Consider the following 110116-nt stretch of genomic DNA (forward strand, 5'->3'; position numbering starts at 1 on the left):
TTACGACGAACGGACAGACGGTGAGCAACAACAGACCGAGGGCGAGATACAGCATAGACGTCGCGTCGTTGCGTCGGTATCCACGGTAGGCCTGGTAGGCGATTATCGCACCCATGAGCGCGACGAGAAAGAGGCTGACGATGGTCAACAACTCGAACGCGGAGATCTCGTCGATACGGACTGTCCTCGCGGTCATCGAATCCCCTCCCACATTCTCGTGAACCTGTCGGCGACGTCTTCTTCACGGTAGGTCAACTCGAGGTCGAACGCGCCGTCCTCGAGGGAGAGTTCCAGCCGATCGAGGTTCGCGCTGTAGACGCTGTAGTGGTTACCGTCCGGTGCGAGTTCCGTCTCTTCGGTAACGAGTCGACACTCCTCGAGGCGATCCAGTCGCCGGTAGATCGTCGGCAGGGAGGCGTCACACCGTTCGCTCAGGGTACTAGCAGACATGGGTTCGACGCTCGTGTGGGTGAGGATCTCGCGAGCGTACTCGTCGTCGAGAACCGAGAGTACCGTGGATAGGTCGATCTCCTCACTCACTTGTAGCTGATCGTTCTGGCATCGGTATGAAAAGCGGTCCGGTTTCTCTGATCGAGAAAACACCGCCACCACCGGATACCCGCTCGAAGATCACGGCTCACGGGGCCAATTTCGTCAGTATCGGCCCAGCGACGACCCGTCTGGCTACACCCCTAATCGGCACCGCATTCCGCATCAATCGTCGCTCGGCGCCGTCTCAGGGCGATAGCTGCGGCTAATCTCCTTCCACCGGCCGCTCGAGAAGCGATAGGTGTTGACGATCGCCGGGACGGCGGTTTCGGCGAGAAACGCCAGGTAGAGGCCGACCAGACCGAGCGGTTCGATCGAAACGGCCGGCGTCGCGACCTCGAGAATCGGGATCGTTCGCGAGGACACCGACAGTCCGGCGGCGCCGAGATACGCAAACGGGATTGCGAGGCCGAACATCCCCAGGACCTGGCTGTAGAACGGCCACCGGGTGTCACCGCTGGCTCTGAGCGCACCCTCGACGCCGCGGTAGACTCCCTGTAACAGAACTGCCACACACGCGGCGTAGATGAGCGAGACGGCGGTCGGCACCGACAGCTCCGCCGGATCGTTGGTGAACGCGAGCACGATCGGCTCGGCGAAGACGAAGACGATGACGGCCGCGACGACGTAGACGGCGACGGAGAAGACGGTGATCTCCCGGGCGTACTCCTCGGCTCGCCGTTCGTCGCCGGTGCCGAGTTCCTGTCCGACCAGACTCGAGGCGGCGAGACCGAAGCCCCAGCCGGGCGTGTTCATCAGCCCCCAGATCCGGCGGGCGATGACGTAGGCCGCGACGGTGTCCTGGCCGAAGATGTCGACGATCGCGAGCATGGGGAACTCGGCGATCGTCCAGACCAGGTTGGTCCCTAAAACCGGCAACCCGATCGTCGTCAGATCGCGAACCGTCTCCACGTGGACGTACGTTCCGAACGGGTCGATCCGTACGGGGAAGGCGCCGATCCCGGGAAGGCGACCGCCAACCAGGCCGATCGTGAACGCGGCGGTCACGGCGACGTTGGCGAGGACTGTTCCGAGCGCCGCACCCGCGACGCCCAGGCCGAGTCCGAAGATGAAGACTGCGTTCAGTCCGATGTTCGCGACGGCGCCCCCGGCGCGGATAACCATCGGCGTCCAGGAGTCGTCCATGCCGACGAAGGTGCGGCTCCCGATGAGGTTGAGGCCGGCGAACGGGATTCCGAATCCGACGATCTGGAGATACCTCGCGCCGAGTTCGACCGCTTCGGGATCGTCGCTGATGAGCGAGATCAACTCCGTCGGATAGTACCAGAACGTCGCCGTGATCGGGATCGTAACCACGACCGCGAGCAACGTACTCGTTCGGACCGCCTGGCCGAGCTGATCGAACGCCTCGGCGCCGTAGCGCTGGGAGACCAGCGCGATCGTCCCCCCCGCGACGCCGCCGCCGACGCTGAACGCGAGCCCCCAGAACGGCGAGGCGAAGCCGACGCCAGCGATCGCCGCCGATCCGACGGTAATTCCCACCATCGCGACGTCGACGGCGCTTTTCGACATCCGGGCGAGCCCCGTCACGATCCGTGGCCACGCGAGCGCCGTCGTCCGGCGCGCCCGCTCGAGTTTGATCAACCCGAGTCGGGCGAGCGCCATCCCGATCCAGAGGAGACAGAGCCGGATCGGATTCGGAACACGGGGTGCCACGAGAACCGACTCGAGGTAACCGGCTCCGACAAAAAGCACTTCTCGAGGCGGCAGACCGGACCGGTTCCCATTTGATACCGCCCACCACGATCCGTACTCGTACGGAATGCTGTATCGATCTACCGATGGACTCCCAGAACGGGTTGTGGTCGCACCGGAAACGCTCTGACTTACGTCAAGACCGCATCACACGCCGATTCGATCTGAATCGAGCCCGCGGGTTACTCGACGACCAACACCGGCTTCGCCGATTCTTTGGCGACCTGTTCGGAGACGCTCTTTCTGAACAAGCGCTCGAGCCCGCGGTTTCGTCCCATCACGATCAGATCGACGTCGTTTCGGTCGGCGTAATCGAGGATCGCGTCGTGACGCAAGCCGTGACGAACCGTCGTTCGAACGTCGTCGACGCCCGCCTCGTGCGCCCGACTCGCGACGTACTCGACGGCCTCTTCGCCGATCGGCTCCAGGTCGTCGAAGTCGATCCCCGGCGCGATCTCCGCGGAGTTGATGACGTAAAGCGCGTGCAACGTCGCCCCGTGGACGGTCGCGAGTTCGATCGCCTCCTCGATCGCTCGATCTGTGTTCTCCCGTCCGTCGGTCGGGACCAGGATAGCGTCGTACATCGCGTGGACGTTCGACTTCGGGGGCCAAGTCGTTTCGGTGGTCGCTCGGTTCCGCCGGTCGCTTCAGGACGGAAACGGATCCTCGAGCCCGGCAGACCCATCGTACTCGCCACGGACGGCGGCGACGTGTGAATCGACGTCGGGGTTCGAAGCCGAGAGGTCACCGGTTCCCGGAACGGCCGGCGTCCGGTCGGTAAACCCCTCGACGGCAGTGACTATCGGCCCGTAGGCGAACTCGCCGAACTCCTCGCTCGCCGAGACGACGCGTTCGCCGTCGACCCCGCCGACAGGCTCGGAGATCGTTCCGACCCGGCCCGATTCGTCCCACCAGCACAGCGAGAGGATCGCGTCCTCGAGGTCGCCTCCGATCCGGACCGTCTCTCGGTCGATGAACTCGATCGTAACCGGTTCGTCCGACGGCTCCTCACGGTCGTCAGCGTCGCCCGTTCGAGAGTCGCGAGTTGACACGGGTCCGGATAGTTCGACCGACCATATCAATCATTGTTCACCGTTCGATGACTCTCGTGGCGTCGGACTGGCGCGACTCTCGAGTGGATTTCCCTCGAGGACGACGGGTCGAACGAGGTCGCGACAGTAATCGATCGGTGTATAGAAACAGTTTTTGCGTCGAATCCGACACGATTCGGTATGTCGGAGTATCGCCTCGTCGACGTCTCGATGCCGATGGACGGATTCGACTTCGCCGGCGACCAGCCGTTCGAGGTTACCGGTCCGTTCGACCGGGTTTCCGGATCGAATCCCGAGTACGTCTACGACCTGGGGCTGTCGACGCAGACCGGAACGCACGTCCAGGGAGCGCACTACTTCGCCGAGGACGGCAAACGTATCGGGGAGTATTCCCTCGAGCGATTCGAAGGCCGAGCGGCGTGTATCGACCTCGAGAAACGCGGCGTCGACGCGACCGTCGACGACCTCGAGGCGGCCCTCGGGTCGGGGCCGCTCCCCGACGGGATGCTCATCCTGCGGACGGGACACATGGAGGAGGTCCTCGAGACCGGAGTACTCGATGCGGACTCGAGACCGGGACTGTCCCTCGAGGCCGCGCGCTGGCTCGTCGAGGAGAAGGATCTCGAGTTGCTCGCGATCGATTCGGTCGGCGTCGAGTCCCGCGACACGCGAAATTACGAGGTCAACGTCTATCTGGGCGAACAGGACGTCCTGATCCTCGAGGGGTTAGTGAATCTGGATTCGATCGGAGAGACCGAGGTGTGGCTCGAGGCGTTCCCGCTGAAGGTCCGAGACGTCGAGGGGACGCCCTGTCGAGCGGTCGTCAAAGAACCCGTAGACGAGGTCGCCGGATTTTCACGGAGGACGAGGTGACTGATCTCGAGACCGCTATCCAATGTGCGAACAGGCGAAACACTGGTTTCTGTACCATCGAATCCATACTGGTGGTAAGATTCTTTGTTTATGGTACCCTAGTCATATCTATGTCAGCAGAAACGGACGGGCAGGGGAGGCTGTATATCCCCAAAGACGTCCGAGAAAAATACGGCGAGAAGTACCACATCGTTACGTACGAGGACAGAATCGAGCTCGTTCCGGTTGCAGACGACCCGCTCGCTGCAGTCCGCGAAGCGGCAGGCGAATTGCGTGATGCGCCCGTCGACGATATTCGCGCGGACATCGAAGCAGAAGCGAAAGCTGAGGCCCGCGAGAACGGAGACGATAGATGACGGTCTACGTCGAAACCGACTTTTTACTCGCGCTCGCCAAAGACTCAGACTGGTTGCAGCAATCAGCAGAAGAAGCACTCGATGAGTACGACGTAGAAACGTCGGCGTTCTCCTATCTCGAACTCCTTCTCGCCCGAGAACGGTACGAGTTTGATTACGTCCCACTCGTGGCAAATCTGCTCGAGCTCGTTCCTATCCGGGACGAGGAAGAACGACAAATCGTTCTGAAGGCCGTCAACTACTACGACGAGGGGATGACAGCGTTCGATGCGTTCCACGCCGCGACTGCAGAAACACGGACGCTCAACGTGTTTTCATCGGAGAAAGACTACGAAGACATCGAGGTGGAACGAGTTCCGCTAGAACCGACTGATGAATAACGAAACCCCCCGTCGCGTGCTACCGATTCTTACGTTGCTCGACCTTGTTCAGGTCTCTATAGTAACAACTGCAACGATTTACACACTGATCGCCGAGCTCACGGATCACTGCGTTCCCCGCTCGCTATTCCGCGGTTCTCACTCACTTTGCTCGTGCCGAACCGCGCTTTTCGTCTGGCGATCAGGTGTGCAATGACTTGCAGTGGCTACTATAGCTCACGTTACACTGTTTCGTGTACTTTGCCGGTTTTTCGCTACGTTGCACCGAGCCGATCCGGAATTGGCTTTGCACCAGTATTTTTAAGCGTGCATGTAGTACTGTGTACTACGATGGCGACGAAAACGATTTCACTCGACGAGGAAGCTTACGAGCGGTTGAGGGCCCGAAAGAAAGAGGGGGAAAGCTTCAGTGAAACCGTCAAGCGCCTTGCTGGAGAACGATCGTGGAACGAGGTTACAGGCATTCTCTCCGAGGACGAGGCGGCAGACCTCGAGACCGCTATCGAGGAGGGACGAACGAAATCCAGAGAACGGAGTGACCGTCTCACGGCGGAGTTAGACGAGGCCGTAATCGACGAGACGTCGGAATGATTCAGGACACATCGTTCATTATCGACCTATTACATGGTGACGAAAGCGCAAAACGACTTCTCGATATCGTCGAAAAAGAAGCACGACCACAAAAAGTGTCCTCCGTGACGGTTTTGGAACTCTACGAGGGCGTTGCTCGGTCTCAAACGCCGGAGACGAAGCGAGAGCGAATTCTCGAGATACTGGAAACGAAGCACGTCGTGAGTGCCGATCAGACCGTGATGCGAAAAGCCGGAAAACTCTCCGGTGAGCTAATTAATGACGGTGAACGAATTGAACGAGAAGATTGTATTATCGCTTCGACCGCGCTCCTCAACGACGAACCAATTATCACGAGAAACACGAAGCACTTCGGACGTATCGACGGCCTCGAAGTACGGTCTTACTAAAGCCTCGAGTGAAGTGCTACCGATTCTCGCGCTGCTCTACTTTGTTCAGGTCTTGGACTGATGTTCCAGACCTCGTCTATTTTGCCGGTTTCTGCGACGTCTACTCAGTCGTCGTCAGCGGTATACGCGCCTCCGCGACGTTTGATTCGAGCAACGACCATTCGGTACTCGTCTTTGTGAAAAGTGACTGCAAGACGGAACTCACCGATACGTACCTTACGACGTGGACTGTTCTGGAGTGGTTCGCCATAGTCCGGTGGGTCGCGCCACGGAGAATCGACGATTTCGTCGAGTTTGTTGATAATGCGTTGCTGGTGAGACGAACTATGTGAGGCGATTCTCGGTGAATCTATGATTCTGATTCACCGTTGCTCGTTCTGACTGAGCGCATCGAGGTCGTCCTTTGCGTTCGATGCGAGTTCCCACGCCCACCCGTCGTCACTCATTCGTGTCGCCAGTACCGAATCGTTCGCGCGCTTCTTCGGCGCTCATCGTCCGTTCTTCACGAACGTCCTCTTCAGCTTGGAGGAGTGCAACGAGCTCATCGCGGTCGAACGTAGGATGTTCGACGGCATCGCGTAAGGTATACCGAATAAATTCGCTCCGGCTGTTGAATCCTCGTCCTTGCCACGTGTCTTCGATCTCGTTGAGAAACGACCGTGTGACTTTGAAGTTTACCGTGACGATCTCGTCCTCGCCGTTGTTTGTGGCCGCTTCGGACATACGTCTGTATTACTTGTGTGTTACTGTAGATGTTTCGGCGTCCGAACGCTGAAGCTATTGGCGAGGAGAAACAGTAGTAAATCCGTGAAATTAGTGTCGTTTGCTACCGATTCTCGCGCTACTCAACCTTGTTCAAGTAGATGAAATCCATGGTACGAGTCACAGAAAATATCTGCCGTGGGTAATAGTGGGCAATACTTATTCAGCCGTAGGTCCAAGTCGGTAACATGACGAAAGTAGATGCTCAGGACCTACGAACTAACGAGACAGATGACCGAGGTCGAATCTATCTCGGAACGGAGTATGCGAACAAGCGCGTAACCGTCGCTGTCGTCGAAGTAGAATCAGATCATCCCGACGAGGACGAACTGGCTGTCGCGTACCGCGAGGCTTCTGAGGGTGCGGAAGAACTTGCGGATGAGTGGGACGGCGCGTCGGACGAGGCGTGGAGTGGGCTGGATAAATGAGCGAGGAGTCGGAAATTCGTCGCGGCGACGTGGTTATCCTACGGCTTGATCCTGCGGAAGGGCACGAGATGAAGAAAACTCGCCCTGCGGTAGTCGTCCAGAACGATGTTGGGAATAAAAATGCTAGTACGACTATCGTTGCGCCTGCGACGGGGACATATCGTGGCTATCCGTTCGAGGTTCTCGTTGAAGCAGCGGAGTCGCCGTTCGAGAAAGATTCCTCGATTCGCCTCGATCAAATTCGTGTCGTTTCCATCGAAAAACGGATTCACTCGGTGCTTGGAAGTCTCGACACAGAGTCGATAGAGGCAGTGGACGAAGCGTTGAAACTGAGTCTCGGACTGGACTGACGTATCTGCTGTGGTAATAGTGCGTGCGTGTATCGGTTTGGCTCTTGTTAGACCCTTGTTTACAGAAAAGTTATAATTCTGTCTACCTGATCGAGCAATATATCCACACTTCGATCTGCTCTTTTCGATTGGAACCTGGATCGAGTAACGAGAGTTGCTGTTAGCGGGATTGCCGTCTTCCTCGCAGTTCGATTCACTGATGGGTTAGTGGTGGGACTCGGAGTAGCAGTCGGGTTGGCTGTGGTACTCGATATTCCGTGGTGGCTGTACGACCGATATGCGCAGTCAGAACAGTGATGTACTCGCATGTGTAGTGTCCGCTAGCCCCGGTGATCGGTCACGGCTCATACACTTCGATAGGAACCAACTGAACAACAATCGAAGGTTTCTGAGTGCATATCACGCGGTACAGGCCCTCAAAAACTCGCTTAGTGCTATCTACTATCCCTTTGCTCGACCTTGTTCAACTCGATCAGTAGTCGGAATATCGCCTTCACGAGGTTCGCGTCGACCTCGAACTGCTCGGCGTTGTCACCCGCCCGATCCATCACCTGCTGTTCCTGTGATTCGTCGGTCGTCGGCAGCCCCTTCTCGTCTTTGACCTGGGCGATGGCGTCCGCGACGTACGTCCGCTGGGCGATCAACTCGACGATCTCGCGGTCGATCGTCTCGATCTCCTCGCGGAGTTCGTCCAGACTCATCTCCTCCGGCGATCGGTCCCTCGTCTCGTCTCCCGTGGCTGTGGATTCTCGAGTCATATCGTTCGTGCTCCGTCGGTTCGCGTTTGTAGTAGTCGCGTCGTTCCGTCCCGGTCGCCCCACCGCTCCGAGACCGCCTCGAGTGCCCCTCGATCGCCGACCGCGACGTAGCTCGGTCCCGTTCCGGACAGCGAGACGCCCGTCACGTCGGGCAGAGCGTCGATCATCGGACCGGTCGAAAAGCCCAGAGCCCCACAGAAGGCGAAGCCGTTGACTGTCATTGCCTCGCCGTATCGCCCCTCGAGGGCCAGTTCGGCCACGAGGTCGGCCATCGGCGCGATCCGTTCACACGCCGAAACGTCCGCGTCGGCGCTGTAGGATCGCTCGGGTGGGTTGTAGACGAGCGCGTGCCAATCGACTTCGTCACGAGCGAGCAACGCGTCGGTCTCGTTGTCGGTGACCGTGACGCCGCCGAGCATGCTCGCGCTGGCGTCGTCGAACGCACCGGTCACGGTAACACCCGCATCTCGAGCGGCACGGACGCCGAGTCGGCAGGCGTCGATTCGCTCGACGGCGTCGGCGACGGCCAACGCGTCGAGCGTCGCGAGCACCGTCGCGTTGGCCGCGGCGCTCGAACTCTTCAGCCCACCGGCCATCGGGACCTCGCTTTCGGTTCGGACGCGCGCGCCGACGGTCGACGCCTCAAGGCCCGCCGTCTCGGCGTACTCGTCGATCGTCACCTCGACGCAACGCTCGATGAGCGTCGTATCGGCGTCGGGTTCTCCGTCGACGTCCCCGACGACCTCGCCGTCGTCGGTGAGTTCGACCGTGGCTGTCGTCTCGAGGTCGATCGCGAACGCAGAACCGGTTCCGGTGGCGAGCGCGTTGAGAACCGTTCCAGCTGCGGGTGCGACGGCGCGGCCGTCCATACGAAATCACTCACAGAGGGCGTATTTACGGCTGACGGTCTCGACAGATGGTGTCTCCTCTTGGAGAGGCGCCGCAACTCCGTCTGAACCCATTTCGGGTCAAATCCCGAGCGGCGTGGTCGCGTCGACTCTCCGATCTCGAGGAGCGCGTCTCGGTCGACGATCGGATCGACAAACGGTACAGTTCCAACGAAAGACGCTCTGCCATCTTTAATAATTCCATGGGCAGATTTAATAATGCGTCATCCGATGATCCGGAGAAGAGACTATGAGCAAACGAGGCCACTACGATTCGGTCGTCATCGGCGGAGGCCCCGCGGGGCTAAGTGCCGGGCTGTTACTGGGGAGGTCGGGGCGAAACACAGTAGTGTGTGACAGCGGCGAGTATCGGAACGATCCGTCGACGCACGTCTGGAGTTTCCTCACGCGCGACGGAGTGTCACCGAGCGAATTTCGCGAATTGGGTCGTCGAGAGGTCGGCTCGTACGAAACCGTGGAGTATCGACCGGACAGAGTAACCGACGTCGAGGCCGTCGCGGACGGGTTCGCGGTAACGATCGGAGACGCGGAAGACGTTTCGACCCGGACGATCGTTCTCGCGACTGGTCTATCCGACGCGATTCCCCCGATCCACGGAGTCGACGATCTGTGGGGAGAGCGCGTGTTGCACTGTCCGTACTGTCACGGGTGGGACGTGCGCGACGAATCGTTCGCCGTATTCGCGCCGAACGAACAATTTCTCCACTACGTGAAGATCCTCCTCCAGTGGAGTGACGACCTCACGGTACTCACCCACGGTGAGTCGTGGATCACCGATGAAACGAACGACGCGTTCGACGCGAACGATATCTCGGTGGTGGACGACCCCATCTCGCGCGTCGATAGAACGGACCGTGGACTGAACATCTCCCTCGAGAGCGGAGAGACGCTCGCTCGAGACGTCCTCTGGGTGTATCCCGATTCCACCCAACGGAGCCCGATCGCCGAGTCGCTTGGCTGTTCGTTCACCCAGGAAGGGATCGTCGAAACCGACGAGCGCGGTCGGAGTTCAGTCGACGGCGTCTACGTCGCTGGAGACGCCGGCCGGCCGTCCCACCAGGTGAGCTTTGCCGTGAGCGACGGGGCCATGGCAGGTATTACGATCAACGCCGATTTGGCCGCCGAAGAGTTCGGCTCGCGATGATCGGGAGCCGACACAGGCGCCGAACACCTCGAGTCGTATCGTCGTGAAAATGAGTTCAGCAACCGGGAACGGCCGACGGATCCGACGGTCGGGCACGGCCGCGAGAACGCACCGCTTTTCCCCTGTCCGATCGAATCTCGGGGCGATGAGTACACGGAGCAACGTCGCACCCAGTACGATCGGCGTCGACTTCGTCGAGGGCGGCGTCGTCGTCCAGTACCTCGACGGACGGGAAGTCTTCTACCACGGACCCCCAAAGCCCGTTTCAGGCTCGATCAAGACCCCGCCCGGCAAGGACGTCCACGTCCTCGTCACCGACCCCGACGGCGTCGAGGGGGTCATGACCTACGTCAACGACCGCGACACCCACGACGGCATCCTCGAGACGACCGGCGTTGGGCGCGTGATGCTCGAGAGCGACGACGAGGAGGTGTTGTTCCCGGGCGTGACGGTGTCGACGGAGGCGTACTCGATCCGCGTCGAGGCGGACCTCTCGGCCGTCGACGGTCGGGTGTTCGTCTTCGCCGAAGACGAGATGAGCGAACACGCCTACGAACTGGTCGACGAGGAGTACGACGCCTGACAATGGCGCTTCAGAAACCCTGGCGCGACCTCGATCGGTCGACCGTCTCGAGTGCGCCCGATCGTCCCGGCGTCTACGAACTCGGCGATTCCTCGGGCGCGATTTTGGCGGTGGACCACGGCGTCCTCCGCGACGAACTCAAGACGGCGCTGGCCTACGGCGACGGCGACCGGGTTCGCTGGACGGAGACCCACACCCTCGAGCGAGCGCGCGAGGTCGCGACGGACCACCGCGACCGTCTCGAGTGACAGATCGTCCTCGACGGTGGCTGTCCACTCGAGCGCCGGAAAGTCGTCTTCGAGGGTGCAAACCGCGGCCCACTGCCTTCCTCTCGCACCGTCGATCGTGCAAGAATCCGCCAATGTATAATCCGTTCAACCAGTCTCGTACACGAATAACTGAATCTTTTTTACCCCGCTCACTCTCGAGACGGGTATGCGGGAGACGCTTGCCGAGTGGCGGCCGGCCGTGGACGACGCGATCGATGACCTCGTCCCACGGGAGATCGACGCCGAATACCTCGAGTCGTTTTTCGGCGAGCCGACCTACGAGTACGATCCCGAGGGGATCCAGCGGGCGCTGTCGGATCCCCTCTGGGATCTGCTCGATCGGGGCGGCAAACGCTGGCGTGCGGTGCTCTTTCTCGTCTTCGTGGAGGGGTTCGGGCACGATCCGACGGAGTATCTGCCGTACGCGTGTATTCCGGAGATCCTCCACAACGGGACGATCATCGTCGACGACGTCGAGGACGAGGCATCGATACGACGGGGGGAACCGGCGTTACATCACGTCTACGGACAGGACGTCGCGTTGAACGCAGGAAACGCGATGTACTTTCTGCCGTTGAAGATCCTGACCGAGAATCCGGCCGGTCTGCCGGCCGAGCAACGACTGGCGGCCTACGAGATGTTGATGTACGAGCTCAATCGCACCCACCTCGGCCAGGGGATGGACATCTGCTGGCACAACGAACGCGAGGTTCGGATCACGCCCGAACAGTACCTCGAGATGTGTGCGTGCAAGACGGGCTGTCTCGGCCGTATCGTCGCCCGACTCGCGGCGATCATCACCGACCAGCCATCCGAGGTCGAGGAAGCCGTCGCCAACTACGCCGAGTTGACGTCCGTCGCGTTCCAGATCGGCGACGACATCTTAGACGTCGAGAACTCGCTCGGCCGGGCCGGCGAGTTCGGCAAGGAGTTCGGTAACGACGTCCGCGAGGGAAAAAAGACCTTGCTCGTGATCGACGCGATCGAGGAGAGCCCACCCGGACGAGCCGAACGCCTCCAGGCGATTCTCGAGGCCGACACCAACACGGACGAGGAGGTCCTCGAGGCGCTCTCGATCATCGAGGAGGCCGGAAGTATCGACGACGCTCGCGAACGCGCACTCGAACTCGCCGAACAGGCTCGCGCGGAGATCGATGGGCTCGATCTCGACGAGGAGACGTCCGAAAAGCTTCGGGAGTTTACCCGCTTCGTGGTCGACCGAGACACCTGAGACGGTTCAGCACAGATCAGTTCCGGTGAGACCGCGACCTGGGCGGTGGTCTCACCCGTAGATCGCGACAGTAATCCGTACGACGATCGCTTGTCGGTGGCTGAACCGGTCTGGCCGGTCACTTCTGGTCTGGTCGCTCACTTCTGGTCTGGTCGCTCACTCTCGGTCTGACTGGAGACGTTTCGTCGTCTGGACCAACGGGTGTCGGGCGTAGTCGACGACGTCGATATCCTGAATCCCCTCGAGACCCTCTTTGGCCGCCGTCTGTGCCATACCGAGATCGATCTCGCGGTCGATGACGATCACGTAGGCGTCCATCTCGTCGATACCCAACTGGTCCGCCGCGAGCACGCGGTGGTGGCCGTCCGCGAGCAACAGCGTCCCGTCGTTGTCGATCACCACCAGGGGTTCGGCCAGCCCGCGTTCGAGTTCGTAGCGCCGGCCCTCGAGTTCGTCGGCGTACACCCGTCCCTGCGTCGGCGTGAGTTCGGTAAGCGGGACCGTTCGACGCTCTTCTTCGAGGTCGATACCGTGGATCTGCTCGAGCGTCCGCATCAGTTTGCCGACCTTCTCGGGGGTTGCGCGCTCGATCTGGCTCCGAATCACGTCCGCGTTCGAGATGATTCCGACGAGGTTCCCGGCGTCGTCGACGACCGGGAGTTTCTGGATGCCCGAGCGAAGGATAACGCGAGCCGCGTCGTTGACTTTCATCTCGGGGTGGGCAACGAGAAGGTCGGTCGTCATCACCTTGAAGATCGGCTCGCCGTCCTCGGCGAGCAACAGGTCGCGGGCGCTGACGAACCCCTCGACGCGACGGCGCTCACAGACGGGAAAGCCGCTGTGTTCTTCGCTCTCCGCGATCCGCGTTGCAACCGACCCGACGGTGGTGTCGGGCGAGACCGTCACCACGTCCCGAGTCATATACTCCTCGACCTGGGGCTTTCTCCTGTCCGACGCGACGTCCATACGCGGATCGTAAGCGGTCCGTGCGCAAAAGCACTGTTACCGAGCGCTCGAGTACCCTGCCTCGCCGGCGACTACGCGGACTCGCCGCCGTCGGGATCGCCTGCCCGGGTGAACAGCCACTCGCTGGTCTGCGTGTAGGCGCCGACGGGAACGCCGGGCCGGGTCTCGATCGCCTCGAAAAACCGGTTGGTGATAACCTCCTCGACGACGCTGACGATCGACTCCATCTCGTCGGCGTCGTCGACGTCCCCGAGAATGCCGATCTCGAGTTGGGCGCCGGCCATATCGGCGTGGCCGCCGGCGCTCCCGATCCGATCGAAGGCGTCCCGAAGCGTCTCCCCGAGATCGACGTCGCCGGCTCGCGAGCGCGCGGAGAGAAACGCCATCTCGTCTTTGAATCCGAACACGAGCGTCGTGTCGACGCCGTCCATCGCGAGCAACTGATCCGCCGCCTGGGGCAACGCATCCCGGTTCGTGATCCGTCCGGCGCTCGCGACGACGATCGGTCCGTCCTGCGTTCGGTTCTTGATCGCGCGAGCGATCGTCTCGAGCGTATCGCCCTCGATCGTCGGCTGTTCGACCCGCTCGAGGACGGTCGTGTCGACGTGGGGCCAGAGGATCGACGCGGCACGGAAGTCCGCCGGCGAGACTTCGCGGGTGAAGTCGTTCGTGTCGACCCTGATACCGTACAGTAACGCGGTCGCCGTCGTCGGATCGAACGCGAGGTCGAACCGGTCGACGTACTCGGTCATGACCGTACTGGTTGCGCCGGCGTGTTCGCGCAGGTCGACGAATCCCGCCGACACAGGCCCCCGTGGGGGGTGATGATCGATCACGACGTCCACGACGAGGTCTTCGGGAAGTTGATCGTTGACCCCTGGCCTCGAGTGGTCGACCAGCGCGAACGCGCCGAAGCGCTCGAGGGAATCCTCGGATGAGAGATTTCGGAGGTCGAGCGAGAGCAGGTTGATCATCGCTCGATTCTCCTGGTGTGAGATCTCCCCGAAGTAACACGCCTCGGCCTCGAGGCCGAGGGATTTGGCGATGTCGACGAGCGCAACCGCGCTCGCGATCGCGTCCGGATCGGGGTTGTCGTGCATGACGACCGCCAGCGGGTCGTCGATTGCCTCGAGGTGAGAACGAAGCTCGATCGCCGTTTCGGCCGACGGGCAGGCGATCTCGTCGAGGACGCCGTCGACGAGCGCGTCGTTCGGATCGACGACGTGGTCCGCGAGTTCCTCGAAGCTCGTCCGGTCGGCCGCGGTCGGGTTCCCGCCGACGTGTGCGACGATCGACGCCTCGGAGAACCGATCCCTGGCCGCCTCGAGCGTCGCGCGGTTGCGGTCGGTCCGGTCGCCGCCGACGAAGATCGCGTCCGGCCGCTCGACGTTTCCGAGGACGTCCGAGTCGGTCGGATCGCCGTGACGTGCCGGAACGCTCTCGTCTCGAAGCGCCCCGACGACGCTCTCGTCGTCCGTGACGACCAACAACCGGCCGGAACCGTCGCGCTCGGCGAGCTGTTCGACGACCTGGCGGCCGACAGTCCCACAGCCGAGCACGAGCCGGAAAACCATCTGTCGCGGGTTGGAACGCCGCCGGGTAAAAAGTACCGGGTCCGAGCCGGTCAGGCGATCATTGCCGCCGCCGCATCGAGGGCGGTCTCGACGACCGGTCCGAAACCGGGAAGCAAGACTGCGGTCATCACGGCGGCGAAGACGATCGCGGCGTACAGCCCCGTCGGCTGTGCGAGCGAGTCGCGTGTGGCGGGGGGCTCTTCGAACCAGACCGCCTTCACCAATCGCGAGTAGTAATACAGCGAGAGTGCGCTGTTGACGATCAGCGCGGCCGCGACGAGCAACAAGCCGGCCTCGATTGCTCCGGTAAAGAGGAAGTATTTGCTGAAGAACCCGCCCAGCGGCGGGATGCCCGCCAAGCTGAACATGAAGATGACGAGCGCGAAGCAGGCCACTGGTGCCCGCTGGCCCAGGCCGTTGTAGTCTTCGAAGGTCCGGCCGACGCCCCAGTGTTCGGCCAGCGCGACGAACAGGAACGCGCCGGTGTTCATGAAGCCGTAGACCAGCAGGTGCATCATCGCCGCACCCATCACGAGCTCGCTTCCCGCACCGAGTCCGGCGAGGCCGATCAGGGCGTAGCCGGCGTGACCGATCGAAGAGTACGCGAGCATCCGTTTGACGTTGTTCTGGGTGGCCGCGGCGAAGTTACCCACCGTCATCGTGACGATCGCCAAGATGACGAACGCGAGCGTCCAGTCGATACCGATCAGCGCCGAGGTCGCATCGAGCGGGAACGCCGTCGTGAACACGCGGAACGCGATCACGAAGCCGGCGGCTTTCGATGCCGAAGAGAGAAACGCCGAGATCGGGGCGGGCGCCCCCTCGTATGCCTCAGGTGCCCAGAAGTGAAACGGGACGCTTGCGGTCTTGAACGCGAAGCCGCCGATCAGCATGAGGATCCCGAGTCCGAGCAGTCCGCCGTAGGCAAACTCGCCGTTTGCGGCACCCGTCTCGAGTTGGGTCGCGATGGCGTCCAGTTGCAGGTATCCGGTCGCACCGTAGACCAGCGAGATGCCGTAAACGAAGATGGCCGACGACAGCGCGCCGATCAAGAAGTACTTCAGCCCCGCTTCGATGCTTCCACGATTGTCCTTCAGGATCGCGACGAGCGCGTACGACGGCAGGCTCGCCAACTCGAGGGCGATGAAGATGGTGACGAGGCTGTTGGCCGCGGCCATCGTCGCCATCCCGGTCGCCGCGAGCAAGACGAGCGAGTAGTACTCGGCCTGGTAGGCGTGGCCCTCCATGTAGTCGTAGCTCGCGACCGAGACGAGCGCGGTGACGACGGCCACGATGATCATGAAGAACAACGCCATCTGATCGACGACGAGCTGGCCGTCGAACAGTTCGATGACGCCGAATCCTTCGAGGCCAGATGCGCCGACGCCGGCGGCGGTAAACCAGACGGCGACGACGAGCGAGGCCAGCGAGCCGACCGCGGCGGTGCCGGCGAGCAACGTCCGGTTCGTCGACCGCGGATTGATGCTATCGAAGACGAACAGCGCGAGCGCCGTCCCCGCGAGAATCAGTACCGGCGCGAGTGCCGCCCACTCGGGGAGTTCGACGACCGCCATTACAGCTCACCTCCGTCGAGGATCGGATCGACTGCGTCGGTTATCATCTCGAATATCAGTTCGGGGGCCACGCCCAGGGCGATGATCAGCCCGAGCAACACGAACATCGGCGCGACGTCGTGAAGCGGGGCTCGACCCACCTCGTAGTCAGTTTCTAAGTTGTACGGTCCGAAGACGGCTCGTTGCATCGCAAACAGCAGGTAGCCGGCGACGACGACGATGCCGAACATCGCGAGCGCGGTGAATATCGGTGCGTACTCGAGGAATGTCGACCCAAACGAGCCGAAGAAGATGTAGAACTCGGCGGCAAAACCGGACATAAGCGGCAGTCCCATGTAGCCGAACGCACCGGCGATGAGGATGCCGACGGCGACGGGCATTCGGTCGGCCATCCCGGACATGTCCGTGACCATCCGGGTGTGGGTGGCGTTGTAGATGACGCCGACGGCCATGAACATCAGCCCGGAGATCAGCCCGTGAGAGACCATCTGGAACGTCGCGCCGCCGATCCCGAACTGGGTGAACGCGATCAGTCCGAGGATGACGTACCCCATCGACGAGACCGACGAGTAGGCGACGATCCGCTTTAGGTCCGTCTGTGCGAGTGCGAGCATCGCGCCGTAGATGACGCTGATCACGGCGATGGCCGCGATCGGAAGCACGAACGGTTCGATGATCTCCGTCGGGAACATCGTGAAGTTGAACCGGAGTAAGGCGTACGTCCCCATCTTCAGGAGGACGCCGGCCAGCAACACCGAGGCCGGCGTCGGCGCCTCGACGTGAGCGTCGGGAAGCCACGTGTGAAACGGCACCACCGGAACCTTGACCGCGAACCCGACGAACATCGCGACGAAGACGGCAGACGCAAGCGTCGTCGCACCGAGACCGTAGAAGCTCCCGAGTTCGCCCGCCGCCATGGCGGCCGTGATTTCGGGCAGGGCGAAACTCGTCACGGAGTCGCCGAGGCCGAAGACGAGCGCGATGAACGCACCGAACATCAGAAGCGACGCCACGTTCGTGTAAACGAAGAACTTGATCGCGGCGTACTTCCGGCGCGGGCCGCCCCAGATCCCGATCAAGAGGTACATCGGGATCAACACGGCCTCCCAGAAGATGAACCAGAGGAAGAAATCGAGCGCCGCGAAGACGCCGATCAGGTTCGCCTCGATGAAGAGTACGAGCCCGTAGAACTGGGACTCGCGCTCGTCGATCGGCGTCCACGAGCTAACGATCGCCAGCGTGACGAGGATCGTCGTCAACACGACCAGCGGCAGGCTGATCCCGTCGAGGCCGACGAACCACGTGATGTCGTACGCGCCCAGCGTGATCCACGCGGCTTGGGACTCGAAGGCGAGATCGCCCCCGAGCAAGGCGTTTCCGCTCCCGTCGAACGCGGTGAACATCCACAGCGACAGCGCCGCGGGGATCAAGCTGATCGCGAACGCCAGCTTCCCGGCGATTCGATTCGGCGCGAGGAACGTCGCGAACGCGCCGATCAGTGCGACCCCGATCAGTATCTCGATCATCATAGGAACCACCCTCCAGCATAGCCGAGGACGAGCAACAGGACGATGAAGCCGGTCACGAGGAGTGCGGCGTAGTTCGTCACGATACCCGTCTGGATTCGTTTCAGCCGATCACTGCCGAACAGACTCGCGGTCGAGACGCCATCCACGGCGCCGTCGATCGCGGTCTGATCGAACCGGTCGGCCGCTCGAGCCAGCGGTAACGTCACGCCTTCTGCGAGCCAGACCTGGTACTCGTCCTGGTAGTAGTTGGCCTCGACGACGTCGCCGACGCGGCCGAGTCGGTCGCGGTAGACGACCGGCTCCGGGACGTTGTACAGTTTCCAGGCGACTCCGGCACCGGAGAACGCGAGCAACAGCGAGAGCCCGGCGGCAATCATGACTGTCAGCTGTTCCGTGCCGACGACGCCGGTCTCGTAGGCGAGTAACTCGCCGTAGGCGCCGTACGTCAGTCCCTCGATTGCGCCGTACTCGCCGTCGAGCCAGGACTCGAGGAACGTCAACTCGAGGCCGGTGAGCTTGTACACCGGCGCGAGGTTAGCGACGCCCGCGACGACCGCGAGGACGCCGAGGACGATCAACGGTGCCTTGATCGACCAGCCGATCGGATGTGGATCCTCGGCCGCCTCGGATCGCGGCTCGCCGTGGAAGGTCAAAAAGACCATCCGGAACGTGTAGAAGCCGGTGAAGAAGACGGCCACGAGGCCCATCGCGTACGCGGCCATGATCACTGGCTCCTGTAAGCCGACGATAAACGCGTCGTAGAGGATCTCGTCTTTGGACCAAAAGCCCGAGAACGGGATGATCCCCGCGAGTGCGAGGGCGCCGGCGAGGAACGTGTAGTAGGTGACGGGCGCTTTGTCCTTCAAGCCGCCCATCTTCCACATGTCCTGTTCGTGGTGCATGAGGACGATGACGGCCCCAGCACCGAGGAACAGGAGCGCCTTGAAGAAGGCGTGATTCATGAGGTGGAAGACGCCGGCGACGTAGCCGCCGACGCCGAGTCCCAACATCATGTAGCCGTACTGGCTGATCGTCGAGTACGCAAGCACCTGCTTGATGTCGTCTTTGACGACGCCCATCGTCGCCGCAAAGAGTGCGGTGAAGCCGCCGACGAACGCGATGATCGCGAGCGTCGTCGGGGAGAGCGCGTAGTAACCGAACATTCGGGCGACGAGATAGACGCCGGCGGCGACCATCGTCGCCGCGTGGATGAGGGCGGAAACCGTCGTGGGGCCCTCCATCGCGTCGGGCAACCAGGTGTGAAGCGGGAACTGTGCGGACTTGCCGAGTACGCCACCCAGCACGAGCAGTCCCGTGATCGTCACCCACGTCTGCGCGTCGAAGCCGAACAGGGTTGTGCCGTCGTCGATGGCGGTCTGTGCGGCGGCGACGAACGAGCCGTCGCCGGCGAACTGAAGCGTTCCGAACGTCGCCGCGATGGCGACGACCCCGATCAGGAAGAAGTAGTCACCGAAGCGGGTGACCAGAAACGCCTTCTTCGCCGCCGAGGGAGCGGATTTCGTGCGGAACCAGAATCCGATCAGCAGGAACGAGCACAGTCCCACCAGCTCGAAGAACATGAACGCCATCAGCAGGTTGTCCGCGTAGACGAACGCGAGCATGCTGAACGTAAACAGGCCGAGTCCGGCGTAGTACCGCGGCAGGCCGGTCTCGCCCTCGGCGTTCATGTAGCCCAGGCTGAAGACGTGGACGAGGAACGCGACGAGCGAGACGATGACCAGCATCAACGCGGCGAGCGGGTCGATCAGGATACCGAACGTGAACTCGACTCCCTCGACACCGGTCGCACTGGTCGCATCGCCCGCCGCCCACTCGTACAACGTCTCGTGATACACTTCGCCACCCGCGACGGCCACGAGCATCAGCGCCGAGAGGAGCAACGAGCCTCCCGTCGCGAGGATACCCGGTATCGCACCCTTCTTCGGCAACTGTTTGCCGAAGACGAGCGCGACGACGAACGCCACGAGCGGGAACACCGCGATCGCCGGCGCGAAGTCGAATACACCTTCCATCTTACCACCTCATCGTCGTCGGAACCGTGACGTCGACGTCACGGAAGTTTCGGTACAACACCAGGATGATTCCCAGGCCGATCGCGACCTCTGCGGCCGCGAGTGCCATCACGAACAACGCGAGCACTTGTCCGGAGAGGTTGCCGTGGTAGAACGCGAACGCGATCAGGTTGATGTTCGCCGCGTTCACCATGAGCTCGACGGACATCAGAAACATCAGCGCGTTTCGGCGCGTCAGAATACCGAACAGCCCGATGCAAAACAGCAACATCGAGAGGAGGACGTAGGCTTCGATCCCGACAGTCATCGGGACTCACCTCCCACACTCGAGTCGCCGGTCGCCGTCGACGCGTCGGAGTCGGCGCGGCCGCCGTCGGTGGCGGTCGACCGGTCGTCATCGGCTCCAGTTCCGGTTGGACTCGAGGAAGCCGGCGTCTCGGTGCCTCGAGTGGTGAGCGCCGTGACGGACTCGCCGCCTTCCTCGCGTTTCGCGAGGACGAGCGAGGCGTCGAGTGCGGCGTCAAGCGTGATCGCGATCAGCAAGAACGCGGCGAGGAACGCCTCGGTCTCGCCGATCGCACCCTCCTCGGATTGCAACGGCTCGAGGTCGAACATGGCGTAGCCGATCTCCGAGGTGATCGAAATCCCCTCTGGAAAGCCGACCATTCCACTGAACTGCGTGTTCAACACGATCAGTCCCATCGCACCGAAGAGGACGACCGCGAGGAGACCCGGGGCGAGCGTGCGACCGAGTCTGAGTTCCGGCCGGGTCGTCATGGCTGTGCCACCTCGTCGGTGTCCGTGGCTGTCTCGGGTTCCTCGCGCTGGGTCAACATCACGGCGAACGTGATGAGGATGAGCACCCCGCCGACGTAGACGAGGACCTGCATCATGGCGACGAACTCCGCCGCCAACATCACGTAGTGGACGGCGACGCTGAGTAACGCGACGCCGAGCATCAGCGCCGAGTGCCAGGGGTCCTTCAGGAGGACCACGCCCAGCGCGCTGGCGACGGTCACGAACGCAAACAGCGCGAACGCGATCGTTTCCATCATTGTTACTGGTAGTCGACCTCCCCTTCACCTTCGCCGATCCACGCGCCCCGGTCGGGTTCGCGCGACTCGAGCGGGTCGATGTCTTTGTACCACGGGACGGCCTTGAGCTGTTCTTTGTTGTAGACGAACTCGTGTTTCGTATCGGCGGTGAACTCGAAGTTCTGGGTGAGCAAGATGGCGTCGACGGGACAGACCTCCTCGCAGAGCCGACAGTAGATACACTGGCCGATGTGGAGGTTGTACTGCTCGCCGTTTCGCTTGTCGTCCATCACGATCTGGATCGTGTCGTTCGGACAGACCTTCTCGCACTGTCGACACCAGATACACCGCTCCTGGCTGAACTTGTGGACGCCCCTGAATCGCGGGGAGACGTCGGGTGCGGTTTCGGGGTACTCGACGGTGAACGTCGAGCCGTCCAGTGCGTGTTTCATCGTCGTCGCCATGGATTTGAGTAGTCCGATCATGCGATCACCCCCACGATTGCCGCGGTGAGTGCAAGGTTCGCAAAGGAGAGGACCAGCAGGCCCTTCCAGCCGATTTCGATCAGTTGGTCGATACGTACACGCGGGATCGCCGAGCGGAGCCACTGCGTGAGCAAGAAGACCGCCCAGATCTTCAGCAGGAACCAGACGATTCCCAGTTCGGCGGGACCGGGGCCGGCCGGCCCGCCGAGGAAGATCGTCGCGATGATCGCCCCGCCGAGGAAGATGTGGAGGAACTCACCCAGATAGACCAGTACGAAGTAGACCGAGGAGTACTCGGTCTGATAGCCGGCGATGAGTTCGGCCGGCGCCTCGGGCATGTCGAACGGGTTCCGGCCCACCTCGGCGAAGTTCGCGATCAGGAACAGGACGAACGCGAACGGGTTGACCAGCGCGAACCAGGCCGGAATCGTCACGACGCCGAAGTCGATAAGCGGCTGTGCTTGTGCCTCGACGATCGTCCCCATCTGAAGCGAACCGGCAAAGAGCACGACCGACATCCCGGTCACCACGAGCGGAATCTCGTAGGCGATGTTCTGTGCGACCGCGCGCAAACCACCGAGCATCGAGTACTTGTTCCCCGACGCATAGCCGGCCATCACCAGTCCGATCGAGGCGATTCCGGCGACCGCGAAGACGAACACCAGTCCGACCTCGGGATCGGCGAGGTGAATGCCACTTCCCATCGGGATCACGGCGAAACCGAGCAGCGCCGATCCCGCGATGACGATCGGCGCGAGGTCGTACGCCGGCCGGTCCGCGTTCTCCGGAATGATGATCTCCTTCGAGAGGAGGCGAACCGCGTCGGCGACGATGATGAAGATGCCTGCCGGGCCGAGGTGGTTGACCGCGATGCGGTCCGTAAAGGCGGCCGTGATCTTCCGTTTGGCCCAGGGACCGGCAACGCCGGTCATCGCGAGCATCAGGTTACCGACGATGAACGCGGCGAGAAAGGCGGCGATCAACTCGCCGGCGAAGCCGAGTTCGCCGAGCCCGGTCAGGTCGGCGATCCGCTCGGGCAGGAGGACGGTGTCTCCGTTCTGTAACGGGATCGCCCCGCTCATCGATCCACCTCACCGAGTACGATATCCAGGCTTCCGAGGGACGCGATCAGGTCGGGAATGTACTCTCCCTGGGACATCTCCTCTAGGGCCTGTAGGTTCGAAAAGCAGGGGCTTCGGATCTTGAACCGCCCCGGCTTGTCCGTCCCGTCCGAACGGATGTAGATACCGAGTTCGCCCTTTGCGGCTTCGACCGCGCGGTAGATCTCCGCGTCCGCATCCGGCTTCAGCGTCCGGGGCACGTTCGCCTGTACCTCGCGGTCGTCTTCCGGCCACTCCTCGAGTAAGTCGAGACACTGCTCGACGATCTTCGCCGACTCCTCGACTTCTTCCATCCGACAGAGGACCCGGGCGTAGTTGTCACAGCCGTCGCGAGTAACGACGTCCCACTCTAAGTTCTCGTAGTAGCCGTAGGGGTCGTCGCGCCGAAGGTCGTAGTCGACGCCGGAGCCGCGGGCGACGGGGCCCGTACAGCCGTAGTCCTTCGCGACGTCGGGTTCCAGAACGCCGGTGTCGATACACCGCGTCTGGAAGATCTCGTTCGTGGTGATCAGATCGTTGTACTCGGCGACCTTCGCGGGAAGTTCGTCGAGGAAATCGCGCGTCTGATCGAAAAACTCCTCACGGGGTTCGGGCAGATCCCACGCGACCCCGCCGACGCGGAAGTAGTTGAACATCATCCGCTGACCCGTCAGGTCCTCGAGAATGTCCTGGACGAGTTCGCGGTCGCGGAACGTGTACATGAACGTCGCGGTGAACTCGCCGTAGACGTCGAGTGCGAACGTCCCGAGTGCAAGCATGTGCGAGGCGATTCGACACAGTTCGGAGCCGAGCGTCCTGACGATCTGTGCGTACTCGGGCACCTCGATCTCCGCGAGATCCTCGATCGCACGGGCGTACGCCCACTCGTTCAAGAGTCCGGAGGAGACGTAGTCCCAGCGGTCGGGATACGGCATGATCTGGTGGCGGTAGGTCCCCTGTTGGCACATCTGCTCCTCACAGCGGTGGAGGTAGCCGATGTCCGGCTCGATGTGGGCGATCGTCTCGCCGTCGAGGACTGTCTTGACGTGAAGGACGCCGTGGGTCGCCGGGTGGTGTGGCCCGACGTTCAGGAACATCGTATCCGACTCGGGGTCCTCGTGGTCCGGCTCGAGGGGGTTCGCGTGCTCCGAGAGGGTGACGACCTGTGGTTTCTCCTGGTTGTAGTCCGCAGAGAGCGGATGGCCCTGCCACGTCTCCGGGAGGAGGATTCGACGGAGGTCCGGATGATCCTCGTACTCGATGCCGACGAGGTCGTACGCCTCGCGTTCGTGCCAGTCGGCCGTCCGGTAGACCGGTTCGGCGCTCTGGCTGACCGGCTCGTCGAGTGGCGTCGGAACGACGATGCTCACCTCGTCGGTCGGATCGGCGTACTTCTTCAAGTGATAGATCGTCTCGAAGCGATCCTCGTATTGCTGTGCGGTGACACACGAGCAGTGGTCGTAGCCCGCCTCCTCGAGCAGGTCGAACAGGACGTCCTGTACGTCTCTCGGGTTGACGACGAATCCGGGCGCGTTGACGTGGTCATCGCGAGCGATCGCGCGGGAACCGAGCAGTTCGGCCAGTTCGTCGACCTCCTCAGGCGCTTCCTTCGGAACGGGCTCCGTTCCCGTGCTCATGGTGAATCAGCCCAGTTGTAGCGCATGACGAGGTCGTCCTCGTCGATCTCGCTTGCCAGTTTCTGGACGAGTTCGTCCTCCGGGAGGTCGCCGAACTCTTCGAGTTCGTAGGGTTTGACGACGACGGGGGAGGACTCGCCGTTTTGAATCCGCTCTTGGAGTTTGAGAATGCCGTAGATCAGCGCCTCGGGCCGTGGCGGACAGCCCGGCACGTGGATGTCGATCGGGATGATCTCCTCGGCCCCTTTGACGACGTTGTAGCCCTCCTGGAACGGGCCGCCGGAGATCGTACACGACCCCATCCCGACGACGAACTTGGGTTCGGGCATCTGGTCGTAGACCCGCTTCATACGCGGCCCGAACTTCGAGACGATCGTTCCGGGGACGATCATGACGTCGGCCTGGCGCGGCGAGGCGCGGGGAACGCCGGCGCCGTAGCGGTCAACGTCGTGTTTGATCGCGTACGTGTGGATCATCTCGATGCTACAGCAAGCGATTCCGAACTGTAGCATGAACATCGAGTTTCCACGAACCCAGTTCATGAACTGGTCGAACTTCGTGAGGATGAACGGCGTCGTCCCGAACGCCTCACGGAGTTTCGAGTTGAAGCGGTCGTCGACCCCTTCACCCATCCGGGCGTCGCGGGTATCCGTCGACGGTGCGGTGCTCCCGTGGATCGTCTGCCGTGGTTCGTCGCTACTCATGATCGATTACCCTCGGTTTCCACCTGGCCAGTCGTTTGTGCCCACTGTACCGCGCCGTTTCGCCACGCCCACGCGAGTCCAATGAGCAAGATGACGACGAACGCGACCATCGGTGCGAGGATCTCGAACAGCGAGACGGCATCGGATTCGACGGCATCCAGATACACGACCGCCCACGGAAATAGAAGGACGGTCTCGATATCGAAGACGAGGAACAAAAGCGCAACCATGTAGTACTGGATGTTGAATCTGATGCGCGTCCCGCCGGTCGGAACCTCGCCACTCTCGTAGGTGGCACGTTTACTCGTTTCCGGAACGCTCGGCCTCAGGAGATACGATACCGCCATCATACCGAGCGGTATCAAAAGCCCCACGAGCGCCAGCGCCCCAATGGCTATCCAGTCGTTCATCTCCGTAACGTCCGGACGTTAAAACCGCACCCACATAAGGGTTGATTGTTCGTTTTTCCGGCCAAAGCGGGCCAAGCAGTGGCTTCAGTCGGAGCAAATCCTCACGGATATTCACCTCGAGCAATATGTAGGGATCGATAGGGTGACCACGTCGGTATCGTGGCGTTACTGCCGAGAGCCGAACCGAGGAGAGGCCGATCCCCGTACGCTCGAAGAATCGTTCGTCCGAGCGCCATCGCACAAAGCTACCGTTACCGACTCGATCGAGCCCGAACAGTCGGGGTCGCCTCTCGAGGTGGCGTCAGTTTCGCACCAGACGAAGGTCGTTCCGTTTCGCGCCGGGCGAAAGCGACTACTCGTTTCGCTCCGAGAAACGAATCGTTCCGGCGTCGTGCAGTTCGCGTGAGACGGTACCGACGCCATCGCGAAGCGCCTCGTGATACGCGACGAGTCGATCGCGAACGTCGTCGTGCTGGCGAGCGAGGATCTGTGCCGCCGACAGCGCGGCGTTAAACGACTTGCCCGCGTCGACGGCGACCAGCGGTGCGCCGGTCGGCATCCCGATCACGCTGTCGACCGACTTCTCCTGGACCGGCACGCCGATCACCGGCAGTGGATAGGCAATCGACGCCGTCATGTTCGGCAGGTCGGCGGACTTCCCGCCCGCACCGGCGATGAGTACCTCGAGTCCCCGCTCTTCGGCCGTCTCGGCGTACGCCGTCATCAGGTCGGGCGTGCGATGTGCGGAGGTGACGTACGTCTCGAAGGTGAACCGTTCTTCGGGCGGGTTCTCGAAGTCCGTCTGCTCACCGAAGCCGAGTTCGTCGACGAAGGCGTCGTAGGCGCCGCGGCGTTTCCCGCCGGTCATCATCGTCTCGAGGTCCGAGTCACTGCCCATCACGATGCCGACGTCGGGCGTCTCCTCGTCCGGACGGTCCTGGTCGGCCTCGCGGTGCAACCGATCGATCAGGTCGCGAACGCTGTCGCTCATGTCCGACACTGCTCGGGGCGAGAACTTCAATTGAGAGCAATCGGATCGATGGCGGACGTCGAGTCGCTACGAACGGAACGTCACGTCTTCCTGGAGGCTTCGTGCCGTCTCGAGTAACTCCTCGACGCCGGTTTCGTCGTCGCGCGCGCACACGGTGACGTGTCCCATCTTTCGGAGGGGGCGGGCCTCGCGCTTGCCGTACCAGTGGAGGTGTGCGGCGGGCGTCTCGTGGATCCGCTCGACGTTGTGAAGCGCCGCCGCCCGTTCTTGGTCGACGTCGGCGAGGAGGTTCGCCGTGACGGTCGGGTTTCGGAGATCCGTCGCGGCGAGCGGCCATCCGAGCACCGCTCTGACGTGTTGTTCGAACTGCGAGCTGTGTGCGCCCTCGATCGTCCAGTGACCCGAGTTGTGGGGCCGGGGTGCGATCTCGTTGAGCAGGATCTCGCGCTCTGTGCCGTCGCCCGCCACCTCGAACAGTTCGATGCCGTAGACGCCTCGTCCGTCCATTACGTCGAGGACGTCCGTCGCGACCTCGCGGGCGCGTTCCGCCGCCGCGTCGCTCGAGCGCGCGGGCACGATCGTCTCCCGGAGGATCTCTTCCTCGTGGACGTTCTCCCCGATGGGGAACGTCGCGGTCTCGCCGTACCCCTTGGTGGCGATCACCGACACCTCGCGTTCGAACTCGACGAACGCCTCGACCATCGCTGGGCCGGCGACCGACTCGAGAGCCTCTTCGGCCTCGTCTTTCGACTCGACGGGGACGTTTCCGCGGCCGTCGTAGCCACCGGTCCGTGCTTTGAGCATCACCGGCGCACCGTAGTCGTCGATCGCCCCGCACACGTCGTCGGCGTCCTCGACCGCCCGGAACGGCGGAACCGGAACGCCCGCGTCCTCGAGTTCGCGCTTCTGGACGAGTTTGTCGTGGATCGTCTCGAGCGTCGACGGCTTCGGGTGAACCGGCGTTCCGGTGTCGTCGCTCACGCGCTCGAGGACGGCCTGATCGGCCAGTTCGATCTCGAACGTGAGGACGTCGGCCCGCTCGGCGAGTTCGCGAATTCCGCCCTCGTCGTCGAAGTCGGCGACGATCTGGGCACGGGCGACCAGCGAGGCCGGACAGTCGGGCGTCGGATCGAGCACGACGACCTCGACGCCGAGCGGCGCGGCCGCCTCGGCGAGCATCCGACCGAGCTGTCCTCCACCGACGACACCGAGCGTCGGCCCCGGCGTCTCGAGCGTAGTCATTGCGCGGCGGTTGACGACGGCTGTGCTTAAGAATTCGCAATCGAGGACGACCGGTTCGACGGTCGAACCACGGGAGATCGTCGGTTCCGATCGATCCGGCGAGTTCGGCGGAGAACGGTACCTCTTTTACCCGCCCTCTCTACCGCTCGCGTATGACCACGCTCGGACTGGTAGTCGCGCAGTTCAATCGGCCGATCACCGAGCAGATGGAGCAGGAGGCGCTCGAGGCCGCACACGCCGCGGGCGCGGAGGTCTCCGAGACGGTCCACGTCCCGGGCGTCTACGACGCGCCGCTGGCCGCTGACCGCCTCGCCCGGCTCCCGGAGATCGACGCCGTCGCCGTCGTCGGGAGCGTCATCACCGGCGACACCGACCACGATCAGGTGATCACCGATGCCGCCGCACAGCGACTCGCAGACGTCAGTCTCGAGCGTGATACTCCCGTTACCCTCGGCGTGACGGGCCCCGGAATGTCAGCCGCCGAAGCACGGGAACGCGTCGAGAACGCGGCGAAAGCCGTCGACGGCGCGCTCGATCTCGTGTCCGAACTACCCGACCCACAGTGATACGATGACGATGGAATTCACCGACCGCGTAACCCGAGTCGAACCGTCCGCAACCCTCGCGATCTCAGCACTCGCCACCGAACTCGAGGCCGACGGCGCAGACGTCGTCGACCTCTCCGTCGGCGAACCTGACTTCCCGACGCCGCAAAACATCGTCGACGCCGGACAAGACGCGATGGACGCCGGCCACACCGGCTACACCACGTCGGCCGGCATCCTCGAGCTTCGTGAGGCGATTTCGGAAAAACTCGCCGCCGACGGTCTCGATCACGGCACCGACGAGATCATCGTCACGCCCGGCGCGAAGCAGGCACTGTACGAAATCGTCCAGACACTCATTCAGGACGGCGACGAAGTCGTCCTGCTCGACCCCGCCTGGGTCTCCTACGAGGCGATGGTGAAGATGGCCGGCGGCTCGCTCTCGCGGGTCGACCTCTCCGATTCCGACTTCCAGCTCGAGCCAGCACTCGACGCCCTCGCCGAAGCGGTCTCGGACGAGACGGAACTGCTGATCGTCAACTCGCCGTCGAACCCCACCGGTGCGGTCTACTCCGACGCGGCGCTCGAGGGGGTGCGCGACCTGGCCGTCGAACACGACATCACCGTCATCTCCGACGAGATCTACAAGGAGATCACCTACGGCGTTTCCCCGACGAGTCTCGGCACGCTCGAGGGAATGGCCGACCGGACGATCACGGTCAACGGCTTCTCGAAGGCCTACTCGATGACCGGCTGGCGCCTGGGTTATTTCGCCGGTCCCGAGGAACTGATCGACCAGGCGGGCAAGCTCCACAGCCATTCCGTCTCCTCGGCCGTCAACTTCGTCCAGCACGCCGGTATCGAGGCGCTCGAGAACACCGACGAGGCCGTCGACGAGATGACCGAGGCCTTCCACGAGCGTCGCGACCTCGTCGTGGATCTACTCGCCGAACACGACGTCGACGTCGCCGTGCCCGAGGGCGCGTTCTACATGATGCTCCCTGTGGGTGACGACGATCAGGCGTGGTGTGAGGGCGCGATCGAAGACGCCCACGTCGCGACGGTTCCGGGAAGCGCGTTTGGCACACCCGGCTACGCTCGAATTTCCTACGCCGCGAGCGAGGACCGACTCGAGGAAGGGATCGAGCGCCTGGCCGACGAAGGCTACCTGTAGTCCGGTTTTCGTGGCTTTTCGTGTCGTCTTTTGCGGCCGGGTAGCCTCGCGGCTCCGTCTTCGAGTTCGAGAGTTTGAGTGCCGCAGACTCGAGTCTCCTCGAGTTTATACGCGATAGCGCGGCCAACGTCCGCATGGACTGCCCGACGTGTGGCAAATCGCTCAGTTCCGAACGGGGAATGCGCCAACACCACACGAAGGTCCACGGCGAACCGCTTCCGAATCGAACCTGTAACGGCTGTGGGGACGAATTCTATGACCAGAAGGCGCGCCTCGAGTATTGCGACGACTGTAATCCGAACGCGGGCGAGCATAACGGGAACTGGCGCGACGCGAAAGAAACGACGACGTGCGAGTCCTGCGGCGACTCGTTCTCCTACTACCCGTCCGACAAAGACGGCGTGTACTGTTCGGAGTGTGTTGAGGAGGCGATCGGACTGCTTCCTGAAAACCCCTCTGAGAAAGCCGAACGAATCATCGTCGAGTGTGAATGCTGTGGGGCTGACCTCGAGGTTCGTCCCGCGAAAGCCGAAAAGCGGGAGCGCGGTTGCTTCTGTACACTCGAGTGTTACGGCGAGTGGCTCTCGGAGCACGTCGTCGGCCCTGATCACCACCAGTGGGCGGGCGGTGCGATCGAGTACGGACAGGAGTGGTGGCGGGTTCGTCGGCAGGCGCTCGAGCGCGACGGCTACGAGTGCCAGCACTGCGGCGCGGACGCGGACGACCTCGGTCGGAATCCGGACGTTCACCATCTCGAGCCCGTTCGATCGTTCGATCGACCGGCAGATGCTCACACGATGGACAACGTCGTCACCCTCTGTCGGAGCTGTCATCGCCGCGCGGAGTCAGGGACGATAGCGATTTCTTCTCGAGACGAAAAGTAACACTATTGTGCGACGACGCGCTACTCAGCGATGAAGCCCGGAGAAGTCCCGTGGTGGTGAGCAGTTTCGAAGAAACTGCGAACAACACGTGACGACGAGTGAAACGAAGAGTCCCGTGGTGTAGTGGCCAATCATCTGAGCCTTTGGACGTGTCCGGTTACGGCCGTCACGGAAGTGAGCTCAGGACGGCGGTTCGAATCCGCCCGGGACTATGACGAATGCGTTATTCTTTTCGAAGAGAGTGTTACTAACCCGTATCACGTTCCTGACTCCACATTCCTGATTTTGTCTCTAAATGGGGTATTGTAATCCATTTATACCACCGGCGCCCTCGAGGCGGACACACGAACGATCCATACGAGCGGTGAGTGACTGTCTACCTCGAGTCTCGAGTACAGTCGTTCCGGACTGTGTTTCCGCCTAACACGGTCTGATAATGTATTTATCCGGTTTTCCATCACGCAATTCCACATATTATTAATTGTACTAGCTGGTGTAGCCGTTCTGTAGGTGGGATGATAGCATGAGGGTAACAGACGGTCGAGGGTCCCTTTCGAACGTGACGCTGGAGCAGTGGTTCGGGGCGTTGATTCTCTCGGTACTCGGGGTTCTCGTGCTCGATCTCGTACGTCGCGTCGTTTTCGGAGACCTCCGGATCGACACTCTCTGGGTGTTCGTGTGGCGCGGGCTTGTCGACGGACTGATCATCGCGCTCGCCGCCGTCGGACTGTCGATGACCTACGCGATTCTCAAGTTCGCGAACTTTTCACAGGGAGACCTCGTCACGACCGGGGCGTTTGCGGGCTGGACCGCCGCGTACGTCGTCGCGGGGATCGGCGTGGCGGACTTCGGCTCGACGATTCTCCTGAACGCCGACGGCGGGACCTCGGCTCGCGAACTCGATATGCACCTGTTCGGGGCACCGATCGCGATCCTCGTCGGCTTGATCGTCGCGGCCCTCGGGACGATCCTCGTCGCCCTTGCGTTCGATCGAATCGTCTACAGGCGCATGCGAACCGCCGGCGGAATACCGCTGTTGATCGCGAGCATCGGCGTCGCGCTGATGCTCCGGTACCTCGTCGTGTTCTTCTACGGTGAACACACGCGTGGCGTGACTCGGAGTTCGCCGACGATCGATCACTCGCTCGTCTTCTGGACTGACTCGCTGCACGTCCATCAGGCGACCCTCGTCGTAGTCGGAATCGGGCTAATGGTCGCGCTTCACTCCATGTTGCAGTACACCAAACTCGGGACGGCCATGCGAGCGATGGCCGACAATCGAGACCTCGCGTTGATTACCGGCATTCCAACCGAGCGAGTGATCCTGTTGACATGGATTCTCGGCGCAGGACTGACCGGCGTCGCCGGCTACCTGATCGTCCTCGAGCAGGAGACGCTCAGCTTCAACACTGGCTGGTTCCTGCTCCTGTTGATCTTCTCTGCAGTCATTCTCGGTGGTATCGGGTCGATCTACGGTGCGATCGCAGGCGGACTGATCATCGGAGTGGCGACGAACGTGTCACTGGTCTGGATCCCGGGCGATCTGACCGAGGTCGCCGCGTTCACGCTCATGATCTTGATTCTCATCTTCAGGCCGTCCGGTCTCTTCGGCGGGGTGGAAACCGCATGACTGGTGACTCGCCCGTCTGCGGCGACGGGGGTTACGACCCCGATGACGAGGAGGGCACGAGCGGCGCATCCTCGGATCTGTCGCGGGTCGAGCACGACGGTGGGTCGCCTGACGGGGGTTCCGGTGGCGGGACGAACCGGGACGGTTCCGGAGACGAGCGTACGAATAGCCCTCTCGATCTCCTCCTGGACGAAAACGTTCGGCCGCGCTGGCTCGACGATGTGCTCATCATCGGCAAGACCACGGTCGTGGTGTACGCGCTCTTCATCGTACTCGGCCTGGCGGCTGGCCTCGACTTTAATGGGATCGTTAGTACCCTCCAGCAGGTGACGTTGCTGGCGGCGTCGTTCGCGCTGGTCGTTCTGGCGCTCAACCTCCACTGGGGGTACACCGGGCTGTTCAACATCGGTGTCGCCGGGTTCATGGCCGTCGGTGCGTACACGATGGCGCTGGTGACGGCCGCGCCGGACGCCACCTTCCCCGGTCTCGGATTGCCGCTCTGGGTCGGCGTCCTCGTGGGACTCGTGACGTCCGCACTCGTGGGACTCGTGGTCGCGTTGCCGGCGTTGCGTCTGCGTGCAGACTACTTCGCGATCGTCACCCTGGCCGCCGCAGAGGTGATCCGGCTGGTGTTCAACTCGAGTGCGCTCCACGAGTTCTCGGTGTTCGGCGTCGAACTCGGGACGGGAAGCGGACAAGGGATGTCCTTCCCGAACCTGCGAAACACGGTTTCACGCGAGCTGATATACGTCGGCGGCGATCCGACTGCGGAACCGACGCTCTTCGGTCGGCCGTTTCTGGCGGTTGGCGAACGCCTGGAGTTGAGCCCGTCGGTCGTCGAGGGGTGGGTGTACACCGTCGTTCTCGTCGCGTTGGTCGCGTTCGTGTTCGTCGTCATCACCAGGATCGGGAACTCCCCGTTCGGCAGGATGTTGAAAGCCATCAGGGAAGACGAACTCACGGCGCAGTCGCTGGGCAAGAACACAGACCGCGTGAAGATCAAGGTGTTCATGCTTGGCTGTGTGTTCATGGGACTGGCCGGCATCGTCTGGCAGGGCCGTCGAGGATACGTGGACCCGAACCTGTTTCTCCCCATCATCACGTTCTACATCTTCATCGCCCTCATCATCGGTGGTTCGGGCTCGAACACCGGGAGCGTCGTCGGTGCCTTCCTGTTCGCTGGCTTGCTCTTCGAGGGGCCGCCGTTCGTCCAGCGCATCGTGGACGCCACGTTCGACCTGCCACACCCCCCGACGGTGTACGACAGCGCGGTCGCCCTCGGCAACCTCGATCCGGTACCGCTTCTGGGATACGCGGTGAGCGAACTCCCGAATCTCCGGTTCGTCCTCTTCGGCGCGGTACTGATCGTACTGATGATCTACCGGCCGGACGGGATTCTCGGCCACCGGAACGAACCGGCCTCACCCATCGATCTGGCGAAAGAACACCCTCCCCGTGGGCGTGATCCCTCGCTCTCCGACGGAGGTGAGACGGATGAGTGATCCCACGATCGAGGACGAAGAGCGCACCAAGCAGACGATGCTTCGCATCTCGAATCTCGAGAAGCGGTTCGGTGGCATCGTGGCAGTCGACGGCGCCAGTTTCGAGGTCGAACGTGAGACGATAACGGGGCTCATCGGTCCGAACGGGGCCGGCAAATCGACGGTGTTCAACCTGATCACCGGCGTTTACGAGCCGGATGCCGGACAGATCTATCTCGAGGGCGAAGACGTGACCGAGTTACGACCCCACCAACTGGTGGATCGCGGGCTCGTTCGAACCTTCCAGATCAGCCGAGAGCTTGCGGGAATGACCGTCCTCGAGAACATGCTATTGGCGTTCGACGGACAACTCGGTGAATCGCTCTGGCGGTCGCTCGTCCCCGGCGCTCGTCGATCGGTCGTCCATCAGGAGCGGGAGTTACTCGACCGCACGTGGGAGATCCTCGAACTGTTCGAACTCGATCACCTCGCCCACGAGGACGCGGCGAATCTCTCGGGCGGCCAGCGAAAGCTACTCGAACTCTCACGGGCACTTTTGACGGACCCGGAGTTGCTCTTGCTCGACGAGCCGATGGCCGGCGTGAATCCGACGCTCGAGAAGAAACTCCTCGCTCGCCTCCACGAACTCAGATCGCAGGGCTACACCTTCCTCATCGTCGAACACGACATGGACGTCATCATGAACAACTGCGAGAGGGTGATCGTCATGCATCAAGGACAGGTGCTCTCACACGGCCCACCCGAAGTGATACAGGAGGACGAACGCGTCATCGATGCCTATCTCGGGGGACAGATCTGACGCTCACCGCGACGACGTGGACACTGGTTACGCAGACAACGGATCCTCTCCGAAATCGATTCGATGGTCGAGATTGGAAGGGGCTCGGTCGCACGAACGGCGACCGATACGTGTTCGATCGCTCGACGTCTCCCGAGTTCGAATCCGGCTTCTCACTCTTCGAAGTCGATCTGGTCGACGACCTCGAGTTCGAAGTCACCGAACTCGAAGATATCGTAGGTGACCGCCTGCATGTCGCCGTTGTCGTCGAACTCGACGATACTCGAAGCGCCCTGGTAGGTGATCTCCTCGCCAGCCGCGGCGCGTTCGACCGCTTCGGGGAAGTTCGCCGGGCCGACCGGATCGCCGTTCGGATTCGCTACGGCCCGCATCTCGTCGCGGACGGCGGTCCCGTCGTTGTCTCCGGCACGGGCGTTCGCGAGGATCATGACGGCGCTCGCGTCGTAACCGTGGGCGTTGAAGACCCCTGGTCCGCGTCCGAACTCGTCTTCGTAGCTCTCGGTGAACGCATCGACCTCCGGGCCGTCGGCCGCCGGGGCCGTTCCCAGGACGTTGTCCATCGGATTGTCGGCGCTTTCGGGGAGGTCGTCTTCAATTAGCCCGTCGGTGACGATGACGGGTAGGTCTGGATCGAAGCCCGCGTAGAAGTCACGGAAGATCTGAATGCCGCTGACGGGGAATGCGATCACCAGCAGGAAATCCGGCTCGTCAGCGAGCACGCTCTCGAGTACAGAGGTGTACGAGGGCTGTTCCGGTTCGAACGCCTCCGTGGCCGTGATCTCCCCGCCGAGTTCCTCGAACCTATTTTCGAACACGGTCGAGAGCGCAACGCCGTAGGCGTCGTTCAGGTGGAGTGACGCACCCCGCCCCCAGCCTCGTTCCTCGAGGGCGAGTTCCGCGATAACGTTGCCCTGTAACGCGTCACTCGGTGCCGTACGGAAGACGAAGTCGTCGTCCGCGAGATCGGTGATGTCGGGACTGGTGCTCGCGGGTGAGCACATGACGACCTGGTTCGGGATCGCAACCTCCTGTGCGACCGGGATCGTCACGTCGGATGCTGCCGCGCCGGTGAACATCGGATAGCCAGCATCGACGAGCGACTGTGCGGCGCTGATTCCCGCTTCGGAGAGCGTCTGACTATCTTCACGCTGAATGTCGACCGTGAACTCGCTCCCCGCGTCCGCGAGTTCGCGAGCCGGGAGTTCTGCGCCGTCCGCGATCGGAGTCCCCAGTTCGCCCAGGTCGCCCGATTCCGGTTGCAGAATCCCCAACATCACCTCGCGATCCTGCACGGTCCGCCGTGCACCGAGACGTCCAGTCAAGGATAGCGCACCGACACCACCGATACCCGTTAGTACACCGCGTCGGCTAATTCGAGCCATGGTATCCGTGAAACGTCGAATGTAAAAGTTCACACACACCGTTCGAGGGAAGATGCGGAGATTGCCGACGACTCGCCGAATATAATGAGATATTGACATTGGTGTCGGAACACCGAAACGTCCGATTCGAACACCAGTCGAGACTGGAAACAGCGAGCGAATGTCACGGTCGGCTGAGGTAATAGTGATTACCGGTTAGCGGCCACAGTTGGCGTAACTAATAACTCGTTGAGTAGCAACATCACCGGATGACGTCACTCGCGGGCATCGAGATTTCGTCCTTCATACGGTATCTGGGCAAGCGCGGTGTCGCGACCGTCAGAAATGAGTGTTTTTCGGAACGCACAGACCCAACCGCCTGTAATCGGTTTTCGGAGTCAGTTCGATAGTATCGAACGATACCGCGCTCAGGGCTCACCAAGGTGTCTGTGGCGCTGGAGGATGTAGACCGCGGGAGGAACGAGGGGACTCACTATAGTAACAACTGCAACGATGTACACACTGATCGCCGAACCGTCTGGCGATCAGATGTGCAATGACTTGCAGTGGCTACTATAGGACGGAGCCGACCGCGTAGGCGAGTACGGAGGGTTGCCAGTTTCCGCCAGCCTCGCGGATGGCCTTCGCGTCCAGGTGAATCGCCAGCATCGAGCCGTAGCCGCCGACCACGAGAACGAGAAGTAACGGGAGGGAAAGCAAGAGCGGAAGTACAGCGGAGACGGTATCCGTTACGACGACGACACCGACCGTACCGATTCCAGCGAGAACGGAGGCGAGGGTCAATCCGGCCGTGACCGCCGGCACGTACCACCAGTTCGAGTCGACATCCGCGGCGGTAACCGTTCGATTGTCGGTCGTCGCCCGATCGTTATCAGCCGCTTGCTCGGCTTCCATCCGACGACCACCGCTCGAGGGCCCCGTTCCTGGCTCCGGCGACGCACTGTTCGAGGCGGGCAGTTCGCGGCCCGCCGAATCGGCGCTCACGTCGTCGAGAGCCGAAAGGGTGCGTCGGGATTGCGTTTCGCGACGTAGGCGAGGACCACGACGACGTTGACCAGCTGAATCGCCGCGCCGGTGACCCACAGCCACGTTTCGGGTTCCCACTCGTACCGGTTCGTGACGTACGCGACGTCGTCTCTCACGGCCACGGGAACCAGAAACACCGTGGTGAGGAAGACGAGAAAGCTGAGTTCGGCGAGTAAGTCGTATTGCGTCGCCGCGCTCGGAATGCGATCGTCCAGACCGTACCCCATCGCGTGTCGGTAATACGCTGTTACCGTTCGAAGTAAACCTATCTTAGCGATTCAAACCTCGAGTCGACCGACCAGCCAATATCGATGCGTGTAGGCGGTTTCGGGGCCGTTGCTGGAAACGGTCGTCGCGCTTTTTCAACGACAACGGCGACCGGTGACGTGGTGATCGATCGTGAGTGAATCGACGACGAGCGATCCGGAAACCGGAGATGCACAGATGCGAGACCAGGGCGAACCGGAGGGCCAGAAGTGGTTGAGTGGAATCGTTTCGCTGATCGGGCTGTGGATCGTCGTTTCGCCGTTCGTCTACGAGGCCGCCGCGGAGTTTACGTGGAACAACGTCGCGGTCGGCGGCGCGATCTTCCTGCTGGCGGGCTACAACTTCTACCGAATCATCACGGCACACCCGACGAGTACGAGCGTGATGTCCCTCGTCGCGTTGCTGGCGCTGTGGATACTGGTCGCGCCGTTCGCACTCGAGGGACAGTTCGCGATGGAGGGACTCGAGGTGGCCGCCGCGGGTCTCGCCTGGAGTAACGTCGTCTCGGGGATCGTCGGCGCGGTGTTGGCGGCGTACATCGCGTACGCCGCCGGGCGAAGGGCGCCAGCCGGAACGCCCGCAGGGGCACGCTGAGCCTCGGTCCTCCCCGTCACGAACGATTTTATCGGGGTCGTTCGTTCGCGCCTCGAGTGGCCAACAATGATATAGCCGGCACTCCGAGTGGTGGACAACGGGGTCCCAATGCCGAGTCATTACGATCACGCGCAGGTACAGGAGTTTTGGCAGTACATCTGGGAGCGCGACGACGTCTACGAACTCTCCGAAGATGCAACGGACCCGACGTACGTCCTCGGAATGTTTCCGTACACCTCCGGGACGCTTCATATGGGCCACGTTCGCAACTACGCGATCACCGACGCCTACGCCCGGTACCGACGGATGCGCGGCGACGACGTCCTCCACCCGATGGGCTGGGACGCGTTCGGCCTGCCCGCGGAGAACGCCGCCTACGAGCGCGCGAGCGACCCGGAGTCGTGGACAAAGGCGTGTATCCGCCGGATGCGCGAGGAACTCGAAACGATGGGCTTTGGCTACGACTGGTCGCGCGAGATCACGACCTGCGAGCCGAAGTACTACCGGTGGAACCAGTGGCTGTTCAAACGGCTCTACGAGGCCGGACTCGTCGAGTACGAGGCGGCGACGGTCAACTGGTGTCCCGACTGCGAGACGGTGCTGGCCGACGCACAGGTCGACGAACGGGATGGCGATCGGATCTGCTGGCGATGTGATACGCCCGTCGGTCGTCGCGAGTTAGACCAGTGGTTCTTCTCGATCACGGAGTACGCCGAGGAGCTTCACGACGGTCTCGAGGACCTCGAGGGGTGGCCCGAGGGCGTCCGCGAGATTCAGCGAAACTGGATCGGTCGCCAAGAGGGTGCAAAAATCGGTTTCGAACTATCGAGGGCCGTCGGGAGCGCCGGCAGGGAATCGGTCGGGGCTATCGACCGAGACGAATCGAACGGGACGATCGCCGGCGTCGAGGTCTTTAGCACCCGCCCGGAGACGGTTTGCGGTGCGACGTACCTCGCCGTCTCGCCCGGCCACGACCTCGCTCGAATCCTCGCGGAGACCGAAGACGACGTCGCCGACTACGTGGAGACGGTCCGCGAGCGCGGCCCCGACGAGGTCGGCTTCTCCGGAGTCGAGACCGACGTGAGGGCCGTCCATCCCCTGACGGGCGAGAAGCTACCGGTGTACGTCGCCGGCTACGTACTCGAGGATGTCGGGACCGGCGCTGTCATGGGCGTTCCCGGTCACAACGAGCGCGACCACGGCTTCGCATCCGAACACGACCTGCCGATCGAACGCGTGATCGTCGGGGACGAAGACGAAAGCGATCGTAACGAGACGCTCGAGAACGAACCGTACACGGGCGAGGGAACGCTCGTCGAAAGCGGCGAGTACGACGGCCTCGAGAGCGAACGCGTGCGAGAACGGCTGGTCGAGGATCACGACGCCATTCAGGCGGACGTGACCTACCGCCTCCGGGACTGGCTGATCTCGCGACAGCGCTACTGGGGGACGCCGATCCCGGTCGTTCACTGCGACGACTGTGGACACGTCCTCGTCCCCGACGAGGAGCTTCCGGTCGAACTCCCGGAGTTCGTTCGAACGACGGGGAACCCGCTCGAGGAACACGACTCGTTCCGGCACACGACCTGTCCCGAGTGTGGCGGCCCCGCCCGCCGGGAGACGGATACGATGGACACGTTCGTCGACTCCTCGTGGTACTTCCTGCGATTTCTCTCACCGAATATCGAGGACGCGCCGTTCGACGCCGAACGGGCGAACGAGTGGCTTCCGATCGACGTCTACGTCGGCGGCGACGAACACGCGATCCTCCACCTGCTGTACATCCGGTTTATGACGCGCGCGCTCGCCGACCTCGGTCTGGTCGAGCAACGGGAACCGGTCGAACGCCTCGTCAGCCAGGGGACGGTGCTGTACGACGGCGAGAAGATGTCGACGTCGAAGGGCAACGTCGTCGCGCCCCTCGAGTACGGTGCGGAGACGACGAGGCTGTTCGTCCTCTCGGCGGCCCACCCGGAACAGGATTTCGAGTGGACCGCGAACAACGTTCGTGGAGCCTACGACCTCCAGCAGAACCTCTACCGGATGGCCACCGAGTTCGTCGAGAAGGCGGACACCCGCGTCGAACGACGGGGCCACGACGAGTACATCGCACGAGAAATCGATCGAACCATCGTCGCGGTCACCGGAGAGTACGAGCGGTTCCGGTTCCACCGGGCCGCGACCGAGATCCGAGAGCTGGCTCGCCTCCTTCGTCGATATCTGGCGTACGACCGGCCACACGACGAGGTGTATCGCCGGGGGCTGTTGACTCTCGCGGCGTTGATCTCGCCGATGGCACCGCACCTCGGCGAGGAACTGTGGAACAAGCTTCGAGGAGAGGGACTGGTCGTCGAAGCCGACTGGCCTGAACCGGAGACGGAGCCGTCGGACTACGCGAGCGAACGTCGACTCGTCGAGCGAACGCTCGAGGACGTCCGCGACATCGTCGACGTGGCCGACATCGACGAACCGGAACGGATCGAACTCCTCGTCGCTCCGGCGTGGACCTACCGCGTCGCAGAGCTACTCGCCGACGGGGTCAGCGGTGACGTCGACGCTTCGATCGTGGCCGATCGGCTGTCGGCCGCCGATATCGAGACGCCGACTCGAGAGACCGTCGAGTCGGTCGTGGAAACGCTCCTCGAGCGCTCGCCGACGAGCGGCATCGATCCGTCGCTGACGTTCGACGACGAGCGTACGCTCCTCGAGCGCGCTCGCTGGCTGATCGCCGACGAGTTCGGTGCTGACGTCGTCGTCCACATCGCAGACGAGGCGAACCCGACCAAAGCCCGTCCCGGAAAACCAGCGATTCGAATCGACTGATACGGTTCGGTGTAACTGTTCCTCGCCGCCACCAGTGGTATTTGTCGTCTGAGTGAGGTGTGATCTTCCGCCCCGGTAGACCGTCGGGGCGGCGAAATTACGACCGAACCGACTCGAGCGTACTGATCCTTCGATGTCGAAGGAATCTGTCCGGTGTACGTATCAAAATCGAAACGAAGAAGGACAGTTTTATTCGATCCGGTTCGAAAGCGAGGATTACGATGGATGGTGGTGGCGATAGCGCCGACGGGACCGTTCGAAGACCACCGAGCCGTGCGGTCGTCGAGGCCGTCGCGGAAGCAGAGGAAATTTCGCCGGACGAGCTACGTCCGCCGGAGTACGAGCCCCTCCACGCAGTCGTCGATCCGGAAGCGCTCGATGCGTTGTTTGCGGATCGACCGACAGCGAAGAGCGGCGTCTCGTTTACGTTCTGTGGATACGACGTCTCGGTCGACGAGGACGGAACTGTCTCGCTCTCTGAGAATTCGGCGGGCGACGAATCCGGCTGATCTACCAGAAAACAGCAAGACAGATACGACGCCGCTTCTAACCCAGCACAATGGCAACTGCGGGTGCAAAACGGCGACTTCGGGAGCGCCCGATCGGTATCACGATCCTGTTGACGATCGTCGGATACGCGCTGGTTATCGGGACGTTCGTCCTCGATATTCCGATCTATCCCGAGCTTTCGAACGCACAAATAAACGCACTCACCCACGCGATTGCGGTTATCAATTCGCTCACGTTGGTTCTCCTCGTGTTCGGGTGGTACTGGATTCGGACGAACGAAATCGAGAAACACCGGCTCGCAATGGCCGGTGGGTTCGCGCTCATTCTGATCTTTCTCGTCGTCTATCTTATTCGCGTCGGCGGTGGCGGCGAGAAACTCTTCGACGGGCCGGAAACCGTCTACTACGCCTATCTGATCATGCTGGCGATTCACATCGTTCTCTCGATCGTCGCCGTCCCGGTCGTTCTCTACGCGTTGATCCTCGGGCTCACACACACTCCCTCGGAGCTACGGGAGACGTCACACGCTCGAGTCGGACGCATCGCCGCCGGTTCCTGGATTCTGAGCCTCTTTCTCGGGATCGTCACCTACCTGATGCTCAATCACATCTACGGCTACGAGTTCAGTTCGGTGATCCTGTTTTAGTTCGATCGTTTCGAACGGGCTCTCCCGGCGGAGGCTCTTTACGCGTGGGTCGCGACTAGAACAGTCAAAATGGGGTCGTCCAACGGAGCCGAATCGGACCTCGACCGACGAATCCGCCAACAGCAACTGCTGGCGGAGCTCAGCGATCTGATTCTGGAAGAACCCACGCTCGAGGAGCTGTTCGAGCGAGCGACCGAAACCATCGTCGAGACGCTCGGGGTCGACTCGTGTGTGGCTCTCGAGGCGCGAACGGACGACCGATTTCGCTCGAAGGGAATCGACGCTCCGACCGACGAGGGTTGCGAGACAACGGTCGTCCTCCCGGATCCAAACGCCCGGGTTCGACGGGCTTTGACCGCCGACTCCCCTGTCATCGTCGAGGACGTTCGAACGGACGATCGGATCTCCGATTCGGATCGGGTGGCCGAACACGATGTCCGGAGCGCGATCAGCGTGGGGGTCGGGCCGGAGGAAGATCCCTGGGGCGTCCTCGACGTACGCAACGAGACGCGAACCGAGTACACGGACGCCGACGTGACCTTCGTCAGAACCGTTGCGAACGTTCTCGCATCGGGGATTCAACGCGATCGAGCGAACCGACGACGCAACGAGGAGCGAGCGTTGAAGGACGAAATCATCGAAACGAGCCCGGTCGGAATCACGCTCATCGATTCAGACGGGATGAACGTCTTCGCGAACGAGCGTGCCGAGGAACTGCTCGGACGGCCCCTAGAGGAGTTGCGATCGTACGCACACGACGACGATCGGTGGAACCTGGTCGACGAAGCGGGCGACCCACTCGCCAGTAGCGAACTCCCGTTTTCAACCGTCAAAGAGACCGGAGAGCCGGTCTACGACGAGGTCGTCGGTATCGATCTCCCCGATGGAACCCGCGTCTGGCTGTCTACTCACTGTAGCCCGCTGTTCGACGCCGACGGCTCGTTCGACGGCGCGGTGTATGCGGTCCAGGACATCACCGAACGAAAACGTCTCGAGACCAGACTCGAAGAGATCCTCGGGCGGATCGACGACGCGGTCTGTGCGTTCGACGAGGAGTTTCGGTACACGCACGTCAACGAACGCGCGGAGGTACTCCTCCAGCGTTCGGAGGCCGAACTACTCGGGGAACGACTCTGGGAGCAGTTCCCGGAGACGGCCAACGAGGACGTCGTCCGCGAGAGCTTCGAGACGGCGATGGAAACTCAGGAACCGACCAGCTACGTCCACTACTTCGACCTGGCCGATCGCTGGCTCGAGGTGACGATCTACCCCTCCGAGACGGGAGCGTCCGTCTACTTCCGTGACGTCACCGAACGAAAGGAGTACCGTCGGCGCCTCGAGGAGTCGAACGAACGCCTCGAGCAGTTCGCCTACGCGGCCTCCCACGACCTCCAGGAGCCGTTGCGGATGGTCTCGAGTTACCTTCGGTTGATCGAGGATCGCTACGACGAGGAGTTAGACGAAGACGGCCGGGAGTTCATCGCGTTCGCCGTCGACGGTGCCGAGCGGATGCGGGAGATGATCGACGGGCTATTGGCGTTCTCGCGGGTGGAGACTGCCGGTCGGCCGTTCGAACCCGTCGACCTCGAAGACGTTCTCGCCGACGTTCGCCGGGATCTACGGTTCCAGATCGCGGAAGCTGATGCGGAGATCACTGTCGAATCGCTTCCACGCGTTTTAGGCGACGGCAATCAGTTACGCCAGATCTTTCAGAACCTGTTGTCGAATGCGATCGAGTACGCGGACGACGAGCCACCTAAGGTTCACGTCTCCGCTCGCCGCGACGGTGACGAGTGGATCCTGTCGGTGAGCGATGAAGGCATCGGTATCGATCCGAGCGATACGGATCGAATCTTCGGCGTCTTCGAACGACTCCACCCCGTCGACGAGCGCTCCGGAAGCGGAATCGGCCTCGCGCTCTGTGAACGCATCGTCGAGCGCCACGGTGGCGACATCTGGGTCGAGTCCGAACCTGGAAAGGGGTCGACGTTCTCGTTTTCGCTCCCGATCCATTCCCGGCCGGAGCCAGCAAATCGGTCGTGAGTGACCGCCTCGACCGCCGACTTCGAATGGACCATCTGCCGTCAGTTCCGCCACACCTCGAACCGTGTGTGTCGGTATCTGGGACAGCGATCCCCCTCGTACGGACTGTTATGAGTCAGTACCGGTCGATCGAAAAACGGCGAGCGATCGGCCGACAATCGGTCAGAGCAGACCGTCTCAGTCCGTTCGTGGGATCGACCGCGCGCCGAGGGCGAACGCGACGACCGCGATCACCGCGAGGACACCGAGATTCGCCAGTGCGGGGTCGACGCCAGCGACCGCTGGCGCGTTCGCTTCAGGATAGGTCGCCGCCCGAACGCCCCGAGCGAAGTACGTCAGCGGCGAGAGTTCGACGAACGGCCCGAACCAGCCGGGCAACTGCTCGAGCGGGACGAAGGTCTCGGAGAGAAAGAGCAACGGGAGGCCGATCGCGTTGCTCGCGGCGACGGCGCCGTCCTGGGAATCGGTGTAACTGCCGAGCATCGCCCCGACGCCGCAGAAACAGACGACACCGACGAGGACGTACGGAACGAGCAACGGCGAGAGGACGACGTCGGCGCCGGTCAGTACGATCACGAGGACGAGGATGAGGACGCTCGCGAGGCCGATGATGGCCGCGTTCACGAGCGTCTGAGAGAGCAACCACTCGCCGCGAGTCAACGGCGTCGTCGCCAGCTTCTCGAATCGATTGCCCTCGCGGTGGCGGGCAACCTCACTTCCCATCCGCGAAAGCGGGGTAAAGAGGACGACGACGGCGAGGTATCCCGGCACGTAGTAGGCCGCGGGTTCGGCGAAGAGCCCGCCACCAGTCGGATCGGTCTGGACCAACGCGCCGAAGATGACGATCAGGATCACCGGGAAGAAGAACGTAAAGAAGACGGCTGTCCGTCGACGGACGAACGATCGCCACCCGGCGTTCGTCTCCGCACGGACGCGCTCGAGTCGAGTCACGCCGTCTCACCCGTCGTCGGTTCGTCTTCGGACGGCTCGTCGGAGTGGCCGGTTCCGGACGTCCCGTCGGTGACCGACCCGCTTTCGGCCGGATCGTCGTCGGTTCCCGGAGCATCGTTCGCTCCGCCGGCATCCCCGTCCGAGGCGTCGGTCCGATCGAGTTCGGCCTGCGCCGCGAGTTCGAGATAGACCTCCTCGAGACCGGGCTCAGCCCACTCGAGTCCCGAGTACGCGATTTCCCGTTCCTCGAGGTAGTCGACGACGGTACCGATGTCGCGAGGGGTGACGGTGCGGACGACGATCGGTTCCTCGTCGCTCGAGTGGCCGTTTCGCTCACGCTTCGGCGTCGGACGGTCGACCGGGTACGCCAGGTCCTCGAATGCGGGTGGGTTCGCGGTCGTCTCGATCGTCAACCGGCTCGAGCCGCCGTGTTCTTCCACGAGGTCTGCCGGCGTTCCGTCGGCGACGAGTGCGCCGTCGGCCAGCAGTCCGACCCGGTCGGCCAGCCGCTCGGCTTCCGCCATATCGTGGGTCGTGAGGACGACGGTCGTCCCGCCCGCGGAGAGCGATTCGATCAGGCGCCAGACCGTCCGTCGGCCCGCGGGGTCGATACCGGTCGTCGGCTCGTCCAGAAAGAGGATTTCCGGATCGTTGACCAGCGTCGCACCGACGCAGACTCGACGCTGTTGTCCGCCGGAGAGGTCCTCGTACCACGTTTCGCCGGCGTCCGCGAGGCCGACGTCGGCGAGCACGTCACCGGGATCGCGCGCGTCGTCGTACAACCCAGCGTAGTAGGTGAGCAACTCCCGTGCGGTGAGCCGATCCGGGGGAGAAAACGCCTGCGGGAGGACGCCAAGCCGGTTTCGATCGATCGTCGTCGGGGACGCCTCGAGCACTCGTGCGGTTCCCGAGTCGGGCTCCGTCGTCCCCGTCAACGCGCGAACGAGCGTCGTCTTTCCGGCCCCGTTCGGTCCGATCAATCCGAAGATCTCGCCGCGTTCGATCGCGACGGAAACGCCCGCCAGAGCGACCGTCTCGTCGTAGGATTTGCGAAGCGCGTTCGCCTCGACGACGGCTTCCATGCGCGTCGGTATCCATCCGGCGCGGGTAAGGGGTTCGATTCTCGCCGGAACGTCGCTGTCGGCGAGTGCTCGAGGCGCGTTCTTGCCGTCGCAGGCTCAACCGTTACCGCCGCGGTCGTGATAGACGAGTCGCATGGTCGAACTGGGGTACACCCTCTCGAGTGAGGAGCACGGCCCGATGGAGCTCGTCGAATACGCCCGCCGCGCCGAGGCGATCGGATTCGATTTCGTCTCGATCTCGGATCACTTTCACCCCTGGATCTCGGCGCAGGGGGAGTCGCCGTTCGTCTGGTCGACCCTCGGCGCGATCGCGGCGGCGACCGACGAGATAGACGTCGGCGTCGGCGTCACCTGTCCGACGATGCGAATCCATCCCGTCAACGTCGCTCACGCCGTCGCCACCGTCGCCGAGCTGTTCGACGGCCGCTTTACGTTCGGCGTCGGCACCGGCGAGAACTTGAACGAACACGTCACCGGCCACCGCTGGCCCGAACACGACGTCCGCCTCGAGATGTTGGAGGAGGCGATGGACGTCATGCGCGAACTCTGGACCGGCGAGACGACGAGCCACCGCGGCGAACACTACACCGTCGAGAACGCCCGGCTCTATACGGTTCCCGAGGAGACGCCGGAGACGATCGCGAGCGCGTTCGGACCGCAGACTGCTCGGTGGGCCGCCGAATACGGCGACGGCCTCTGGTGTTCGGGGCCGAAAGGCGACGTCGTCGAGGCGTATCGGGACGCGGGCGGAGACGGGCCCGCGTACACACAGCTTCACACGTGTTACGCCGAAACCGAGGACGAGGCGATCGACACCGTCCTCGAGTACTGGCCCAACGGCTCGCTTCCGGGCGAACTCAGCCAGGAGCTTCCGACCCCCGCTCACTTCGAACAGGCGGCCGAGATGGTCGACCGCGAGGACGTCGCCGAGTCGGGCACGACGACCGATCCGGATCCCCAGGCACACGTCGAGAGCGTAGAGCGGGCGATCGACGCCGGCTACGATCACGTCTACGTCCACCAGATCGGCCCCGACCAGGAGAGCGCCCTCGAGTTCTACGAGGAAGATGTGTTGCCGTCGGTCCGGTAGCGCTGCTGTCGGCCCCGTAACGTTCCATCGATTCCGCACTCTCGAAAGTGTACGACAGTTGTACTTACTTCCACGACGAATTCACCGGTTCCCGACCCGTTTTACTTCCCGCGGAGAGACCTCGGTGTATGGAGTACACCACGCTCGGAAACACTGGCACGACAGTCTCTCAGCTCTGTTTCGGTACCTGGCGCTTCGGGATGGAATCCGGCGGCGTCGTCGAAACCGACCGCGAGGAAGCCCACGACCTCCTCGATACGGCCTGGGATAACGGAATCAACTTCATCGACACCGCGAACGTCTACGGCAACCCGAACGGCATCAGCGAGGAGTGGATCGGCGAGTGGCTCGAGGACCACGACCGGGAAGACTTCGTCGTCGCCTCGAAGGTGTACTTCCCCTTCGACGGCTGGGGCGAACCCGGCCCGAACGACTCCGGCCTCGGGCGCAAGCACATCCGCGCTCAGATCGAAGGCACCTTACAGCGCCTCGGAACGGACTACCTCGACCTCTATTACATCCACCGCTGGGACGAGAACACGCCCATCCGCGAGACGCTTCGAACGCTGACGACTCTCGTCGAGGAGGGGAAGGTCCGCTACCTCGGCGCGAGCACGATGGCCGCCTGGCAACTCACGAAGGCGCTGTGGACCGCAGACGTCGAGGGACTCGAGCGGTTCGACGTCACCCAGCCGATGGTCAACGCCGCCCAGTACGACGAGGTCGCCGACTACCTCGACGTCTGTGCCGATCAGGATCTCGCGGTCTGTCCGTACTCGCCGCTGGCCGGCGGCTTTCTCACCGGCAAGTACGACCGCGCCGAGGACGGCTCCGTCGAGGCACCCGACGGCTCCCGTGGGAGCTTAGACGAGATGTTCGACGAGTGGTACACGACCGAACAGGCCTGGGACGTCCTCGAGGCCGTCGAGGCGGTCTCCGACGAGGTCGAGGCGACCCCCGCTCAGGTCTCGGTCCGCTGGCTCATCGAACAGGATCAGTTCACCTGCGTCCCAATCGTCGGCGCTCGAACCCCCGAGCAACTCGAGGAGAACGTCGGCGCGGTCGAGATCGAACTCACCGACGACCAGTTCGAGCGGATCGACGAGGCACGTTCCCTCGAGCGGTAAGCGTCGCTCTTTCACGAACGCCACACGTTTTCACACCCAAATCGCCACCGATACCGTCAGGTCGCGTCGTCGATCTCGGCGGCGATTTCGTCGAACTCGAGCGGATCGTCTACGATCTCTCCGTCGACGACGATCGTCGGCGTCCGCTCGACGCCCGCTTCCTCGCCGCGGTCCCAGTCGGCGGCGAGCGTCGGGTAGTACGTCTCGTCTGCGAGCGCACTCGAGACGGCGTCGGCGGCGTCGACCGTCTCCGCGAGGGTCACGAGGGCGTCGTCGCTCCAGTCGTCGTGGTCCATGACGGCGGATTTGTACTCGAAAAACGCCCCGTTCCGGTCGCCGTCGATCCCCGTCTCGGCCTGGACGGCACGGGCCGCGTTGGCCATCGCGACGGACTCCTCGGCCGCTTCGACGGGAAAATCGAAGTGGCGGTACGTGATCTCCCCCGACTCGAGGTACGACGACTCGAGTACCGGATAGACCTCCTCCTGAAACTCGTGACAGTACCGACAGCCGAGGTCCTCGTAGACGTCGACGGCCACGTCGCCGGACCCGAGCGTCGGCGTCGGAAGCTGTGAGTCGGCGTCGACGCCCGCGAGGTCGTCGGGTCTCGACGCCTCGAGCAGGGAGCTACAGCCGGCCACCGCGGCGGCTCCACAGCCGACGGCGGAGACGAGAAACGCGCGGCGATTCATGTCCCGAACTACGAAATCGGCCCGGTTAGGGGTGTCGCTATCGACCGAAGGCGACGTCGAAGACGGTTCGATCGGAGGGCTCGAGGCGACGGTTACAACACGAGCGCGTCGACGACGATAACGACGAGTGCGGCGCCGAGGAAGGCGTTGGAGGCGTGAAACGCCCGAAACGCCGCGGACTCTGTCTGCTCGAAGTGAAGCGAGACGGCGGCCCAGAGAAATATCCCGCCGAAGATCGCGACCGTCGCGGCGTACAACACGCCGAGATCTGTGATCCAGGCGAGGCCAACCGTGCCGACGAGCGTCGCCGCGATGTAGTAGACGATGTGTTTTCGCGTCTCCGTCTCACCGCGGACGACGGGCATCATCGGGAAGCCGCCGCGTGCGTAGTCGTCACGATAGGCCAACGCGAGGTTGTAGAAGTGCGCCGGCGTCCAGAGGAAGATGACGCCCGCGAGTGCGAGCGCGGGGAGGCCGATCTCGTTGGTGACGGCGGCCCAGCCGATCAGCGCCGGCAACGCGCCCGCGGCGCCGCCGATGACCGTGTTCTGGACGGTGTTTGGCTTGAGCAACAGCGTGTAGACGACGCTGTAAAAGAGGATCGCCGCGAGTCCGAGCGCCGCGGCGAGTGCGTTGATCGTCAGGAAGGCGGCCATCGAGGCGACGGTCAGCCCGAGGCCGAAGACCATCGCGTTCCGCACCGGGATCAGGTCGGTCGCGAGCGGCCGGTCCGCCGTCCGGGACATCCGCTGGTCGACGTCGCGCTCGAGAACGTGGTTGAACGTTCCCGACGCGCCGATCGCGAGCACGCCGCCGCCGAGGGTCGCGACGATCGTCGCCGCGTCGAGGGCCGGCCCGGCGGCGAGAGCCATCCCCGCCGCGGCGACCAGACAGAGCAACCACATCAGCCGCGGCTTCATCATCTTGAAATACGCGAACGCGGTGAGTTTCGCCCTCGGAAGGCCACCCGAGGGAATCGACCGTTCGCCAGTCACCGCGTCGGGTTCGATCGGTTCCGGCTCCGGAGAGGTGATCGCGTCGTCGTCGCTTCCCGTGGCGATCTCGAGGTCCCAGGCCAGCGCGAGGACGACGGCGGTGAAGATGACGATGCCGAGTCCGAGGTGTAAGCCGGGGGTGATCGCGGCCGGTCCGAGCGTCGCGGTCGCGGCACCGATCGCGACCTGGACCGCGTACAGAATCGCGCCGACGACGATGGCCGCGCGGACCCGCGTCGCCGCGTCGCCGAGGACAGCGGCGACTGCGGTCATCGCCACGAGTATGCCGACGACGAGCGCGGTGAGACGGTGTCCCCATGCGATCGCGAGTTCGGTTTGATTCAGCGGGTCTGCAGGCGGGTGACAGGTCGGCCACGTCGAACACGCCGAGGCGGCGTCCGTAAGCGACGTCGTCGCGCCTGCGATCAAAAGTAAGTAGACGCCGAGTGCCGTCGCTGCCAGCAGTCCGGAGAACCGCCGACGCGTACGGATCGGGCGGGGAAACGAATCTGGAGCCACGACTGTTCTCGTCTGAACCTTCGCCTCCGCGTATTTATGATTCCCGTTTTTGACGGCCCTCGAGGGTACACTCGCACAGATCAGTCCGTTACCCGGGCGAACCCGTTCGGTCCTGGAAGACCCGTACTATCGGACGTATGACAATTGGTCGCGCTCCCGCGATTGTTCCCCTCGAGGATGGCTCCAGGCCTCGTTCGTTCTGCTGGGCAACACAACTCGAGCGGGTTCCCGACTGTCGTAACTTCGCGACCGACTGCTCGCTGACCGCCACCCGGCGGTATCACATCCCCATATCGCTTGCGGCGTCCGGCACCGGAAGTTCGTGGGGGGAGACGCCGAGCAGTTCGGCGACGTGATCGAGCGCCATGTCGAAGCCGTAGTAGCGCTCGAGTTCGTCTCCGTCGACGGTCGGTCGAACCGTCAACATGGCGTAGCCGTCGCGATTCTGGGCGATCGCCGCCGTCGCCCCCGGAGTCGATCCGACCTGCTGGTCCGTTCCAGACGTTCCCGTCTTACCCGTCGCCCGAAACTCGAGGAGTCGTTCCGTCTCGGTTTCGTCGTAGTTCGCCACGATCCCGTTTTTCTCCGCCGTTCGATCCTCGATCATACGCGACCGTCGGTGGCCGACCACCGGGAACCTGTCGATCCCTCCCGACGGCGATCGATACCGACACCGATTTTTTGCCCGCCTCTGGAGTCGGGGTCGTGGACCGAACGACCGTCGGCAACACGAACCGGCCGCTCGCGACGATACGGCTCACGTCCGAGGTTGCCATCGCGTGGCTCGTCGTCTCCGTCGTCGGCTTTTTCGTCTCCGCCTACGCGTTCGGGCACGTCATCGCCGTGGCACACGGACGATCGCTCGAGCCGATCGTGATCGCGCCGCCGTCGCCCGCGGGAACGCTGGTCCTGATTCTCGCCTCGAGCGTACTCGTCGCGCTGGTCGTCGTCCTCCACGAGACGATCCACGGACTCGCGATGGCCCGATTCGCCGACGCGCCGCGGTTCGGGATCGGCGTGTCACACTTCCTCTTGCCGTACGCCTACGCACAAACGGAGGGATCGAACTACACGCGAACGCAACTGGTCGTCGTCTTGCTCGCACCGTTCGTGACCATCACGGCGGGTGGCCTCGCAGTTTTGCTCGTCTACCCGACGCCGTTGCTTCTCGTTCCGCTCGCGGCCAACGTCGCCGGTTCGGTCGGCGATCTCTGGCTCGCCGCCGCATTGTGTCGGTACCCCGCCGACGTCCGCGTCTCCGGACTCCCCGACGACGAGCTTGGCTTCGGGATCTACGCGCCGCCGGATCGGCGAGCCGAACTCGAGCCCGAAACGTCGCTCCTCTCGACGATGATCGCGGGCGCGGTCGGAACGCTCACCCTGGTCGTGGCGACCCTCTTCGGCGTCGTTCTCCTCTCGCTCGCGTTCGGGTCGGGAACCGTCGTGATCGGGCAATCCGACGGACCCTGGTTCCTCCTTCGCCACGAGCTTCGAACCCACGGTCGCGGCGCCCTCCTCGAGATCGGGGCCCCGTTCGTCCTCGCGCTCACGCTGGCTGGTGGAGTCCTCTGGACGATCGTCGGCACAGTTCGCCGGATTGCGTGATCGGCCGTCGCGCCACCACAAACTACGAACGAGAAGCGCGACTCGCCGATCGTCCGAAACCGTAACGTTCGACCCCGTAGATCCCGATCTATCGATATGAGCAAGTGGCTTCAGAGCGGACGGCGTCGGGACGTCTGCGTTCTCCTCGTGGCAGACGGGCCGTTGCGCGGACAACAACTCAAATCTCGACTCGAGGCCCACTACGACGACCGCCTCGAGCCGAAGTCGTTTTACGGCTCGTTGTCGGCGCTCGTCGACGCCGGGTTCGTCGAGAAACGGACTGATGGAATCCACGACGTGTACGCGCTTACGGACGCGGGCGAACGACGGGTTCGGGAACACTTCGAGTGGGTTCGCGACTGCGTCGACGATCCGGACGGCGACCGATGATCCGCGACCGTCCCGTGATCCGGATTACTGTCACGATGTACCGACGCAACCGCCGGCTTGGTCGCGGTTGCGCCGGAAATGACCGACAGTAAACCGTATGAGGGGGAGTGACCGGTCGGGCGAATCGAGAAAACATATATGATCTTACGGTGACCGTTCTCCCACAACCGTGCTCCCGTTCCCACCCCTCATCTCCCGCGAATCGGTGCTCTCCGAGGACGACCTCCCGTTCACGTCGGCCTACCAGGACGCCGTCGTCTACGACGAGGCCACCTCCCAGGATCCCCTTTACGAGGGACCGATCATCGTCCACGCCAACGGCTGGATCGAACTCGAGGGCAATCGACTGCTCTCGCCGAGTGCGATCCACCACATCGACGTCTTCGACGACCGTCTCGGAGGCGACAGGGGCAACGCCGAAAGCGAACGACGGCCCGGCGACGGAGGGGGAACCGGCGACGAGCGAACGGGCCGGTACAGCCCCCGGTAATTCGACCGCAGTACCGGGCCTCGAGCGGTTGAGGCCAAAGCTCGAAGCTGTCGGTTACTGCTCGAGCAGTCGGTCGCCGATCGTGTTCCGTAACACTTCGCTCGTTCCCTCGTAGATCTCGTTGAGTTTGGCATCGCGGTAGAACCGCTCGGCGGGGAAGTCCTTCGTGTAGCCGTAGCCGCCGTGGATCTGGATGCCCTCGTTGGCGACTTCCCGGGAGACTTCGGAGGCGTAGAGTTTGGCCTGGGCGGCCTCCGTTATATATTCTTCCCCGCGGATTTTGCGGTCGGCGGCCCGGTGCATGAGCATCCGAGCGGCCTGGATCTTCGTATCCATGTCGGCGAGTTTGTGTTTGATCGACTGGAACTCGCCGATCGGCTGGCCGAACTGCTCGCGCTCGGTTGCGTAGTCGCGCGCTTCCTCGAAGGCCGCTCGAGCGATGCCGACCCCGCGGGCCGCGATGGTGATCCGGCCGCCGTTCAAGGTCTTCAACGCCTGGACGAATCCCTCGCCTTCCTCGCCGAGCAGTCGATCCTCGGGGAGACGCAGTTCGTCGAACCGGAGCTCGGCGGTCGGACAGCCCTTGTCGCCGAGTTTATCCTCCGTCCCTTCGAGGATGAAGCCCTCGTCCGCTTCGGGACGGACGACGAACGAGGAGATTCCCCGGTTGCCGGCGTCGGGATCCGTCTTTGCAAAGAGCGTGATGGTGTCGGCGACGGAACCGTTGGAGATCCACAGTTTGTGGCCGTCGACGACGTACTCTTCACCGTCGCGCTCGGCCGTCGTCTCCATCGCCGGCACGTCGCTTCCCGCTCCGGCTTCCGAGAGCGCGAACGCCCCGATATCTCGTCCCTCGGCCAGCGGCGTGAGATACTGTTCTTTCTGTTCCTCGTCGCCGAACTCGAGGAGCATGTTCCCTGCGAGCGAGGTGTGTGCGGCGACGACCGTCCCGAGGCCACCCGACCCACGGGAAATCTCCTCGAGGCCGATCGCGTACGAGTGATAGTCGAGTCCCGCACCGCCGTACTCCTCGGGAAACGGCATCCCCATCAGACCGAGGTCGGCCATCTCGTCGACGAGGTCCCGCGGGAACTCGTCGGATCGATCGATCTCGTCGGCGACGGGAACGATCTCCCTGTCGACGAACTCGGAAACCATCTCCCGGATCTGCATCTGTTCGGGCGAGAGCGCAAAGTCCATACCAACGATACCGTCCGGCCGTCCTTCACTGTTGGTGTACGACGGGCTCGTTCAACTCTCTCGGTCGTTTCCGACAGTTTATGTTGGAAATCAGAACATCCAGCCGGGACCGGACTGTTTTTCCCGCATGCGCCCAAATGGGGAGCCAGTAGATGACCACCGGAGAGACCGAATTACCAACCAACACCGACATCGAATGGTGTTACGACGCGGTTCACGGCGTCTCGCGGACCTTCTCGATCACGATCGATCGACTCGAGGAGCCGATGGCGAGACATATCTGTCTCGGATATCTCCTCTGTCGTATCGCGGATACCATCGAAGATGCGGGACACATCCCGCCGGGGACACAGGCAGAGCTATTGACCGAGTACGACCGACTCCTCGACCCCGCAGACGATCTGGCGGTTTCGTCGTTCATGGACGACGTCGAGCCCTGGATTCCCGACGATCCGAACGACGACTGGACGGTCGTCGCCGAAACGCCACGAGTTCTGCAGACGTTCGAGTCTCTCGAGGACGAGCCCCGCGAGATCATGCGCGAACCGGTCCGCGAACTCGTCGACGGCATGGCGATGTTTACGGCTCGATACGCCGACGAGGGCGGACTCCGCCTCCAGACGCTCGAGGAACTCGAGGAGTACTGCTGGTACGCCGCAGGCACTGTCGGGACGCTCATCACCGGCCTCGTCGCCCGCGGGGCCTCTCCCGAGCGTGCCGAGGAGATGCGCGCAAACGCCCGCTCGTTCGCGTTGCTCTTGCAACTCGTGAACATCGCCAAGGACGTCGACACCGACTACCGCGAGGAGAACAACGTCTACCTCCCCGCCGAGTGGCTCGAAGAGGAAAACGTCGAGATCGAGCGCGTCACCCACGAAGAAAACCACAGCGGCGTCACGAACGTGATCCGCCGCGTGACCGGCCGCGCCGAGACCTACCTCGACGACGCACAGCGCTACCTCGAGGTCGTCCCGGAACAACACGGAAACTGCGTCTCGGCGTGGGCGATTCCGTACCTGCTCGCGGTCGGAACGATGCGCGAACTCCGGGAACGGCCGGAGGACGTCGTCCGCGAGGGCGACGTGAAGGTGCCTCGAGCGGAGGTGTACGCGCTCCTCCAGCAGTTCGAGGAGGGAGTCTCACGTCGCCGACTCGCCGACCTTCGCAACGAGATGGCGGAGGAACCGCTTCATCAGTGACTCCGTCGGGTCGGTCGTCACAACGGTCCCCGTCAGTCGTACTCGTAGAACCCTCGTCCGGTCTTCTTCCCGAGGTCTCCAGCTTCGACCTTTCGCTTGAGGAGGTAGGCGGGTTTGTACCGATCGCCGAGCTCCTCGGACAGAGTCTCGGAGGCGTGTAAGCAGACGTCGAGTCCGATGTGGTCTGCGAGCGAGAGCGGTCCCATCGGGACGTTGGTTCCGAGTTCCATGCCGGCGTCGATATCTCCTTTCGAGGCCACGCCCTCGTCGTAGGCGCGGATTCCTTCGTTGATCCAGGGCATCAGGATCCGGTTCGTGACGAACCCGGGTTTGTCGTCGGACTCCCACGTCGTCTTCTCGAGGGCGTCGGCGATCTCGTGGGCCAGATCCGTCGCCGCGTCGGTGGTCCGTTCGCCGACGACGACCTCGACGCCTTCCATCAGCGGGACGGGGTTCATAAAGTGGAGACCGACCACCCGCTCGGGGTGGTCGAGATCGGACGCGATCGACGTGATCGAGAGCGTGCTCGTGTTCGTCGCGAGCAAGACGTCCGCGTCGCAGACGTCCTCGAGGTCGGCGAACACCGCTTTTTTGACCTCGAGGTCCTCGAGGACGGCCTCGATTACGAGGTCGCAGTCCTCGAACGCCTCGAGTTCGGTCGTGCCCTCGATCCGGTTTCGAATCGTCTCCGGGTTCTCCTCGAGCGCGTCCTTCGAGTCGAGGCGTTCGAGGCTATCCTCGACCGTTTCGAACCCGCTCTCGACGAACGCGGATTCGACGTCGCGCATCACGACTTCGAAGCCGTGGATGGCGCCAACCTGTGCGATTCCACTCCCCATCGTTCCCGCGCCGACGACGCCGATCCGGTCGATTCGATCTCGAACCATACACTCGAGTTCCGCAGTCACGACCGTAAACGTGCTGGGGGACGTCGATTCCGAACCCGGTGTCGCCTGGAAACGAACGGTACCGATCCGAATCTGTCGGGCGATTTTACGGAAATGGCTTCTCGAGGATAAGTTTCAAGACCGGACGGTGAGAGATACCGGTAATTGGTGAATCGCGTGAGCAACGAACAGGTCGTGGGCGATCCCGACGAGGCCGACACAGCATCCGGCGAATCAGAGTCCGGCGGATCCGAGATCGAATCCGACGAGCGTGAGGCGCTCGAATCGGCCGGTGTCGATCCCGCCGCCGTCGCGGCGAAAGAGTGTTCGTATCGGATGCTACTGGACGAGGACGTCGACGAGTCGGTGGCGGACGCGCTTCGCAGACGCTTCTCGCTCCCGTGGTCGTTCGAGACGGACGGCGATCTGGACCGGCGATCGGACGAAGTGCGCGGACTCGGCGAGGCCGAGCGCGCCTGGATCGCGGCAAGCGAAGACGACGGGTGGCAGGCGTTCGATCACGCCAAGTCTCGTGCCGTCGAATCGGAGGACGAAGAGGAGACGGAACGACCCTGGCCGCGGCCAACGCCGGTTCGGGCGGTCGCTGGCGTCGGTCCCGACGACGCGGAAGCCCTCGCCGAGGCGGGAATCATCTCGGCGGAGCGGCTGGCGACGATCGACGCCGCGGAGGTCGCCCGGCTTCTCAACCTCGACGTCCTCCACGTCAGGACCTGGCGGTACAACGCACGCGAGTTGATCGACTGATACGGTCTGCTGTACCGATGTACCGGTGCAACCGCAGGACGACTCGCGGTTGCACCGTCAATGACGGACAGTAGTCCGTATGAGACCGACTTCGATTGAATCCGACTGCTGTCGGCAAGTTGAAACGGACCCCTGTCAGTTGGATGCGACACGTCGCATCCGTCCGCCGCTGGTATCGACAGATCGGGACGACAACCAGTCTGAAGCCGATTGCTTCGACCGGCGATTCGAGACGCTGACTGACGCTCTAGGTATGAGTGAGCCGGGATCCGCAGATGTCGGTACCGTTCGAATCTGTGATCGACCGTCAGGGTTTCCGTACTGTCGTCGCTCGACGTCGTATCAGTCCCCCTATCGAAGATGATTACTACTCAAATGAGTAATTTCGATAATTAGGATCACCAGAGATTTATAGCCGACTGTTGGAGGATCTACCAGATGATTCCGATCGACGATTCCCCCATCGTCCGCGACGGTAAGTCACTGATTCTCGCGATGGATCACGGCCTCGAGCACGGGCCGGTCGACTTCGAGGAGGTGCCCGAGAAACTCGATCCGGCGGCCGTCTTCGAGACGGCGACCCACGACGCGGTCACGGCGATGGCCGTCCAGAAGGGTGTCGCCGAGGGCTACTATCCGAGCTACGAAGACGACGTCAACCTGCTCGCAAAACTCAACGGCACGTCGAACCTCTGGATGGGAGAACCGGACTCGCCGGTCAACTGCTCGGTCGAGTACGCCGCCGAACTCGGCGCCGACGCGGTCGGCTTCACCGTCTACAGCGGCTCGAATCACGAAGTCGAGATGTTCGAGGAGTTTCGCGACGCCCACGAGACCGCCCGAGAGTACGACCTCCCCGTCGTCATGTGGTCGTACCCGCGGGGACAAGGGCTGAAAAACGACACGAAGCCGGGCACGATCTCTTATGCGACCCGCATCGCACTCGAACTCGGTGCCGACATCGCGAAGGTCAAGTATCCCGGAAGTCCCGAGGCGATGGAACACGCCTGTCGGGCCGCCGGCGATATGAAGGTCGTCATGAGCGGCGGATCGAAGACCTCCGACTACGAGTTCCTCTCGACCGTCGAAGCCGCCGTACAGGCCGGGGCGAAGGGTCTCGCCGTGGGCCGTAACGTCTGGCAACGCGAGGATCCAACCCGTATCCTCGACGCCCTCGAGAAGGTCATCTACGAGGAAGAGACCGCCGACGCCGCACTCGAGTCATAATGGGAAGCGACGCCGATCCGGTCGAGGGCGTCGTCGCGACGATCGCTCGCTCGGCGAGCGAGATCCGTCAAGGACTGGTCGGTCGCCGGGGAAAATCCGACCGCGAGAATCCAAGCGGCGAGACGCAAGCCGAGGCTGACGTCTGGGCCGACGAGTTACTCGCAGATCGACTGACGTCGATCGACGGCGTCGCCCAGTACGCAAGCGAGGAGCGATCCGACGTCATCGACTGCGAGGATACGGCCTACTGCGTCGCCGTCGATCCGCTCGACGGCTCCTCGAATCTCACGTCCAACAACACGATGGGAACGGTGTTCGGCATCTACGACGAACCGCTCCCCGCGCCGGGGTCCGCACTCGTCGCGGCGGGGTTCGTTCTCTACGGCCCGATCACGACGATGACGTACGCCCGCGACGGGACGGTCACGAAGTACGAACTCACCGGGGGCGAGCGATCGATCGTCGAATCGAACGTGACCGTCCCCGACGATCCGCTCGTCTACGGTTTCGGCGGACGAGTCCCCCACTGGACCGACGGTTTCCGGGAATACGTCCGCGAGATCGAGTCCAACCCCGACCACAAGCTCCGCTACGGCGGTGCGATGATCGGCGACGTCAACCAGGTGCTGACCTACGGCGGCATCTTCGCCTATCCCGCTCTCGAGGACAGCCCCCGCGGAAAGCTCCGCCTGCAGTTCGAGGGGAATCCGATCGCGTACGTGATCGAGTCGGCCGGCGGCCGATCCTCCGACGGCGATCGATCGATCCTCGAGATCGAACCGACCGACGTCCACGAGCGCGTCCCGCTTCACGTCGGCAACGCCGAACTGATCGAGCGACTCGAGGACGCACTCGCGTAGGTCTCCCCCCGATCTCTGATGCGTAGGTCCGCCCTCTGATTTCTGGGCCTGGCTCCGATGCCACCACCCACGGTCGGACCGTCAGCCGGAACACGATCCGTCCGGGCGTCGATCCGAGGAGAAGCGACGGACGCGGCGGTTCTGTCTACTGGTTTCGCCTTCGACCCCACGGCGCGGTCACGCTGACGTAGAGTGCGACACCCACGACGAGCGCCGCGTAGAACGCCCATCGCGGCCAGGGACGCCCGAGAAAGAGAAGCGTCAGGAACAGAACCCAGAGCGCGATCACGACTGCGTCGAGAACGATACGGGCTCCGACGCCGAGTACGGCCCCGACGCCACCGGAAGAGCCAGTCGAAGCGTCTCTCTGGCTGTCTCCCGGAGCCACGTCGGACCCGCTGGGCCGAGCGGTCACTCGTCCGGTTTCCTCGGGGCCAGTTGTTAGCTCGTTCGATCCACTTCCTGACTCCGGTGAGAGATCCGCTTTCGGCGTCTCGGACTCCGAGACGCTCGATCGATCGTCGTGTTTTGTCATATACCTAGAAGTGATAGCCGTGACGTTCGGTCAGTCTGTACGCGGATACTCCCCAGACGTAACTCTGTCCCGGCCACCAGGTACGGGCATTGTTGAAACCGGCGACGAGGACGTCTCCGTCTTCGCCATCGGGGTCGGGATGGTAGCTCACCGATCCGCTGTCCCCGTCGGTGAGATCCATCTCTCCCCCCCAGCGGATCTGCCCGCGCCGACAGAAGTCATCGGTGAAGCAGGTGACGGCGTCGATTCCCTGGATCCGTCCCGTCGTGTGGCCGGTCAGCGCTCCGACCTTCTCGAGTTCCTCGCCTCGGGCGACGAGATCGGCGAGACCGTACTTGGTGTACTGTCCCCGAACCCGCGCGGTCGACGGGCCAACGATCCGACTCGAGGGAAGCGCCTCTCCGCCCGGTTCGACGACGGCGACGTCCTCAATCGGGTGGGATCGGACGACGGTTCCCAACTCGAGAGTCTCTCCGCCGTTGGTCGGGAGTCTGAGCATCTCGCCGTCGGGATTCGACGCCCCCTTGAACGCGTGCTCCGCGGTGACGAACAACGGCCCGTTCGCGTCCGGATGATACAGCGCCGGTGCGAGCGTCGCCATACTCGAGGGAGTTTCACAGGCAAATCCACTGGGAACGAGCTCATCCGGGAGCCCGTCGATCAGCCTCGGCTCGGTAAACTCCGGGCCCTCTTCCATACTCTCGAGGCGAATAATCCCCTCCGTGTCGATCGAGACGCTCTCGGCGAACTCCTCGATCATTTCGGGGACCGATTTGCCTTCACTGGAGACGCCGACGGAGACGCTCGCGCTCGCGCTGTCGTAGTCACCGGGAACGACGGCGCTCCCGAGATATCCGGTAAACGCCACCCTGGCCAACAGCTCGTTGAGCTCGAAGGCTTTCTCGACGGTGGCGTACCACTCAGCAGGGACCGAACGGGTTCGTTCCTGAAGCGAGGACGGATCGTCGGGGTCGTCCCTGACGAGCGCCGTGACGATCGGGACCTCACCGTCGTCAGCGGCGAGAAAGTCCTCGACGCCGAGGAAATGTGCCACTCCGACGGCGTAGCCGCCAGCCCCGACGGTCCGAAGGAATTCGCGACGATCCATTCCCGACTCGAGGCGATTACGAAGCGTTGTGAGACGGTGGACGAGTTCCTCCATTGAATCCCCTGGTTCGACACCGGATCGGCGTCGATGCCCACTGCGTCCCGTTCGACCAAAGCTAACGTTCACGTACACGGGGCAGTCGTTCGCTACCGGAACCTACCGCCAATTCGTCGAAGGGCGTTCTGCCTGCAACTGCCGTTTGCCGTTTCTCGGGCGGCCAACTCGATCGTACCATCGACAGTCACTATCGCAGTCGTCCCAGGACGAACACTCCCGCGCTCGGGTCGGCGCCAGTAGTGGCGTGGTGGTGGTTTGTGTGCGCACGGGGAGAATCGTTCACCAGCCGCGATATAATAACTGGACTACTGAACGCAAGCGTTGGTGTATGCCATCCGACAACGATCGGCCGTCTCCGTGCTGGTGACCACGGAGGCACGATCCACTCTCTGGAGGCCCGCGCTCCCCGACACCCCTCCTCTCCCCCACCATCTTCGATGGGGCCGACCACGGTGATCGACTCGCGCGGGCCACTCTCCTCTCCGGACCCCCACGCTCCGTCGACGCAGTCGCCCCCGATTGGTCCCTCGCTGACCGCCCGAGCGATTCGTCGCCGCTTTGCGCCCAAATTCGCGCTGGCTTTTTGTCCCTCTCCATCGACGAACTGATATGAAAGTCCGCATCGCCGCGGAAGCGACCGACGACGAGGCATCGGCCGTCGCCGCCGCGTTGGCCGAACACGTCGGCGACACTGTCGAGGTGTACGTCGGCGACGGAGACGAGCCGACGGTCGTCCACGAGTTCGACGACGGTTCGACGAACCGATCCCACCCGGATCGGGAGCCACCCGAGGAGACGGACGCGGACCTCGAGCCGACCGATCGGGAGCGGCGGCTTCGCGAGGAGATCGAGGACATCGCCGAGGGCGGACCCAAACGGTATCGGGACCAACTCGAGGAGGGGGAGAAGCTGTTCGTCCGGGATCGACTCGAGCTGTGGTTCGGCGGCGAGGACGACGAGTTCCTCTTCGAGGACGGGCGGTTCGCCGCGTTCGACGACTGGCATCCCGACGGAACGGGCGAGGAGACCGACGACCGGCTCCCGGCGGACGGGCTCATCACGGGTGGGGCGACGTTCGAGGGGCGGGACGTTCACTTCATGGCCAACGATTACACGGTCAAACGCGGAAGCATGGCCGCGAAGGGCGTCGAAAAGTTCCTGCGGATGCAACAGCGGGCGTTGAAGACCGGGCGGCCGGTGTTCTACCTGATGGACTCCTCCGGCGGACGGATCGACCAGCAGACCGGTTTCTTCGCCAACCGCGAGGGAATCGGGAAGTACTACTACAACCACTCGATGCTCTCCGGGCGGGTGCCACAGATCTGCGTGCTCTACGGTCCGTGTATCGCCGGCGCCGCCTACACGCCGGTGTTCGCCGACTTCACCATCATGGTCGAGAACATGTCGGCGATGGCGATCGCCTCGCCACGGATGGTACGGATGGTCACCGGCGAGGAGATCGATCTCGAAGAGCTAGGCGGACCCAAGGTCCACGCCAGAGAGTCGGGGTCGGCGGATCTGATCGCCGAAAACGAAGAACACGCCCGCGAACTCGTCGCGCAGTTGATCACCTACCTCCCGGACAACGCAGACGAAAAGCCCCCCCGCGGAGAGCCGAGGCCGCCAGCCGACTCACCCACGGGAATCGACGCCGTCGTCCCACAGCACCCAAACGAGGGCTACGACATGCTGGACGTCGTCGACCGGGTGGTCGACAGCGGTTCCTACTTCGAGTTACGCCCCGATTACGGCGCGGAAATCCTCACCGCGTTCGCCCGGATCGACGGCCGACCGATCGGCATCGTCGCCAACCAACCGGCCCATCGGGCGGGAGCGATCTTCCCCGATGCCGCCGAGAAGGCCGCGGAGTTCATCTGGACGTGTGATGCGTTCAACGTGCCTCTGCTCTATCTCTGTGACACCCCCGGCTTCATGGCCGGCTCGCAGGTCGAGAAAGATGGGATCCTCGAGGCGGGCAAGAAGATGATCTACGCGACGTCGTCGGCGACGGTGCCGAAACAGACGGTCGTCGTCCGAAAGGCCTACGGCGCCGGGATCTACGCGATGGGCGGGCCGGCCTACGATCCCGAGAGCGTCATCGGCCTCCCCTCGGGAGAGATCGCGATCATGGGTCCCGAGGCGGCGATCAACGCCGTCTACGCGCGAAAACTCTCGGAGATCGACGATCCCGAGGAACGAGAGCGACGCGAGCGCGAACTGCGCGAGGAGTACCGCGAGGACATCGACGTCCACCGGATGGCGAGCGAGGTGGTCATCGACGAGATCATCCCACCGAGTGAGCTTCGCCAGGAGCTGGCCGCCCGTTTTGCGTTCTACGAGGACGTCGAAAAATCACTCCCGCGAAAGAAACACGGCACGATCATCTGAGCGCCGCCGCTCGAGTCGAATCTCGCGTCGACAGATACCGTCGGACGCAGTTCCCTCGCGGACCGTCCCGTTTTCCCGCCGATCGCCCGACTCTTCGTTTCGGTTTCGGTCGACGTCTCGACGAACCACCGCATACCGAAGAGAATAGACGACCAACCGAGAGGTAAATCACTTCGTACCAGCGCTAACGTCGCGCTACAACGGCCATAACAATATCCCGATTGCTGGAACCGAAGCGTGCGACTCCCGCACGCTCCCGGTGGCCCGTGACCGCTCGATTCGCCGATCCGATCCACGGTCGGCGTCCGTTTCACACGGTCTGGTGTCCGTCGTTTCCGGCGGCCAGCGCCCGGTTCGATTCCGGCGGGGAGCCTATGAGCTCCGATGGTGCGTACACGCGCCTTCGCGTTCCCGTCTCCGTAACCTCGACCCGCCTCGAGCACCTCTGTTGGGCGCTCGTCGTCGTCTCGCTCGTCGGCGACGTCGTGACGACGTTCGTCGGTCTCCACCTCGGGTTGGCCGAGTCGAATCCGATCGCTCGAAGCGCGATCGATGGATACGGTCTCCTCGGCATGCTCGCGCTCAAGGGGTTCGCCGTCGGCGTCGGCCTCCTCTGTCGCCCACTACTTCCCGAGGAGTATCGACCGATTATCCCCGCAGGCCTCGCGATTCCGTGGCTGGCGGCCGTCTGCATCAACCTCTACATGATCTCGCTCGTGATCTAACGGCCGGAAACGAAGCCCTCGAGCGTCGGGGCTACTCGAGGGACACGTTCACGTCCGACCGGTTCTCGCGCCACTCGGATCGCGAGACGGTGTACCGGTAGCAGTCCGCGGGATCGTCACCGATCACGACCCAGTTTCGAACGAGACCGTCTCGCCGGCCGCCGTGGTCTTCGACGTACGTCCGGATCGCGCGATTCGATCGCTCGTTCTCGACGTCCGCACAGACGGCGACGAGTTCGAGGTCGAGGCGGTCGAACGCGACCTCGAGGAACGCGGCCGCGCGTTCGCCGGAGTATCCGCGACCCCAGAATCGCTTCCGGAGCCACACGCCGAGGGTCATCGTGCGTTTCTCCCAGTCGACGGCGAATCCGGCCTCGCCGGCGATCTCGCCCGCACCGTCTTCCCCCGCTCTCGGCCGGATCAGGTAGGCGGCGCCGTCGTCGGATTCGCACCGGTCTGTGACGCGTTCGACGAACTCGAGGGTTTCGTTCGGCGTCTCGTGGGGGTCCCACGTCAGGTACTCGGTGATCTCGTCGATCTCCGGATCCGACGAACAGATTTCGTACAACTCGAGTACGTCGACCGTCTCGGGACGGATCACCTCGAATCGCAGTCGGTCCGTCTCGATCGTTTCCGGAACGAGCGATCCCATACCACCCTGTCGGACCGATCCGGAAAAATCGCACCGGTGGTGTGGCAATCAGTAACAGACGGCAGTTAGCGCTCGAGCGCTCGGCGCCAGCCACGAACCTCGGCGAGGATCGCCTCCCACTCCTCGGTCGTACCCGGCAGGTCCTCGGTTCGCTCACCGAGACGCTGATCCTCGAGTCGGTCGTGGACGGCGTCGAACTCCGCGACGTTCCGGAAGGCGAACGTCGCGCCGCTTGCGGCTTCGATCGTGACGGTCCCGTAGCCGACGACTCGAGCGATCGCGTGCTGGCTCACGGCCGTGTTCTGGACGCGCTCGAGGCCGACCGTTTCGACGTCGACGCCGAGGACGCCGCGTCTGATCGCGACCCGTCGGTCCGTCACGACGTACTCCGTACGGGCGACGCTTGCGAGCGCCCAGAGTGCAACGACTGCGGGGAAGGGGATAGTCGCGAGTGCAACCATCGGCAGGAGTTCGAAGATCACCCCGGCGAGAACCGCGAGCGCTCCCACGGTTGCGAGGGCAACCCACGGGTACGCCGTCTGAACCCTGGGCCCGCCACGCCATCGAATCGTCTCTTCGGCGTCCGCACCGTCGCCTGCGAGCGAGAGCCACTCGAGTCGATCGCCGTCGGTCATCGTGGCGGGGATCGCGGTTCGTCACCGCCGGTTGAATCGTCGCGCTCGGTCGAGTCGCCGGGGTTCGCGGAGCCGTCGCGGCCGGTCGAACCGCTGGGATTCGCCGAGTCGTCACGGGTAGCCGAATCGTCGCCGTTCGACCACTCGAATGAGCCTCGATCGGTCGTTCCGTCGGATTGCACTCGCCCGACACCGGCGTTTTTCCCCGCGGCGTCGGACGTCTCGAGGGTCGTCCTGATCGCTCGAAGCTCGTCGCGGATTTCGGTCAGGACGTCCGCTTTCGTCCGATCGCCACGATCCGCTCGGTGTTCTCGTTCGATGAGTTCGCTGATCAACTGCTGGACGTTCCGCGGTTCGGGAACCGACTGGAACGCCATCTCGACGCCGGATCCGCCCGCCGTGCTCACCTCGACCGTCCCGTAGCCGAACTGCGTTCCGAGCGCCGACTGGGAGTAAGAGATGTCTTGAACTTTCTCGTGTTCGATCCGTTTGACGTCCCGCGAGAGGACGCCGGTCTTGCGGTAGAGCGCGCGGTTCGTCACGACGTAGTTCGTGTTCGTCACGCGGAGATACTCGCCGACGATGATGAGGATCCCGATCAACACGATCGCGAGCGGAATCCCGATGATAAACGACGGAATAAGCGTCCGTTTATCGGGACCGTCGGACCAGATGATCTCCTCGCCCGCCTCGAGTGAGAGCCACTCGAGGTCGTCGATCGAGGGCACACTCGAGGCGTCCGCGTTTCCGGCCGAGGGCTGACTCGAGTCGCTCATCGGGAGTCCTCCGCGTACTCGCGTTTCAACGAGAGGACGGTTCGGTCGAACGAACAGACGAGGTCGTCGTGCTGATTGAACGCCTCGACGTGCATGGTGACGACGCCGCGTTCGCCGTCGGACGTCTCGCGTTTTTCGGTGACGGTCGAGCGGGCCCGGATCGTATCGTCCTGAAAGACCGGATTTGGGTGCTCGACGTCGTCGTACGAGAGGTTCGCGACGATCGTTCCGTCGGTCGTCTCGGGGATCGAGACGCCGACGGCCAACGACATCGTGTACAACCCGTTGACCAGGCGTTCGCCGAATTCGGTGTCGGCGGCGAACTCCCGGTCTAGGTGTAACGGTTGCTGGTTCATCGTCAGATCGCAAAAGCGCTGGTTGTCGCTCTCGGTGACGGTCCGTCGACGGCGGTGCTCGATCGTCTCGCCGACGTCGAACCCCTCGTAGTAGCGCCCGCTCATACGATTACGGGTGGGCGACCGGCGTCAAAAACGTATTGGGTCGAGTACACGAGGGCCCGAACGCGGACGGTTCACGGAACCGACCTGATCGCTCGTCGAATCCGTCGCCTGCTCGCGCTCTTCGTCCGGAATGAGTGCTATTAAGAGACCCCGCTGTCATACCCACGCGTATGGCTACCCAAACGGAGTCGACGGACAAGGGCCTCGGAGTCGCACTCGCACTCGGTGCGCTCGCGACGGTCGGTGCGCTCGTGATGCTCGTCAGTGCCCCTGAGATCGAAGCGGCGTGGGGATTCGGTGCTGCCGTTCTCTTTAGTGCGCTTGCGGTCGTCGGCATTCACCTGTACTACTGACGATCGTTCGCCGATTTCCCGGTCCGCCCGCGAGCCGATTGCGGGCGCGCCGGCGACGATTTCCACCCAGTACGACCGAGACTCAATCGTTGGAAACCGGTCGTTGACCGGCGGCCCGGCCGGCGAAATCGGCGCAAAATCTGAAAAACAGTTAAGACCGATTGTCCCCTACTATCCCCTACGGACGATGACCGACTACTCCGACGAAGAGCAGCGAATTCTCTCGTACCTCCGCGAGAACGCCGCCCGCGGTGAGCGGTACTTCCGAGCGAAGAACATCGCACAAGCGATCGGACTCTCGTCGAAACAGGTAGGCGTACGGCTCCCCCATCTCGCCGAAAAATCGGACGAGGTCGACATCGAAAAGTGGGGTCGTGCCCGTTCGACGACGTGGAAAGTAACGATTAGCTAGTGACGCCCCACTTCGGGACCCCCGATTCGGTCCACGTTCTTTTTACTCCCCAATCCCCCAGATAGGGGCATGACTGTACGGGTCGACCGTTCGTTCGAACTCGCGGCCCCACCCGAGCGCGTCTGGGAGTTTATCGCCGATCCGGAAAATCGCGCCCGGTCGATCAGCGTCGTCGACCGATACACGACAACTGACGCCGACGGGCGAGAGGTCACCTGGCACGTCGAGTTACCGATCCCGCTCGTCCGCCGGACGGTCTCCGTCGAGACCAGAGACGTCACGCGCAGACCGCCGGAGTTCGTGAAGTTCGTCGGTCGATCGAAGGTGATGGACGTCACCGGCGAACACGAAATCGTCGCGACCGACACCGGGAGCCGCCTCGAGAACCGATTCGTCGTCGACGGCAAACTGCCCGGCGTCGAACGCTTTTTCAAGCGAAATCTCGACGGTGAACTCGAGAATCTACAACGCGAACTCGAGCGAGAGCTTCGGACGACGCGAGGTGATGAACAATGACCGGCCGATCCGGTTCAGCCGGGACGCTTTCGGTCGGGCTCGCCCAGATCCGAATCGAGGCCGGCGAGGTCGGCCGGAACGTCGACCGGGCGTGTCAGGCGATCGAGGGCGCCGCCGACCGCGGAGTCGATCTGGTTGCTCTCCCCGAGATATTCACCGTCGGCTACTTCGCGTTCGACCTCTACGACCGATACGCCGAGCCCCTCGAGGGGGAGACGATGAGCCGCCTCTCCGCGGCGGCGGCCGAACACGACGTCGCCGTCCTCGGCGGAACCATCGTCGAGGACCTCGCCGCGACCGAAAGCGCCGAGACGCCGGCCGACGAGGGGTTCGCGAACACGGCCGTCCTGTTCGACGCGGCCGGCGATCGACAACTCGTCTACCGCAAACACCACCTGTTCGGCTACGAGTCCGCGGAGTCAGATCTACTCGTTCCCGGCGAGCGCATCGAGACCGCGACGATCGGCGGCGTGACGGTCGGCGTCTCGACCTGCTACGATCTCCGGTTTCCGGCGCTCTATCGCCGACTGGTCGACGACGGAGCCGAACTCGTTCTCGTCCCGAGCGCGTGGCCCTATCCGCGAGTCGAACACTGGGAGACGCTCTCGCGAGCGCGGGCGATCGAGAACCAGTGTTACGTCGCCACGATCAACGGCTCCGGGACGTTCGACGATGCCACGCTGTTGGGCCGGTCGACGGTGTACGACCCGTGGGGAGTCGCCCGCGCCTCGAGTGGCGACGAGCCAACCCTCGTCACCGCGGAGATCGACCTCGAGACGGTCGAGAGCGTCCGCTCGGAGTTCCCAGCGCTACGGGATCGGCGGCTGTCGTGACCGCTGTGATCGGGGAAGCGTAGCCACGACTCGACCGGGTTTTTGCCTCGACCTCGTGCCGTGGGTCGTTCGTCATCGACGGCAACCGACCGCTGACTTTTTGTTTGGGGCCCTCGTCAGGTCGAGTGCCGGTAGAAGGCGCTTTTCACGTCGATGCCGGCATTACGCGTCGCTCCGGCCCGTCGCGGCTCGTTTCCCGGGAACGAGCCATCCCACTCCCGTCTCCTCGCCTCGTTCATCCCTTTCGCTCTTGGCTCGCAAGATTCTGATCTGAGCTTCAGAGCCGTCGAACGGAGTGCTTTACCGGTGGATCACAGAACGACTCGCGGTTGCGTAGGAACTGACTGACAGGAACCCGTCTCAGTCGTCTCGAGTGACGATGTCGGCCGAGAGCCCCTGTGCCATCTCGATCTCTTTCGAGTTGTTCATCGTCCAGGCGGTTCGTTCGGTGACGGCCTCGATCGCCTCTCGAGCGCTCGGATAGCCGTTTCCGGACTTCTTGACGCCGCCGAAGGGTAGTTGGACTTCCGCGCCGATACACGGCAAGTTCGCGTACGCGAGGCCGATATCTGCTCGATCCCTGAAGTAGTTGATCTGGCGGTAATCCTCGGAGATGATCGCCCCGGCGAGCCCGTAAGGGGTGTCGTTGTGGATCTCGACGGCGCGCTCGATGTCGCCGGAGTACTCGACGAGCGCGACGTGGGGGCCGAAACACTCCTCTTTGAGACACCTGAGATCCGGGTCGTACTCGATCTCGTAGACGAACGGGCCGACCCAGTGGCCGTTCGCGTAGCTGGCGCTTTGCTCACTATCGTCGCCGGTGGCCGCCCCACCCTCCGGAAGCTCGTCGTCCGCGAGTTCGAACCGGTCGACGAGCACCTCCGCACCCTCCTGTCTCGCCAACTCGTTGTGCTTGCGGATCTTCTCGACGTGGTCGGCCTCGATCGCCGGTCCCATGAACGTGTCCGCCTCGAGCGGTTCGCCGACCGCGACGTTCTCGGCGAGTTCGACGAATTCGGCCTTGAACTCGTCGTAGACGTCCTCGTGGACGATCAAGCGTTCGGAGGAGACACAGCGCTGGCCGGTCGTCTTGAACGAGGACATGATCGCCGAGTGGACGGCGATCTCTAAGTCGGCTTTCTCGGTAACGACGATCCCGTTCTTGCCGCCCATCTCGCAGGCCGCGAGCTTCCCGGGTTCGCCGCCGACCTTCCCACCGATCTCGTGACCGACCTCGGCCGAGCCGGTAAAGAGAACGGTGTCGACTCGCTCGTCCTCGACGATAGCCACACCGGCGTCACCAAAGCCCTGTACCATGTTGAAGACGCCCTCGGGAACGCCGGCGTCGTCCATCATCTCGGCGATGATCTGCCCACACCAGGGGGTTTGCTCGGCGGGCTTCCAGACGACCACGTTCCCCTCGACGAGCGCGATCGCCATGTGCCAGAACGGAATCGCGACGGGGAAGTTCCAGGGCGTGATACAGCCGATCACGCCGCGCGGTTTCCGGCGCATGTAGGCGTCCTTGCCCGCGACCTCCGAGGGGACGACGTCGCCGTGGGGGTGGCGGGCGTTGCCGGCGGCCCACTCGACCATGTGCCAGGCTTCGGTGACGTCCGCCTTTCCTTCGCTGATCTCCTTGCCACACTCCTTCGTGACGACCTCGCCCAGTTCCTCGTGGCGTTCGCGCAGTTCGTGGTAGATGTCCCAGAGGTACTCCGCTCGGTCGATATAGGAGAGCGAACGCCACTCGTCGAACGCCTCGTGGGCGGCCTCGAGGGCGGCGTCGACGTCCTCGGGCGTCCCCTGCTGGAACGTCGCCAGCGACTCGCCGGTCGCCGGGTTCTGGCTCTCGAAAGTGTCGCCGCCGTTGCCCGCTATCCACTCGCCGTCGACGTAGTGACCGTACACCCGCTCCGTGGCTTGCTGGCCCATACTCGAGTCTACGGCGAACGGCGTGAAAAGCTCTGCTGGTCGTTCACACGTCGCGTACGGCAGATGTGGCTACCACCGTACGAAACTAGACATGGATCGACCCCTTCTCTCACCGCTGACCCAGATCGGCGGCCTTTTCGAGTTCGCTCCGCAGACGCGTCGAGTCGAACTCGTGATCCGGGCGGAGGCGGACGAAATCGAGGAACCGGCGGGCCGAGAGCAACTCGTCGGGACCGTAGGCAGACGACGCCGCCCCGACGGCCCGGCGGGGACCGATCCGGGGCTCGAGGACGGCGAGCGCACAGGCGAGGTCGTAGGCAGTCGTCTCGGAGACTCGGTCCTCGTGGACGCTGGTGGCATCGATAAAGTACAGTTCGCGCTCACAGAGCAGAATGTTCTCGGCTCGCAGGTCGCCGTGTGCGAGGCCGTGGTCGTGAAGCGCCGCGAGCATCTCGAACAGCTCGGGCGCCTGCCGATCGACGACCTCGTCGGAGACGGTATCCAGAGATTCGAACTCGGGGAGGTACTCGAGGACGAGCACGCCGAGGCCATTGACCTCGAAGGCCTCGATAGGGCGGGGAGCGTTGACCCCAATCTCGCGCATGCGCTGGGTCGCCTCGTACTCGTGTTCGACCATCTCGCGGGGCGTATCGAAGCGGTCGAAAAAACCACCCGTGCCGGCCGAGACCGCGCCGACGTTTCGACCAGCCGTCAGGAGGGTGTGGACGAGCGCGTTCTGTCGGGAAACGATCTTGACGAACCACTCGTCGTCGATGACACACGGCGTCGACAGCCAGTTGTCGGCCTCGAGAAACTCGACGCGGACGATCTCGCGGTCGTGTCGGTCCGCCAGCGACCGGACCACCCGCTCGATGCGGTCCCACTCGACGGTCCCTCGAGCGAGCTGGCGGATATCCATACGTCGGGGGACGGGCTTTGGGGTTAAATGCGTCTCGAAGTATCGCCACCTCGACCTGTCAGTCGAAGGGGTTCCGATGGAGGGTCCGGCCGGCCGATCCCCGCTCGAGCGAGACTGGTCGCCGAATTGCGTCGTCGAAGGCAACCCATCCGTTGGCGTTTCGTAACGAGCGTCAGATCAGAATTATTTTCATCCGTGCGACCATATCGGACGGTATGGACGCTGTCGACAACCTAAGCGACGCGATCGATGCGACGCGGAACCTCCTGTTGCCGATCCGAGCCTGGCTGTGGCTCAAACTCGCCGTTGTCGTCTTCTTCCTCGGTGGCATAGGCGGTGGGTTCCAGATTGGCGACCCGACCCCGTTCACCGACGACGAGATGATTTCGATGGTCGAGGACACGATCACGGAGGAGATCCTGATCGGGTTCGCGATCATCGCCGCGCTCGTACTCGTGATCTGGCTGTTCTTCGAGGCCCTCGGCGCCATCGCGGAGTTCGTCTTCATCGAGTCGCTTCGCTCGAAAGACGTCTCGATCATCCGCTACGGACTCGACAACCTCGTTCGCGCGCTTCGCCTCTTCGGTTTCAGGGTGTTACTCACGCTGGGCGTATGGGCGGTCGTTCTCGTTCCCGCTGTCTTGCTCCTCTACAACGCGGGATGGGACCTCGCGGCGGCGTTCGATATGGGAACCATCCTGCAGTTATTCTTGGTCGGCGCCCTCTTCTATTTCGTTTTCCTCCTCGTGATGCGGTTTACCTCCGAGTTCGTCGCCCCGATCATGCTCTTAGAGTCCCGGGGCGTCCTCAGTAGCTGGAAGCGCTTCTGGGGGACGCTCACCGCCAACCCGGCCGAGTACGTCGTCTACTTGCTCCTCGTCTGGATTCTTCAGATCGTGATCGGCATCGCGGTCGGCTTCTTGACGATCTTTCTCGTCCTCATCGTCGCGATCCCGTTCGTCGTCCTCATCGTCGCGTTGTTGACGCTCGGTGACGTCGGCGTCTGGCTCGCGATTCTCGCCGGCATCGTCGCCGGACTCTTGCTCTTGCTCGTCGTCGCCTTGGTCCAGATGCCGGTCCGGACGTACTTCCAGTACTACGCACTGTTGTTGCTCGGCGACACGAACGACGAACTCGATCTCATCCCCGACCAGCGCGACGAGATCCGCGGTGACGGTGGCCGAGAAGAATCCGACTATCCGACCGGCCGTGAGCCCCGTGACGAGACGGACGATACCGGCTGGGACGCGGATACCGACGGTCGGGACGACCGGGTCGGGGATACTGACACGCGCGACGACTCGAGCGACTGGGACGACTCCACTCCGTGGGACGACGACTCGAGCGACTGGGACGAACCCGACGACAGCGAGGACGACGATCGGGACGACCGCGGTTGGTAACGACGTCCGTCCCCTCGAATCGACTCGAGGCCCGTTCTCTTCGTCGGTGCGTTTATTCCACGCCCCGGCAAGTATTGCGTATGGAGTTCGAGATACCTGACGAACACCGGATGATCCGGGAGACTGTCAGGGACTTCTGCGAGACCGAGATCGAACCGATCGCCCAGGAGATCGAGGACGACCACCGGTTCCCGGCGGAGATCTTCGATCAACTCGCCGGTCTCGATATAATGGGCGTCCCAATCACCGAGGAGTACGGCGGCCTCGGCGGCGATACGCTCATGTACGCACTGGTCGCAGAAGAGATCGGTCGCGTCTCCGGCTCGGTCGGCCTCTCGTACGTCGCTCACGTCTCGCTCGCCTCGAAACCCCTCGAGTACTTCGGCACGGACGAACAGAAACGCCGGTGGCTCCGCCCGCTCGCCAAGGGTGAACACCTCGGCGGCTGGGCGCTGACCGAACCGGAAAGCGGCTCCGACGCTTCGAGTATGAACACGACGGCCGAACGTGACTCCGAAGGGAGTACTTCGGACGAATCTTCGAATGTTGTGGCGTCCGAAGACGGCGACGAGTGGGTGTTAAACGGGACCAAGCAGTTCATCACGAACGCGAACGTCGCCGGCTCGATTCTCGTCAAAGCCGTCACCGATCCCGAGGCGGGGTACGACGGCATCTCGACGTTCATCGTCGATCCCGACGAGGACCAGGGCTTCGAAGTGACGACGGTTTGGGACAAGCTGGGACTGAACGCCTCGCCAACCTGTGAGATTCGATTCGACGACGTTCGCCTGCCGCCGGATCGACTGCTCGGCGAGGTCGGCGACGGCTGGGATCAAACGAAAAAAACCCTCGACGGGGGGAGAATCTCGATCGCCGCGCTCTCGACGGGGCTGGCCCAGGGTGCCTACGAACACGCGAAAGCCTACAGTCAAGAGCGCGAGCAGTTCGGACAGCCGATCTCCGAGTTCGACGCGATCAGGGACAAGATCGTCGACATGCACCGAAAGACCGAACGCGCGCGGCTTCTCACCTATCGGGCGGCCCGGACGGCCGACGCCGGCGACCCAGTGACCAGAGAATCTGCACTCGCGAAACTCGATGCCAGCGAGGCCGCTCGTGAGGTGGCCGAAGACGCCGTTCAGGTACTCGGCGGCTACGGCTACACGACCGATTTCGCGCCACAGCGATTCTATCGCGACGCCAAGCTCATGGAGATCGGCGAGGGAACGAGCGAGATCCAACATCTCGTGATCGGCCGCGAACTCGGCCTCTAACCGTGTTCGGACTCGCCGTCGGTGCAGTCCTGATCGGCCTCGGGCTAGCGGGGATTCGGTACGCGCCGGCCATCGTCGAGGCCCAGCACCGGCAGGGAATGACGCCGTACGGGGATGGCCCCATAGAGGACGACGACCGCGTCTCGGTGACGAAGGCCGTAGGAGCCGTCGTCGCAGTCGCGGGGCTTCTCGTTTTGGCCTCTAGCGCCGGGGTTCTGTAACGCTCTTCGAGCGACGGTGTCATGGGCGCGTCGTCGATGGCCCCGTTTCTGGAGAAACTACCGCCGGAATCCGGCCAGGATCGTCGCGAGAGATCGGTTAGAGCGACCGCGTTTTCGACGTCTGTGAGTCCGAGTGAGATGGAGGACGATCACGTAGCCGAGAATCGCAAGGGCGAACGCGATCAACAGGTTCCCGATCACGAGCTGGCGAGCGACGGCCCACGCCGACTCGGTCGCCGTCTCCTCGAGAGGAATCGGATCCGTGCCGAGGACGGTCGCGCCCGTCTGCAGGCTCGCGACGTACACCGCCGGTTTGACGAAGGGGTTGAGCACCGCGACCGACGCGAAGATGGCGGGTTTGCTGATCCACGACCAGATCGAGACGAAGAGGAAAAACAGCCCGATACCGAGCCCACCCGTCGGAAGTGCCGTGACGAAGATCCCGATCGCGAAACTCGAGGCGACCTGGTGTGGCGTATGCTCTGCCCGAAACGCCTCGGTGAGTTCACGCCGAACTCGATCACGATACCCGGCAACTCGTTTCCGCAACATCCCCTGCCGGTCTCTCTGATGCGGGACGCAAAAAGGTGTCGAGACGACCCGTCCCCGAACGGTGAACGCCGGTCAGGGGAAACTCCCGGCTTCCTCGAAAGAGTCGGCGACGCGCTGGATAGCGACGACGTACGCCGCAGTTCGCGGATTGTCGAGGTCGTGTTTCTCGATGGTTTCGACGAGTGCGTCGAACGCGTCGACGATGACGTCTTCGAGTTCGGCGTTGACCTTCTCCTCCGTCCAGTAGAACCGCTGTCGGTTCTGTACCCACTCGAAGTAACTGACGGTGACGCCGCCGGCGTTCGCGAGGATATCGGGGATCACGAAGACGTCCTCGTCCTCGAGGACGGCGTCCGCATCGGGCGTAAGCGGCCCGTTCGCGGCTTCCGAGATGACGTCCGCTCGAACCTCTTTCGCGAGGTCGCCGTCGATGGCGTTTTCGAGGGCCGCCGGGATCAGGAGGTCGACGTCGAGCGTCAGGACGTCCTCGTTCGTGATCTCCTCGGTGGCGTCCGGATAGCCCACGACGCTTCCGGTCTCGTTTTTGTGGTCTTTCGCAGCGACCGCATCGAGCCCGTCGGGGTTGTAGACCCCGCCGCTCGAGTCGCTCACGGCGACGACCGTCGCGCCCATCTCCTCGATCAGTCTGGCCGCGATCCAGCCGGCGTTACCGTAGCCTTGGACGGCAACGGTCGCGCCCTCGAGATCCTTATCGAGGTACTCGAACGCCTCGCGTGCCGCGAGGACGGTCGAGCGACCGGTCGCCTCGACGCGGCCCTCACTGCCGCCACTGGCGAGGTTTTTCCCCGTGATAACACCGGGCTCTGTGGTGTTCTCGAGCGTCTCGTAGGTGTCTTTGATCCAGTTCATCTCCCGCTGGCCCGTGTTGACGTCGGGTGCGGGGACGTCTCTGTCCTCGCCGATCAACGGCGTGAGTTCGACCGCGAACGCGCGGGTCAGTCGCTCGAGTTCGCTCTCGGAGTAGTCGGCCGGATCGACGATGATCCCACCTTTTCCGCCGCCAAGCGGGATGTCGACGATCGCTGTTTTGTAGGTCATCCAGCCGGACAACGCCCTGACCTCGTCGCGTGACACCTGTGGGTGGTATCGAATACCACCCTTGTACGGACCGCGGTCTCCGTTGAACTGCGATCGGAACGCTTTGAATCGTTCGAGCGAACCGTCGTCGAGTTCGACGGTAAGGTTCGTCTCGAGTACTCGTTCCGGATGTTTGAGGCGGTCGATGACGTCGTCGTCGATGTCGAGATAAGCCGCAGCCTCGTCGATCTGTGACTGCAGACTTTCGAACGGGTTGGCGTCTTCGGCCATTGTGCGCTGATTCCGGCGAAACTAAAATAAGTATGCCGAATGTCGGTCACAGTCGCCCATAGTCAATATAATGTATATTCAGGTAATTATATACTGTACCAACGTCCCCCTGAACCCCACAAACCCGGATGCGGATCGAGAAATTCCACCTGTCGTACCGCCCACGTTTGCTTCTGTCACCGGTTACTCGACGTGTGTGACACCTCGGCTCGCTCCCGGATTCGACGCGCGCGTTCGATCAACGGTGCGTCGATCATCTCACCCTCGACCTCGAAGACGCCCCGACCGTCCGCGTCGGCCTCCCGTTTCGCCTCGAAGACGGCGTTCGCCCACTCGACCTCCTCGTCGTCCGGTGTAAACGCCTCGTTGATTGGGTCGACCTGTGCGGGGTGGATCGCCAGTTTGCCGTCGTAGCCCAGCTGGATCGCAAACGCCGTCTCCTCGACGATACGGCTTTCGTCCTCGAACTCCGTGACCGGCGTGTCGATCGCGTCACAGCCGTGTGCGGCCGCGGCCACGACGACGCGCTCGCGTGCGTAGAGGACTTCGGTTCCCTCCCGCGTCCGATTCGCGCCGACGTCGGCGGCGAGGTCCTCGGCGCCAAAGACCAGCGCGTCGGTCGCGTCGACTGCCGCGATTTCGGGCGCCGCGAGCACCCCCTGCGCGCTCTCGATCAACGCGAAAACGGGGGCCGAGACGCCGTATCCGTCGAGGCGATCTACGAGTTCGCGAACGTCCGCCCGCGAACCGGTTTTCGGGAGGAAAACGCCGTCAAATCGGTTGTCGGCCGCGTCACCGCCGAGAATCGCCTCGAGGTCGGCTTCGTACTCCGTCGGCGACGCGTTCACGCGTATACAAACCTCCGCAGACGGGTCGAACTCGGAATCGGCGAGGACGGATCGAACCGACTCGCGGGCCTCAGCCTTCCGGTCGAGCGACACCGCGTCCTCGAGGTCGAAGATGAGGACGTCGGCTCCCGATCGGGGTGCCTTTCGAAGCATCTCCGGCCGATCGCCGGGCGTAAACAGCAGACTCCTGCGGACCATATCCCCACTCTGGGCAGTACGGACGTGAAAGTATGGGTGTCCGGATCGTCGGCTCTCTCCGATCGTCGTCCCCCACCGAAACCGCGTGCCCCGCCTTCTAAGCCACTCGGCGTGGTCGACGTTCCCGTGAGTATCGAGAGTGTCAACCCAGCGAACGGCGAGGTGATCGACAGCTACGACGAAACGTCGCCATCCCAGCGAGAGAATCGACTCGAACGAGCGACCGAAACGTACGCGGAGTGGCGCGAGACGCCGATTCAACGCCGACAGGTATTGTTGCGCGAGGCGGCCGACGTGCTCCGTGCAAACGCCGAGGAGTACGCGACCCTCATGACCGAGGAGATGGGAAAACCGATCGATCAGTCCCGCGGGGAGGTCGAAAAGTGCGCCTGGGTCTGTGAGTACTACGCCGAACACGCGGCCTCCCACCTCCAGGACGAGGTCGTCTCCGGTGAACCGGAGGCACGGACCGTGGTCGTCCACGAACCGCTTGGGCCGATTCTGGCGATTATGCCGTGGAACTTCCCGTTCTGGCAGGTGTTTCGCTTCGCCGCACCCAACCTCGTGGCGGGCAACGTCGGCCTGTTGAAACACGCATCGAACGTCCCAGGCTGTGCGCGCGCAATCGAAGACGTCTTTCGGGAGGCCGGTTTTCCCGAGGGCGCGTTCACTTCGTTGCTCGTCGGTTCCGACGAGATCGACGACCTGATCGCCGACGAACGGATCGCCGGCGTCACGCTCACCGGAAGCGACGGGGCCGGACGGGCGGTCGGCGAGACGGCGGGGAGCGAACTCACGAAGAGCGTCCTCGAACTCGGCGGGAGTGACCCGTTCGTCGTCCTCGAGGACGCGCCGATGGACGAAACCGTCGAGACCGCCGTTCAGGCGCGGCTTCTCAACTCCGGTCAGTCCTGTATCGCCGCGAAGCGGTTCGTGGTCGTCGAGGACGTCTACGACGAGTTCGTCGACCGGTTCGTCGAGGCGATGGACGAACAGGTCGTCGGCGACCCGACCGACGAGGGGACGGACGTCGGCCCGCAGGCGCGCCCCGATCTGATGGACGAACTCCACGAACAGGTCGAGGAGACGCTCGAGGTGGGCGGCGAGTGTCGCCTCGGCGGCGAGCCGATAGAACGGGACGGCGCGTTCTATCCGCCGACGGTGCTTACCGACGTTCCTGAGGACGCTCCCGCCGACCGAGAAGAACTGTTCGGCCCCGTGGCGACGGTGTTTCGCGTTCCCGACGAGGAGGCCGCGATCGAGAAGGCAAACGACACCCGGTTCGGCCTCGGGGCGAGCGTCTGGACCGAGGATCTCGAGCGCGGAGAACGCGTCGCTCGGCGGTTCGAGTCGGGACTCGCGTTCGTCAACGAACTCGTCAAGTCCGATCCCCGATTACCCTTCGGCGGCATCAAAGACTCCGGCTACGGCCGAGAACTCGCCGGGGACGGCATCCGGGAGTTCCTCAACACGAAGACGATCTGGGTCCAGCACGCGGCCGGCGAGGAGACCGATATGGTGGAGTAACTGAAACAGTCCCGTCGAACTCGGCGTCTCCGCGCTCGAGAGATAGACGGACTGCCAACAGTCGGATACGGACTGCCAACAGTCGGTTCCATCGCGCCCACGAGACGGTTCGTGGGTGTGCCGGTACTGCAGACCGTATTAGTTGATCGTGGTGTGATCGGACTCTTCGTTCAGAGCGAGGTTCGCGGCGATTTCCGCGTTTCGCATCGCGTACTGGGCGGTCTGCTGGAGGCTGACGAGTACCTCTCGAACTCGGAGCAGTTCCTCGTTGGGCATCTCCGGCAGTCCAGAGAGGATCTCCTGTTCTCGGTCGGCGATCTCGTGGAACAGCACCCTAACCTGGTTGGACTTGTCGTAGTCCCGTTCGACGGCGGCTTCGACCGCTACCGACGTGATCTCGTCGACGAGTTCGTTGAGTTCGCGAATCTCGCGCATCACCGAGCTGTCGACGTCGAGCGTGTGGCCGCTGGTTTCGATGACGATGTCGGCGATGTCCTCGCCGTTGTCGGCCGTCAACTCGAGGTTCTTCGCGATGGAGCGGTAGCCGATCAACGGGAACCCGGTGTCGAGTCCGACCGCTCGAGCGAGGTTCGGATTCTGGTAGGCGGTGAAGATCAGTCGCAACAGCAAGACGAAAATTTTGTTCGCCTGTCGCTCCCGGTTGAGCGCGCGCTGGGCGAGATCCGGATTGCCGTGAGCCAGCGCCTTGATCCCCTCTCCTCGCATGGTCTGGCCGGTTCGCTCGAGACGCTCTAAGAGGTTGTCGAGCGTGAAGTCCTCCGGATCGACCGAACACCGGATCGAGATGCTCTCGGGGGTCTCCTCAATGACGCCGAGACCCATCAGCTGAGTTTCGGCCTGATAGACCGCGTTGATGTGTTCGGACTCGAGGGCGCCGTCCTCGCGTTCGATTCGAATAACGCGTCGACCGAGGACGTACTGGGCGACGATCGCACGTTCGACGGCGCTGGCATCGAGGTCGTCAGCGTGAATAATCGCCTCCGTCTCCTCGGAACTCGCCGATTCCGGCATCACCGTGAGCGTTCCTTTTCCACTGGTCCGAAGCGACACCTCGTCACCCTTCTCGACGTCGTGTTCCGACGCCCACTCTGCAGGCAGAGTCATCGCAAGCGTAGATGGGCCGAGTCGCTGTACTTTCCGCGTTTCCATACCCACCCTATGGACGACGACGCCTTAATATTGACTATATGGGCATTACCGAACCGAGAGATAGTTATATCGTTGTTCTGAAACCGAGTTTTACCGCACCCCTTATACAAAAACTGGGCGATGCGGCCCGATCGGCCGAATTCTCACTGGCCACGGCTGGGCGCGAATCCGTGAACGCGTCGACAGCAGGTGACAGACGGCTCGCCCGCTCGGTTTCCCCGGCCAGTTCGCGGAGTTCGACCACCGGATTCCAACGGACTCACTCAAACGAGTTCGATCAATCGGGTCGTAAACCGACCCGTCCGAACCCGCGTCCAGCCACGAAGGTCGTCGTCGATCGATTCGTCGTCCGTGTCGGTCCGCAACGTCTCGAGGCCGTCTAGTTTCTCCTCCGTGGCGACGATTTCGATCTCGTCGGCGCGGTCGATCACCGCCGGCGAAATCTGGTGATTCCCGCGACCGAAGACGAATCCCTGCCCGCCGATCGGCGAGACGACGATCGTCACCGGTTCCTCGAGTGCCCCGAGAACGTCGCTCTCGGAAGCGTCGCGAACGAGGAGTTCGCCGTCACGCCAGACGTCGACGCCCAGGGGTGACGGGTCGATTCCGAGCGCCGACTCGATCGCGCCGACCGTCCCACCCGGGCCGAAGACGTACGTTCGATCGGGGTCGACTTCGCGCGCGAACCCCGACGCCAGCGCGTCGACACTGCCGCTCGAGAGCTGTTTACTCGACTGAACGGTCGGCGCGATCGGGACGGTGGCGATCGCCTCGAGGCGGGTCCTGACCTCGCCCTCCCGATAGGCCGCCTCGTCGATGTCGTTTACCTCCCTGGGTTCGACGCGATCGAACTCGGCGACCGTCCGGCCGACCGCACGGGGCGTCACCGCGAACACCGACGAGTAGATCTTGACGCCGGCGGGGACGCCGAGAATCGGCACGTCCTCACCAACCTGCTCGAGGGTCGAGGCGACGTCGACAGCCGTTCCATCGCCGCCGACGAAGAGGATCAGATCGACCCCACACTCGAGGAACGCACGAACGGTCCGACGGGTGTCCGCCGCGGTCGTCTCCGCCTGTGTCGGATCCGTGGCGTCCGTTCGTCCGTGATCTTCGCGTCGGTTCCCGTCCGCCGAATCGTCCTCGCCGTCGGCGCCGGCCCCGGCGCTCGCGGGGTCGTACACCACCTCGGGCTCGTAACCCGCCTCCAGTGCGGCGGCCGCACCCATCACGCCGGCGGCGGCGTAGACGGTGAGACCCGGCAGGCGACGCGAGAGCGATTCCAGCGCCTCGCGGGCTCGATCCGGTGCGCGCGCCTCGGCGCCGCGGCGCTTGGCCTCCTCGAGCGTGTCGTCGGTTCCTTTCAGACCGACCCGTCCGCCCATCCCCGCGATCGGATTGACCACGACGCCGATCGATTCCATACCCGAGAAGAGGCGGGTCAGTCCTAAAGACGTGGGGTTCTCCACCGCGGCGTCGTTTCTGAAAGGTTAAGGGGGATCGCCGTCGATCGACGATTATGGTCGAACTCACCAACGGAATTCTCAACGCGGAGCCGGTATTGCCCCTGGATATCGTCGGCTGGGGAACCTTGATCCTGGCGTTGCTCGTCACTATCGTCTGGCTCGCCTATCTGTACCGTTAGCCCGTCCACGCCGGGTCGTACTCACCCCATCTACCCCGGGTCGGCACCCACCTCGCCCACCTCGAGTCGGCGTGCGGTTTTCCCGTACCGGTAGACGGCGATGCCGTGGCGGACAGAACTCAGTCTCGATCGGCGATATCGAGCGTCTCGACGCGCTCGCGAAGCCACGAGGCCGCCTCGTTTACGGTCGCTTCCTCAGTGTGCTCGAGTTCGATTCGGACCGACTCCCCCGGATAGCTTCCGACGGAGACGTCGAAGCGCTCGCGCAGGCGGTCGATCCGATCCAGCAAGGCGCTCTCGGGTTCGTCCGCGACGACGACCGCACGGTGAGTCGGCGTGCCGACGAACTCCGACCGGATCGTCTCGAACATCGCTCGCATCTCGTCGGGTACCCCGGGAAGCACGTACACTCCCTCGAGGGCCGCGCCGGGTGCGACACCGACATCGTTGTGGAGCGCCCGCGCGCCGGCCGGCAACTCCGTCGTCCCCTCCGTCAGGTCCGAACGCGAGTACCCCTGTTGCTCGAGCCAGTCTCTGGCGTCGCCGTGTTCGGCCAGCTCGCGCCCGAGTGCGGCGGCAACCCCGTCCATCGTCACGTCGTCGTGTGTCGGTCCGAGCCCGCCCGTTACGAGCACGGCGTCGTATTCCGCTCGGTATTCGTTGACGACGCGAGCGATATCCCCGACGCGGTCGGGGACCGTGGTGGTCCGTTCGACCCCCACTCCGCGCTCGGCGAGTTGCTCGCAGAGCCACGTGGCGTTCGTATCCGTCGTCCGTCCGGCGAGCAGTTCGTCTCCGACCGTAACGACCGCGGCGTTCATATCGACCCGTTCGGACCGGTCCCTCAAAGGTATCTCGTCCACTCGTCCAGTCAACTGTCGTTACAATCACATTAACCACAAGATTCAATTCTGATAATTTGAAATACTGCAACGATGTCTCGTTCGAAACGAACCGACTCGGACTCGACCGGCGTCCTTTTAGCACTCGGCAACAAGTACAGTGCCGAGATTCTCTGTGCCGCAGAGACGCCCAAGTCGGCCCAGGCGTTGAGTGAAGATATCGAGATCCCGATCGCGACCTGTTATCGGCGCATCGAGGAACTCGTCGACGCGGGCCTGCTGACCTGTGAGGGACGCCAACTCTCCGAGGAAGGTCGTCGAACGAACATTTATCGGCGAACGGTCGACGAACTCGAGGTCGACTTTTCGGACGATACGCCACAGTTTTCCCGGAAGCGACGAACCGAGGCGAAAAACCAGCTTCAAGATCAACTCGGGGAGTGAGACGGTTTACTGTCAGTCAGTTCCGGCGCACCCGCGACCCGGGCGGCTGTTACGACGGTGGACTCGCTGCACTCCTCCACCGAGACTCGTCTCACACGGTTCGACTCACCGCCGGGACATCGGGACAGTAATCCGCATGAGTGGAGTTACCTGGCCGATTTACACACTGATCGCACCGTCTTCGATCCCCCTTACGGATCTCGTCCATCGGGTGGACGGACGTTCAGCGGCTACTGTCGCCTTCGGCCTCGAGTAAGAGGCCGAGATAGGAGGTACGGATCTGATCGTCGGGGTCGAGTTCTAGCCGTTCGAGAATCTCGTATACGCCGTTTCTGGCCGACTCGAGTGCCGCTTTCGCCTCGACTTCCGTCTCGACTTCGACGTACTCACCCACCCCGTCGACGTCGTCGACGGTGACGGTGTACTCGCCGTCCTCGAGCGTGAATCGTTCGCGTTCCTTGCGGACGGTCGCGGCGGGTTCGAACCCGAGATTCCGCAGAATGGCGTCGATTCGATCGTCGTCGGCGATCGTCGTTTCGATCTCCTCGCGCGTCTTCGACTCGTCGTCGACGAGCGGTCCCTTGTACGTGAGTCTGGTCTCCGCCCCGACCTCGGGACGGCGCTCGGATCGAATCCGAAGTGCCTCGTCCGTCTCCGCGAAGGTTCGGTGGGGTGCGTCGTAGTACGTATCGACCTGGACGACCGTCCCCAGCGGTGTTGTCTCGAGCGTTTCGAGCCTCGATCGGATGCGGTCTCGCCCGGCGGGAACCTTCACTTCCACCTCGTACACGATCTACGCCACCTCGTCCATGCTCGACTCGAGGGGAAGGGGCGGTAAGTATCGGTCGTTCCCAGCGAAAAACGCGGTCCTTAAATGTAGACGGCGGGACGTACAACGTATGACCGAGGATCAGGAGGCCGAGCTAGACGAGCAGGCCGATGACGTCGCTGAAGAGGAAGCCGAAACTGAGAGTCCGGATACCGACGAGGAATCGGGGCTCCAGCAGGGAGATTTCGTCGAGATCGAGTACACCGCCTACACCGTCGAGGGCGAGCAACTGGTCGACACCACCGACCCGGAGGTCGCCGAGGAAGAAGGCGTCGACGACCAGGGCCAGGAGTTCAAGCCGCGAACGATCGTCATCGGCGAGGGACATATCTTCGACGGCGTCGAGGACGCCCTCACCGGGAGCGAAGCCGGCGATTCGGGCACCGTCACGATCTCCGCCGAGGAAGCCTTCGGCGAGTACGATCCCGACAACGTCGAAACCGTAAGCGCCGAGAAGATCGACGAGGACGACCGTTACCCGGGCGCGAACGTCCAGGTCGACGGCCGCCAGGGCTACATCAGCACGATCATCGGCGGCCGCGCACGCGTCGACTTCAATCACCCGCTGGCCGGCGAGGACGTCGAGTACGAGTACGCGATCGTCGACGAGGTCGACGACCGCGAACAGCAGGCGGCGGGTCTGTTCGAGATGTACCTCGGCGTAGAGCCGGAACTCTGGATCGAGACGGACGAAGTCGAGGAGGAGGTTCCCGTCGAACCCGATGAAGACGAAGACGAGGACGACGAACCCGCCGAGCCCGAGTTCGAGACGGAGGTCGTCGAGAAGGAGACGCTCTACCTCGAGGCGACGCCCCAGATGACGATGAACCAGCAGTGGATGATGGGCAAACAGCAGATCGCCCAGGACATCATCGAGAAGGTCGACGTCGACCGCGTCATCGTCCAGGAGGTCATCGACGGCATGGGGATGGGCGGCCTCGGTGGAATGATGGGCGGCATGGGCGGCATGGGCGGTGGCGACATCGAGGAGGCCCTCGAGGACGCCGACGTCGACGCCGACGAGATCGTCGAGGAGCTCGAAGGCGCCGACGAGTAACTGCTTGTCGTCCGGTGGTCCGACGACGCCTCCGATCGGCGTCAGCGCGACACCACAACTGCAACGAAAATCCGAATCGGCCCCGAGCGGACCTGGCCGTTTCTGCCCCGGATTTTTTATTTTCGGCCCGCGCTCGCGCGCGTACGTGAAGCTTTATTAGTGCCCATCCACTACCCGAAAGCAGGTTTCTCATGTCCCAGGAAAGCGAGTACGGCGCCGGACAGATCCAGGTCCTAGAGGGCCTGGAGGCCGTTCGGAAACGGCCAGCGATGTACATCGGCTCTACCGACTCTCGAGGACTGCACCACCTCGTCTACGAGGTGGTCGACAACTCGATCGACGAGGCGCTCGCGGGCCACTGCGACGAGATCACCGTCACCATCCACGACGACGGTGCGGTGAGCGTCGCTGACGACGGCCGCGGCATCCCCGTCGATACCCACGAGGAGTACGACCGCCCCGCACTCGAGGTGATCCTCACCGTTCTCCACGCCGGCGGCAAGTTCGACAACAAATCCTACCAGGTCTCCGGCGGCCTCCACGGCGTCGGCGTGAGCGTGGTCAACGCCCTCTCCGGTCGCCTCGAGACCGAAGTCAAACGCGACGGCGGCGTCTATCGCCACGCGTTCGAGGCGGGCGAACCCGTCGGCGACATGGAGCGGGTTCGCGATATGGAGCCGGACGAGGAGACCGGGACGGAGATCACGTTCTGGCCCGATACCGACATCTTCGAGACCGACGAGTTCTCGTTTTCGACGCTGTCGAACCGACTTCGCGAACTGGCCTTTCTCAACTCGGGCGTGCGGATCACGCTTTGCGACGAGCGCGCGGGCGAAGACGAGACCGCGGCGGAAACGTACGAGTACGACGGCGGCATCCGCGAGTTCGTCGAGTACCTCAACGAGACGCGCTCGGCGATGCACGAGGAGGTCATCTACTTCGAAGACGAGGATCAGAACATCCAGGTCGAGGTCGCGATGCAGGCCACCGAGGAACTGCAGGGCTCGATCCACGCCTTCGCGAACAACATCAACACCCGCGAGGGCGGCACCCACCTCACCGGATTCAAGACCGCGCTGACTCGGACGGTCAACGATTACGCCAACGAGAACAATCTGCTCGACGACTTAGACGAAAATCTCAAAGGCGAGGACATCCGCGAGGGGTTGACCGCAGTGATCTCCGTCAAACACCCCGACCCGCAGTTCGAGGGCCAGACGAAGACGAAACTCGGCAACAGTGAGGTTCGGGGCATCGTCGAGAGTGCGATGCACGAGGGACTCGGCACCTACTTCGAGGAACACCCCGGCACTGCCCAAGCGATCGTGTTGAAGGCAGTCGAGGCCGCGAAAGCGCGGAAAGCGGCTCAGAAGGCAGAAGAACTCACGCGCCGGAAGTCGGCGCTCGATTCCACCTCGTTGCCCGGCAAACTCGCCGATTGCCAGACGAAAGATCCCGACGAAGCCGAGATCTTCATCGCGGAGGGTGACTCCGCGGGCGGGAGCGCCAAACAGGCCCGAAATCCCGAGTTCCAGGCCGTCCTCCCGATCAAGGGGAAGATCTTGAACGTCGAGAAACACCGTCTCGACCGGATCTTAGAGAACGAGCAGATCCGGAACATGATCACCGCGATCGGCGCGGGGATCGGCGACGAGTTCGACGTCGAGGACGTCCGCTATAAGAAGATCATCATGGCGACGGACGCCGACGTCGACGGCGCGCACATCCGGACGCTCATGCTGACGTTCTTCTACCGGCACATGCGCCCGCTGTTGGAGGGCGGCTACGTCTACGCGACCCAGCCGCCGCTGTACCGCATCCGGTATCGCGGCGAGACCTACGACGCGATGACCGACGCCGAACGCGACGAGATCGTCGCGGAGAAGTGCAACGGCAACCCCTCGCAGGTCCAGCGGTTCAAGGGCCTCGGCGAGATGAATCCCAAGCAGCTGTGGGAGACGACGATGAACCCCGACAACCGGATTCTCAAACAGATCACGGTCGAAGACGCCGCGGCGGCGGACAAGATGTTCTCCGTCCTCATGGGCGACGCCGTCGAGCCCCGAAAGCAGTTCATCAAGGACAACGCACCCGAGGCGGAATGGATCGACATCTAACGTGGTGACGTAACTATATGAGTTCAGACGTACCCGATCCGACTGACGTCGAGGCACGAGCGGTAGAGAACGTCCGCATCGAGGACGAGATGGAGCAGAGCTACATCGACTACGCGATGTCCGTCATCGCGGGTCGTGCGCTCCCGCGGGTCGAGGACGGCCTGAAACCCGTCCACCGGCGCATCCTCTATGCGATGCACGAGATGGGTGTCAGTTCCGGCAGCAGTCATCGGAAATCGTCCTCGATCGTCGGCGAGACGATGGGTGATTACCACCCCCACGGCGACAGCGCGATCTACGACACGCTGGTCCGGATGGCCCAGGACTTCTCGATGCGCTATCCCCTCGTCGACGGCCAGGGGAACTTCGGCTCGATGGACGGCGACCCAGCGGCCGCACAGCGGTACACGGAAGCGCGGATGTCGCCGATATCCGAGGAACTCCTCGAGGATATCGAGAAGGACACCGTCGACTTCTCGGCGAACTACGACGACCGCCTGCAAGAGCCGGACGTGTTGCCGGCGGCGTTTCCGAACCTGCTGGTCAACGGGTCGTCGGGAATCGCCGTCGGGATGTCGACGAACATCCCGCCGCACAATCTGGGCGAAGTGATCGACGCGACGATCGAACTCATCGACGATCCCGACGCGACCGTCGAGGATCTGATGGACCACGTCAAGGGCCCCGACTTCCCCACGGGCGCGAACATCGTCGGTCGCGACGCCATCTACTCGGCGTACAAGACCGGGCGCGGGCGCATTCGGGTCCGCGCCGAGTTCGAGGTCGAAGAGTGGAAAAACGGCCGCGAACGCATCGTCATCACCGAGTTGCCCTTCCAGACGAACAAGGCTCGACTGGTCGAGCGAATCGCCGAAGACGTAAATGACGGCGATCTCGAGGGCATCTCCGACCTGCGCGACGAGTCCGACCGCGAGGGCGTGCGCATCGTCGTCGAGTGTAATCGCGGCGCGAACGTCGAGGTCGTCAAGAACAAACTCCTCGAGAATCACTTGGAGCGAACGTTCGGCGTCATCAACCTCGCACTGGTCGACGGACAGCCCAAGGTGCTCTCGTTGAAAGAGACCCTAGAGGAGTACGTCGCCCACCGCCGCGAGGTCGTCCGCCGGCGCAGCGAGTACGACCTCGCCGAAGCCGAGGACCGGGCACACATTCTCGAGGGGCGACTGCGAGCGCTCGAGAACGTCGACGACGTCGTCGATCTCATCCAGAACTCCGACGATCGGTCGGCGGCAAAAGAGGGGTTACAGGAGGAGTTCGACTTCTCCGCGGACCAGGCCGACCACATCGTCAGGATGCAACTCGGCAGTCTGACGTCGATGGAGGCCGCAGAGATCGAAGACGAGTACGACGACGTCACCGCCGAGATCGAACGGCTGACGGCGATCTTAGAGAGCGAGCAGGAACTGCTCGCGGTCATCAAAGAGGAACTCCGTGAGGTCAAAGCGGAGTACGACGACGATCGGCGCACCTCGATCATCGAGGATCAGGGGACGGTCACCCACGAGGATCTCATCCCCGAAGAGGAGGTGTTCGTCGTCATGACCGAAGACGACTACGTCAAACGCATGCCCATCGACAGCTTCGACCCACAGGGTCGGGGCGGCAAGGGGATCATCGGCGCGGACGTCAAGGAGGACGATCGCGTCACCACGGTGTTCCGGGCGAACACCCACGACTACCTGCTTTGCTTTACGAATCAGGGCAAAGTCTACCAGCTCAAAACGTACGAAATCCCCGAGATGGGGCGAACCGCCCGCGGCAAATCGGCGGTCAACATTCTCGATCTCGAGGCGGGTGAGGATATCACGGCGATCGTCGACACCGACGCCTTCGGCGACGACGAGTACGTGACGATGGCCACCCGTAACGGCTACGTCAAACGGACTGCCGGCGAGGAGTTCGACAACATCCTCTCGACCGGGATCATCGCGGCCGATCTGGAAGCGGGCGACGAACTGATCGACGTCGAGGTAACCGACGGTTCCCAGGACCTCGTCATCGGGACCGAGCAGGGGATGACCATCCGCTTCGACGAAGACGAGGTTCGAGCGATGGGGCGCAACGCCCGCGGGGTCAACGGTATCAAACTCGAGGGCGACGACGCCGTCGCGGGGCTGGTCGCGACCGACGAGGACGACGACCGTGCGCTGTTGACCGTCACCCGAAACGGGTACGGAAAACGAACGCACCTCTCCGAGTATCGCACCCAGTCTCGGTACGGCAAGGGACTGATCGACATCAAAACCGGGGAGCGAAACGGTCCCGTTACGGCCGTCAAAGCGGTCTCGGCGGACGATCAGGCCGTGTTGATGAGCGAACGCGGACAGATTATCCGAACCCGAGTCGACGAAGTGTCGACGGTCGGTCGAAACACTATGGGCGTCATCGTCATGGAAGTCGAAGCCGACGACGCAGTCGCAAGCGTCGACGTGATTCCGGCCACCTCCCTCGGCGGCGAGGAAGACGGGGACGGCGACGAATAGCGTCGACCGAGACGGATTCTCACTCACAAACGATTTCTGCGACCGATCTCGCCCCACGGACGATCGTTTTCGAAGGTCAGTAGATCCGTTCCACAGGAGAGCGATTCGAATCGTCGACGATCCTAGGGGACGAGTTCCTCGTTCGGCCGATGTCGAGATGCTCGAGTCGGTTCATACGGTTTACTGTACGTCGTTTCCGACGCAACCGCCGCACGGGTCGCGGTTGCGCCGGTATATCGGCACAGCAATCCGTATCAGTGGTTGGGCTCTTCGGCGGGAGCAACCATGTCGTCGATACGGAGAATGAGGATGTTGTTCGTGTCGTCTTTGCCGTCGACGCGGCCTTCGACGACGAGTTTCGACAGCGGCGTCGGGCCGACGGTGACGGCGTCGTCCTCCGAGATGTCGTCGATCGTTCCCTGCATGTGGATCTCGGCGCGACAGAGTTCGGGGTGGTGGACGCTCGAGAGATCGATCTCCTCGACGATGACGTCTTCGACGGGTTCACCCTCGTGGCTCAGCGGGACGGAGGCGGGATCGTCCATCTGCTGGATCTCGAGGGCTTCGTAGGCGGCGGCGGTGGGCTTGTACCCGCCTTTCGGACCGGGAACGCCCTCGACGAGTTGGAGGGCTTTGAGACTCTGCATCTGATTGCGGATCGTCCCCGGATTGCGGTCTACTTGTTCGGCGATATCTTCTCCCTTGATGGCGTCTTCGGACTCCTTGTGGAGGTTCGTCAGCGCCCGGAGGATTTTCTTCTGGCTCGGAGTCAGTTCGATTGATGACATGGCGAAATGTTCGTAATTGATTTCCTTAAACCCGACGGGTGGGTTCGGTTGGTTTTCGGTAACCGATCGTTCGGACCGAATGCAGTAAGTCGTTTCTCTTCGGATCTCCCGCAGATGACGTGCAGTTTCGGCGCTCGTCGGCCGACGACTGATTTCGTTTCGATCCGATCGGTGGGTTCGGCCCGGTCGGGACCGTCGAAGACGGACAGATGCCGTGTGATGGCGACTCGCGAGGAGTTACGTCGGGACCAGCCACCCCTCGAGCAGCAGGTCGACGGCCACGTCCTCGAGGAAGAACATGAGGACGAAGCCGACGACGAACGTCACGACGTTGATCCAGGTCAGAACTGCCTCCGCGTCGAACCGGATGAGGTCGGCCACCTCGATGAGGACCTGGAGGATGGCGCCGATGGCGATCGCGAAACAGAGGACGGCGAGCAGGTCCGACTGGGCGAAGCTTCCGAGCCACCCGCCGAGAATAACAGGGCCGCCAGCGACGAGGCCCATCGCCGCGAAGTGGCGCAACGGCGGGGTCGCCCTGTCACGGGCGACGGCGGCGACGACGGTCGGCCCCTCCATCACGTTGTGGAGGACGAACGCTAGCACGAGCAACATCACGAGCGTCGCGTCTCCCTGCACGTACGCGACGCCGATGCCGAGGCCCTCACCGATGCTGTGGAGGCCGAGTGCGAGCGCGACGAGGTAGGCGATCTGGAGACCGGTCTTTTCGCTCGAGGCCATCGTTCGCTGGCGCCACTCGCTCGCGGCGTACATGACGGCGAACGTTCCGCCGACACCGAGGACAGCCGCCGTTGTGGCAAGGGTCGGGTTCCCCACGCCGGGGCCGTAGTCGAACAGTACGTCTTCGGTCATCTCGATGGCGATGAACGTGAGGACGCCCGCAGCGAGGGCGAGAAACGCGTGCAAATACCGGGGTTCGAGATTTCGAATGAACGGAAACCAGAGCATCCCGATAGCGACCGGAACGATCCCCGCGAGCGCACCGATGACGGTCAGCATCCAGACGATCTCGAGCGTGCTCGCCTCGTCGACGCTCGAGAGATCGCCGAACGGCGACGTCAGATAGAGCAGGCTGAAGACGCCAACGAGGACGACGACCGGACCGATCGCGAGAATCCACCGCGGGAGATCGTCGACGAAGCGACCGCTCATCCCTTCGGCTCACCCCCGTCGTCGCGAGAACCCGGCCACATTGTGACGGGTTTAGCCCCGTCTAAGCATATGCTTTTTCCATCGAAATCAGCGTTAGAGACAGTCTAAACCAGCGTTCGACGATTCGACCGATCCGATCACTGCTCGAGTTCCGCCGGCTGGGCGACCCGGACCTGGTGTGCGACGTGTTCGGGCAACGAAACGTCGTCTTCGCTCTCGCTCGAGCGTGCCGTCACCATGCCGAACGGGGCTATTTCGACGATCTCGAGTTCGACGCCGGGTGCGACGCCGTGGTCGGATAGATACGAGAGGACCTCGGCGTCGTCGTCGGCGACCTCCTCGACGACGACCGTCTCGCCCTCCTCGAACTCGATGACCGACTCGCCGGTGGGCCGCGTGGGCGGCTCGAGGTCCGCGTTCGGGATCGGCGATCCGTGGGGGTCGACCTCGGGCTGGTCGAGCGCGTCGGCGACGCGTTCCTCGAAGTTCTCGCTGATGTGATGTTCGAGTCGGTCGGCCTCGTCGTGGACTTCCGACCAGTCGTAGTCGAGATGCTCGGTGAGATACGCCTCGAGCAAGCGGTGGTGGCGAACGATCTCGAGGGCGACGGTCTCGCCCTCGTCGGACAGGGTCACGCCGCGGTACTTCTCGCGGTCGATCAGGCCACGCTCCTCGAGTTTCTCGAGCATGCTGGTAACCGTCGGCGACGTGACGTCCAGTTCGTCGGCGATCTCGGAGGTCTTGATTCGCTCGTCGGTCCCTCGCTGGAGCTGGTAGATCACCTTGAGATAGTCCTCCATCACGTCGCTCAACATCATCGTACGTCGAATTAGACCCATCTAACCCTAAATCTGTCGCCGACGGATTCCTCCCGCAGAACGGTCGAACGACGGTGAGAGAGTGCTGGCCGGTCGATCGAACCGACGGTGGTCCATTACGATAAAATCACTCCGGCTCGAACCTGCGGGCATGGACGCGACCGTTCGCATCATCGGCGTGCCGATGGACTACGGAGCCAACCGCCGTGGCGTCGATATGGGACCATCGGCGATCAGATACGGCGGGCTCGCGGACGAACTCGAGCAAGCGGGCGTCGGTCCGATCGACGCCGGGGACGTCCGGGTGCCGAGAGCGGAGGAACGCGACCCCGACGCGGATCCGCCAAGACGCGGGGACGCGAAGTTCTTGCGGGAGATCGAAGACGTCTGTACGCGGCTGGCAAATCGGGTCGCCGAAACGCTCGCCGCCGGGGAGTTCCCGCTCGTGTTGGGCGGAGATCACTCGGTCGCGATCGGTTCGATGAACGGCTCCTCGCGGGAAGCAAACCTCGGCGCGATCTGGTTCGACGCTCACGCCGACCTCAACACGCCCGAGACGTCGCCCAGCGGTAACGTCCACGGCATGCCTCTCGGTGCGCTTCTCGGACGGGACGTATTCGGCGAGATGCCGTGGGCCCACGCACCAGCCGTCCGCGAGGACGCCATCGCCTACGTCGGTCTCCGGAGCATCGACGAGCGCGAGCGCGAACTGGTTCGCAACAGCGAGATGACGGCGTTTACGATGGCCGACATCGACGAACGCGGAATGACCGCAGTCGTCGAGGACGCTCTCGCGGTGGCAACCGACGGCACTGACGGCGTCCACGTCAGCCTCGATCTCGACTGGCTCGACCCGTCGGCGGCCCCTGGGGTCGGGACGCCCGTCCGCGGCGGCGTCACCTACCGGGAAGCCCACGCCGCACTCGAGGCGGTCTCGAGACGACACGACCGCGACGGCGTCTTGCGATCGATGGACGTCGTCGAAGTGAATCCGATCCTCGACGAGCGAAACGAGACGGCGACGCTCGCGGCCGAACTCACCGCGAGCGCCTTCGGAAAACGGATCCTGTGACGGCAGGCGTTACCGCTGTACCCGGCGCGCGGATAACCGCTTTTTCGACGTGGACGCACGTGACGTGTCCGCCACAGCCACAGCGGTCGACGTACTCGAGTCGGACGTCGTCGAACGCCGACTCGAGTTCGTCCCAGAAGGACGTCTCAGGTTGGCCGTGGTCGCCGTGAGTCACGGGGTTGACGTGGATGTCGGGCGCGGTAGCGGCGACAGCGTCGATGGCTTCCTCGACCAGGAGTTCCCGGTTCACCGCGTGACGCGGTCCCTCGAGATTCGCCGACCAGGAGACGTCGTGTTCGTGTCGCGTTGCCGGCTCCATCTCGAACGTGTTCCCGGTCATGGTTTACACACAGAACATGAACGGATAGACGAGCGCGACGCGGTCTCCGTCCTCGAGTTCGGTTTCGAACCCGTCGTAGTGTTCGTTGAACCGGCCGTTGATACAGACCCTGGCGTAAGGTCGGGTCTGTTCGCCCTCCGGGTTCTTCCGCCAGGTTCCCGGCAGGTCCTCCGGAGCAGGTGCCCAGCCGCGAGCCGTCGCCTCGGCCTCCGTCTCGGCGATCAACAGCTCCTCGACGTCGTACTCCGCAAAGAAGTCCTCGAGAAAGGCTCGGAGCGTCGTTCCCGTGAACCTGTACTCGAGTTCGTGTGCGCCGACGGCCGTGCGGACGTGTCCGGTACACCGGACCGTGACGGTCGTCTCCTGCCGGCCAGATTCGTCCGCTTCGGTCCCTTTCGCAGTCGCTGACGGTTGCATGGATGATCCTACGCGCTCGGCGGGGGAAAGCCCGGCTCCGAACACGTTCGGACACGGCGAAACGGCGCCTGACACACGGGGGCGGAGGATGGAACCACGTCCGGTTGGCATCCAGCCCGGCCGACAGCCGCCGATGGCGATCCCGCTGTGTCAGTTCATCCCCGCGCTTGGCTTACTCGTGGTCGCGGCGGTCGCGACGACTGCGATGGTCATCACGACGCTTTGGGAGCGGCGAGCGTCGCACGGGTTCGCGCGGCCTTGGTCGGCTGGGCCGTCGTGACGATCATGGCCGCGATGATCCAGTTCGTCCCCGTCTGGTCCGGCGTCGAGATCCACTCGAGACGGCTGGCACTCGCCTCGTCGTCGGCGTCTTCGGGTTCGTCGTCGGCTCGCTCGATCACATCGTCCGTTTATCCTCCGACTCGAGCGCTACAGCGATCGACTCGGCCTCGAGCAGGTGCCGGTGATAGACGACCGCTACGACGAACGCCACGAGCGTATCGGCCGTCTGCGCCGACGGCGACGACGGCGACACTCGAGCAGTGAATCGGATGCACTCGCGGGCCACGTTCGCCGACAGCGATGGACGGCCCTGGTGAACATTCCTCCAAAAAATAAGGGAATATGTCCGAGTCAGATTGTATAATCTGCCTTGAGAAGTATCGGCACAACGATTTTGTACGGTGTTCGTCGACACGAACCATGGTTCACGTCGACCCGTACACGCCGGATCGATCGTACTACGAGTGCCAGGAGTGCGGGTATCGCGAGACGGCCGACTCGCTCGGTTCGTGTCCGACCTGCCAGGGAACCGTACGAAACATCGCCGTTCCTCGAGAGTAACGCCGTTCGAATCGCCGGGTCGACCCCGGCCGCTCGGACGGACTGCCGTAGCGATGGACCGGCGATTGTGCCGGCAAATCGGTACAGCAAACCGCCTCAGTCGAAATCCGGGAGGTCTTCGGGCGGTTCGTACTCGGCCTCCCAGTCGATGTACTCCTCTTTGAGGACGACCGAGACGATCTGACCGAACTCCGTGAGTTCGGCGTTGATCGCCGAGACGGTCCCCCAGGTGTCGAGTTCGGGGTGGTACTCCCTGGTCTGCCAATCTTCCGGAATGCCCGGCGCGTGATAGCCGACGCGGTCCGCGAAGTCGTCCCAGAAGAAATCGAACTCCGCGAACAGCTCGAGGTCGCGGGTGATCCCGTACTCGCGCTCGCCGAGATCGGTGTCAGCGAGCCACTCCTCTAAGGCCTCCTCCCAGGCGCCCTCCTCGAGGAACGCCTGGAGTTCTTCGCGCCGGTAATCGATCTCCGTGGCTCCGTCGGCGGTGATCGTGGCGTCCTCGTACTCGTTCGGATCGACGAACTCCAGTTCCGGCGGCGCCGGTGGCTCGACCTCGAGTCCCATACCCACCGTAGAGGCGGTCGGCGGATAAGAATTCTCACCTCGGTCCGTTCGTCCGTTCTGCTGTCCGTCGACACCAGCCCGACCGAGACACGTCTGCAGTTGAAACTGTTCGCGAAAGTTGAAACCGTTCGCGAAACACCACGGTGAGCGCCACCGATCCCTACAGTTATTCGTCGCGAGACCGTCAGTTCGGGTATGGCTGGGGACTCCGACGGCGGCTACAGCCTCGCGGAGCTGTTCGTCCTCAAGTTCGTCCTCGCGGACGTACTGATCATCTTCGTCCTGTTGTTCGCCGGCGTGTGGTACGCGATCGGTCTCGCCGCGTTTCTCGTCGTCACCACGATCCTCGTGTGGTATCTCACCAACCGCGAGGCTTCACAGCGGGTGCCCGATCCCGACGCAATCCAGGAGGCCGAATCGACTCACGCCGCTCCCGATCCCGTAACGAAACTCCAGGATCGGTACGCCGCCGGCGAACTCTCCGAATCGGAGTTCGAGACGAAACTCGAGCGGTTGATCGACGCCAACGAGCGCGCCGAACGGGCCGGCCTCGAGACGGCGGAACTCGAACTCGAGCGTACCGACTGATCCTCGCTCGGATCGCCCCCACGTATTCGGATCGGTCCTCGAGCGTCGGAGACTCGAATGCAATCTGCACCCGACGGGACGAACCCGACTCGAGCGACGCGCTGGCGAGACGTCTCCGAAGGCGGCCGGGAACCCAACACTCAATCGGACGCCGACCCAAGGACTCCCGATGACGGAGTACGAGGCGGTGATCCTCGACGTCGACGGAACGATCGTCCGGGGTGAGTCGTTGATTCCCGGCGTGACCGACGGACTACGAGCGCTCGAGGAGGCGGGCTGTTCGCGACTGCTGTTCTCGAACAACCCGACCCGCGGCGCAGACCACTACGCCGAGTTGCTCGAGCCACACGGCATCGCAGTCGACCCCGAACGGGTGCTCACCTCGGCGACGGTTTCGGCGGCGTACCTCGCGGAGACCCACTCCGACGAACGGACGTTCGTCGTCGGCGAGGACAGGCTCGAGGCCATCCTCGAGACGGCGGGCGTCGAAACGACCGCGGACCCGGGGGCGGCCGACGTCGTCCTCGGCTCGTTCGACGGCCGGTTCAGTTACGATACCCTGTCGACCGCACTCGAGGCGCTTTCGGACGGCGTTCCTTTCTACGGAACCGACCCGGACGAGACGATTCCGGCCGACGACGGCGTGATTCCGGGAACGGGCGCAATTCTGGCGGCCATGGAGGCGGTCGCCGGCCGCGAACCCGACGCGATCCTCGGTAAGCCGTCGGCCGTCGCCGCGACGGCCGCGACCGACCGACTCGGTGTCCCGCCCGAGCGAACTCTGGTCGTCGGCGACCGCCTCGGCACTGACGTCGCACTCGGCGCGAACGCCGGAATGGAGACGGCGGTCGTCCTCACCGGAATCACGAATCGAGAAGATCTCGAGTCGAGCACGGTCGAACCGGATCACGTCCTCGGATCACTCGGCGAGGTCGAGACGTTTCTCGAGTGAATCTGGACCGCCGAGAAACGGGGGGATACAGCTGGTTACCGGTCGCCGTTTTCTCCCTCGAGTGCGATCCGACGGAGGCGTTCCCCTCTCTCCGTATCGACGGTGAGTTCCGGCACCGCCGTCGGGACGTTCTCCTCGTCGATCGCGACGTAGACGAAGTAGGATTCGGTGGTCTTCTCGCGTTCGCGCGTCCGCAGGTCCTCGCGCTCGGTGACGAGGCGAACCTTGATGCTCGAGGTGCCCACGTCGTAGACGTACGCCGTGATGTAAGCCGTATCGCCGACCGGGATCGGGCGCTCGAAGTCCATCCGGTTTACGTGTGCCGTCACGCAGGTCTCGCCGGAAAAACGCATCGCGGACATCGCGCCGATCTCGTCCATCCACTTCATCACGTTCCCCCCGTGGGCGACCTCGAGCATGTTCGCGTGGTTCGGCTGAACCATCTCGCGGTTCTCGATCAGCGTCTCCATCAGATCGGTCATTGGTCGGTGTTTCGTAACGACGGTGATGAGTCTTCCCGTCGAACCGCTCCGACCGACGACTCTGACCGCCGGCTCCGACCGACGAGTTCGATACTGGTAAAAGTCGTCGCCGAGTGGTCCCCCTAATGAGCGATGCAGGCGACGCCGACGTGCCCTCCCCGCCCGAGGCGAGCGCGAGCGGCGAGGGGTCGGTCGAGGTCCTCGGGACGGCTCACGTCTCGCAGGCGAGCGTCGACGAAGTACACGAAGTCGTCGATCGGGAGCGCCCGGACATCGTCGCCGTCGAACTCGACGAGGGGCGTTATCGCCAGATGCAAGGCGGGACCCCCGACGACATCGAAGCGAAGGACATCCTCTCGGGCAACACCGTCTTCCAGTTTCTGGCCTACTGGATGCTCTCGTACGTCCAGTCGCGACTCGGCGAGCGTTTCGACATCGAACCCGGCGCCGATATGCGCGCGGCCATCGAGGCCGCCGAGCGAAACGGAAGCGGCGTCGCGCTCGTCGATCGAGACATTCAGGTGACGATCCAGCGGTTCTGGCGTCGGTTATCCGTTACCGAGAAGTTGAAGATGGTCGGCGGACTCGCACTCGGGATCACGGATCCCAGGACCGTCGGACTCGCACTCGGCGCGGCCGTCGGCGCGTTCCTCGGCGCCCTCTTTGCGATCGTGCTCGCGCCGTTGCTCGGCCTCGGGGACGTTCTCTTACTCGGCGTGAGCGAGCCGACGACGCTCCAGTACGTCGGCGCCGGCGGCCTCGGCGCCCTCGGCGGTGCCTTCGTCGGCATGCTCTTTCTCCCCTCGCTCGAGTCGGCCGAGAACTACACTGGCGGTCTGGTAAACGGCTTCTCGATGCGGATCCTCGCGGGCGTCGTGATCGGGATCGGGATCTGTCTGGCACTGGTCGCGACGGAGACGTTCGCCGGCCCAGTCTCGGCGGGGCGATTCGAGAACGCCGGCATCTACTCGATCCGCACTGCGACGGGCGTCGCCACCGGTCTGGGCGTGGGCGTCGTCGCCGGCGCGGCCCTGGGCGTCGTCCTGGACGCGCTGAGCGGCGACGTCGAGGACGTCGAGCAGGTCGACATCGAGGAGATGACCGACGGCGACGTCGTCGCGGCGATGATGGAGGAGTTCCGCCAGTTCAGCCCACGCGGTGCCAACGCGTTGATCGACGAACGCGACGCCTACATCGCACACAACCTCCACCAGTTGCGCGAGCAGGGCTACGAAGTCCTCGCCGTCGTCGGCGCCGGCCACAAAGCCGGCATCGAACGCTACCTCCGAAATCCAGATCAGTTGCCGCCGATGGAGTCGCTGACCGGCACCGCCTCGAGTCGCCGGTTCTCGCCGCTGAAGATCTTCGGCTACCTCGTCATGCTCGGCTTTTTGGGCTTTTTCTTCCTGCTCATCATGGCCGGCGTTCGCAACACGTTCTTGCTCCAGCTGTTCGGCGCGTGGTTCCTGTTCAACGGCGTCTTCGCGTTCACGCTCGCTCGGCTGGCGGGCGCACGCTGGACCAGTGCGGGCGTCGGCGGCGCGGTCGCCTGGCTGACCAGCATCAACCCCCTGCTCGCGCCGGGCTGGTTCGTCGGCTACGTCGAACTCAAGTACCGACCGGTCAACGTCCGGGACATCCAGACGTTAAACGAGATCGTCAACGATACCACCCGACCGATCGGCGAAGCCGTCGGAGACATGTTCGACGTGCCGTTGTTCCGGCTCATCATGATCGTCGCGTTCACCAACATCGGGAGCATTATCGGTACCTTCCTCTTCCCGTTCGTCGTCCTCCCGTGGCTCGCCCCCGAGATCGGCGGCGTCGACGCGCTGATGGGTGAGTTGTTCCGGGGCGCCGAGAACAGCCTCGAGCTGATCCGGGAGGTGATCACGTGAGCGTCCAGGTCGGTCGCCAACCCGATCCCGAACTCAGCTTTAGCGACAAGGAGCTGTTCGACCTCGCGGTCGCCTGGGTCGTGTTGAGCGTCGCGTTCGCGCTCCTGATGGCGCCCATCCACCGACTCGACATCGGCGTCGGCTACTTCCTCACGATGGTCGGGTTGAGCTTCGTGACGGTCGGCGTCGCCTTCTTGCTCCACGAACTCGCCCACAAGGTCGTCGCGATCGAGTACGGCCAGATCGCCGAGTTCCGGGCGGACTACCAGATGCTGTTTCTGGCGATCATGAGCGCGCTGATCGGCTTCCTCTTTGCTGCGCCGGGTGCGGTCTATCACCGGGGACGGATCACCAAGCGGGAAAACGGCATCGTCGCCCTCGCCGGGCCGGTGACGAACCACCTGCTCGCCGTGCTCTTCTTGCCGCTGATGGTCTTCCCCGGCATCCTCGGAACGATCGGCCAGATGGGCGTCTGGATCAACCTCTTTCTGGCCGCGTTCAACATGATCCCGTTTGGCCCGCTCGACGGGAAGACCGTCCTCGAGTGGAACAAGATCGTCTTCGCGATCGTCTTCGTTCCGAGCATCCTGCTCGCGGCGTTCGTCGTCCTGTTCGTCGGACCGTTCTGACACCGATCGACGTTCTCTCCGACCGATCCTGCTCGAGAGACGTCGAACTCGAGTCCGAAAGCTCCAAGCTTGCGCCCCCGAAGGCTCGGACGAATGGCGTCGGGAACGATCCCCATCGACGAGCTATCCGGCGGGCTGGACCTGTATCTGACCCTCGAGAGCGGACAGAGCTACCTCTGGCGTCGTGAAGACGGCGAGATGTACGGCGGCCAGCGCGCGTCGGGCGCGTGGTACGTCACCGTCGTCGACGGCGAGGTGATCCGCGTCCGCTCTCGCGACGGCGTCCTCGAGTGGGAGTCGACAGGCGACGCGGCGTCGACTGTCCGACGACTCCTGTGTCTCGAGGACGACCTCGAGGCGGTCGTGGCGGCCGCGCCGGACGATCCCCTGCTCGCCGAGGCCTACGAGACCTACCGCGGGCTTCGGCTCGTGGACGATCCGCCGTTCGGGACGCTGATCGCCTTTATCTGCTCGGCGCAGATGCGCGTCGACCGGATTCACGGGATGGTCTCGACGCTCGCCCGGGAGTACGGCGAGGAGATCGACTTCGACGGGCAGACCTACCACGCCTTCCCCACGCCCGACCAGCTCGCGGCGGCAACGGAGGCCGAGCTTCGGGACCTGGGATTGGGCTACCGCGCCCCCTACGTCGTTCGAACCGCGGAGATGGTCGCCGACGGCGAGGCCCACCCCGAGGCGGCTCGAGATCTCGAGTACGAAGTCGCCCGCGAGTACCTGACTCGGTTCGTCGGCGTCGGGGACAAGGTCGCCGACTGCGTCCTGTTGTTCTCGCTCGGCTTCGACGAGGCCGTTCCCCTCGATACCTGGATCAAGTCGGCCATCGAGGAGTACTATCCCGACTGCGAACGGGGCTCCTACGCCGACACCTCGCGAGCGATCCGGGAGCGTCTGGGCGGCGAGTACGCCGGCTACGCCCAGACGTACATTTTTCATCATCTCCGAACGGGTGAGTGAGACGGTTGCTGTGGATCATTCCCGGACCGCTCGAGACGATATCGGCCGGAGCGATTCCGTAGCGCTCGTTCCGAGCCCATCGTAGAACGTTCTCGTGCACACTATTCAGCTATCGACGAGTGAATACAGGCGAAATGGTGTGCACTCACCTCGAGCGACCAAAAGAGCGAGCGGGCCGACGACCGGCCCGTAGGGGAGAGGAGTGCGTTTCGTCGAAGCGAAGCGGAATCTTCGACGCCGCGAAGTCCAGCCTCCTTGAGAAAAATCGTTCGAGAGCGACTCCCGTTCAGGTGGACACGGAGCCACGCGTCCAGCCAGGGTCGTGGCCGGTACGGTCTATGAAATCGGACCGACACGCCGGGCAGTAATCGGGAGTGACGGATTCACTTCGGGGAACGTACACCGCGCCGCCACACGTCACACATGCATCCGCGACGATGGTCGCACAGTCCGCACAGACGCTGAAGTCGTCAGCCGTGAGTTCGCGCAGGGGTTCAAGCTGTTTATCGAGGAGATACTCGTCGATGGCCGACTGGCAGTTCTGGCACGATTTCATGGCGATGCATGTGATACCTCTTGACCACACGGTAAATACCTGCCTCCGAAACCGAACTGGCTGCCGAAATCCGAACGAACCGTACGTGCGACCGACCGTTTCACGTGCGTGTTATTTGTAGACACGATCGCATATAGTAACGATTGAAACGATTACTATAAGGGCGTGGTACCACGACGCTCGGAAGTGTTATGAGTCACCGGTGACTGGGTTTGTTTGTAATGGCAAACGGCAAGGTTGATTTCTTCAACGACACTGGCGGCTACGGTTTCATTTCGACTGACGACGGCGACCTCGACGACGAAGACGTTTTCTTCCACATGGTGGATGTCGGCGGAGAGGACCTAACGGAAGGTACTGAGGTCGAGTTCGACATCGAGTCCTCACCGAAAGGACCTCGCGCGACGAACGTCGTCCGGCAGTAATACCGAGACACATTCGTCGCTCACAGCGACAAACGATACCCTCGTTTTTTTCGGACGGTTACACGTTCCACCTGAGGCATCTGTCCACTCCAGAAACATCGACACCGAGAACGTTACGTGGCTGATACGCCCACTGTATTCGTATCGTTTTGCCGATGGTCGGGTCGAGGGAGTCTACGATTACCGGGAGCGAACTTCAACAGCCCACATCAGTCGTTCGTATAATCGTCCCGACCTGTGATCGCCCAGTACGCCTGCGAGACGATCGTGATCGTGAAGATGATCGCCAGGATCGCGGCGACGCCGATCGCGGTCGTCCGGCCCAGTAGGTAGTACGCGAGTCCGCCCGCGACGAGCACGAACAGGACCGAGCCGACGACGAGTTCGAGCAGTTCCCGGATCGTCCGCCGGTGACTCGAGATGTCGAGGTACTCCTCCTCGAGGCGGTCGAGGACTCCCATCGTGAGACACTACGGGCTCGAGAACCGTCGTCCTGTCGGCGCCGAATCGGTTCCAGTGGATCGTCCGGAGTTTCTGGATCGGTCACAGGGGGGTGCGTCGCGTGTGTAACTGTCGCACGCCGCCCGTCAGCCAGGTGTCTGCCAGACGTCAGACACGGCGGTTCCGACCCCGGAACGCACGGGATTTTTGACGGTCGCGGTCGACCGCACGGATATGTCAGACCGAACCCGAGCACACGCGTTCGTCTCCGGAACCGTCCAAGGCGTCTTCTACCGGGCGACGACCCGCGATACGGCCAGAGAACGAGGCGTCGATGGCTGGGTCAAGAACCTGGAGGATGGCCGCGTCGAGGCCGTCTTCGAAGGGCCGGAAGCGGCGGTCGAGTCGATGGTCGAGTGGTGTCACGAGGGAAGCCCCAGGGCCAGCGTCGAGGACGTCGAGGTCGAGTACGGCAACCCGATGGGCGAAGACGGATTCGAGATTCGATACTGATTCGGCGCGACGGCCAGCGCGGTCGATGCGACCCGCCACGCGCTGGCTCGAGTTACTGCCGTAGATGGGTTCTCGAGTGGGGTGTAGTCGCCACCATATATCAATACGTGGATAGCTCCAATCGGTACTGTATACTGTGACGTCGAATCACTATTCAACAGCGCATATAAGAACTACATACTGACATTCACGAACTGACTGTACACGTTTTATTAGCGTCTCTGTGTTCGAATCCACGAATGCCCCAAAAGAAATCGCTCGACCGGAGAACGTACCTGAAATACACTGGTGCGGCGAGTTTGACAGCACTCGTCGCTGGCTGTGCCGACGAGGGTCCCGGCGAGGCGGAAGACGACGAAGACGGTGAAGTCGACGAGGAGGAAGTCGACGAAGAGGCCTGGGAAGGGATAGACGAATTCTACTTCGAGGGACGAATCGCGGCGTGGACGGGAATCGAACCGGAGGGTATCGCCGGAGTAGACAACCCACGTCTGGTCCTGTTCGAAGGTGAAGAGTACGACTTCAGATGGATAAACGAGGACGGCGCAGTACACAACATTGCGATGCACGACGAGAACGAGGACGTCGTCGACGACTACGCAACCGAAGGGATGGGCGACGAGGGCGAAGAACAGACGCTCGAGAGCGTCGTCGCTTCCGAGGAGATGGTGACGTACATCTGTGAGTACCATCCGACGACGCAGGTCGGCGACCTCGAGGTCATCACCAATTGATCCCCCAGATGTCGCCCGCTGTTTTGCCAGTTGGTCGGTTGATCAGACGCGAGACGGGTTAATCAGACGTAAGACGAATAAACGACGGCGTGTGTGATTCCCGACACGGTTCCGGCTCGGAACCGCCGCCCGAGAGGGCCCTTGCACGCTATAGTAACGACTGAAACGATTTACACGCTGATCGCCGTTCCCTCTGGCGATAAGGTGGGCAATGGCGTTCAGTGGCTACTATATTTCGAAACTGATCGCCAGAGGGGACGTCGACCAGTGTGTCAATCGTCGAAACCGTTACGAGAGGGCTGACTGGGACGCGTTCTGACAGCGGTCGCGACTCCATCTCACTCCGGGGGGGCACCCTTCACTTTCACTCCGGTAACGCACACCTTTTAGCCCCGCCGTTAGTATGGGGGGACAATGACGTCGTTCCAGTCGACACTCGGTGAGGAGCCGGGGATCGCCGAGGAGCTGGCCGAGAACCAGCAGGCGATCTCGATCGCCGAGTTCTTCGAGAAGAACAAGCACATGCTTGGCTTCGACAGCGGCGCTCGAGGCCTCGTGACGGCGGTCAAAGAGGCCGTCGACAACGCGTTGGACGCCGCCGAGGAAGCCGGCATCTTACCGGACATCTACGTCGAAATCCAGGAGGAAGGCGACTACTACACCCTCATCGTCGAGGACAACGGACCGGGACTGACGAAGGAATCGCTCCCGAAAGTCTTCGGCAAACTGCTGTACGGCTCGCGGTTTCACGTCAGAGAGCAAAACCGCGGCCAGCAGGGAATCGGCATCTCGGCCGCCGTCCTCTACTCGCAGTTGACGAGCGGGAAGCCGGCGAGGATCACCAGCCGAACCCAGGGGGAAAGCGACGCCCAGTACTTCGAGTTGATCGTCGACACCGACGACAACGAACCCGAAATCAGCGTCGAGAAGACCACCTCATGGGACCGTCCACACGGCACCCGGATCGAACTCGAGATGGAAGCGAACATGCGCGCTCGCCAACAGCTTCACGACTACATCAAGCACACGGCGGTCGTCAATCCCCACGCTCGTCTCGAGTTGCGCGAGCCAAAGGCGGAGTTCAAGTTCGAGCGCGCGACGGACCAACTTCCCGAGGAGACCGAAGAGATCCGTCCGCATCCCCACGGCGTCGAACTCGGCACCGTGATGAAGATGCTCTCGGCGACCGATTCACACACCGTCTCCGGCTTCTTACAGGAGGAGTTCACCCGCGTCGGGAAGAAAACCGCCGACTCGGTGATCGACGCCTTCCGCGACCGCCACTACGGGCGTGAGATGCGCTGGCGGCCACCGCAAACCCACGAGTCCGCCGACGTCCGGGCGGCCGTCGAGGCGGCGACCGCGAACAAGGGGGCCGACGCGACGGCGGCGTTCGCGGATGGCGTCGACGAGGCCGTCGGCGACCGCGATCGGATCGCCCACCACGAACTACGCGCCGACGTGGAGGCCGCCGCCAAGGCCACCGAAGCCGAACACGGAACGACGTTCGGCGAGACGGTCCGCGAGAACGCGATCGAAGCCGTCTGGCTCGAGTTGGTCGACGCCGCCGCCGAGGATGGCGACGCGACGAGCAGTGTCGCCGGCGACGAAGACGCAGAGTCCGACGACTCGAGGCTCGTCGCCGACCTCTACGATCTCGCTGACGACGCGACGAGCACTCGAAAGGACGACGAAATCGTCCACGCCTTCGCCGACCGGCTCGCGGTAAGATTCGAGGAAAACGGCGAGGAAGACGTTCGCCACCGGCTCACGCGCCGGACACTTCGCGAGCACGTCGACCGCGCGGCGGAGCTGACCGAGGAGTACGACGACGTCGCATTCGGCGATACCGCCCGCGAAAACGTCGTCGAGGCCCTCTGGGACGTCATGGCGACCGTGCCGGACGATCCGCCGCTCGTTCGCGAACTCGCCGACGACCGGGACGCCTCGAGTGACCTGGTCGACGGCATGCGCGAGACCGACATCATGGCGCCGCCGACGCGGTGTCTTTCGCCCATCTCCGCCGACCTGATCGAGGCCGGCTTGGAAAAGGAGTTCGACGCCGACTTCTACGCCTCCTCGACGCGTGACGCCGAGGTCCACGGCGGCGACCCGTTCATCGTCGAGGCCGGGATCGCCTACGGGGGCGACCTCGAGGCGGAGGGGAGCGTCGACGTCCTGCGCTTTGCGAACCGCGTTCCGCTGGTCTACCAGCGCGGCGCGTGTGCGACGACCGACGTCGTGCGGTCGATCGGCTGGCGCAACTACGGGCTCGACCAGCCTGGCGGCTCCGGCCTGCCGAACGGTCCCGCGGTCGTCATGGTCCACGTCGCCTCGACGAACGTTCCGTTCACGAGCGAGTCGAAAGACGCCGTCGCGAACGTCCCCGAGATCGAAGACGAAATCGAACTCGCGATCCGGGAGGCCGCCCGCGAACTCAAGAGCTACCTGAACAAGCGCCGGTCGATGCAACAGCGCCGGAAAAAACAGAACGTCCTCGGAAAGATCCTGCCGGAGATGGCCGAGAAGGTCGCCGAGGTCACCGGCCGCGAGGAGCCCGACATCGACGACGCCATCGCCCGCATCATGAACAACGTCCTCGTCGAACGCCGCATCGAAGAAAACGGCGACGGCCAGGCCGTCTCGGTCGTCGTCGAGAACAACTCGAGTACGACCGAAACCCTCGAGATCACCGACATCGTCTCGGCCGAGCCCCGATCGCTTGGCGACGGCGCGACGGTCGTCGAGATGGACGGCGAGTGGTTCGTCAAGTGGGAAGCCGACGTCGGGAGCGGCGACGAGGCCGCACTCGAGTACGAAGTATCGTCCGACGCGGCGTTCGATCTGGACGTCAAAGGTGTCGAATCCGAGAAACTCACCGTCACGGAGGGAGACCGATGAGTACCCAAGAAGACCAGCAAGCCAGAGCGCAGTTGATCGACCTCGCCGCACAGTTTTACGACCAGTTCGAACTCGGCGAGATTCCGCACATGTCCGTGCCGACGCGGACGAAAAACAACATCGAGTACGACGAGGACAGCGGCGTCTGGGTGTACGGCGATCGGGAGTCGACCCGATCGGCGAACTCCGTTCGTGGGGCGCGAAAGCTCCTGAAGGCAGTGTATACGATCGAGTTCCTCGCCGATCAGCTCGAAGAAGATCGCTCGTCGACCCTGCGTGAACTGTACTACCTCTCTGAGAGCTGGGACAACAAGGAAGCCCAGTTCAGCGACCAGGACGAATCGAACGGGCTGATCGAAGATCTGGAGATCGTCTCGGGAGTCACCCGCGAGGACTTCCACATGCGCCCGGAGGAGTCGGGTGCGACGATCATGGGGCCGTTGCACCTCCGCGAACAGACCCGTCGCGGCGAACGCGAAATTCACTGCCAGGAGGACGTCGGCGAGGGGGGCTACCAGATTCCGAACAATCCCGATACGATCGAGTTTCTCGACAGCGACGCCGACTTCATGCTCGCAGTCGAGACCGGTGGGATGCGCGACCGGCTCGTCGAGAACGGCTTCGACGACGAGTACAACGCACTTATCGTCCACCTCAAAGGCCAGCCCGCACGGGCGACACGTCGGATCATCAAACGCTTACACGACGAACTCGACCTCCCGGCGACGGTGTTCGCCGACGGCGACCCGTGGTCCTACCGGATCTACGGCTCCGTCGCCTACGGCTCGATCAAATCCGCCCACCTCTCGGAGTATCTCGCGACGCCCGAGGCCGAGTACATCGGCATCCAGCCCGCCGACATCGTCGAGTACGACCTCCCGACCGATCCCCTCTCCGACTCGGACAAGAATGCCCTCGAAAGCGAACTCGAGGACCCCCGGTTCCAGACCGACTACTGGGAAGAACAGATCGAGTTGCAACTCGAGATCGAGAAGAAATCCGAACAGCAGTCGCTGGCGTCTCACGGTCTCGATTTCGTGACGGATACGTATCTCCCCGAGCGTCTGGACGCGATGGGCGTGATCTAGCGGTCCTCGAGCCGGGCTGAAAAAGCGACGTTTTCGATCGGTTCGAAGGCCGGTCGCTCGAGTTCGATGGGTGAAAACGGGCGACAACGATTGTCATCATTCCCAGTTCGCTGGAGTGGCTCTCGCCCGTTATTCATCCCACCCCCCAAATGACGGGTGCTGTCTCAGCCCGTGACCGCATACTCGACCAAACAGTCTGTCCACCCCACCAAACAGTCTGTCCACCCCACCAAACAGTCTGTCCACTACCGGGAGCGCCCCTCTGGCGTATCGGCTACGACACACTCACGCCCCACCCAGCCGTTTTCCTCGAGCGCTCTTCTGTAGGAGATTGTTGATACAGTTCTCCATCAAGGAACTGGAACAGAAATCGATCGTCTGACCGCCCAGCGACCGGGTTCTAGTTTCGGTTAGTTCACCATAGAATCGCAAGACGGCTCTCCATCAACAATGTGCTACACAAGAGGGTCCTCGAAACTGTTTTCTCGCCGTCTGTCGTCGTCGGATCAGCACGTTCAGTTCGACACGTTCAGTTTCACACGTTAATTCGAATGTGGAACCCACCAAACGCGGTTCGGAGCGTAGAAACCGCTAAACGTAGCCAAACTCGTGGGCCGCCCCCATGAGTCCGAAGACGAGGACGACGACCAGGCTGATCGCGTAGTAGGCGACCCACCGCCTCGAGGGCTGGAACCGTTCCGGGAGGTGCGCTCTGACGACGTACCAGTTCGCCGGGTAAAAGAGGATCTCGGTGATCGCGAGGATGGCCGAGATCCAGATGAGGAAGGTAACGGGAACGGCCCCGAGCGTGAGGACGACGCCACAGCTCGCGACGACGATGGCGACGACGACTACCTTTCGAATGCGCTCGGAGTCGAGATCCGGGCGCTCTACGGCCATCGGAATCACGTCGCCAACGGCTCTCGAGGCGCCGTCGAGTAGCGTGATAACCGTCGAGTAGAGCGCGGCGAACGCGCCGAGGACCATCGCGTAGTACGACCACTCGCCAAAGGAGTCGCTCAGGATGGTGCCGATGGCGACCGCGAGGTTCGCGTCCGCCGGCGGGTTCGGGTAGAGGACGTTCGCGGCGAGGACGACCATGGCGACGATGAGGACGAAGCTGAACGCATAGCCGATGTTGAAATCACGGCGGCCGGTCCGGATCCAGGCGGCGATGTACTCGTGGTGAGCCTCGTCTTCGGGATCGAGGCCGCGCTCGCGGAGCTCGCCTGCGCCTTCGCCCTTGGCCATGCTCCAGCTTCCGATGAGGACGCTCGTGCTGAAGCCGGTCGGCGCGAAGCCGGCGGCGGCGGCGAACAGGCCGACGAACACCGGCCCAGTGAGGTCTGGAACGGTAAACGCCGTTCCGACGGCGACGTCGCCCGGCGGCGGTCCGACGAGAACGCCGAGCAGGATCAACAGTCCGAGGGCGATCGTAAAGCCGAGCAGGATCTTTTCTAAGAGTCCGTACCGGGTGAACAAGACGAGTGCACCGGCGAGACCGACGAGGGCGACGAACGCCTGCGGGAACGAAAGCGGCGTCAGCGCCTCGACGAACGCCGCGGTGCCCATCCCGACCGCGGCCGTGATCCCGGCGTAGGCGAGGAGAAAGACCGACACGGTGAACCACTGCATCCAGTTGTTCGGTCCCGGCAGGTCGCCGTAGGCTTCGACCGGGTTCCCACCGACGCCGTAGTTGTACCGAATGCCCAGCTCCCAGGCGCCGTACTTCGCGAGGTAGATGAGCGCGAACATCCAGACGGCGAACAGGCCGAACGTTCCGCCGAGCGTCGGCGCGAGGACGATGTGACTGGCGCCGATACCGATCAGTGCCCACAGCATCGAGGGTCCGAAGTGATTCTTGAAGAATCCGCGCCAGTCAGTCGACGGATACGTCAGCTCGGACGGGCGGGCCTCACTCCCGGTTCCGGCCTCACCGGCCACGCCTAACACCTGCTCGAGCAACGTTCCCTGTCGTCACATCGGCCGTCGAGATTCCCCGCTTCGAGTGCGGAGTCACGTGATACATGAGATTCGTGCTGAAATTAGCGAGACTTCACTTATACGTTCCTTGCTCGAGCGACGAGACATCCCTATGCCCAGTGGAACGAGACCGGGTGAGCGTCAGTCGCCGTCGAGAACCACGGGGACGCCGCGGTTGGCGACGTCGACGACGAACGCGTCGGCGTCCGCTTGGATCTCCGCGAAGGTGTCGTAGTGGACCGGCAGGATGAGGTCGGGTTCGATTTCTTCTGAGAGTGCGGCGGCCTCGCGTCGATCCATCGTGAACGTCCCGCCGATCGGCGGCACGAAGACGTCGACGTCGAGCTCTTCGTGAAACGCCAGTACGTCGGTGTCGCCTGGCCAAAACACACAGATTCCGTCGACGGTGACGCCGAATCCACAGCCCGTTCCTTCAGGGTGGTAGGGCCTCCCGCGTTCGTCGGTGTGTCGACCGGCTGGATCGTTGTACGCCGGGGTAGTGAACAGATCGAGCGGGCCGAGGACGAACGACTCGTCGGCCCGAACGCGTTCGACGACGAACGGGAGCGCTTCGGGCGCCTCGTCGACGCGATCGATCTCGCCCGCGTCGATCGATTCGTGGACGACGACGATCGCGTCCTCGTGGGCCACCCGGCGGATCGACTCTGGATCGTAGTGGTGTGCGTGTGAGACGAGGATTAGATCACCGTCTCGAGCATCGTAGCCGTCCAACACGCCGTACTCCTCGGGACCAGGGTCGACGTAGATGACGGCGCCAGTGTGGCCCTCGAGGCGAACCGTCGCGAGTCCGAACCAGTCGATCGTCACCGCGCCGAAACGAACGGTCATGGTCGCCGGTTCGCCATGGACGGTCGAAAAGCGTTCGGCTCGGAGCCGGTACTCGACGGATTGACGACGGGTACGTACGGAAATCCCGCCGGTCAGAAACGTTCACGATTATTCGGTGTATACCGGAACATATATAACAGCAATTCCGATCAGTTTATAAACTGGGCGAAAGGTTTAAATGGCTTACGGCCTTACCATACGTTAGCCGAGGCGACCGGGTTTCTTCTGGTTCCCCCCACCCGGGAGTCCCGAGTAACTCACCCGATACACCATGACCGATACACGCATTCGAACCTA

General features: G+C 63.1%; 120 protein-coding genes, 1 tRNA gene and 1 pseudogene (2 of these 122 cut by a window edge). 60 read left to right on the forward strand and 62 right to left on the reverse strand.

Going from position 1 to position 110116, the window contains the following annotated elements; translation table 11 throughout:
* The 5 genes from AB7C87_RS01940 to AB7C87_RS01960 form a co-directional block, all read right to left on the reverse strand.
* Positions 1–196: the 5' portion of a DUF7521 family protein gene (locus tag AB7C87_RS01940; protein ID WP_369727717.1), read on the reverse strand. Its footprint begins 116 nt before the window's first position; the window shows 196 of its 312 coding nt (coding positions 1–196); it begins with the start codon at positions 194–196; its stop codon lies beyond the left edge, outside the window.
* Positions 193–540, reverse strand: a complete 348-nt coding sequence (locus AB7C87_RS01945) for an ArsR/SmtB family transcription factor (RefSeq protein ID WP_369727718.1) — start codon at positions 538–540, stop codon at positions 193–195. The genes AB7C87_RS01940 and AB7C87_RS01945 overlap by 4 nt, the downstream gene beginning before the upstream one ends.
* Before the next feature lie 174 nt (positions 541–714).
* Positions 715–2175 carry an MATE family efflux transporter gene (locus AB7C87_RS01950; RefSeq protein WP_369728371.1) on the reverse strand — a complete coding sequence of 487 codons (1461 nt, stop codon included), beginning with the start codon at positions 2173–2175 and terminating at the stop codon, positions 715–717.
* A 272-nt stretch (positions 2176–2447) separates the two neighbouring features.
* Positions 2448–2849 carry a universal stress protein gene (locus AB7C87_RS01955; RefSeq protein ID WP_369727719.1) on the reverse strand — a complete coding sequence of 134 codons (402 nt, stop codon included), beginning with the start codon at positions 2847–2849 and terminating at the stop codon, positions 2448–2450.
* A gap of 63 nt (positions 2850–2912) precedes the next feature.
* Positions 2913–3317: a hypothetical protein gene (locus tag AB7C87_RS01960; protein WP_369727720.1), complete on the reverse strand. Its 405-nt coding sequence runs from the start codon at positions 3315–3317 to the stop codon at positions 2913–2915.
* Between the two features lie 180 nt (positions 3318–3497).
* On the opposite strand from AB7C87_RS01960, the gene AB7C87_RS01965 reads away from it, so the two are divergent.
* The 5 genes from AB7C87_RS01965 to AB7C87_RS01985 all read left to right on the forward strand — a co-directional run bounded on the left by AB7C87_RS01965 (position 3498) and on the right by AB7C87_RS01985 (position 5906).
* A complete protein-coding gene (locus tag AB7C87_RS01965; protein ID WP_369727721.1) occupies positions 3498–4190 on the forward strand; it encodes a cyclase family protein in 693 nt (230 codons plus the stop codon).
* Between the two features lie 110 nt (positions 4191–4300).
* On the forward strand, positions 4301–4546 hold the full coding sequence (locus AB7C87_RS01970) for an AbrB/MazE/SpoVT family DNA-binding domain-containing protein (RefSeq protein WP_369727722.1): 246 nt from the start codon (positions 4301–4303) through the stop codon (positions 4544–4546).
* Positions 4543–4926, forward strand: coding sequence for a PIN domain-containing protein (locus AB7C87_RS01975; protein ID WP_369727723.1), 384 nt, complete (start codon positions 4543–4545; stop codon positions 4924–4926). Before AB7C87_RS01970 ends, AB7C87_RS01975 begins: the two co-directional genes overlap by 4 nt.
* Positions 4927–5256: 330 nt before the next feature.
* The gene (locus AB7C87_RS01980) at positions 5257–5517 is read left to right on the forward strand and encodes an antitoxin VapB family protein (protein WP_369727724.1); all 261 of its coding nucleotides are present in this window, start codon (positions 5257–5259) and stop codon (positions 5515–5517) included.
* Entirely contained in the window at positions 5514–5906 is a 393-nt protein-coding gene (locus AB7C87_RS01985; protein WP_369727725.1) for a type II toxin-antitoxin system VapC family toxin, read from the forward strand. The genes AB7C87_RS01980 and AB7C87_RS01985 overlap by 4 nt, the downstream gene beginning before the upstream one ends.
* 104 nt (positions 5907–6010) lie before the next feature.
* Here the strand turns inward: AB7C87_RS01985 and AB7C87_RS01990 are convergent, their stop codons facing one another.
* On the reverse strand, positions 6011–6268 hold the full coding sequence (locus AB7C87_RS01990; protein WP_369728372.1) for a type II toxin-antitoxin system RelE family toxin: 258 nt from the start codon (positions 6266–6268) through the stop codon (positions 6011–6013).
* A gap of 76 nt (positions 6269–6344) precedes the next feature.
* A complete protein-coding gene (locus tag AB7C87_RS01995; RefSeq protein ID WP_369727726.1) occupies positions 6345–6629 on the reverse strand; it encodes a ribbon-helix-helix domain-containing protein in 285 nt (94 codons plus the stop codon).
* Positions 6630–6856: 227 nt separating this feature from the next.
* On the opposite strand from AB7C87_RS01995, the gene AB7C87_RS02000 reads away from it, so the two are divergent.
* Together AB7C87_RS02000 and AB7C87_RS02005 are read left to right on the forward strand one after the other, a co-directional pair.
* A complete protein-coding gene (locus tag AB7C87_RS02000; protein WP_369727727.1) occupies positions 6857–7096 on the forward strand; it encodes a hypothetical protein in 240 nt (79 codons plus the stop codon).
* A complete protein-coding gene (locus AB7C87_RS02005; RefSeq protein ID WP_369727728.1) occupies positions 7093–7446 on the forward strand; it encodes a type II toxin-antitoxin system PemK/MazF family toxin in 354 nt (117 codons plus the stop codon). The genes AB7C87_RS02000 and AB7C87_RS02005 overlap by 4 nt, the downstream gene beginning before the upstream one ends.
* Before the next feature lie 434 nt (positions 7447–7880).
* Here AB7C87_RS02005 and AB7C87_RS02010 read toward each other — a convergent pair whose 3' ends face one another.
* Together AB7C87_RS02010 and AB7C87_RS02015 are read right to left on the reverse strand one after the other, a co-directional pair.
* On the reverse strand, positions 7881–8204 hold the full coding sequence (locus tag AB7C87_RS02010; protein ID WP_369727729.1) for a chorismate mutase: 324 nt from the start codon (positions 8202–8204) through the stop codon (positions 7881–7883).
* Complete coding sequence (locus AB7C87_RS02015; RefSeq protein WP_369727730.1) at positions 8201–9073, reverse strand: shikimate kinase; 873 nt, start codon at positions 9071–9073, stop codon at positions 8201–8203. The genes AB7C87_RS02010 and AB7C87_RS02015 overlap by 4 nt, the downstream gene beginning before the upstream one ends.
* A 268-nt stretch (positions 9074–9341) precedes the next feature.
* On the opposite strand from AB7C87_RS02015, the gene AB7C87_RS02020 reads away from it, so the two are divergent.
* From AB7C87_RS02020 to AB7C87_RS02035, 4 genes are all read left to right on the forward strand, one after another.
* Positions 9342–10256, forward strand: coding sequence for an NAD(P)/FAD-dependent oxidoreductase (locus AB7C87_RS02020; protein ID WP_369727731.1), 915 nt, complete (start codon positions 9342–9344; stop codon positions 10254–10256).
* A gap of 145 nt (positions 10257–10401) precedes the next feature.
* Positions 10402–10839: a DUF5796 family protein gene (locus AB7C87_RS02025; protein ID WP_369727732.1), complete on the forward strand. Its 438-nt coding sequence runs from the start codon at positions 10402–10404 to the stop codon at positions 10837–10839.
* Between the two features lie 2 nt (positions 10840–10841).
* A complete protein-coding gene (locus AB7C87_RS02030; RefSeq protein ID WP_369727733.1) occupies positions 10842–11087 on the forward strand; it encodes a DUF7508 domain-containing protein in 246 nt (81 codons plus the stop codon).
* Positions 11088–11274: 187 nt separating this feature from the next.
* A complete protein-coding gene (locus AB7C87_RS02035) occupies positions 11275–12339 on the forward strand; it encodes a polyprenyl synthetase family protein (protein WP_369727734.1) in 1065 nt (354 codons plus the stop codon).
* A 156-nt stretch (positions 12340–12495) separates the two neighbouring features.
* Here the strand turns inward: AB7C87_RS02035 and AB7C87_RS02040 are convergent, their stop codons facing one another.
* The 15 genes from AB7C87_RS02040 to AB7C87_RS02110 all read right to left on the reverse strand — a co-directional run bounded on the left by AB7C87_RS02040 (position 12496) and on the right by AB7C87_RS02110 (position 27618).
* Positions 12496–13305, reverse strand: a complete 810-nt coding sequence (locus AB7C87_RS02040; RefSeq protein WP_369727735.1) for a CBS domain-containing protein — start codon at positions 13303–13305, stop codon at positions 12496–12498.
* A gap of 71 nt (positions 13306–13376) precedes the next feature.
* Positions 13377–14879 carry a DHH family phosphoesterase gene (locus AB7C87_RS02045; RefSeq protein ID WP_369727736.1) on the reverse strand — a complete coding sequence of 501 codons (1503 nt, stop codon included), beginning with the start codon at positions 14877–14879 and terminating at the stop codon, positions 13377–13379.
* A 50-nt stretch (positions 14880–14929) separates the two neighbouring features.
* The gene (locus AB7C87_RS02050; protein ID WP_369727737.1) at positions 14930–16453 is read right to left on the reverse strand and encodes an NADH-quinone oxidoreductase subunit N; all 1524 of its coding nucleotides are present in this window, start codon (positions 16451–16453) and stop codon (positions 14930–14932) included.
* Positions 16453–17982 carry a complex I subunit 4 family protein gene (locus tag AB7C87_RS02055; RefSeq protein WP_369727738.1) on the reverse strand — a complete coding sequence of 510 codons (1530 nt, stop codon included), beginning with the start codon at positions 17980–17982 and terminating at the stop codon, positions 16453–16455. Before AB7C87_RS02055 ends, AB7C87_RS02050 begins: the two co-directional genes overlap by 1 nt.
* Entirely contained in the window at positions 17979–20015 is a 2037-nt protein-coding gene (gene nuoL / locus AB7C87_RS02060; RefSeq protein WP_369727739.1) for an NADH-quinone oxidoreductase subunit L, read from the reverse strand. The genes AB7C87_RS02055 and nuoL overlap by 4 nt, the downstream gene beginning before the upstream one ends.
* 1 nt (position 20016) lies before the next feature.
* A complete protein-coding gene (gene nuoK, locus AB7C87_RS02065; protein WP_369727740.1) occupies positions 20017–20322 on the reverse strand; it encodes an NADH-quinone oxidoreductase subunit NuoK in 306 nt (101 codons plus the stop codon).
* Positions 20319–20792: a hypothetical protein gene (locus AB7C87_RS02070; RefSeq protein WP_369727741.1), complete on the reverse strand. Its 474-nt coding sequence runs from the start codon at positions 20790–20792 to the stop codon at positions 20319–20321. Before AB7C87_RS02070 ends, nuoK begins: the two co-directional genes overlap by 4 nt.
* A complete protein-coding gene (locus AB7C87_RS02075; protein ID WP_369727742.1) occupies positions 20789–21070 on the reverse strand; it encodes an NADH-quinone oxidoreductase subunit J in 282 nt (93 codons plus the stop codon). The genes AB7C87_RS02070 and AB7C87_RS02075 overlap by 4 nt, the downstream gene beginning before the upstream one ends.
* 2 nt (positions 21071–21072) lie before the next feature.
* Positions 21073–21534: a NuoI/complex I 23 kDa subunit family protein gene (locus AB7C87_RS02080; protein WP_369727743.1), complete on the reverse strand. Its 462-nt coding sequence runs from the start codon at positions 21532–21534 to the stop codon at positions 21073–21075.
* Positions 21531–22616 (reverse strand): complex I subunit 1/NuoH family protein, encoded by a 1086-nt coding sequence (locus AB7C87_RS02085; RefSeq protein ID WP_369727744.1) that lies wholly within the window; start codon positions 22614–22616, stop codon positions 21531–21533. Before AB7C87_RS02085 ends, AB7C87_RS02080 begins: the two co-directional genes overlap by 4 nt.
* Positions 22613–24271, reverse strand: coding sequence for an NADH-quinone oxidoreductase subunit D (locus tag AB7C87_RS02090; protein WP_369727745.1), 1659 nt, complete (start codon positions 24269–24271; stop codon positions 22613–22615). The genes AB7C87_RS02085 and AB7C87_RS02090 overlap by 4 nt, the downstream gene beginning before the upstream one ends.
* On the reverse strand, positions 24268–24975 hold the full coding sequence (locus AB7C87_RS02095; RefSeq protein WP_369727746.1) for an NADH-quinone oxidoreductase subunit B: 708 nt from the start codon (positions 24973–24975) through the stop codon (positions 24268–24270). The genes AB7C87_RS02090 and AB7C87_RS02095 overlap by 4 nt, the downstream gene beginning before the upstream one ends.
* A complete protein-coding gene (locus AB7C87_RS02100; RefSeq protein ID WP_369727747.1) occupies positions 24972–25385 on the reverse strand; it encodes an NADH-quinone oxidoreductase subunit A in 414 nt (137 codons plus the stop codon). The genes AB7C87_RS02095 and AB7C87_RS02100 overlap by 4 nt, the downstream gene beginning before the upstream one ends.
* A 352-nt stretch (positions 25386–25737) precedes the next feature.
* A complete protein-coding gene (locus AB7C87_RS02105; protein WP_369727748.1) occupies positions 25738–26376 on the reverse strand; it encodes an AIR carboxylase family protein in 639 nt (212 codons plus the stop codon).
* 66 nt (positions 26377–26442) lie between these two features.
* Positions 26443–27618: a 5-(carboxyamino)imidazole ribonucleotide synthase gene (locus AB7C87_RS02110; RefSeq protein WP_369727749.1), complete on the reverse strand. Its 1176-nt coding sequence runs from the start codon at positions 27616–27618 to the stop codon at positions 26443–26445.
* A 152-nt stretch (positions 27619–27770) separates the two neighbouring features.
* On the opposite strand from AB7C87_RS02110, the gene ribH reads away from it, so the two are divergent.
* The 7 genes from ribH to AB7C87_RS02145 all read left to right on the forward strand — a co-directional run bounded on the left by ribH (position 27771) and on the right by AB7C87_RS02145 (position 34152).
* On the forward strand, positions 27771–28184 hold the full coding sequence (ribH, locus tag AB7C87_RS02115; RefSeq protein ID WP_369727750.1) for a 6,7-dimethyl-8-ribityllumazine synthase: 414 nt from the start codon (positions 27771–27773) through the stop codon (positions 28182–28184).
* A 4-nt stretch (positions 28185–28188) separates the two neighbouring features.
* Positions 28189–29337 (forward strand): pyridoxal phosphate-dependent aminotransferase, encoded by a 1149-nt coding sequence (locus AB7C87_RS02120; RefSeq protein ID WP_369727751.1) that lies wholly within the window; start codon positions 28189–28191, stop codon positions 29335–29337.
* Between the two features lie 134 nt (positions 29338–29471).
* The gene (locus tag AB7C87_RS02125) at positions 29472–30221 is read left to right on the forward strand and encodes an HNH endonuclease (protein ID WP_369728373.1); all 750 of its coding nucleotides are present in this window, start codon (positions 29472–29474) and stop codon (positions 30219–30221) included.
* 109 nt (positions 30222–30330) lie between these two features.
* Positions 30331–30433 (forward strand) — tRNA-Gln (locus tag AB7C87_RS02130).
* Between the two features lie 311 nt (positions 30434–30744).
* Positions 30745–31851, forward strand: a complete 1107-nt coding sequence (locus tag AB7C87_RS02135; protein ID WP_369727752.1) for a branched-chain amino acid ABC transporter permease — start codon at positions 30745–30747, stop codon at positions 31849–31851.
* Positions 31848–33353 (forward strand): branched-chain amino acid ABC transporter permease, encoded by a 1506-nt coding sequence (locus tag AB7C87_RS02140; RefSeq protein ID WP_369727753.1) that lies wholly within the window; start codon positions 31848–31850, stop codon positions 33351–33353. The genes AB7C87_RS02135 and AB7C87_RS02140 overlap by 4 nt, the downstream gene beginning before the upstream one ends.
* Positions 33346–34152 carry an ABC transporter ATP-binding protein gene (locus AB7C87_RS02145; RefSeq protein WP_369727754.1) on the forward strand — a complete coding sequence of 269 codons (807 nt, stop codon included), beginning with the start codon at positions 33346–33348 and terminating at the stop codon, positions 34150–34152. The genes AB7C87_RS02140 and AB7C87_RS02145 overlap by 8 nt, the downstream gene beginning before the upstream one ends.
* 152 nt (positions 34153–34304) lie before the next feature.
* On the opposite strand, the gene AB7C87_RS02150 is transcribed toward AB7C87_RS02145, so the two are convergent.
* The 3 genes from AB7C87_RS02150 to AB7C87_RS02160 form a co-directional block, all read right to left on the reverse strand.
* Positions 34305–35534 carry an ABC transporter substrate-binding protein gene (locus AB7C87_RS02150; protein ID WP_369727755.1) on the reverse strand — a complete coding sequence of 410 codons (1230 nt, stop codon included), beginning with the start codon at positions 35532–35534 and terminating at the stop codon, positions 34305–34307.
* A gap of 552 nt (positions 35535–36086) precedes the next feature.
* On the reverse strand, positions 36087–36518 hold the full coding sequence (locus AB7C87_RS02155; RefSeq protein ID WP_369727756.1) for a hypothetical protein: 432 nt from the start codon (positions 36516–36518) through the stop codon (positions 36087–36089).
* Entirely contained in the window at positions 36515–36787 is a 273-nt protein-coding gene (locus AB7C87_RS02160) for a hypothetical protein (protein WP_369727757.1), read from the reverse strand. Before AB7C87_RS02160 ends, AB7C87_RS02155 begins: the two co-directional genes overlap by 4 nt.
* A 172-nt stretch (positions 36788–36959) precedes the next feature.
* Between AB7C87_RS02160 and AB7C87_RS02165 the strand changes: the two genes are divergently transcribed.
* The 5 genes from AB7C87_RS02165 (at position 36960) to AB7C87_RS02185 (ending at position 43443) form a co-directional block, all read left to right on the forward strand.
* Positions 36960–37421: an SPW repeat domain-containing protein gene (locus tag AB7C87_RS02165; RefSeq protein ID WP_369727758.1), complete on the forward strand. Its 462-nt coding sequence runs from the start codon at positions 36960–36962 to the stop codon at positions 37419–37421.
* Between the two features lie 108 nt (positions 37422–37529).
* Entirely contained in the window at positions 37530–40244 is a 2715-nt protein-coding gene (leuS, locus tag AB7C87_RS02170) for a leucine--tRNA ligase (RefSeq protein ID WP_369727759.1), read from the forward strand.
* 221 nt (positions 40245–40465) lie between these two features.
* Positions 40466–40753 (forward strand): HalOD1 output domain-containing protein, encoded by a 288-nt coding sequence (locus AB7C87_RS02175; protein WP_369727760.1) that lies wholly within the window; start codon positions 40466–40468, stop codon positions 40751–40753.
* A gap of 50 nt (positions 40754–40803) precedes the next feature.
* Positions 40804–41400, forward strand: a complete 597-nt coding sequence (locus AB7C87_RS02180; RefSeq protein WP_369727761.1) for a DUF420 domain-containing protein — start codon at positions 40804–40806, stop codon at positions 41398–41400.
* A 69-nt stretch (positions 41401–41469) separates the two neighbouring features.
* Positions 41470–43443 carry an ATP-binding protein gene (locus AB7C87_RS02185; protein ID WP_369727762.1) on the forward strand — a complete coding sequence of 658 codons (1974 nt, stop codon included), beginning with the start codon at positions 41470–41472 and terminating at the stop codon, positions 43441–43443.
* Between the two features lie 177 nt (positions 43444–43620).
* Here AB7C87_RS02185 and AB7C87_RS02190 read toward each other — a convergent pair whose 3' ends face one another.
* Positions 43621–44394 carry an ABC transporter permease gene (locus AB7C87_RS02190; protein WP_369727763.1) on the reverse strand — a complete coding sequence of 258 codons (774 nt, stop codon included), beginning with the start codon at positions 44392–44394 and terminating at the stop codon, positions 43621–43623.
* Positions 44391–45476, reverse strand: a complete 1086-nt coding sequence (locus tag AB7C87_RS02195) for an ABC transporter ATP-binding protein (protein WP_369727764.1) — start codon at positions 45474–45476, stop codon at positions 44391–44393. The genes AB7C87_RS02190 and AB7C87_RS02195 overlap by 4 nt, the downstream gene beginning before the upstream one ends.
* A gap of 133 nt (positions 45477–45609) precedes the next feature.
* On the opposite strand from AB7C87_RS02195, the gene AB7C87_RS02200 reads away from it, so the two are divergent.
* Positions 45610–46566 carry a TIGR03557 family F420-dependent LLM class oxidoreductase gene (locus AB7C87_RS02200; protein ID WP_369727765.1) on the forward strand — a complete coding sequence of 319 codons (957 nt, stop codon included), beginning with the start codon at positions 45610–45612 and terminating at the stop codon, positions 46564–46566.
* A gap of 128 nt (positions 46567–46694) precedes the next feature.
* Positions 46695–47693 (forward strand): aldo/keto reductase, encoded by a 999-nt coding sequence (locus tag AB7C87_RS02205; RefSeq protein ID WP_369727766.1) that lies wholly within the window; start codon positions 46695–46697, stop codon positions 47691–47693.
* A gap of 56 nt (positions 47694–47749) precedes the next feature.
* Here AB7C87_RS02205 and AB7C87_RS02210 read toward each other — a convergent pair whose 3' ends face one another.
* The 3 genes from AB7C87_RS02210 to AB7C87_RS02220 form a co-directional block, all read right to left on the reverse strand.
* On the reverse strand, positions 47750–48385 hold the full coding sequence (locus tag AB7C87_RS02210; protein WP_369727767.1) for a DsbA family protein: 636 nt from the start codon (positions 48383–48385) through the stop codon (positions 47750–47752).
* Between the two features lie 92 nt (positions 48386–48477).
* Entirely contained in the window at positions 48478–49899 is a 1422-nt protein-coding gene (locus AB7C87_RS02215; protein ID WP_369727768.1) for a heme o synthase, read from the reverse strand.
* A gap of 280 nt (positions 49900–50179) precedes the next feature.
* Entirely contained in the window at positions 50180–50506 is a 327-nt protein-coding gene (locus tag AB7C87_RS02220) for a DUF7111 family protein (RefSeq protein ID WP_369727769.1), read from the reverse strand.
* 98 nt (positions 50507–50604) lie between these two features.
* Here AB7C87_RS02220 and AB7C87_RS02225 point away from each other — a divergent pair, with 98 nt between their 5' ends.
* The 3 genes from AB7C87_RS02225 to AB7C87_RS02235 all read left to right on the forward strand — a co-directional run bounded on the left by AB7C87_RS02225 (position 50605) and on the right by AB7C87_RS02235 (position 52384).
* Positions 50605–51504 carry a DUF3267 domain-containing protein gene (locus AB7C87_RS02225; protein WP_369727770.1) on the forward strand — a complete coding sequence of 300 codons (900 nt, stop codon included), beginning with the start codon at positions 50605–50607 and terminating at the stop codon, positions 51502–51504.
* A gap of 96 nt (positions 51505–51600) precedes the next feature.
* Complete coding sequence (locus AB7C87_RS02230; protein WP_369727771.1) at positions 51601–51894, forward strand: PadR family transcriptional regulator; 294 nt, start codon at positions 51601–51603, stop codon at positions 51892–51894.
* 169 nt (positions 51895–52063) lie between these two features.
* Complete coding sequence (locus AB7C87_RS02235; protein ID WP_369727772.1) at positions 52064–52384, forward strand: hypothetical protein; 321 nt, start codon at positions 52064–52066, stop codon at positions 52382–52384.
* Positions 52385–52438: 54 nt separating this feature from the next.
* Here the strand turns inward: AB7C87_RS02235 and AB7C87_RS02240 are convergent, their stop codons facing one another.
* Entirely contained in the window at positions 52439–53584 is a 1146-nt protein-coding gene (locus tag AB7C87_RS02240; protein ID WP_369727773.1) for an acyl-CoA dehydrogenase, read from the reverse strand.
* A gap of 152 nt (positions 53585–53736) precedes the next feature.
* On the opposite strand from AB7C87_RS02240, the gene AB7C87_RS02245 reads away from it, so the two are divergent.
* A complete protein-coding gene (locus AB7C87_RS02245) occupies positions 53737–54783 on the forward strand; it encodes a phytoene/squalene synthase family protein (RefSeq protein ID WP_369727774.1) in 1047 nt (348 codons plus the stop codon).
* 32 nt (positions 54784–54815) lie between these two features.
* Here the strand turns inward: AB7C87_RS02245 and AB7C87_RS02250 are convergent, their stop codons facing one another.
* A complete protein-coding gene (locus tag AB7C87_RS02250; protein ID WP_369727775.1) occupies positions 54816–55670 on the reverse strand; it encodes a 3-hydroxyacyl-CoA dehydrogenase family protein in 855 nt (284 codons plus the stop codon).
* Between the two features lie 168 nt (positions 55671–55838).
* Between AB7C87_RS02250 and AB7C87_RS02255 the strand changes: the two genes are divergently transcribed.
* The 3 genes from AB7C87_RS02255 (at position 55839) to AB7C87_RS02265 (ending at position 58522) form a co-directional block, all read left to right on the forward strand.
* Positions 55839–56435, forward strand: coding sequence for a DUF7409 domain-containing protein (locus AB7C87_RS02255; RefSeq protein WP_369727776.1), 597 nt, complete (start codon positions 55839–55841; stop codon positions 56433–56435).
* 438 nt (positions 56436–56873) lie between these two features.
* Positions 56874–57662, forward strand: coding sequence for a class I fructose-bisphosphate aldolase (locus AB7C87_RS02260; RefSeq protein ID WP_369727777.1), 789 nt, complete (start codon positions 56874–56876; stop codon positions 57660–57662).
* Entirely contained in the window at positions 57662–58522 is an 861-nt protein-coding gene (locus AB7C87_RS02265; RefSeq protein WP_369727778.1) for a class 1 fructose-bisphosphatase, read from the forward strand. The genes AB7C87_RS02260 and AB7C87_RS02265 overlap by 1 nt, the downstream gene beginning before the upstream one ends.
* A gap of 145 nt (positions 58523–58667) precedes the next feature.
* On the opposite strand, the gene AB7C87_RS02270 is transcribed toward AB7C87_RS02265, so the two are convergent.
* Entirely contained in the window at positions 58668–59057 is a 390-nt protein-coding gene (locus AB7C87_RS02270) for a DUF8119 family protein (RefSeq protein WP_369727779.1), read from the reverse strand.
* Positions 59058–59061: 4 nt separating this feature from the next.
* The gene (locus AB7C87_RS02275; RefSeq protein ID WP_369727780.1) at positions 59062–60219 is read right to left on the reverse strand and encodes a hypothetical protein; all 1158 of its coding nucleotides are present in this window, start codon (positions 60217–60219) and stop codon (positions 59062–59064) included.
* Between the two features lie 612 nt (positions 60220–60831).
* Here AB7C87_RS02275 and AB7C87_RS02280 point away from each other — a divergent pair.
* Positions 60832–62610 (forward strand): acyl-CoA carboxylase subunit beta, encoded by a 1779-nt coding sequence (locus AB7C87_RS02280; protein ID WP_369727781.1) that lies wholly within the window; start codon positions 60832–60834, stop codon positions 62608–62610.
* Positions 62611–62984: 374 nt separating this feature from the next.
* Entirely contained in the window at positions 62985–63335 is a 351-nt protein-coding gene (locus AB7C87_RS02285; RefSeq protein WP_369727782.1) for a DUF5658 family protein, read from the forward strand.
* A gap of 31 nt (positions 63336–63366) precedes the next feature.
* On the opposite strand, the gene AB7C87_RS02290 is transcribed toward AB7C87_RS02285, so the two are convergent.
* From AB7C87_RS02290 to AB7C87_RS02305, 4 genes are all read right to left on the reverse strand, one after another.
* Positions 63367–63987, reverse strand: coding sequence for a GNAT family N-acetyltransferase (locus AB7C87_RS02290; RefSeq protein WP_369727783.1), 621 nt, complete (start codon positions 63985–63987; stop codon positions 63367–63369).
* Between the two features lie 65 nt (positions 63988–64052).
* Positions 64053–64622, reverse strand: coding sequence for a PH domain-containing protein (locus AB7C87_RS02295; protein ID WP_369727784.1), 570 nt, complete (start codon positions 64620–64622; stop codon positions 64053–64055).
* Complete coding sequence (locus AB7C87_RS02300) at positions 64619–65398, reverse strand: PH domain-containing protein (protein ID WP_369727785.1); 780 nt, start codon at positions 65396–65398, stop codon at positions 64619–64621. Before AB7C87_RS02300 ends, AB7C87_RS02295 begins: the two co-directional genes overlap by 4 nt.
* On the reverse strand, positions 65395–65859 hold the full coding sequence (locus AB7C87_RS02305) for a MaoC family dehydratase (protein WP_369727786.1): 465 nt from the start codon (positions 65857–65859) through the stop codon (positions 65395–65397). Before AB7C87_RS02305 ends, AB7C87_RS02300 begins: the two co-directional genes overlap by 4 nt.
* A gap of 170 nt (positions 65860–66029) precedes the next feature.
* Here AB7C87_RS02305 and AB7C87_RS02310 point away from each other — a divergent pair, with 170 nt between their 5' ends.
* The 4 genes from AB7C87_RS02310 (at position 66030) to AB7C87_RS02325 (ending at position 67973) form a co-directional block, all read left to right on the forward strand.
* Entirely contained in the window at positions 66030–66212 is a 183-nt protein-coding gene (locus AB7C87_RS02310) for a DUF7525 family protein (protein WP_369727787.1), read from the forward strand.
* Between the two features lie 187 nt (positions 66213–66399).
* Positions 66400–66624 carry a DUF7123 family protein gene (locus AB7C87_RS02315; protein WP_124197675.1) on the forward strand — a complete coding sequence of 75 codons (225 nt, stop codon included), beginning with the start codon at positions 66400–66402 and terminating at the stop codon, positions 66622–66624.
* 69 nt (positions 66625–66693) lie between these two features.
* Positions 66694–67140: an SRPBCC family protein gene (locus AB7C87_RS02320; RefSeq protein ID WP_369727788.1), complete on the forward strand. Its 447-nt coding sequence runs from the start codon at positions 66694–66696 to the stop codon at positions 67138–67140.
* The gene (locus AB7C87_RS02325) at positions 67137–67973 is read left to right on the forward strand and encodes a carbon-nitrogen family hydrolase (protein WP_369727789.1); all 837 of its coding nucleotides are present in this window, start codon (positions 67137–67139) and stop codon (positions 67971–67973) included. The genes AB7C87_RS02320 and AB7C87_RS02325 overlap by 4 nt, the downstream gene beginning before the upstream one ends.
* Positions 67974–68333: 360 nt before the next feature.
* Here AB7C87_RS02325 and AB7C87_RS02330 read toward each other — a convergent pair whose 3' ends face one another.
* Together AB7C87_RS02330 and AB7C87_RS02335 are read right to left on the reverse strand one after the other, a co-directional pair.
* A complete protein-coding gene (locus AB7C87_RS02330) occupies positions 68334–69908 on the reverse strand; it encodes an aldehyde dehydrogenase family protein (RefSeq protein ID WP_369727790.1) in 1575 nt (524 codons plus the stop codon).
* Positions 69909–70017: 109 nt separating this feature from the next.
* The gene (locus AB7C87_RS02335) at positions 70018–70827 is read right to left on the reverse strand and encodes an RIO1 family regulatory kinase/ATPase domain-containing protein (RefSeq protein WP_369727791.1); all 810 of its coding nucleotides are present in this window, start codon (positions 70825–70827) and stop codon (positions 70018–70020) included.
* A gap of 215 nt (positions 70828–71042) precedes the next feature.
* Here AB7C87_RS02335 and AB7C87_RS02340 point away from each other — a divergent pair, with 215 nt between their 5' ends.
* The 3 genes from AB7C87_RS02340 to AB7C87_RS02350 all read left to right on the forward strand — a co-directional run bounded on the left by AB7C87_RS02340 (position 71043) and on the right by AB7C87_RS02350 (position 73725).
* The gene (locus AB7C87_RS02340; RefSeq protein WP_369727792.1) at positions 71043–72230 is read left to right on the forward strand and encodes a DUF7544 domain-containing protein; all 1188 of its coding nucleotides are present in this window, start codon (positions 71043–71045) and stop codon (positions 72228–72230) included.
* Positions 72231–72310: 80 nt separating this feature from the next.
* Complete coding sequence (locus AB7C87_RS02345) at positions 72311–73504, forward strand: acyl-CoA dehydrogenase family protein (protein ID WP_369727793.1); 1194 nt, start codon at positions 72311–72313, stop codon at positions 73502–73504.
* Positions 73505–73506: 2 nt separating this feature from the next.
* Positions 73507–73725: a hypothetical protein gene (locus AB7C87_RS02350; protein ID WP_369727794.1), complete on the forward strand. Its 219-nt coding sequence runs from the start codon at positions 73507–73509 to the stop codon at positions 73723–73725.
* Positions 73726–73782: 57 nt separating this feature from the next.
* Here AB7C87_RS02350 and AB7C87_RS02355 read toward each other — a convergent pair whose 3' ends face one another.
* The 3 genes from AB7C87_RS02355 to AB7C87_RS02365 form a co-directional block, all read right to left on the reverse strand.
* Positions 73783–74277 carry a DUF2062 domain-containing protein gene (locus AB7C87_RS02355; protein ID WP_369727795.1) on the reverse strand — a complete coding sequence of 165 codons (495 nt, stop codon included), beginning with the start codon at positions 74275–74277 and terminating at the stop codon, positions 73783–73785.
* A gap of 72 nt (positions 74278–74349) precedes the next feature.
* Positions 74350–75606 (reverse strand): Glu/Leu/Phe/Val family dehydrogenase, encoded by a 1257-nt coding sequence (locus AB7C87_RS02360; protein ID WP_369727796.1) that lies wholly within the window; start codon positions 75604–75606, stop codon positions 74350–74352.
* A 176-nt stretch (positions 75607–75782) separates the two neighbouring features.
* Entirely contained in the window at positions 75783–76652 is an 870-nt protein-coding gene (locus tag AB7C87_RS02365) for an HpcH/HpaI aldolase/citrate lyase family protein (protein ID WP_369727797.1), read from the reverse strand.
* A 126-nt stretch (positions 76653–76778) separates the two neighbouring features.
* Here AB7C87_RS02365 and AB7C87_RS02370 point away from each other — a divergent pair, with 126 nt between their 5' ends.
* Positions 76779–78179 carry an NAD-dependent succinate-semialdehyde dehydrogenase gene (locus AB7C87_RS02370; protein ID WP_369727798.1) on the forward strand — a complete coding sequence of 467 codons (1401 nt, stop codon included), beginning with the start codon at positions 76779–76781 and terminating at the stop codon, positions 78177–78179.
* A 138-nt stretch (positions 78180–78317) separates the two neighbouring features.
* Here AB7C87_RS02370 and AB7C87_RS02375 read toward each other — a convergent pair whose 3' ends face one another.
* Positions 78318–79349: a PhoU domain-containing protein gene (locus AB7C87_RS02375; RefSeq protein ID WP_369727799.1), complete on the reverse strand. Its 1032-nt coding sequence runs from the start codon at positions 79347–79349 to the stop codon at positions 78318–78320.
* 263 nt (positions 79350–79612) lie between these two features.
* Entirely contained in the window at positions 79613–80773 is a 1161-nt protein-coding gene (locus tag AB7C87_RS02380) for an ATP-NAD kinase family protein (protein ID WP_369727800.1), read from the reverse strand.
* Positions 80774–80868: 95 nt separating this feature from the next.
* Between AB7C87_RS02380 and AB7C87_RS02385 the strand changes: the two genes are divergently transcribed.
* Positions 80869–80994: a hypothetical protein gene (locus tag AB7C87_RS02385; protein ID WP_369727801.1), complete on the forward strand. Its 126-nt coding sequence runs from the start codon at positions 80869–80871 to the stop codon at positions 80992–80994.
* 119 nt (positions 80995–81113) lie between these two features.
* On the opposite strand, the gene AB7C87_RS02390 is transcribed toward AB7C87_RS02385, so the two are convergent.
* The gene (locus tag AB7C87_RS02390) at positions 81114–81815 is read right to left on the reverse strand and encodes a competence/damage-inducible protein A (protein WP_369727802.1); all 702 of its coding nucleotides are present in this window, start codon (positions 81813–81815) and stop codon (positions 81114–81116) included.
* Between the two features lie 114 nt (positions 81816–81929).
* On the opposite strand from AB7C87_RS02390, the gene AB7C87_RS02395 reads away from it, so the two are divergent.
* Positions 81930–82280: a helix-turn-helix domain-containing protein gene (locus tag AB7C87_RS02395; RefSeq protein ID WP_369727803.1), complete on the forward strand. Its 351-nt coding sequence runs from the start codon at positions 81930–81932 to the stop codon at positions 82278–82280.
* Between the two features lie 223 nt (positions 82281–82503).
* Here AB7C87_RS02395 and cyaB read toward each other — a convergent pair whose 3' ends face one another.
* Complete coding sequence (cyaB, locus tag AB7C87_RS02400; RefSeq protein WP_369727804.1) at positions 82504–83070, reverse strand: class IV adenylate cyclase; 567 nt, start codon at positions 83068–83070, stop codon at positions 82504–82506.
* 109 nt (positions 83071–83179) lie between these two features.
* Here cyaB and AB7C87_RS02405 point away from each other — a divergent pair, with 109 nt between their 5' ends.
* From AB7C87_RS02405 to gyrA, 3 genes are all read left to right on the forward strand, one after another.
* Entirely contained in the window at positions 83180–84166 is a 987-nt protein-coding gene (locus AB7C87_RS02405; protein WP_369727805.1) for an FKBP-type peptidyl-prolyl cis-trans isomerase, read from the forward strand.
* Between the two features lie 191 nt (positions 84167–84357).
* Entirely contained in the window at positions 84358–86283 is a 1926-nt protein-coding gene (gene gyrB, locus AB7C87_RS02410; RefSeq protein WP_369727806.1) for a DNA topoisomerase (ATP-hydrolyzing) subunit B, read from the forward strand.
* 17 nt (positions 86284–86300) lie between these two features.
* Positions 86301–88787, forward strand: a complete 2487-nt coding sequence (gyrA, locus tag AB7C87_RS02415) for a DNA gyrase subunit A (RefSeq protein WP_369727807.1) — start codon at positions 86301–86303, stop codon at positions 88785–88787.
* A gap of 254 nt (positions 88788–89041) precedes the next feature.
* Here gyrA and AB7C87_RS02420 read toward each other — a convergent pair whose 3' ends face one another.
* The 3 genes from AB7C87_RS02420 to AB7C87_RS02430 form a co-directional block, all read right to left on the reverse strand.
* Positions 89042–89575 carry an Rrf2 family transcriptional regulator gene (locus tag AB7C87_RS02420; RefSeq protein WP_369727808.1) on the reverse strand — a complete coding sequence of 178 codons (534 nt, stop codon included), beginning with the start codon at positions 89573–89575 and terminating at the stop codon, positions 89042–89044.
* 237 nt (positions 89576–89812) lie between these two features.
* On the reverse strand, positions 89813–90748 hold the full coding sequence (locus tag AB7C87_RS02425; protein WP_369727809.1) for a ZIP family metal transporter: 936 nt from the start codon (positions 90746–90748) through the stop codon (positions 89813–89815).
* 137 nt (positions 90749–90885) lie between these two features.
* Positions 90886–91566 (reverse strand): metal-dependent transcriptional regulator, encoded by a 681-nt coding sequence (locus tag AB7C87_RS02430; RefSeq protein ID WP_369727810.1) that lies wholly within the window; start codon positions 91564–91566, stop codon positions 90886–90888.
* Between the two features lie 151 nt (positions 91567–91717).
* Between AB7C87_RS02430 and rocF the strand changes: the two genes are divergently transcribed.
* Positions 91718–92638 (forward strand): arginase, encoded by a 921-nt coding sequence (rocF, locus tag AB7C87_RS02435; protein WP_369727811.1) that lies wholly within the window; start codon positions 91718–91720, stop codon positions 92636–92638.
* A gap of 46 nt (positions 92639–92684) precedes the next feature.
* Here rocF and AB7C87_RS02440 read toward each other — a convergent pair.
* The 4 genes and pseudogenes from AB7C87_RS02440 to AB7C87_RS02455 form a co-directional block, all read right to left on the reverse strand.
* Positions 92685–92978, reverse strand: a pseudogene (locus AB7C87_RS02440) (CGCGG family putative rSAM-modified RiPP protein); the annotation flags it as partial.
* Between the two features lie 3 nt (positions 92979–92981).
* Positions 92982–93395 carry a pterin cluster protein gene (locus tag AB7C87_RS02445; RefSeq protein WP_369727812.1) on the reverse strand — a complete coding sequence of 138 codons (414 nt, stop codon included), beginning with the start codon at positions 93393–93395 and terminating at the stop codon, positions 92982–92984.
* A 212-nt stretch (positions 93396–93607) separates the two neighbouring features.
* Entirely contained in the window at positions 93608–93796 is a 189-nt protein-coding gene (locus tag AB7C87_RS02450) for a hypothetical protein (RefSeq protein ID WP_369727813.1), read from the reverse strand.
* Positions 93793–93963, reverse strand: coding sequence for a hypothetical protein (locus AB7C87_RS02455; RefSeq protein WP_369727814.1), 171 nt, complete (start codon positions 93961–93963; stop codon positions 93793–93795). Before AB7C87_RS02455 ends, AB7C87_RS02450 begins: the two co-directional genes overlap by 4 nt.
* Positions 93964–94097: 134 nt before the next feature.
* On the opposite strand from AB7C87_RS02455, the gene AB7C87_RS02460 reads away from it, so the two are divergent.
* Entirely contained in the window at positions 94098–94238 is a 141-nt protein-coding gene (locus tag AB7C87_RS02460) for a rubrerythrin-like domain-containing protein (protein WP_369727815.1), read from the forward strand.
* A 96-nt stretch (positions 94239–94334) separates the two neighbouring features.
* Here the strand turns inward: AB7C87_RS02460 and AB7C87_RS02465 are convergent, their stop codons facing one another.
* Positions 94335–94805: a DUF7992 family protein gene (locus AB7C87_RS02465; RefSeq protein ID WP_369727816.1), complete on the reverse strand. Its 471-nt coding sequence runs from the start codon at positions 94803–94805 to the stop codon at positions 94335–94337.
* Between the two features lie 195 nt (positions 94806–95000).
* On the opposite strand from AB7C87_RS02465, the gene AB7C87_RS02470 reads away from it, so the two are divergent.
* Complete coding sequence (locus tag AB7C87_RS02470; RefSeq protein ID WP_369727817.1) at positions 95001–95393, forward strand: SHOCT domain-containing protein; 393 nt, start codon at positions 95001–95003, stop codon at positions 95391–95393.
* Between the two features lie 169 nt (positions 95394–95562).
* A complete protein-coding gene (locus tag AB7C87_RS02475) occupies positions 95563–96345 on the forward strand; it encodes an HAD-IIA family hydrolase (protein WP_369727818.1) in 783 nt (260 codons plus the stop codon).
* Between the two features lie 35 nt (positions 96346–96380).
* Here AB7C87_RS02475 and AB7C87_RS02480 read toward each other — a convergent pair whose 3' ends face one another.
* Positions 96381–96827 carry an acyl-CoA thioesterase gene (locus tag AB7C87_RS02480; protein WP_369727819.1) on the reverse strand — a complete coding sequence of 149 codons (447 nt, stop codon included), beginning with the start codon at positions 96825–96827 and terminating at the stop codon, positions 96381–96383.
* Positions 96828–96952: 125 nt separating this feature from the next.
* On the opposite strand from AB7C87_RS02480, the gene AB7C87_RS02485 reads away from it, so the two are divergent.
* The 3 genes from AB7C87_RS02485 to AB7C87_RS02495 all read left to right on the forward strand — a co-directional run bounded on the left by AB7C87_RS02485 (position 96953) and on the right by AB7C87_RS02495 (position 100329).
* The gene (locus AB7C87_RS02485) at positions 96953–98725 is read left to right on the forward strand and encodes a TraB/GumN family protein (RefSeq protein WP_369727820.1); all 1773 of its coding nucleotides are present in this window, start codon (positions 96953–96955) and stop codon (positions 98723–98725) included.
* A complete protein-coding gene (locus AB7C87_RS02490) occupies positions 98722–99354 on the forward strand; it encodes a zinc metalloprotease (RefSeq protein WP_369727821.1) in 633 nt (210 codons plus the stop codon). Before AB7C87_RS02485 ends, AB7C87_RS02490 begins: the two co-directional genes overlap by 4 nt.
* Before the next feature lie 93 nt (positions 99355–99447).
* Complete coding sequence (locus tag AB7C87_RS02495; RefSeq protein WP_369727822.1) at positions 99448–100329, forward strand: DNA-3-methyladenine glycosylase family protein; 882 nt, start codon at positions 99448–99450, stop codon at positions 100327–100329.
* 286 nt (positions 100330–100615) lie between these two features.
* Here the strand turns inward: AB7C87_RS02495 and AB7C87_RS02500 are convergent, their stop codons facing one another.
* Entirely contained in the window at positions 100616–100885 is a 270-nt protein-coding gene (locus AB7C87_RS02500; RefSeq protein ID WP_369727823.1) for a DUF7571 family protein, read from the reverse strand.
* Between the two features lie 221 nt (positions 100886–101106).
* Here AB7C87_RS02500 and AB7C87_RS02505 point away from each other — a divergent pair, with 221 nt between their 5' ends.
* Positions 101107–101310, forward strand: a complete 204-nt coding sequence (locus AB7C87_RS02505; RefSeq protein ID WP_369727824.1) for a cold-shock protein — start codon at positions 101107–101109, stop codon at positions 101308–101310.
* Positions 101311–101519: 209 nt separating this feature from the next.
* Here the strand turns inward: AB7C87_RS02505 and AB7C87_RS02510 are convergent, their stop codons facing one another.
* Entirely contained in the window at positions 101520–101771 is a 252-nt protein-coding gene (locus AB7C87_RS02510) for a hypothetical protein (protein WP_369727825.1), read from the reverse strand.
* A gap of 214 nt (positions 101772–101985) precedes the next feature.
* Here AB7C87_RS02510 and AB7C87_RS02515 point away from each other — a divergent pair, with 214 nt between their 5' ends.
* From AB7C87_RS02515 to AB7C87_RS02530, 4 genes are all read left to right on the forward strand, one after another.
* Positions 101986–102264, forward strand: coding sequence for an acylphosphatase (locus AB7C87_RS02515; protein WP_369727826.1), 279 nt, complete (start codon positions 101986–101988; stop codon positions 102262–102264).
* Positions 102265–102503: 239 nt separating this feature from the next.
* Entirely contained in the window at positions 102504–102998 is a 495-nt protein-coding gene (locus AB7C87_RS02520) for a PKD domain-containing protein (RefSeq protein WP_369727827.1), read from the forward strand.
* A 414-nt stretch (positions 102999–103412) separates the two neighbouring features.
* Complete coding sequence (locus AB7C87_RS02525) at positions 103413–105899, forward strand: DNA topoisomerase VI subunit B (protein ID WP_369727828.1); 2487 nt, start codon at positions 103413–103415, stop codon at positions 105897–105899.
* Positions 105896–106987, forward strand: coding sequence for a DNA topoisomerase IV subunit A (locus tag AB7C87_RS02530; RefSeq protein WP_369727829.1), 1092 nt, complete (start codon positions 105896–105898; stop codon positions 106985–106987). The genes AB7C87_RS02525 and AB7C87_RS02530 overlap by 4 nt, the downstream gene beginning before the upstream one ends.
* Before the next feature lie 591 nt (positions 106988–107578).
* Here the strand turns inward: AB7C87_RS02530 and AB7C87_RS02535 are convergent.
* Positions 107579–108940 carry an Nramp family divalent metal transporter gene (locus tag AB7C87_RS02535; protein ID WP_369728374.1) on the reverse strand — a complete coding sequence of 454 codons (1362 nt, stop codon included), beginning with the start codon at positions 108938–108940 and terminating at the stop codon, positions 107579–107581.
* A gap of 171 nt (positions 108941–109111) precedes the next feature.
* Entirely contained in the window at positions 109112–109819 is a 708-nt protein-coding gene (locus tag AB7C87_RS02540) for an MBL fold metallo-hydrolase (RefSeq protein WP_369727830.1), read from the reverse strand.
* 271 nt (positions 109820–110090) lie between these two features.
* On the opposite strand from AB7C87_RS02540, the gene AB7C87_RS02545 reads away from it, so the two are divergent.
* Positions 110091–110116 carry the start of a transcription initiation factor IIB gene (locus AB7C87_RS02545; protein ID WP_369727831.1) on the forward strand. The gene runs 952 nt beyond the window's last position, so only the first 26 of its 978 coding nucleotides appear in the window; its start codon is at positions 110091–110093; the stop codon falls past the right edge of the window.

This window comes from Natrarchaeobius versutus, assembly GCF_041205745.1.
Classification (GTDB): Archaea; Halobacteriota; Halobacteria; order Halobacteriales; family Natrialbaceae; genus Natrarchaeobius; species Natrarchaeobius versutus.

Bases quoted from the DNA above. Each gene is read 5' to 3' on its own strand.
- AB7C87_RS02445 (WP_369727812.1), bottom strand. From the start codon at position 93,395: ATGCAACCGTCAGCGACTGCGAAAGGGACCGAAGCGGACGAATCTGGC.
- AB7C87_RS02015 (WP_369727730.1), bottom strand. From the start codon at position 9,073: ATGGACGGCCGCGCCGTCGCACCCGCAGCTGGAACGGTTCTCAACGCG.
- nuoL (WP_369727739.1), bottom strand. From the start codon at position 20,015: ATGGAAGGTGTATTCGACTTCGCGCCGGCGATCGCGGTGTTCCCGCTC.
- AB7C87_RS02160 (WP_369727757.1), bottom strand. From the start codon at position 36,787: ATGGGGTACGGTCTGGACGATCGCATTCCGAGCGCGGCGACGCAATAC.
- AB7C87_RS02330 (WP_369727790.1), bottom strand. From the start codon at position 69,908: ATGGGCCAGCAAGCCACGGAGCGGGTGTACGGTCACTACGTCGACGGC.
- AB7C87_RS02465 (WP_369727816.1), bottom strand. From the start codon at position 94,805: ATGGGACTCGAGGTCGAGCCACCGGCGCCGCCGGAACTGGAGTTCGTC.
- AB7C87_RS02175 (WP_369727760.1), top strand. From the start codon at position 40,466: ATGGATGGTGGTGGCGATAGCGCCGACGGGACCGTTCGAAGACCACCG.
- AB7C87_RS02325 (WP_369727789.1), top strand. From the start codon at position 67,137: ATGACCGGCCGATCCGGTTCAGCCGGGACGCTTTCGGTCGGGCTCGCC.
- gyrB (WP_369727806.1), top strand. From the start codon at position 84,358: ATGTCCCAGGAAAGCGAGTACGGCGCCGGACAGATCCAGGTCCTAGAG.
- AB7C87_RS02125 (WP_369728373.1), top strand. From the start codon at position 29,472: ATGGACTGCCCGACGTGTGGCAAATCGCTCAGTTCCGAACGGGGAATG.
- AB7C87_RS02080 (WP_369727743.1), bottom strand. From the start codon at position 21,534: ATGATCGGACTACTCAAATCCATGGCGACGACGATGAAACACGCACTG.
- AB7C87_RS02475 (WP_369727818.1), top strand. From the start codon at position 95,563: ATGACGGAGTACGAGGCGGTGATCCTCGACGTCGACGGAACGATCGTC.
- AB7C87_RS02290 (WP_369727783.1), bottom strand. From the start codon at position 63,987: ATGGGATCGCTCGTTCCGGAAACGATCGAGACGGACCGACTGCGATTC.
- AB7C87_RS02430 (WP_369727810.1), bottom strand. From the start codon at position 91,566: ATGATGTTGAGCGACGTGATGGAGGACTATCTCAAGGTGATCTACCAG.
- AB7C87_RS02505 (WP_369727824.1), top strand. From the start codon at position 101,107: ATGGCAAACGGCAAGGTTGATTTCTTCAACGACACTGGCGGCTACGGT.
- AB7C87_RS02045 (WP_369727736.1), bottom strand. From the start codon at position 14,879: ATGGTTTTCCGGCTCGTGCTCGGCTGTGGGACTGTCGGCCGCCAGGTC.
- AB7C87_RS02035 (WP_369727734.1), top strand. From the start codon at position 11,275: ATGCGGGAGACGCTTGCCGAGTGGCGGCCGGCCGTGGACGACGCGATC.
- AB7C87_RS02405 (WP_369727805.1), top strand. From the start codon at position 83,180: ATGACCGAGGATCAGGAGGCCGAGCTAGACGAGCAGGCCGATGACGTC.
- AB7C87_RS01965 (WP_369727721.1), top strand. From the start codon at position 3,498: ATGTCGGAGTATCGCCTCGTCGACGTCTCGATGCCGATGGACGGATTC.
- leuS (WP_369727759.1), top strand. From the start codon at position 37,530: ATGCCGAGTCATTACGATCACGCGCAGGTACAGGAGTTTTGGCAGTAC.
- AB7C87_RS02315 (WP_124197675.1), top strand. From the start codon at position 66,400: ATGACCGACTACTCCGACGAAGAGCAGCGAATTCTCTCGTACCTCCGC.
- AB7C87_RS02525 (WP_369727828.1), top strand. From the start codon at position 103,413: ATGACGTCGTTCCAGTCGACACTCGGTGAGGAGCCGGGGATCGCCGAG.
- AB7C87_RS02240 (WP_369727773.1), bottom strand. From the start codon at position 53,584: ATGGACTTTGCGCTCTCGCCCGAACAGATGCAGATCCGGGAGATGGTT.
- AB7C87_RS02180 (WP_369727761.1), top strand. From the start codon at position 40,804: ATGGCAACTGCGGGTGCAAAACGGCGACTTCGGGAGCGCCCGATCGGT.
- AB7C87_RS01950 (WP_369728371.1), bottom strand. From the start codon at position 2,175: ATGGCGCTCGCCCGACTCGGGTTGATCAAACTCGAGCGGGCGCGCCGG.
- AB7C87_RS02485 (WP_369727820.1), top strand. From the start codon at position 96,953: ATGAGCGATGCAGGCGACGCCGACGTGCCCTCCCCGCCCGAGGCGAGC.
- AB7C87_RS02365 (WP_369727797.1), bottom strand. From the start codon at position 76,652: ATGGTCCGCAGGAGTCTGCTGTTTACGCCCGGCGATCGGCCGGAGATG.
- AB7C87_RS02070 (WP_369727741.1), bottom strand. From the start codon at position 20,792: ATGACGACCCGGCCGGAACTCAGACTCGGTCGCACGCTCGCCCCGGGT.
- AB7C87_RS02375 (WP_369727799.1), bottom strand. From the start codon at position 79,349: ATGGAAACGCGGAAAGTACAGCGACTCGGCCCATCTACGCTTGCGATG.
- AB7C87_RS02135 (WP_369727752.1), top strand. From the start codon at position 30,745: ATGAGGGTAACAGACGGTCGAGGGTCCCTTTCGAACGTGACGCTGGAG.
- AB7C87_RS02360 (WP_369727796.1), bottom strand. From the start codon at position 75,606: ATGGCCGAAGACGCCAACCCGTTCGAAAGTCTGCAGTCACAGATCGAC.
- AB7C87_RS02220 (WP_369727769.1), bottom strand. From the start codon at position 50,506: ATGATCGAGGATCGAACGGCGGAGAAAAACGGGATCGTGGCGAACTAC.
- AB7C87_RS02110 (WP_369727749.1), bottom strand. From the start codon at position 27,618: ATGACTACGCTCGAGACGCCGGGGCCGACGCTCGGTGTCGTCGGTGGA.
- AB7C87_RS02250 (WP_369727775.1), bottom strand. From the start codon at position 55,670: ATGGTTCGAGATCGAATCGACCGGATCGGCGTCGTCGGCGCGGGAACG.
- AB7C87_RS02095 (WP_369727746.1), bottom strand. From the start codon at position 24,975: ATGAGTAGCGACGAACCACGGCAGACGATCCACGGGAGCACCGCACCG.
- AB7C87_RS02040 (WP_369727735.1), bottom strand. From the start codon at position 13,305: ATGGACGTCGCGTCGGACAGGAGAAAGCCCCAGGTCGAGGAGTATATG.
- AB7C87_RS02200 (WP_369727765.1), top strand. From the start codon at position 45,610: ATGGTCGAACTGGGGTACACCCTCTCGAGTGAGGAGCACGGCCCGATG.
- AB7C87_RS02305 (WP_369727786.1), bottom strand. From the start codon at position 65,859: ATGAGCGGGCGCTACTACGAGGGGTTCGACGTCGGCGAGACGATCGAG.
- AB7C87_RS01970 (WP_369727722.1), top strand. From the start codon at position 4,301: ATGTCAGCAGAAACGGACGGGCAGGGGAGGCTGTATATCCCCAAAGAC.
- AB7C87_RS02020 (WP_369727731.1), top strand. From the start codon at position 9,342: ATGAGCAAACGAGGCCACTACGATTCGGTCGTCATCGGCGGAGGCCCC.
- AB7C87_RS02515 (WP_369727826.1), top strand. From the start codon at position 101,986: ATGTCAGACCGAACCCGAGCACACGCGTTCGTCTCCGGAACCGTCCAA.
- AB7C87_RS02495 (WP_369727822.1), top strand. From the start codon at position 99,448: ATGGCGTCGGGAACGATCCCCATCGACGAGCTATCCGGCGGGCTGGAC.
- AB7C87_RS02210 (WP_369727767.1), bottom strand. From the start codon at position 48,385: ATGAATCGCCGCGCGTTTCTCGTCTCCGCCGTCGGCTGTGGAGCCGCC.
- AB7C87_RS02470 (WP_369727817.1), top strand. From the start codon at position 95,001: ATGGCTGGGGACTCCGACGGCGGCTACAGCCTCGCGGAGCTGTTCGTC.
- AB7C87_RS02540 (WP_369727830.1), bottom strand. From the start codon at position 109,819: ATGACCGTTCGTTTCGGCGCGGTGACGATCGACTGGTTCGGACTCGCG.
- AB7C87_RS02420 (WP_369727808.1), bottom strand. From the start codon at position 89,575: ATGTCATCAATCGAACTGACTCCGAGCCAGAAGAAAATCCTCCGGGCG.
- AB7C87_RS02280 (WP_369727781.1), top strand. From the start codon at position 60,832: ATGAAAGTCCGCATCGCCGCGGAAGCGACCGACGACGAGGCATCGGCC.
- AB7C87_RS02100 (WP_369727747.1), bottom strand. From the start codon at position 25,385: ATGAACGACTGGATAGCCATTGGGGCGCTGGCGCTCGTGGGGCTTTTG.
- AB7C87_RS02285 (WP_369727782.1), top strand. From the start codon at position 62,985: ATGAGCTCCGATGGTGCGTACACGCGCCTTCGCGTTCCCGTCTCCGTA.
- AB7C87_RS02380 (WP_369727800.1), bottom strand. From the start codon at position 80,773: ATGGAATCGATCGGCGTCGTGGTCAATCCGATCGCGGGGATGGGCGGA.
- AB7C87_RS02385 (WP_369727801.1), top strand. From the start codon at position 80,869: ATGGTCGAACTCACCAACGGAATTCTCAACGCGGAGCCGGTATTGCCC.
- AB7C87_RS02055 (WP_369727738.1), bottom strand. From the start codon at position 17,982: ATGATGATCGAGATACTGATCGGGGTCGCACTGATCGGCGCGTTCGCG.
- AB7C87_RS01995 (WP_369727726.1), bottom strand. From the start codon at position 6,629: ATGTCCGAAGCGGCCACAAACAACGGCGAGGACGAGATCGTCACGGTA.
- AB7C87_RS02090 (WP_369727745.1), bottom strand. From the start codon at position 24,271: ATGAGCACGGGAACGGAGCCCGTTCCGAAGGAAGCGCCTGAGGAGGTC.
- rocF (WP_369727811.1), top strand. From the start codon at position 91,718: ATGGACGCGACCGTTCGCATCATCGGCGTGCCGATGGACTACGGAGCC.
- AB7C87_RS02320 (WP_369727788.1), top strand. From the start codon at position 66,694: ATGACTGTACGGGTCGACCGTTCGTTCGAACTCGCGGCCCCACCCGAG.
- AB7C87_RS02425 (WP_369727809.1), bottom strand. From the start codon at position 90,748: ATGAGCGGTCGCTTCGTCGACGATCTCCCGCGGTGGATTCTCGCGATC.
- AB7C87_RS02510 (WP_369727825.1), bottom strand. From the start codon at position 101,771: ATGGGAGTCCTCGACCGCCTCGAGGAGGAGTACCTCGACATCTCGAGT.
- AB7C87_RS02025 (WP_369727732.1), top strand. From the start codon at position 10,402: ATGAGTACACGGAGCAACGTCGCACCCAGTACGATCGGCGTCGACTTC.
- AB7C87_RS02005 (WP_369727728.1), top strand. From the start codon at position 7,093: ATGAGCGAGGAGTCGGAAATTCGTCGCGGCGACGTGGTTATCCTACGG.
- AB7C87_RS02390 (WP_369727802.1), bottom strand. From the start codon at position 81,815: ATGAACGCCGCGGTCGTTACGGTCGGAGACGAACTGCTCGCCGGACGG.
- AB7C87_RS02205 (WP_369727766.1), top strand. From the start codon at position 46,695: ATGGAGTACACCACGCTCGGAAACACTGGCACGACAGTCTCTCAGCTC.
- AB7C87_RS02245 (WP_369727774.1), top strand. From the start codon at position 53,737: ATGACCACCGGAGAGACCGAATTACCAACCAACACCGACATCGAATGG.
- AB7C87_RS02345 (WP_369727793.1), top strand. From the start codon at position 72,311: ATGGAGTTCGAGATACCTGACGAACACCGGATGATCCGGGAGACTGTC.
- AB7C87_RS01955 (WP_369727719.1), bottom strand. From the start codon at position 2,849: ATGTACGACGCTATCCTGGTCCCGACCGACGGACGGGAGAACACAGAT.
- AB7C87_RS02530 (WP_369727829.1), top strand. From the start codon at position 105,896: ATGAGTACCCAAGAAGACCAGCAAGCCAGAGCGCAGTTGATCGACCTC.
- AB7C87_RS02270 (WP_369727779.1), bottom strand. From the start codon at position 59,057: ATGACAAAACACGACGATCGATCGAGCGTCTCGGAGTCCGAGACGCCG.
- nuoK (WP_369727740.1), bottom strand. From the start codon at position 20,322: ATGACTGTCGGGATCGAAGCCTACGTCCTCCTCTCGATGTTGCTGTTT.
- AB7C87_RS02140 (WP_369727753.1), top strand. From the start codon at position 31,848: ATGACTGGTGACTCGCCCGTCTGCGGCGACGGGGGTTACGACCCCGAT.
- AB7C87_RS02120 (WP_369727751.1), top strand. From the start codon at position 28,189: ATGACGATGGAATTCACCGACCGCGTAACCCGAGTCGAACCGTCCGCA.
- AB7C87_RS02355 (WP_369727795.1), bottom strand. From the start codon at position 74,277: ATGTTGCGGAAACGAGTTGCCGGGTATCGTGATCGAGTTCGGCGTGAA.
- AB7C87_RS02300 (WP_369727785.1), bottom strand. From the start codon at position 65,398: ATGAGCGACTCGAGTCAGCCCTCGGCCGGAAACGCGGACGCCTCGAGT.
- AB7C87_RS02520 (WP_369727827.1), top strand. From the start codon at position 102,504: ATGCCCCAAAAGAAATCGCTCGACCGGAGAACGTACCTGAAATACACT.
- AB7C87_RS02460 (WP_369727815.1), top strand. From the start codon at position 94,098: ATGGTTCACGTCGACCCGTACACGCCGGATCGATCGTACTACGAGTGC.
- AB7C87_RS01985 (WP_369727725.1), top strand. From the start codon at position 5,514: ATGATTCAGGACACATCGTTCATTATCGACCTATTACATGGTGACGAA.
- AB7C87_RS02000 (WP_369727727.1), top strand. From the start codon at position 6,857: ATGACGAAAGTAGATGCTCAGGACCTACGAACTAACGAGACAGATGAC.
- AB7C87_RS02185 (WP_369727762.1), top strand. From the start codon at position 41,470: ATGGGGTCGTCCAACGGAGCCGAATCGGACCTCGACCGACGAATCCGC.
- AB7C87_RS02500 (WP_369727823.1), bottom strand. From the start codon at position 100,885: ATGAAATCGTGCCAGAACTGCCAGTCGGCCATCGACGAGTATCTCCTC.
- AB7C87_RS01975 (WP_369727723.1), top strand. From the start codon at position 4,543: ATGACGGTCTACGTCGAAACCGACTTTTTACTCGCGCTCGCCAAAGAC.
- AB7C87_RS02150 (WP_369727755.1), bottom strand. From the start codon at position 35,534: ATGGCTCGAATTAGCCGACGCGGTGTACTAACGGGTATCGGTGGTGTC.
- AB7C87_RS02105 (WP_369727748.1), bottom strand. From the start codon at position 26,376: ATGAGCGACAGCGTTCGCGACCTGATCGATCGGTTGCACCGCGAGGCC.
- AB7C87_RS02075 (WP_369727742.1), bottom strand. From the start codon at position 21,070: ATGATGGAAACGATCGCGTTCGCGCTGTTTGCGTTCGTGACCGTCGCC.
- AB7C87_RS02480 (WP_369727819.1), bottom strand. From the start codon at position 96,827: ATGACCGATCTGATGGAGACGCTGATCGAGAACCGCGAGATGGTTCAG.
- gyrA (WP_369727807.1), top strand. From the start codon at position 86,301: ATGAGTTCAGACGTACCCGATCCGACTGACGTCGAGGCACGAGCGGTA.
- AB7C87_RS02275 (WP_369727780.1), bottom strand. From the start codon at position 60,219: ATGGAGGAACTCGTCCACCGTCTCACAACGCTTCGTAATCGCCTCGAG.
- AB7C87_RS02050 (WP_369727737.1), bottom strand. From the start codon at position 16,453: ATGGCGGTCGTCGAACTCCCCGAGTGGGCGGCACTCGCGCCGGTACTG.
- AB7C87_RS02265 (WP_369727778.1), top strand. From the start codon at position 57,662: ATGGGAAGCGACGCCGATCCGGTCGAGGGCGTCGTCGCGACGATCGCT.
- AB7C87_RS02145 (WP_369727754.1), top strand. From the start codon at position 33,346: ATGAGTGATCCCACGATCGAGGACGAAGAGCGCACCAAGCAGACGATG.
- AB7C87_RS02395 (WP_369727803.1), top strand. From the start codon at position 81,930: ATGTCTCGTTCGAAACGAACCGACTCGGACTCGACCGGCGTCCTTTTA.
- AB7C87_RS02335 (WP_369727791.1), bottom strand. From the start codon at position 70,827: ATGGATATCCGCCAGCTCGCTCGAGGGACCGTCGAGTGGGACCGCATC.
- AB7C87_RS02030 (WP_369727733.1), top strand. From the start codon at position 10,842: ATGGCGCTTCAGAAACCCTGGCGCGACCTCGATCGGTCGACCGTCTCG.
- AB7C87_RS02195 (WP_369727764.1), bottom strand. From the start codon at position 45,476: ATGGAAGCCGTCGTCGAGGCGAACGCGCTTCGCAAATCCTACGACGAG.
- AB7C87_RS02230 (WP_369727771.1), top strand. From the start codon at position 51,601: ATGAGCAAGTGGCTTCAGAGCGGACGGCGTCGGGACGTCTGCGTTCTC.
- AB7C87_RS02295 (WP_369727784.1), bottom strand. From the start codon at position 64,622: ATGACCGACGGCGATCGACTCGAGTGGCTCTCGCTCGCAGGCGACGGT.
- AB7C87_RS02010 (WP_369727729.1), bottom strand. From the start codon at position 8,204: ATGACTCGAGAATCCACAGCCACGGGAGACGAGACGAGGGACCGATCG.
- AB7C87_RS01980 (WP_369727724.1), top strand. From the start codon at position 5,257: ATGGCGACGAAAACGATTTCACTCGACGAGGAAGCTTACGAGCGGTTG.
- AB7C87_RS02340 (WP_369727792.1), top strand. From the start codon at position 71,043: ATGGACGCTGTCGACAACCTAAGCGACGCGATCGATGCGACGCGGAAC.
- ribH (WP_369727750.1), top strand. From the start codon at position 27,771: ATGACCACGCTCGGACTGGTAGTCGCGCAGTTCAATCGGCCGATCACC.
- AB7C87_RS02310 (WP_369727787.1), top strand. From the start codon at position 66,030: ATGGCTACCCAAACGGAGTCGACGGACAAGGGCCTCGGAGTCGCACTC.
- AB7C87_RS02260 (WP_369727777.1), top strand. From the start codon at position 56,874: ATGATTCCGATCGACGATTCCCCCATCGTCCGCGACGGTAAGTCACTG.
- AB7C87_RS02085 (WP_369727744.1), bottom strand. From the start codon at position 22,616: ATGAGCGGGGCGATCCCGTTACAGAACGGAGACACCGTCCTCCTGCCC.